General features: G+C 67.0%; 113 protein-coding genes, 2 tRNA genes, 1 other RNA gene and 2 pseudogenes (2 of these 118 running past the window's edge). 76 read left to right on the top strand and 42 right to left on the bottom strand.

Annotated elements, in window-relative coordinates:
- A protein-coding gene (gene aceE / locus AC5Y49_RS02505; RefSeq protein ID WP_499884229.1) for a pyruvate dehydrogenase (acetyl-transferring), homodimeric type crosses the window boundary here: on the bottom strand, window positions 1-795 show its 5' portion. The gene continues 2,007 nt to the left of window position 1, outside the view; 795 of the gene's 2,802 nt are visible here — the first part of the coding sequence; the start codon lies at window positions 793-795; its stop codon lies beyond the left edge, outside the window.
- A gap of 186 nt (window positions 796-981) precedes the next feature.
- Here aceE and AC5Y49_RS02500 point away from each other — a divergent pair, with 186 nt between their 5' ends.
- From AC5Y49_RS02500 to AC5Y49_RS02480, 5 genes are all read left to right on the top strand, one after another.
- Window positions 982-1,554 (top strand): Rv2240c family protein, encoded by a 573-nt coding sequence (locus AC5Y49_RS02500; protein WP_499884228.1) that lies wholly within the window; start codon window positions 982-984, stop codon window positions 1,552-1,554.
- 97 nt (window positions 1,555-1,651) lie between these two features.
- Window positions 1,652-2,074, top strand: a complete 423-nt coding sequence (locus tag AC5Y49_RS02495) for a DUF3052 domain-containing protein (RefSeq protein ID WP_499884227.1) — start codon at window positions 1,652-1,654, stop codon at window positions 2,072-2,074.
- The gene (locus AC5Y49_RS02490) at window positions 2,074-2,544 is read left to right on the top strand and encodes a peroxiredoxin (RefSeq protein WP_499884226.1); all 471 of its coding nucleotides are present in this window, start codon (window positions 2,074-2,076) and stop codon (window positions 2,542-2,544) included. Before AC5Y49_RS02495 ends, AC5Y49_RS02490 begins: the two co-directional genes overlap by 1 nt.
- Before the next feature lie 146 nt (window positions 2,545-2,690).
- Window positions 2,691-2,765: transfer RNA gene (locus AC5Y49_RS02485), tRNA-Val, on the top strand.
- An 85-nt stretch (window positions 2,766-2,850) separates the two neighbouring features.
- On the top strand, window positions 2,851-3,042 hold the full coding sequence (locus AC5Y49_RS02480; RefSeq protein WP_499884225.1) for a hypothetical protein: 192 nt from the start codon (window positions 2,851-2,853) through the stop codon (window positions 3,040-3,042).
- A 1-nt stretch (window position 3,043) separates the two neighbouring features.
- Here the strand turns inward: AC5Y49_RS02480 and AC5Y49_RS02475 are convergent, their stop codons facing one another.
- Window positions 3,044-3,439 carry a VOC family protein gene (locus tag AC5Y49_RS02475; protein ID WP_499884224.1) on the bottom strand — a complete coding sequence of 132 codons (396 nt, stop codon included), beginning with the start codon at window positions 3,437-3,439 and terminating at the stop codon, window positions 3,044-3,046.
- A gap of 131 nt (window positions 3,440-3,570) precedes the next feature.
- On the opposite strand from AC5Y49_RS02475, the gene AC5Y49_RS02470 reads away from it, so the two are divergent.
- Complete coding sequence (locus AC5Y49_RS02470; protein WP_499884223.1) at window positions 3,571-3,732, top strand: hypothetical protein; 162 nt, start codon at window positions 3,571-3,573, stop codon at window positions 3,730-3,732.
- Between the two features lie 3 nt (window positions 3,733-3,735).
- On the opposite strand, the gene AC5Y49_RS02465 is transcribed toward AC5Y49_RS02470, so the two are convergent.
- Window positions 3,736-4,551 carry an oxygenase MpaB family protein gene (locus AC5Y49_RS02465; protein ID WP_499884222.1) on the bottom strand — a complete coding sequence of 272 codons (816 nt, stop codon included), beginning with the start codon at window positions 4,549-4,551 and terminating at the stop codon, window positions 3,736-3,738.
- A gap of 52 nt (window positions 4,552-4,603) precedes the next feature.
- On the opposite strand from AC5Y49_RS02465, the gene AC5Y49_RS02460 reads away from it, so the two are divergent.
- A complete protein-coding gene (locus AC5Y49_RS02460; RefSeq protein ID WP_499884221.1) occupies window positions 4,604-5,548 on the top strand; it encodes a cobalamin biosynthesis protein in 945 nt (314 codons plus the stop codon).
- On the opposite strand, the gene AC5Y49_RS02455 is transcribed toward AC5Y49_RS02460, so the two are convergent.
- The 3 genes from AC5Y49_RS02455 to AC5Y49_RS02445 are packed head-to-tail and all read right to left on the bottom strand — an operon-like array spanning window position 5,520 to window position 7,478.
- Complete coding sequence (locus AC5Y49_RS02455; protein WP_499884220.1) at window positions 5,520-6,335, bottom strand: SURF1 family cytochrome oxidase biogenesis protein; 816 nt, start codon at window positions 6,333-6,335, stop codon at window positions 5,520-5,522. The two genes, AC5Y49_RS02460 and AC5Y49_RS02455, sit on opposite strands and share 29 nt — an antisense overlap.
- Window positions 6,335-6,829 carry a low molecular weight protein-tyrosine-phosphatase gene (locus AC5Y49_RS02450; protein ID WP_499884219.1) on the bottom strand — a complete coding sequence of 165 codons (495 nt, stop codon included), beginning with the start codon at window positions 6,827-6,829 and terminating at the stop codon, window positions 6,335-6,337. The genes AC5Y49_RS02455 and AC5Y49_RS02450 overlap by 1 nt, the downstream gene beginning before the upstream one ends.
- Window positions 6,822-7,478: an HAD-IA family hydrolase gene (locus AC5Y49_RS02445; protein ID WP_499884218.1), complete on the bottom strand. Its 657-nt coding sequence runs from the start codon at window positions 7,476-7,478 to the stop codon at window positions 6,822-6,824. Before AC5Y49_RS02445 ends, AC5Y49_RS02450 begins: the two co-directional genes overlap by 8 nt.
- Window positions 7,479-7,538: 60 nt before the next feature.
- Here AC5Y49_RS02445 and cobC point away from each other — a divergent pair, with 60 nt between their 5' ends.
- From cobC to AC5Y49_RS02425, 4 genes are read left to right on the top strand one after another with little or no spacing between them, the layout of a single operon-like run.
- Window positions 7,539-8,567, top strand: coding sequence for an Rv2231c family histidinol phosphate aminotransferase CobC (gene cobC, locus AC5Y49_RS02440; protein WP_499884217.1), 1,029 nt, complete (start codon window positions 7,539-7,541; stop codon window positions 8,565-8,567).
- Window positions 8,568-9,707: a Nif3-like dinuclear metal center hexameric protein gene (locus tag AC5Y49_RS02435; RefSeq protein ID WP_499884216.1), complete on the top strand. Its 1,140-nt coding sequence runs from the start codon at window positions 8,568-8,570 to the stop codon at window positions 9,705-9,707. It abuts the gene before it with no gap.
- On the top strand, window positions 9,704-10,438 hold the full coding sequence (locus AC5Y49_RS02430) for a zinc ribbon domain-containing protein (RefSeq protein WP_499884215.1): 735 nt from the start codon (window positions 9,704-9,706) through the stop codon (window positions 10,436-10,438). Before AC5Y49_RS02435 ends, AC5Y49_RS02430 begins: the two co-directional genes overlap by 4 nt.
- Window positions 10,435-11,520, top strand: a complete 1,086-nt coding sequence (locus AC5Y49_RS02425; protein WP_499884214.1) for a bifunctional RNase H/acid phosphatase — start codon at window positions 10,435-10,437, stop codon at window positions 11,518-11,520. The genes AC5Y49_RS02430 and AC5Y49_RS02425 overlap by 4 nt, the downstream gene beginning before the upstream one ends.
- On the opposite strand, the gene AC5Y49_RS02420 is transcribed toward AC5Y49_RS02425, so the two are convergent.
- Window positions 11,517-12,086: a helix-turn-helix domain-containing protein gene (locus AC5Y49_RS02420; RefSeq protein ID WP_499884213.1), complete on the bottom strand. Its 570-nt coding sequence runs from the start codon at window positions 12,084-12,086 to the stop codon at window positions 11,517-11,519. The two genes, AC5Y49_RS02425 and AC5Y49_RS02420, sit on opposite strands and share 4 nt — an antisense overlap.
- Window positions 12,087-12,132: 46 nt before the next feature.
- Between AC5Y49_RS02420 and AC5Y49_RS02415 the strand changes: the two genes are divergently transcribed.
- Window positions 12,133-12,771 carry a class I SAM-dependent methyltransferase gene (locus tag AC5Y49_RS02415; RefSeq protein WP_499884212.1) on the top strand — a complete coding sequence of 213 codons (639 nt, stop codon included), beginning with the start codon at window positions 12,133-12,135 and terminating at the stop codon, window positions 12,769-12,771.
- Here AC5Y49_RS02415 and AC5Y49_RS02410 read toward each other — a convergent pair.
- Window positions 12,756-13,475 carry a 2OG-Fe(II) oxygenase gene (locus AC5Y49_RS02410; protein ID WP_499884211.1) on the bottom strand — a complete coding sequence of 240 codons (720 nt, stop codon included), beginning with the start codon at window positions 13,473-13,475 and terminating at the stop codon, window positions 12,756-12,758. The two genes, AC5Y49_RS02415 and AC5Y49_RS02410, sit on opposite strands and share 16 nt — an antisense overlap.
- A gap of 47 nt (window positions 13,476-13,522) precedes the next feature.
- Between AC5Y49_RS02410 and AC5Y49_RS02405 the strand changes: the two genes are divergently transcribed.
- A complete protein-coding gene (locus AC5Y49_RS02405; RefSeq protein WP_499884210.1) occupies window positions 13,523-14,809 on the top strand; it encodes an HNH endonuclease in 1,287 nt (428 codons plus the stop codon).
- Window positions 14,810-14,856: 47 nt separating this feature from the next.
- Window positions 14,857-15,257, top strand: an RNA gene (gene rnpB / locus AC5Y49_RS02400) — RNase P RNA component class A.
- Between the two features lie 15 nt (window positions 15,258-15,272).
- On the opposite strand, the gene AC5Y49_RS02395 is transcribed toward rnpB, so the two are convergent.
- Complete coding sequence (locus AC5Y49_RS02395; RefSeq protein ID WP_499884209.1) at window positions 15,273-16,769, bottom strand: CYTH and CHAD domain-containing protein; 1,497 nt, start codon at window positions 16,767-16,769, stop codon at window positions 15,273-15,275.
- Between the two features lie 80 nt (window positions 16,770-16,849).
- Complete coding sequence (panB, locus tag AC5Y49_RS02390) at window positions 16,850-17,692, bottom strand: 3-methyl-2-oxobutanoate hydroxymethyltransferase (RefSeq protein WP_499884208.1); 843 nt, start codon at window positions 17,690-17,692, stop codon at window positions 16,850-16,852.
- A gap of 184 nt (window positions 17,693-17,876) precedes the next feature.
- On the opposite strand from panB, the gene AC5Y49_RS02385 reads away from it, so the two are divergent.
- The 10 genes from AC5Y49_RS02385 (at window position 17,877) to mddA (ending at window position 30,746) form a co-directional block, all read left to right on the top strand.
- Window positions 17,877-19,268 (top strand): WS/DGAT/MGAT family O-acyltransferase, encoded by a 1,392-nt coding sequence (locus AC5Y49_RS02385; protein WP_499884207.1) that lies wholly within the window; start codon window positions 17,877-17,879, stop codon window positions 19,266-19,268.
- Window positions 19,269-19,309: 41 nt separating this feature from the next.
- Window positions 19,310-20,875: an alpha/beta hydrolase gene (locus AC5Y49_RS02380; protein WP_499884206.1), complete on the top strand. Its 1,566-nt coding sequence runs from the start codon at window positions 19,310-19,312 to the stop codon at window positions 20,873-20,875.
- A gap of 63 nt (window positions 20,876-20,938) precedes the next feature.
- Complete coding sequence (locus AC5Y49_RS02375) at window positions 20,939-22,471, top strand: alpha/beta hydrolase (protein ID WP_499884205.1); 1,533 nt, start codon at window positions 20,939-20,941, stop codon at window positions 22,469-22,471.
- A gap of 20 nt (window positions 22,472-22,491) precedes the next feature.
- On the top strand, window positions 22,492-23,832 hold the full coding sequence (gene glnA / locus AC5Y49_RS02370) for a type I glutamate--ammonia ligase (RefSeq protein ID WP_499884204.1): 1,341 nt from the start codon (window positions 22,492-22,494) through the stop codon (window positions 23,830-23,832).
- Between the two features lie 27 nt (window positions 23,833-23,859).
- Entirely contained in the window at window positions 23,860-26,838 is a 2,979-nt protein-coding gene (locus AC5Y49_RS02365; RefSeq protein ID WP_499884203.1) for a bifunctional [glutamine synthetase] adenylyltransferase/[glutamine synthetase]-adenylyl-L-tyrosine phosphorylase, read from the top strand.
- Window positions 26,839-26,867: 29 nt separating this feature from the next.
- Window positions 26,868-27,479: a PaaI family thioesterase gene (locus AC5Y49_RS02360; protein WP_499884629.1), complete on the top strand. Its 612-nt coding sequence runs from the start codon at window positions 26,868-26,870 to the stop codon at window positions 27,477-27,479.
- Window positions 27,476-28,336, top strand: coding sequence for a TIGR03619 family F420-dependent LLM class oxidoreductase (locus tag AC5Y49_RS02355; RefSeq protein WP_499884202.1), 861 nt, complete (start codon window positions 27,476-27,478; stop codon window positions 28,334-28,336). Before AC5Y49_RS02360 ends, AC5Y49_RS02355 begins: the two co-directional genes overlap by 4 nt.
- A 154-nt stretch (window positions 28,337-28,490) precedes the next feature.
- Window positions 28,491-28,724 (top strand): hypothetical protein, encoded by a 234-nt coding sequence (locus AC5Y49_RS02350; protein ID WP_499884201.1) that lies wholly within the window; start codon window positions 28,491-28,493, stop codon window positions 28,722-28,724.
- Window positions 28,721-29,851, top strand: coding sequence for an epoxide hydrolase family protein (locus AC5Y49_RS02345; protein ID WP_499884200.1), 1,131 nt, complete (start codon window positions 28,721-28,723; stop codon window positions 29,849-29,851). The genes AC5Y49_RS02350 and AC5Y49_RS02345 overlap by 4 nt, the downstream gene beginning before the upstream one ends.
- A 106-nt stretch (window positions 29,852-29,957) precedes the next feature.
- A complete protein-coding gene (gene mddA, locus AC5Y49_RS02340) occupies window positions 29,958-30,746 on the top strand; it encodes a methanethiol S-methyltransferase (RefSeq protein ID WP_499884199.1) in 789 nt (262 codons plus the stop codon).
- Here mddA and AC5Y49_RS02335 read toward each other — a convergent pair.
- Window positions 30,743-31,231 (bottom strand): DoxX family protein, encoded by a 489-nt coding sequence (locus AC5Y49_RS02335; protein WP_499884198.1) that lies wholly within the window; start codon window positions 31,229-31,231, stop codon window positions 30,743-30,745. The two genes, mddA and AC5Y49_RS02335, sit on opposite strands and share 4 nt — an antisense overlap.
- Window positions 31,232-31,427: 196 nt before the next feature.
- On the opposite strand from AC5Y49_RS02335, the gene AC5Y49_RS02330 reads away from it, so the two are divergent.
- Window positions 31,428-32,690, top strand: coding sequence for a hypothetical protein (locus AC5Y49_RS02330; RefSeq protein ID WP_499884197.1), 1,263 nt, complete (start codon window positions 31,428-31,430; stop codon window positions 32,688-32,690).
- Between the two features lie 5 nt (window positions 32,691-32,695).
- Here AC5Y49_RS02330 and glnA (AC5Y49_RS02325) read toward each other — a convergent pair whose 3' ends face one another.
- Entirely contained in the window at window positions 32,696-34,132 is a 1,437-nt protein-coding gene (gene glnA / locus AC5Y49_RS02325) for a type I glutamate--ammonia ligase (RefSeq protein ID WP_499884196.1), read from the bottom strand.
- Between the two features lie 202 nt (window positions 34,133-34,334).
- Here glnA (AC5Y49_RS02325) and AC5Y49_RS02320 point away from each other — a divergent pair, with 202 nt between their 5' ends.
- Entirely contained in the window at window positions 34,335-34,802 is a 468-nt protein-coding gene (locus AC5Y49_RS02320; protein WP_499884195.1) for an RDD family protein, read from the top strand.
- Between the two features lie 20 nt (window positions 34,803-34,822).
- Here the strand turns inward: AC5Y49_RS02320 and AC5Y49_RS02315 are convergent, their stop codons facing one another.
- The 5 genes from AC5Y49_RS02315 to sucB form a co-directional block, all read right to left on the bottom strand.
- Window positions 34,823-35,575 (bottom strand): DUF4191 domain-containing protein, encoded by a 753-nt coding sequence (locus tag AC5Y49_RS02315; RefSeq protein WP_499884194.1) that lies wholly within the window; start codon window positions 35,573-35,575, stop codon window positions 34,823-34,825.
- 4 nt (window positions 35,576-35,579) lie between these two features.
- Window positions 35,580-36,521: a lipoyl synthase gene (gene lipA / locus AC5Y49_RS02310; RefSeq protein ID WP_499884193.1), complete on the bottom strand. Its 942-nt coding sequence runs from the start codon at window positions 36,519-36,521 to the stop codon at window positions 35,580-35,582.
- The gene (gene lipB, locus AC5Y49_RS02305; RefSeq protein ID WP_499884192.1) at window positions 36,518-37,192 is read right to left on the bottom strand and encodes a lipoyl(octanoyl) transferase LipB; all 675 of its coding nucleotides are present in this window, start codon (window positions 37,190-37,192) and stop codon (window positions 36,518-36,520) included. The genes lipA and lipB overlap by 4 nt, the downstream gene beginning before the upstream one ends.
- Window positions 37,193-37,313: 121 nt before the next feature.
- Window positions 37,314-38,225: a TIGR01777 family oxidoreductase gene (locus AC5Y49_RS02300; protein WP_499884191.1), complete on the bottom strand. Its 912-nt coding sequence runs from the start codon at window positions 38,223-38,225 to the stop codon at window positions 37,314-37,316.
- A gap of 4 nt (window positions 38,226-38,229) precedes the next feature.
- Window positions 38,230-39,978 carry a 2-oxoglutarate dehydrogenase, E2 component, dihydrolipoamide succinyltransferase gene (sucB, locus tag AC5Y49_RS02295; protein ID WP_499884190.1) on the bottom strand — a complete coding sequence of 583 codons (1,749 nt, stop codon included), beginning with the start codon at window positions 39,976-39,978 and terminating at the stop codon, window positions 38,230-38,232.
- Window positions 39,979-40,052: 74 nt separating this feature from the next.
- Between sucB and AC5Y49_RS02290 the strand changes: the two genes are divergently transcribed.
- The 4 genes from AC5Y49_RS02290 (at window position 40,053) to AC5Y49_RS02275 (ending at window position 43,401) form a co-directional block, all read left to right on the top strand.
- Window positions 40,053-40,658: a hypothetical protein gene (locus tag AC5Y49_RS02290; RefSeq protein ID WP_499884189.1), complete on the top strand. Its 606-nt coding sequence runs from the start codon at window positions 40,053-40,055 to the stop codon at window positions 40,656-40,658.
- 15 nt (window positions 40,659-40,673) lie between these two features.
- On the top strand, window positions 40,674-41,414 hold the full coding sequence (locus AC5Y49_RS02285) for a hypothetical protein (RefSeq protein WP_499884188.1): 741 nt from the start codon (window positions 40,674-40,676) through the stop codon (window positions 41,412-41,414).
- Between the two features lie 89 nt (window positions 41,415-41,503).
- Window positions 41,504-41,968, top strand: coding sequence for an SRPBCC family protein (locus AC5Y49_RS02280; protein WP_499884187.1), 465 nt, complete (start codon window positions 41,504-41,506; stop codon window positions 41,966-41,968).
- Window positions 41,965-43,401: a phytoene desaturase family protein gene (locus AC5Y49_RS02275; RefSeq protein WP_499884186.1), complete on the top strand. Its 1,437-nt coding sequence runs from the start codon at window positions 41,965-41,967 to the stop codon at window positions 43,399-43,401. Before AC5Y49_RS02280 ends, AC5Y49_RS02275 begins: the two co-directional genes overlap by 4 nt.
- 73 nt (window positions 43,402-43,474) lie before the next feature.
- Here AC5Y49_RS02275 and AC5Y49_RS02270 read toward each other — a convergent pair whose 3' ends face one another.
- Entirely contained in the window at window positions 43,475-44,998 is a 1,524-nt protein-coding gene (locus tag AC5Y49_RS02270) for a leucyl aminopeptidase (RefSeq protein WP_499884185.1), read from the bottom strand.
- A gap of 11 nt (window positions 44,999-45,009) precedes the next feature.
- On the bottom strand, window positions 45,010-46,116 hold the full coding sequence (locus tag AC5Y49_RS02265; RefSeq protein ID WP_499884184.1) for an adenylate/guanylate cyclase domain-containing protein: 1,107 nt from the start codon (window positions 46,114-46,116) through the stop codon (window positions 45,010-45,012).
- 50 nt (window positions 46,117-46,166) lie between these two features.
- Between AC5Y49_RS02265 and gcvT the strand changes: the two genes are divergently transcribed.
- Together gcvT and AC5Y49_RS02255 are read left to right on the top strand one after the other, a co-directional pair.
- Complete coding sequence (gene gcvT / locus AC5Y49_RS02260; RefSeq protein WP_499884183.1) at window positions 46,167-47,264, top strand: glycine cleavage system aminomethyltransferase GcvT; 1,098 nt, start codon at window positions 46,167-46,169, stop codon at window positions 47,262-47,264.
- A gap of 22 nt (window positions 47,265-47,286) precedes the next feature.
- A complete protein-coding gene (locus AC5Y49_RS02255) occupies window positions 47,287-48,393 on the top strand; it encodes a branched-chain amino acid aminotransferase (protein ID WP_499884182.1) in 1,107 nt (368 codons plus the stop codon).
- Here the strand turns inward: AC5Y49_RS02255 and AC5Y49_RS02250 are convergent.
- The 3 genes from AC5Y49_RS02250 to AC5Y49_RS02240 are packed head-to-tail and all read right to left on the bottom strand — an operon-like array spanning window position 48,390 to window position 50,877.
- Complete coding sequence (locus AC5Y49_RS02250; RefSeq protein ID WP_499884181.1) at window positions 48,390-49,121, bottom strand: adenosylcobinamide-GDP ribazoletransferase; 732 nt, start codon at window positions 49,119-49,121, stop codon at window positions 48,390-48,392. The two genes, AC5Y49_RS02255 and AC5Y49_RS02250, sit on opposite strands and share 4 nt — an antisense overlap.
- The gene (gene cobT, locus AC5Y49_RS02245) at window positions 49,118-50,176 is read right to left on the bottom strand and encodes a nicotinate-nucleotide--dimethylbenzimidazole phosphoribosyltransferase (RefSeq protein ID WP_499884628.1); all 1,059 of its coding nucleotides are present in this window, start codon (window positions 50,174-50,176) and stop codon (window positions 49,118-49,120) included. The genes AC5Y49_RS02250 and cobT overlap by 4 nt, the downstream gene beginning before the upstream one ends.
- 32 nt (window positions 50,177-50,208) lie before the next feature.
- Entirely contained in the window at window positions 50,209-50,877 is a 669-nt protein-coding gene (locus AC5Y49_RS02240; protein WP_499884180.1) for a DUF3043 domain-containing protein, read from the bottom strand.
- Window positions 50,878-50,981: 104 nt separating this feature from the next.
- Between AC5Y49_RS02240 and AC5Y49_RS02235 the strand changes: the two genes are divergently transcribed.
- Both AC5Y49_RS02235 and AC5Y49_RS02230 read left to right on the top strand, forming a co-directional pair.
- Window positions 50,982-52,058 (top strand): glycerate kinase family protein, encoded by a 1,077-nt coding sequence (locus AC5Y49_RS02235; protein ID WP_499884627.1) that lies wholly within the window; start codon window positions 50,982-50,984, stop codon window positions 52,056-52,058.
- 84 nt (window positions 52,059-52,142) lie between these two features.
- On the top strand, window positions 52,143-52,499 hold the full coding sequence (locus AC5Y49_RS02230) for a HesB/IscA family protein (RefSeq protein WP_499884179.1): 357 nt from the start codon (window positions 52,143-52,145) through the stop codon (window positions 52,497-52,499).
- Between the two features lie 19 nt (window positions 52,500-52,518).
- Here AC5Y49_RS02230 and AC5Y49_RS02225 read toward each other — a convergent pair whose 3' ends face one another.
- A complete protein-coding gene (locus tag AC5Y49_RS02225; RefSeq protein ID WP_499884178.1) occupies window positions 52,519-53,196 on the bottom strand; it encodes an Rv0361 family membrane protein in 678 nt (225 codons plus the stop codon).
- A gap of 169 nt (window positions 53,197-53,365) precedes the next feature.
- Between AC5Y49_RS02225 and AC5Y49_RS02220 the strand changes: the two genes are divergently transcribed.
- On the top strand, window positions 53,366-54,343 hold the full coding sequence (locus AC5Y49_RS02220; RefSeq protein WP_499884177.1) for a carbohydrate kinase family protein: 978 nt from the start codon (window positions 53,366-53,368) through the stop codon (window positions 54,341-54,343).
- Window positions 54,344-54,401: 58 nt separating this feature from the next.
- Here the strand turns inward: AC5Y49_RS02220 and asnB are convergent, their stop codons facing one another.
- Window positions 54,402-56,369: an asparagine synthase (glutamine-hydrolyzing) gene (asnB, locus tag AC5Y49_RS02215; protein WP_499884176.1), complete on the bottom strand. Its 1,968-nt coding sequence runs from the start codon at window positions 56,367-56,369 to the stop codon at window positions 54,402-54,404.
- Between the two features lie 183 nt (window positions 56,370-56,552).
- On the opposite strand from asnB, the gene ctaC reads away from it, so the two are divergent.
- From ctaC to AC5Y49_RS02195, 4 genes are all read left to right on the top strand, one after another.
- Window positions 56,553-57,605, top strand: coding sequence for an aa3-type cytochrome oxidase subunit II (gene ctaC, locus AC5Y49_RS02210; RefSeq protein WP_499884175.1), 1,053 nt, complete (start codon window positions 56,553-56,555; stop codon window positions 57,603-57,605).
- Window positions 57,606-57,613: 8 nt separating this feature from the next.
- The gene (locus tag AC5Y49_RS02205; RefSeq protein ID WP_499884174.1) at window positions 57,614-58,033 is read left to right on the top strand and encodes a cytochrome c oxidase subunit 4; all 420 of its coding nucleotides are present in this window, start codon (window positions 57,614-57,616) and stop codon (window positions 58,031-58,033) included.
- Between the two features lie 184 nt (window positions 58,034-58,217).
- A complete protein-coding gene (locus AC5Y49_RS02200; RefSeq protein ID WP_499884173.1) occupies window positions 58,218-59,090 on the top strand; it encodes an MmpS family transport accessory protein in 873 nt (290 codons plus the stop codon).
- A complete protein-coding gene (locus AC5Y49_RS02195) occupies window positions 59,090-59,737 on the top strand; it encodes a DUF2561 family protein (protein WP_499884172.1) in 648 nt (215 codons plus the stop codon). The genes AC5Y49_RS02200 and AC5Y49_RS02195 overlap by 1 nt, the downstream gene beginning before the upstream one ends.
- 125 nt (window positions 59,738-59,862) lie before the next feature.
- On the opposite strand, the gene qcrB is transcribed toward AC5Y49_RS02195, so the two are convergent.
- From qcrB to ctaE, 4 genes are read right to left on the bottom strand one after another with little or no spacing between them, the layout of a single operon-like run.
- A complete protein-coding gene (gene qcrB / locus AC5Y49_RS02190; protein ID WP_499884171.1) occupies window positions 59,863-61,503 on the bottom strand; it encodes a cytochrome bc1 complex cytochrome b subunit in 1,641 nt (546 codons plus the stop codon).
- Complete coding sequence (gene qcrA, locus AC5Y49_RS02185; protein WP_499884626.1) at window positions 61,500-62,711, bottom strand: cytochrome bc1 complex Rieske iron-sulfur subunit; 1,212 nt, start codon at window positions 62,709-62,711, stop codon at window positions 61,500-61,502. The genes qcrB and qcrA overlap by 4 nt, the downstream gene beginning before the upstream one ends.
- A gap of 47 nt (window positions 62,712-62,758) precedes the next feature.
- The gene (gene qcrC, locus AC5Y49_RS02180; protein WP_499884170.1) at window positions 62,759-63,610 is read right to left on the bottom strand and encodes a cytochrome bc1 complex diheme cytochrome c subunit; all 852 of its coding nucleotides are present in this window, start codon (window positions 63,608-63,610) and stop codon (window positions 62,759-62,761) included.
- Window positions 63,607-64,218 (bottom strand): aa3-type cytochrome oxidase subunit III, encoded by a 612-nt coding sequence (ctaE, locus tag AC5Y49_RS02175; protein WP_499884169.1) that lies wholly within the window; start codon window positions 64,216-64,218, stop codon window positions 63,607-63,609. The genes qcrC and ctaE overlap by 4 nt, the downstream gene beginning before the upstream one ends.
- A gap of 158 nt (window positions 64,219-64,376) precedes the next feature.
- Here ctaE and trpD point away from each other — a divergent pair, with 158 nt between their 5' ends.
- Window positions 64,377-65,387 (top strand): anthranilate phosphoribosyltransferase, encoded by a 1,011-nt coding sequence (gene trpD, locus AC5Y49_RS02170; protein ID WP_499884625.1) that lies wholly within the window; start codon window positions 64,377-64,379, stop codon window positions 65,385-65,387.
- On the opposite strand, the pseudogene AC5Y49_RS02165 reads toward trpD, so the two are convergent.
- A pseudogene (locus AC5Y49_RS02165) lies at window positions 65,325-67,109 on the bottom strand (DEDD exonuclease domain-containing protein); the annotation flags it as partial. The gene trpD and the pseudogene AC5Y49_RS02165 sit on opposite strands and share 63 nt — an antisense overlap.
- A 139-nt stretch (window positions 67,110-67,248) precedes the next feature.
- Between AC5Y49_RS02165 and AC5Y49_RS02160 the strand changes: the two are divergent.
- The 4 genes from AC5Y49_RS02160 (at window position 67,249) to pimB (ending at window position 70,731) form a co-directional block, all read left to right on the top strand.
- Entirely contained in the window at window positions 67,249-67,482 is a 234-nt protein-coding gene (locus AC5Y49_RS02160; RefSeq protein ID WP_499884168.1) for a hypothetical protein, read from the top strand.
- A 129-nt stretch (window positions 67,483-67,611) separates the two neighbouring features.
- The gene (ripC, locus tag AC5Y49_RS02155; protein ID WP_499884167.1) at window positions 67,612-68,742 is read left to right on the top strand and encodes a peptidoglycan hydrolase RipC; all 1,131 of its coding nucleotides are present in this window, start codon (window positions 67,612-67,614) and stop codon (window positions 68,740-68,742) included.
- 28 nt (window positions 68,743-68,770) lie between these two features.
- Window positions 68,771-69,574: a hypothetical protein gene (locus AC5Y49_RS02150; RefSeq protein WP_499884166.1), complete on the top strand. Its 804-nt coding sequence runs from the start codon at window positions 68,771-68,773 to the stop codon at window positions 69,572-69,574.
- 20 nt (window positions 69,575-69,594) lie between these two features.
- Complete coding sequence (gene pimB / locus AC5Y49_RS02145; protein ID WP_499884165.1) at window positions 69,595-70,731, top strand: GDP-mannose-dependent alpha-(1-6)-phosphatidylinositol monomannoside mannosyltransferase; 1,137 nt, start codon at window positions 69,595-69,597, stop codon at window positions 70,729-70,731.
- 15 nt (window positions 70,732-70,746) lie between these two features.
- On the opposite strand, the gene AC5Y49_RS02140 is transcribed toward pimB, so the two are convergent.
- Window positions 70,747-72,546 (bottom strand): AMP-dependent synthetase/ligase, encoded by a 1,800-nt coding sequence (locus AC5Y49_RS02140; RefSeq protein ID WP_499884164.1) that lies wholly within the window; start codon window positions 72,544-72,546, stop codon window positions 70,747-70,749.
- A 164-nt stretch (window positions 72,547-72,710) separates the two neighbouring features.
- On the opposite strand from AC5Y49_RS02140, the gene AC5Y49_RS02135 reads away from it, so the two are divergent.
- The 5 genes from AC5Y49_RS02135 (at window position 72,711) to AC5Y49_RS02115 (ending at window position 76,190) form a co-directional block, all read left to right on the top strand.
- On the top strand, window positions 72,711-73,100 hold the full coding sequence (locus AC5Y49_RS02135; RefSeq protein ID WP_499884163.1) for a polyketide cyclase / dehydrase and lipid transport: 390 nt from the start codon (window positions 72,711-72,713) through the stop codon (window positions 73,098-73,100).
- An 85-nt stretch (window positions 73,101-73,185) separates the two neighbouring features.
- Entirely contained in the window at window positions 73,186-73,623 is a 438-nt protein-coding gene (locus AC5Y49_RS02130; RefSeq protein WP_499884162.1) for an SRPBCC family protein, read from the top strand.
- On the top strand, window positions 73,616-74,878 hold the full coding sequence (locus AC5Y49_RS02125; protein ID WP_499884624.1) for an ArsA family ATPase: 1,263 nt from the start codon (window positions 73,616-73,618) through the stop codon (window positions 74,876-74,878). The genes AC5Y49_RS02130 and AC5Y49_RS02125 overlap by 8 nt, the downstream gene beginning before the upstream one ends.
- Before the next feature lie 46 nt (window positions 74,879-74,924).
- Window positions 74,925-75,308, top strand: a complete 384-nt coding sequence (locus tag AC5Y49_RS02120; protein WP_499884161.1) for a hypothetical protein — start codon at window positions 74,925-74,927, stop codon at window positions 75,306-75,308.
- Between the two features lie 144 nt (window positions 75,309-75,452).
- Window positions 75,453-76,190, top strand: coding sequence for a lysophospholipid acyltransferase family protein (locus AC5Y49_RS02115; RefSeq protein WP_499884160.1), 738 nt, complete (start codon window positions 75,453-75,455; stop codon window positions 76,188-76,190).
- A gap of 18 nt (window positions 76,191-76,208) precedes the next feature.
- Here the strand turns inward: AC5Y49_RS02115 and AC5Y49_RS02110 are convergent, their stop codons facing one another.
- Complete coding sequence (locus AC5Y49_RS02110) at window positions 76,209-77,507, bottom strand: glycosyltransferase 87 family protein (protein ID WP_499884159.1); 1,299 nt, start codon at window positions 77,505-77,507, stop codon at window positions 76,209-76,211.
- Window positions 77,508-77,568: 61 nt separating this feature from the next.
- On the opposite strand from AC5Y49_RS02110, the gene AC5Y49_RS02105 reads away from it, so the two are divergent.
- The 3 genes from AC5Y49_RS02105 (at window position 77,569) to AC5Y49_RS02095 (ending at window position 80,531) form a co-directional block, all read left to right on the top strand.
- Window positions 77,569-78,465, top strand: coding sequence for a hypothetical protein (locus AC5Y49_RS02105; RefSeq protein ID WP_499884158.1), 897 nt, complete (start codon window positions 77,569-77,571; stop codon window positions 78,463-78,465).
- 126 nt (window positions 78,466-78,591) lie between these two features.
- Window positions 78,592-79,086 carry a polyadenylate-specific 3'-exoribonuclease AS gene (locus tag AC5Y49_RS02100; RefSeq protein WP_499884157.1) on the top strand — a complete coding sequence of 165 codons (495 nt, stop codon included), beginning with the start codon at window positions 78,592-78,594 and terminating at the stop codon, window positions 79,084-79,086.
- A 56-nt stretch (window positions 79,087-79,142) separates the two neighbouring features.
- Window positions 79,143-80,531, top strand: coding sequence for a class II 3-deoxy-7-phosphoheptulonate synthase (locus AC5Y49_RS02095; protein WP_499884156.1), 1,389 nt, complete (start codon window positions 79,143-79,145; stop codon window positions 80,529-80,531).
- 10 nt (window positions 80,532-80,541) lie between these two features.
- On the opposite strand, the gene AC5Y49_RS02090 is transcribed toward AC5Y49_RS02095, so the two are convergent.
- Window positions 80,542-81,741 carry a protein kinase domain-containing protein gene (locus AC5Y49_RS02090; RefSeq protein ID WP_499884155.1) on the bottom strand — a complete coding sequence of 400 codons (1,200 nt, stop codon included), beginning with the start codon at window positions 81,739-81,741 and terminating at the stop codon, window positions 80,542-80,544.
- 79 nt (window positions 81,742-81,820) lie between these two features.
- On the opposite strand from AC5Y49_RS02090, the gene AC5Y49_RS02085 reads away from it, so the two are divergent.
- Complete coding sequence (locus tag AC5Y49_RS02085) at window positions 81,821-82,225, top strand: Rv2175c family DNA-binding protein (protein ID WP_499884154.1); 405 nt, start codon at window positions 81,821-81,823, stop codon at window positions 82,223-82,225.
- Here AC5Y49_RS02085 and AC5Y49_RS02080 read toward each other — a convergent pair.
- Both AC5Y49_RS02080 and idsA2 read right to left on the bottom strand, forming a co-directional pair.
- Entirely contained in the window at window positions 82,212-83,747 is a 1,536-nt protein-coding gene (locus tag AC5Y49_RS02080) for an alpha-(1->6)-mannopyranosyltransferase A (RefSeq protein WP_499884153.1), read from the bottom strand. The genes AC5Y49_RS02085 and AC5Y49_RS02080 overlap by 14 nt on opposite strands.
- A 5-nt stretch (window positions 83,748-83,752) precedes the next feature.
- Window positions 83,753-84,832 carry a bifunctional (2E,6E)-farnesyl/geranyl diphosphate synthase gene (gene idsA2 / locus AC5Y49_RS02075; protein WP_499884623.1) on the bottom strand — a complete coding sequence of 360 codons (1,080 nt, stop codon included), beginning with the start codon at window positions 84,830-84,832 and terminating at the stop codon, window positions 83,753-83,755.
- 206 nt (window positions 84,833-85,038) lie between these two features.
- Here idsA2 and AC5Y49_RS02070 point away from each other — a divergent pair, with 206 nt between their 5' ends.
- A complete protein-coding gene (locus tag AC5Y49_RS02070) occupies window positions 85,039-85,935 on the top strand; it encodes a mycobacterial-type methylenetetrahydrofolate reductase (protein ID WP_499884152.1) in 897 nt (298 codons plus the stop codon).
- Here AC5Y49_RS02070 and AC5Y49_RS02065 read toward each other — a convergent pair.
- Together AC5Y49_RS02065 and AC5Y49_RS02060 are read right to left on the bottom strand one after the other, a co-directional pair.
- On the bottom strand, window positions 85,932-86,582 hold the full coding sequence (locus AC5Y49_RS02065) for an LppM family (lipo)protein (protein ID WP_499884622.1): 651 nt from the start codon (window positions 86,580-86,582) through the stop codon (window positions 85,932-85,934). The two genes, AC5Y49_RS02070 and AC5Y49_RS02065, sit on opposite strands and share 4 nt — an antisense overlap.
- Window positions 86,583-86,657: 75 nt before the next feature.
- Entirely contained in the window at window positions 86,658-87,251 is a 594-nt protein-coding gene (locus AC5Y49_RS02060) for a GNAT family N-acetyltransferase (RefSeq protein WP_499884151.1), read from the bottom strand.
- A gap of 203 nt (window positions 87,252-87,454) precedes the next feature.
- Between AC5Y49_RS02060 and AC5Y49_RS02055 the strand changes: the two genes are divergently transcribed.
- From AC5Y49_RS02055 to AC5Y49_RS01960, 20 genes are all read left to right on the top strand, one after another.
- Entirely contained in the window at window positions 87,455-87,856 is a 402-nt protein-coding gene (locus AC5Y49_RS02055; RefSeq protein ID WP_499884150.1) for an SCO2097 family morphological protein, read from the top strand.
- Window positions 87,857-88,160: 304 nt separating this feature from the next.
- Entirely contained in the window at window positions 88,161-88,592 is a 432-nt protein-coding gene (gene mraZ / locus AC5Y49_RS02050) for a division/cell wall cluster transcriptional repressor MraZ (RefSeq protein WP_499884621.1), read from the top strand.
- Window positions 88,567-89,814: a 16S rRNA (cytosine(1402)-N(4))-methyltransferase RsmH gene (gene rsmH / locus AC5Y49_RS02045; RefSeq protein WP_499884149.1), complete on the top strand. Its 1,248-nt coding sequence runs from the start codon at window positions 88,567-88,569 to the stop codon at window positions 89,812-89,814. The genes mraZ and rsmH overlap by 26 nt, the downstream gene beginning before the upstream one ends.
- A complete protein-coding gene (gene ftsL, locus AC5Y49_RS02040; protein WP_499884148.1) occupies window positions 89,814-90,860 on the top strand; it encodes a cell division protein FtsL in 1,047 nt (348 codons plus the stop codon). The genes rsmH and ftsL overlap by 1 nt, the downstream gene beginning before the upstream one ends.
- Window positions 90,861-90,925: 65 nt before the next feature.
- Window positions 90,926-92,827 carry a peptidoglycan D,D-transpeptidase FtsI family protein gene (locus tag AC5Y49_RS02035; protein WP_499884620.1) on the top strand — a complete coding sequence of 634 codons (1,902 nt, stop codon included), beginning with the start codon at window positions 90,926-90,928 and terminating at the stop codon, window positions 92,825-92,827.
- 93 nt (window positions 92,828-92,920) lie between these two features.
- On the top strand, window positions 92,921-94,456 hold the full coding sequence (locus AC5Y49_RS02030; protein WP_499884147.1) for a UDP-N-acetylmuramoyl-L-alanyl-D-glutamate--2,6-diaminopimelate ligase: 1,536 nt from the start codon (window positions 92,921-92,923) through the stop codon (window positions 94,454-94,456).
- Window positions 94,453-95,934, top strand: a complete 1,482-nt coding sequence (locus tag AC5Y49_RS02025; protein WP_499884146.1) for a UDP-N-acetylmuramoyl-tripeptide--D-alanyl-D-alanine ligase — start codon at window positions 94,453-94,455, stop codon at window positions 95,932-95,934. Before AC5Y49_RS02030 ends, AC5Y49_RS02025 begins: the two co-directional genes overlap by 4 nt.
- Window positions 95,931-97,010 (top strand): phospho-N-acetylmuramoyl-pentapeptide-transferase, encoded by a 1,080-nt coding sequence (gene mraY, locus AC5Y49_RS02020; protein ID WP_499884145.1) that lies wholly within the window; start codon window positions 95,931-95,933, stop codon window positions 97,008-97,010. Before AC5Y49_RS02025 ends, mraY begins: the two co-directional genes overlap by 4 nt.
- Before the next feature lie 4 nt (window positions 97,011-97,014).
- Window positions 97,015-98,481, top strand: a complete 1,467-nt coding sequence (murD, locus tag AC5Y49_RS02015) for a UDP-N-acetylmuramoyl-L-alanine--D-glutamate ligase (RefSeq protein WP_499884619.1) — start codon at window positions 97,015-97,017, stop codon at window positions 98,479-98,481.
- Window positions 98,482-98,487: 6 nt separating this feature from the next.
- Window positions 98,488-100,086, top strand: a complete 1,599-nt coding sequence (ftsW, locus tag AC5Y49_RS02010) for a putative lipid II flippase FtsW (protein ID WP_499884144.1) — start codon at window positions 98,488-98,490, stop codon at window positions 100,084-100,086.
- The gene (murG, locus tag AC5Y49_RS02005) at window positions 100,083-101,279 is read left to right on the top strand and encodes an undecaprenyldiphospho-muramoylpentapeptide beta-N-acetylglucosaminyltransferase (protein ID WP_499884143.1); all 1,197 of its coding nucleotides are present in this window, start codon (window positions 100,083-100,085) and stop codon (window positions 101,277-101,279) included. The genes ftsW and murG overlap by 4 nt, the downstream gene beginning before the upstream one ends.
- Window positions 101,276-102,736: a UDP-N-acetylmuramate--L-alanine ligase gene (gene murC, locus AC5Y49_RS02000; protein WP_499884142.1), complete on the top strand. Its 1,461-nt coding sequence runs from the start codon at window positions 101,276-101,278 to the stop codon at window positions 102,734-102,736. The genes murG and murC overlap by 4 nt, the downstream gene beginning before the upstream one ends.
- A complete protein-coding gene (locus tag AC5Y49_RS01995; protein ID WP_499884141.1) occupies window positions 102,730-103,683 on the top strand; it encodes a cell division protein FtsQ/DivIB in 954 nt (317 codons plus the stop codon). The genes murC and AC5Y49_RS01995 overlap by 7 nt, the downstream gene beginning before the upstream one ends.
- A gap of 274 nt (window positions 103,684-103,957) precedes the next feature.
- Window positions 103,958-105,103, top strand: a complete 1,146-nt coding sequence (gene ftsZ, locus AC5Y49_RS01990; protein WP_499884618.1) for a cell division protein FtsZ — start codon at window positions 103,958-103,960, stop codon at window positions 105,101-105,103.
- Window positions 105,104-105,124: 21 nt separating this feature from the next.
- Window positions 105,125-105,832, top strand: a complete 708-nt coding sequence (gene pgeF, locus AC5Y49_RS01985) for a peptidoglycan editing factor PgeF (protein ID WP_499884140.1) — start codon at window positions 105,125-105,127, stop codon at window positions 105,830-105,832.
- A complete protein-coding gene (locus AC5Y49_RS01980; protein ID WP_499884139.1) occupies window positions 105,829-106,602 on the top strand; it encodes a YggS family pyridoxal phosphate-dependent enzyme in 774 nt (257 codons plus the stop codon). Before pgeF ends, AC5Y49_RS01980 begins: the two co-directional genes overlap by 4 nt.
- Window positions 106,603-106,668: 66 nt before the next feature.
- A complete protein-coding gene (locus tag AC5Y49_RS01975) occupies window positions 106,669-107,319 on the top strand; it encodes a cell division protein SepF (protein ID WP_499884138.1) in 651 nt (216 codons plus the stop codon).
- Between the two features lie 146 nt (window positions 107,320-107,465).
- Window positions 107,466-107,756 carry a YggT family protein gene (locus tag AC5Y49_RS01970; RefSeq protein ID WP_499884137.1) on the top strand — a complete coding sequence of 97 codons (291 nt, stop codon included), beginning with the start codon at window positions 107,466-107,468 and terminating at the stop codon, window positions 107,754-107,756.
- Between the two features lie 253 nt (window positions 107,757-108,009).
- Window positions 108,010-108,816 carry a DivIVA-like cell division protein Wag31 gene (gene wag31 / locus AC5Y49_RS01965; protein WP_499884136.1) on the top strand — a complete coding sequence of 269 codons (807 nt, stop codon included), beginning with the start codon at window positions 108,010-108,012 and terminating at the stop codon, window positions 108,814-108,816.
- A gap of 84 nt (window positions 108,817-108,900) precedes the next feature.
- Window positions 108,901-109,269 (top strand): hypothetical protein, encoded by a 369-nt coding sequence (locus tag AC5Y49_RS01960; RefSeq protein WP_499884135.1) that lies wholly within the window; start codon window positions 108,901-108,903, stop codon window positions 109,267-109,269.
- A 13-nt stretch (window positions 109,270-109,282) separates the two neighbouring features.
- Here the strand turns inward: AC5Y49_RS01960 and AC5Y49_RS01955 are convergent, their stop codons facing one another.
- Entirely contained in the window at window positions 109,283-109,969 is a 687-nt protein-coding gene (locus AC5Y49_RS01955) for a phosphoribosyltransferase (RefSeq protein ID WP_499884134.1), read from the bottom strand.
- Window positions 109,970-110,207: 238 nt separating this feature from the next.
- Between AC5Y49_RS01955 and AC5Y49_RS01950 the strand changes: the two genes are divergently transcribed.
- Window positions 110,208-111,308 carry an NAD(P)/FAD-dependent oxidoreductase gene (locus AC5Y49_RS01950; RefSeq protein ID WP_499884133.1) on the top strand — a complete coding sequence of 367 codons (1,101 nt, stop codon included), beginning with the start codon at window positions 110,208-110,210 and terminating at the stop codon, window positions 111,306-111,308.
- On the opposite strand, the gene AC5Y49_RS01945 is transcribed toward AC5Y49_RS01950, so the two are convergent.
- The 5 genes and pseudogenes from AC5Y49_RS01945 to AC5Y49_RS01925 all read right to left on the bottom strand — a co-directional run bounded on the left by AC5Y49_RS01945 (window position 111,305) and on the right by AC5Y49_RS01925 (window position 112,705).
- On the bottom strand, window positions 111,305-111,685 hold the full coding sequence (locus AC5Y49_RS01945; protein WP_499884132.1) for a type II toxin-antitoxin system VapC family toxin: 381 nt from the start codon (window positions 111,683-111,685) through the stop codon (window positions 111,305-111,307). The genes AC5Y49_RS01950 and AC5Y49_RS01945 overlap by 4 nt on opposite strands.
- The gene (locus tag AC5Y49_RS01940; protein ID WP_499884131.1) at window positions 111,682-111,924 is read right to left on the bottom strand and encodes an AbrB/MazE/SpoVT family DNA-binding domain-containing protein; all 243 of its coding nucleotides are present in this window, start codon (window positions 111,922-111,924) and stop codon (window positions 111,682-111,684) included. The genes AC5Y49_RS01945 and AC5Y49_RS01940 overlap by 4 nt, the downstream gene beginning before the upstream one ends.
- Window positions 111,925-112,002: 78 nt before the next feature.
- Complete coding sequence (locus AC5Y49_RS01935; protein WP_499884130.1) at window positions 112,003-112,437, bottom strand: type II toxin-antitoxin system VapC family toxin; 435 nt, start codon at window positions 112,435-112,437, stop codon at window positions 112,003-112,005.
- Window positions 112,438-112,440: 3 nt separating this feature from the next.
- Window positions 112,441-112,521: pseudogene (locus tag AC5Y49_RS01930) on the bottom strand (type II toxin-antitoxin system Phd/YefM family antitoxin); the annotation flags it as partial.
- 98 nt (window positions 112,522-112,619) lie between these two features.
- Window positions 112,620-112,705, bottom strand: a tRNA-Leu gene (locus AC5Y49_RS01925).
- A gap of 94 nt (window positions 112,706-112,799) precedes the next feature.
- On the opposite strand from AC5Y49_RS01925, the gene AC5Y49_RS01920 reads away from it, so the two are divergent.
- Window positions 112,800-113,237, top strand: the start of a protein-coding gene (locus AC5Y49_RS01920) for a M20/M25/M40 family metallo-hydrolase (protein ID WP_499884129.1). It continues 909 nt past the right edge of the window; only the first 438 of its 1,347 coding nucleotides appear in the window; its start codon is at window positions 112,800-112,802; its stop codon lies beyond the right edge, outside the window.

Here is a 113,237-nt window from a genome sequence, read left to right as displayed (position 1 = left end):
CTCGTCCATTTCGCCGTCGCCCAAAAAGCACCACACGTGCTGGTCGGAGGTGTCTTTGATGCCCCGATCGCGCAGGTAATGGTTGACTCGAGCCTGGTAGATGGCGTTCATCGGGCCCAGGCCCATCGACACGGTGGGAAATTCCCAGAAGTCGGGCATCAGCCGCGGATGCGGGTAGGAGGGCAGCCCGCCGCCGGGGTGACTGTGTTCCTGGCGGAATCCGTCGAGTTGGTCGGCGGTCAACCGGCCTTCCAAGTAAGCGCGCGCGTAGATGCCGGGGGAGGCGTGGCCCTGGATGAACACGTGGTCGCCGCCGCCGGGATGCGACTTCCCGCGGAAGAAGTGGTTGAAGCCGACCTCGTAGAGCGCGGCAGAAGAAGCGTAGGTCGAAATGTGGCCGCCCACACCAACGCCCGGACGTTGCGCTCGGTGCACCATGATCGCCGCGTTCCACCGGATCCAGGCCCGATAGCGGCGCTCGACGTCCTCGTCGCCGGGGAACCATGGTTCGAGCTCGGTGGGGATGGTGTTGACATAGTCGGTCGATGTCAACGCCGGAATCGAGACGCGCTGTTCGCCGGCGCGTTCCAGCAGCCGCAGCATCAGGTAGCGGGCCCGCGAAGGCCCGGAGCGCGACAGCAATTCGTCGAAGGACTCCAGCCATTCGGCGGTCTCTTCGGGATCGATGTCGGGCAGATAAGACGCGACGCCTTCGCGAATCACCCGCACCCGGTCGGGTTCGCTTGTACCGCTTGAGTTTTTCGCCAGATCGTGGCGTACGAACTCGGTAGTCAACTCACTGCTCCTTGTGTGTGGCGGTCATCCGCTTGTGGCCGATGCCCGCCGTCGCCGCTTGGTCGTTGCCACTCCTATCGTGCCGCACCGGAGGCCTCGTCGCGTAGGGGCCATCGACACGATGTCCGCAATCGGCAGTCGGCGGCTCGAGGCGGGCGAAATCGGGAACCGGTAACGTCAGACGATGTGCTGACCGGATGGCGTGCCGCCCGAAGATGGCGGATCGTCGCGCTGGTACTCGGTTGCCTCGCGGCGATGCTGATGGCCATCGTCGGCTGCACCACCGTCACCGAAGGCACCCCGACCGTCGACACCGCGATGGCCCCCGCCTACCGGGCATCGGTATCGGCGTCGGTGTCGGCGTCCTCGGCGACCTCCCGGATTCGAGAGACGCAGCGCCAGCAGCAGCTGACAACCCGAGCTGTGATCCGGGCCTGCGAGTCGTTTGCCAACACCAGCAAGGACGCAATCGAGAAAGTGAATGCCTTTGTCGGGGCGTTCAATCAGGGCCGCGACACCGCCTCCGCCGAAGGCCCGGCCGTCGATGCGCTGAACAACAGCGCCGACGTTGTCGCCGGCAGCATCAGCGAGCCGCTGTCCGGACAGGTGCGCGACGCGCTGAACGCCTATGTCGACGCGGCCCGCGAAGTCGCGAATGCCATCCGGGCGCATGCCCCGACATCTGAGTTCAACCAGCGCGTCGATCAGCTCAACGACACCAAAACCAAAACGGTGCGCTCCTGCCTGGCTTATTCGTGAGCCGGGGTTCAGCGGCACAGTCGTGTCAGCTAGGGGCGGGCTGTGCGACGATAGTGGCCATCGCACGGCGCGTGTGTCGGTAGAAGGAGGTCCCCCTGTGGTCGCGGCGGATGACGCCCCGAGCTACGCCCGCAAACTGGGCATCCAGAAAGACCAAATTGTCCAGGAGTGGGGCTGGGACGAGGACACCGACGACGACATTCGCGCCGACGTCGAGGATGCATGCGGCGCTGAGCTACTCGACGAGGACACCGATGAAGTCGTCGACGTCGTTTTGTTGTGGTGGCGTGACGGCGATGGAGACTTGGTGGACACCTTGATGGACGCGATCGCCCCGCTGGCCGACGACGGCGTGATCTGGGTGCTGACACCGAAAACCGGCCGGCCCGGCCACGTATTGCCCGCCGAGATCGCCGAATCGGCGCCCACTGCCGGCCTGATGCCGACGTCATCGGTCAATCTGGGCGACTGGAGCGCCAGCCGGTTGGTCCAGCCGAAGTCGCGGGCCGGGCGGCGCTAATGCTCACTGTCGGCACCACGGCGCCCGACTTCACCCTGCGCGACCAGAACCAGCAGCCGGTCACCTTGAGCGCGTTTCGCGCTGGCAACGAGGCCAAGAACGTGCTGTTGGTGTTCTTCCCGCTCGCCTTCACCGGTATCTGCCAGGGCGAGCTCGACCAGTTGCGCGATCACCTGCCCGACTACGAAAACGACGACAGCGTGGCGCTGGCCATCTCGGTGGGCCCGCCGCCCACGCACAAAGTGTGGGCGATTGAAAGCGGCTTTCTGTTTCCGGTGCTGTCGGACTTCTGGCCGCATGGCGCGGTCAGCCAGGCCTACGGGGTGTTCAACGACGACGCCGGTTTCTCCAACCGCGGCACCTTCGTCATCGACCGGTCCGGGGTCATCCAATTCGCCGAGATGAAGCAGCCGGGCGAAGCCCGCGACCAGCGGCTCTGGACCGATGCGCTGGCCGCCCTCAAGGCATAGCTTTTTGTGGATCCCTGCCGCTCCTTGCCGCGAGCGTGCGTGTCCCCGGTCGACACGCCGAGCTGAAATCCGGTTCTGCGCACGCTCGACGCGGGTTTTCGGCGTTTTGGGGGTCGGCCGTTCGGCCGGGTAGCCTGCCCGAGGCAGGGCGCGTAGCTCAGTGGTAGAGCTCTGGTTTTACACACCAGCGGTCGGCGGTTCGATACCGTCCGCGCCCACCAATTTGATTGGCCGCGCAAGCGGCAAGCTCACCACCTTCCACGGGCCGGACGTTTAGCTTCTTCCCGATGCCGGCAACGCAAAGGGGTGACCACTGAACCGACCCCGCCGCCGCCAGATCCGCCCAATGTGTCGCCGCAGGGCAAATGGGGCGTCGCACCGTCCAATAGCCCGCTGACGCCGCGGCCGTCTCGCAGGCCCAACGCCGGCCCCGCTGTCTGGTGGGCGCTGGCAGCGCTCATCGTCGTGGCCATCGTGCTGATCATTCTGCTGGCTTGAGTCACCCGGGCGGCGCGAAGAACTCCAGCGCGATGCCGTCCGGGTCTCGAAAGCTCAACCCCGAGCCGTAGGGGGCGTCCACGATGCCGCCGTGGTGGACACCCAGCTCGTTGAGTCGCGTCATCCACTGCTCCAGCTCGGCGCGGTCGGCACAGCCGAAGCCGACATGGTCGAGGCCGACGCGGAACTCGCTGAATCGCTCGTCGGGAGCGGAACGTTCGTGCTGGTGGATGCCGAAAACCGTCCCGCCGTCGAGCATCCAGACCAGATGGCGGAATCCGGCATCCGTGTGCTCGTCGAGGACCGGGTCAGCGCCGAGCAGTTTGCGGTACCAGGGGCCGCTGACTTTCATGTCGCGCACCGTGATGGCGACGTGGTTGAGCGCCGGAAAAGCCATGAGTCTGCTCCCTTCTGAACGTTTCGCCGGCCACGTCCGGCCGCCGGAAGTGTGACCTGCGTCGCAATGAGGGGGTCGATGAAACGAGCAACACATTTACTAAGGCTAACGAGTCGATAATGATAGTTAGCATGACTTCACAACTAACGCCGGAGCGTTCCACTTCGCTGGCGCCGGAGACGCCGAAGACGCCGAAGACGGAGGAAACCCGCGAGCGCATCTATCTGCAGCCCTGGTTTCTGCTGGCGATGGTCTGCATGGCCGCCATCGTGCTGCTCGCCATCTACGGCTAGCCGTCACACGATTCGCAACCCTCGTCGCGCACGAAACCGCATGTCCCATAGGTAAAGCCGGTAACCGAAGATCCAGGCCTGATGCGGTATCAGCCGGTCAGCCAGTCGCAGCCCGCGTAGCAGCCACTCGAACCGGCGCTGTTGGGATGGTGACCAGTCCAGCTGCATCATTGCGCGGAACTCCGGCGCCAGGAAACCCGTCGTCGCGAACAAATTGAACGGTCCGGCCAGCGTGCGCAACGGCCACGGCAGGAACGCCACCGAGGCGACGCCGCGAAGATGCTCGCGAACCGGCGGATCGATATGCAGCTCGTCGAGCGAGCGCTTCCAGTATTCGTCGAACGCGGCACGGTCCGGCGGCCACATGCCCTCGCGCACCTGCAGCGTGGTGCCCAGCCGCTTGGCGTCTTGATACACCGCGTCGGCGGTGACGTCATCGAGCGCGCCGTGCAGAAACTCGTGCTGGTCGACGAAATAGCGGTACAGACAAGCCGCCACCCACAGCTGCAACTGCGGATTGAACGCGTTGTAGGACACCGGGCTCGACGGCGTCGACCGCACCTGCTGATGCGCGGTGTCGACGGCAGCGCGGATCAGCTCGCGGTCGGCATCGGTTCCGATCGTCGCCACGGCCAGGTAGGTGCCGGTGGTGCGGGCCCGCTTGAACGGGTGCTTGTAGACGTTGCCGCTGTCGACCGGGCTTTCCAGCACGCCGTAACCGACGCCCGGCAACGACAGCTGCATGATCACATTGGCGGCGGGCAGCAGCGTTGCGGCGGGATTGAGCAGGTCGGCCACCCGGGTGGCGGGGCGCTTCACCCTGAATACCGCCTCATGCCACCGAGTAGACCACGTGTGAGACGCTGCCGGAATGTTTGCGGTGCGACAGCTACCGGGCGCGCTGGTCGGATACCTGGCCGACCTGCTGCTGGGCGACCCGCAGGCCGGCCATCCGGTGGCGGCCTTCGGTGCGACGGCGGCGGCCTTGGAGCGGGTCAGCTACCGCGACAACCGGGTCGCCGGCGCAGCACACGTCGGCGTGTTGGTTGGCGCGATCGCACTGGCGGGTGCAGCGCTACAGCGGTACACGGAGCGGCGGCGTCCATCGTGGTCGGTTGTCGCCACCGCGGTGGCCACCTGGATATCGCTGGGCGGGACGTCACTCACCCGTACCGGCGCGAACATGGCGGAGCTACTGGAGCGCGGCGACGTCGAGGCCGCCAAGCGACTCCTGCCGTCGTTGTGCGGCCGCGATCCGGCATCGCTCGACGCTGACGGGCTGGCCCGTGCGGCAGTGGAATCCGTCGCCGAAAACACCTCCGACGCGCATGTGGCGCCGCTGCTGTGTGCGGCGCTCGGCGGGGCGCCGGCGGTGCTGGTCTACCGCGCCGTCAACACCTTGGACTCGATGATCGGTCACCGTTCGCCCCGCTATGCCCGATTTGGTTGGGCAGCAGCACGTTTGGACGATCTGGCCAACTATGCGGCAGCGCGGGTGACTGCGACGCTGGTGGTGATGTGCGCGCCCGCCGTCGGCGGGTCACCGGCCGGTGCGCTGCGGGCCTGGGTGCGTGATGCCGCCCGCCATCCCAGTCCCAACGCCGGTGTCGTCGAAGCGTCTTTCGCGGGGGCGCTGGGGGTGCGACTGGGCGGCCCGACGCAGTATCACTATGAACTGCAGATCCGGCCAACCCTCGGCGCGGGGCCGTCACCGTCGCTGGCCGACCTGCGGCGCGCGGTGCTGCTTTCCCGGGTGGTGCAGGCCGCGGCGGCGCTGCTGGTGGCGTTCACCGCCGCCGGCCATAACGATCCGTGAGCTTTTCTTCGACGGTCTTGGGCGCGGCGGGATCGCCGGCTGCCGCCTTTTCCGCACGGCGGACGCGGATCTCGGCGTAGACGAAATAGCCCAGCAGGATCGGCGCGACGATGCCGAACGAGATCCACTGGATGCCATACGACAAGAACGGCCCGGCATCCAAATGCGGCACCCCGATCACGCCGAGTCCACCGGGCTGGTTGTCCACCAGTTGCAGGTAGGAACCGGCCAGCGGTACCCCAGTCAGGTTCGATATCTGATCGATGTCGATGGAATACACCTGCTGCACACCGTCTGTGGTGAACGGATCCTTGCCGCGTGCCGGCGCTTCGGAGTCACGCAACCGCGCCGTGATGGTGACCGTACCGCTGGGCGGCGGCGGTATCGGCGGCACCCGGGAGCCCTGTTCTGGCCGCACATAGCCGCGGTCGACCAGCACGGTGGGACCGGCATCCACAACGAACGGGACCAGCACTTCTAACGAGGGCTCCCCGGCCGCCACTCGTAACCGGGCCAGCACCTGCGCATCCGGCAGGTAGTGCCCGGTGGCCGTCACCTTTCGCCACTGCGCATCAGGTGCTGACGAATCCTGCTGAGGCAGCAACGTTTTCACCGGGACCGGGGCGGTACTCAGCGACTGCTGAATTTGGTCGTTCTCTCGTGAAGTCTTGCTGTTTTTGCCGAGCTGCCACGGTGCGAGCACCGTGAGACACAGGTAGGTGAACGCGATGACCACCACCGCCAGCGCCAGCCAGCCTGGCCGCAGCAGGAACGTCAAACGTCGCATCAGTGGTGCCCGTTTTGGGCAAGTCGCTCGTCGACCCAGTCATGTAGCCCGGGCAGGGCGGCCTCGATGGTGGCGAAAACCGCCTCGAAATCATCGTGATCGCCGTAGTAGGGGTCGTCGACGTCGAGGGCGTAGGCGCCGGACCGCGGGTCGAACGACCGCAGCATGCGTACCCGGTCGGGGTCGACCCCGAGCTGGCGCAACAGCCAGACGTGGTTCCGCGCCAGGGCGATTACCAGGTCGGCTGTCAGGTGGTCGCTGTCGAGGTACGCCGCGCTGTGCTCGGTGGGATAGCCGTGGGCGCGCAGCACCCGGTTGGTCCGCTCGTCGGCACATTTGCCGATATGCCATTCGGCGGTGCCCGCACTGGTCACCCGCACCGCGTCGTGCAGCCCGCGCTGGCTGATCTGATGGGCGAACATTTTCTCGGCCATCGGCGACCGGCAGATGTTGCCGGTGCAGACAAACGTGATGTGCAGCCGTGGATCAGACACCCAGCATCCTCCGCAATTCCGCGACCGTGGCGACCCGGGTGACACCACTGTCTTCGGCGAAGTCGGCGTGGCCGTAGCCCCACTCGACCACCACCGCGTCGATGCCGTGGGCGGCCGCACCTTCGACGTCGTGCACGCGGTCACCGATCATCAGCACGCGCTCAGGCAGCGGCTGCAGCTGCGCCAACGCGTGGGCCAGCACATCGACCTTGCTGCTGCGCGCGCCGTCGAGGGTGGCTCCGGCGACGACCTCGAAATGCTCGTCGAGCGCGAAGTGGGCCAGGATGCGCCGCGCGGTCGGCTCGGCCTTGGAGGTGGCCACCGCCAGCCGGACATCGGCGGCCCGCAGATCTGCCAGCAGCGACCCGATCCCGTCGAAGAGCGTGTTCATCGCCCACCCGCGGGTGCTGTAGTCCGCGCGGTAGGCCGCGATCGCCGCATCGGTGCGCTCACCCAACCCCAGCCCGGACAGGGTGTGGTGCATCGGCGGGCCGACGATCCGGCTCGCCAGATCGCCGTCGGGCTCGGCCGCACCGACGTGGCGCAGCGCGTGGCGAAAGCTGGAAACGATCCCGTCGGCGGAATCGGTCAAGGTGCCGTCGAGGTCGAATATCACCAGCTGCGCCGCCGCGGAGATCGTGCCTGTCACACCCACATTGTCTCCGATGCGCTGACCTGCCCTGCCACTGAGGCCGTTACTGTTTCAAGCGTGGCGAGTCTGGACCCGAACCCGCTTGCAGCGGCGCGCTACCACGGCGATCAGGCCGCCGAGCCGGGCATGCTGGACTTCGCCGTCAACGTCCGTGATTCGCAACCGCCGGCATGGCTGATCCGGCGGCTGACCGACCGGCTGTCCGACCTCGCAAGATACCCGGGAGTCGACGACGAACGGGCCGCCGTTGCGGCCGTGGGCGTCCGCCACGGCCGGGCACCCGATGAGGTGACGTTGCTGGCCGGCGCGGCCGAGGGGTTCGCGCTGCTCGCCAACCTGTCGCCGCGGTCGGCCGCGATCATCGCGCCGTCGTTCACCGAGCCGCACATCGCGCTGGCCGCGGCCGGGATCCCGGTTCAGCACGTGGTGCTCGAGTCGCCGTTCGGCCTGGCCGGTGTGCAGGTGCCCGACGAGGCAGATCTGGTGGTGCTGGGCAACCCGACCAACCCGACCTCGGTGCTGCACACTCGCGAGCAGATCCACGCGCTGCGCCGCCCCGGCCGGATCGTGGTGGTCGACGAGGCGTTCGCCGATGCGGTTCCCGGTGAGCCGGAGTCGCTGGCCGGTGCTGCGCTGCCCGATGTGCTGGTGTTACGCAGTCTGACCAAGACCTGGTCGCTGGCCGGGCTGCGGGTGGGCTACGCCCTCGGGGCGCCGGCTGTGCTGGCCCGGCTGACGTCACGACGCGCGCACTGGCCGGTGGGCACCCTGCAACTGGCGGCGATCGCGGCCTGTTGTGCTCCCGACGCGGTGGCCGAGGCGGCGGCCGGCGCTCGGCGGCTGGCGGAGCTGCGGACCGACATGGTGTCCGGGCTGCAATCCGTGGGTGTCGACGTGGTTGACGGCCGGGCGCCGTTCGTGCTGTTCACTGTCGGCGACGCTGAGCTGACACGAAAGCGGTTGCACGCCAAGGGTATTGCAGTTCGTCGCGGCGACACGTTTGTCGGTCTGGACGGACGGTATCTGCGGGCGGCGGTGCGACCGGAGTGGCCGCTGCTGATCGACGCGCTGCGAGAGGTGCTGTAGGTGACTGTGCGATTGGCCGACGTCATCGGCGTGCTCGACGAGGCATATCCGCCGCGGCTGGCCCAGTCATGGGATTCGGCCGGGCTGGTCTGCGGTGACCCCGATGACGCGGTGGAATCGGTGACGATTGCGGTCGACGCCACCGCAGCGGTGGTCGACGAGGTCCCCGACGGGGGACTGCTGCTGGCCCACCATCCGTTGTTGCTGCGCGGGGTGGACACCGTGGCGGCCAGCACAGCCAAAGGCGCACTGGTGCACCGGCTGATCCGTTCAGGGCGTTCGCTGTTCACCGCGCACACCAACGCCGACTCCGCCTCACCGGGGGTGTCCGACGCGCTGGCGCAGACGCTGGGACTGACCGTCGAGGCGGTGCTCGAGCCGTTGGCAGCGATGGCCAACCACGACAAGTGGGTCGTTTTCGTCCCGCCGGACCACGCTGAAGCGGTGCGGGCGGCGGTGTTCACCGCGGGCGCCGGCCAGATCGGCGACTACGCGCACTGCAGTTGGAGTGTCACGGGCACCGGCCAATTCCTGCCCCGCGACGGAGCTTCGCCCACAATCGGCAGCGTTGGCGCCGTCGAGCGGGTGATCGAGGACCGGGTCGAGTTCATCGCGCCGGCCCGATTGCGGGGTGAGGTGCTTTCGGCACTGCGCGCCGCGCACCCCTACGAGGAGCCGGCATTCGACATCATCGCGCTCGCATCACCGCCCGGTGATGTCGGGTTAGGCCGCATCGGCGCTCTGCCGCACCCAGAATCGTTGCGCGCATTCGTCTCCCGGGTCAGTGCCGGCCTGCCGCAAACGTCATGGGGGGTGCGTGCCGCCGGCGACCCCGACGCGCCGGTATCACGGGTGGCGGTGTGCGGCGGCGCAGGCGACTCATTGCTCGATGCGGTAGCCGGCGCAGACGTGCAGGCCTACGTCACCGCCGATCTGCGACACCACCCCGCCGACGAGCACCGTCGCGCCTCTGATGTGGCCCTGATCGACGTCGCCCACTGGGCCAGCGAATACCCGTGGTGTGGCCAGGCCGCCGACGTGCTGCGCTCGGCATTCGATGACGCGCTGCCGGTTCGGGTGTGCCCCATCCGCACCGACCCCTGGAACGTCGACAATTCCGCCGAAGGCCTATCGTCATGAAAGCTGCCGTAGTACAACAACAGTCGCTGCTCGAGTTGGCCGAGCTGGACGCCGAGCTGTCCCGACTCACCCATCGGGCGGGGCATCTGCCCGAACAGCAGGACTATCAGCGGATGCAGGCTGAACACAGCGCCGCCACCGACCGGCTGGCCGCGGTGCGAATCGCATTGGAGGATTTGGACGCCCAAGTGTCCCGGTTCGAGTCGGAAATCGACGCGGTGCGCCAACGTGAGGACCGCGACCGCTCGCTGCTGCAGACCGTGGCAGACGCCAAACAATTGTCCGAGCTGCAGCACGAGTTGGAAACGTTGCAACGCCGCCAGACCAGCCTGGAGGATTCGCTGCTGGAGGTGATGGAGCACCGCGAAGAACTGCAGGCTGAACAAGCCGTCGAGGCGGCGGCCGTCGACAACCTGCAAGACGATCTCGGCAACGCCCAACAAGCCCTCGATGGTGCGCTCGCCGAGATCGACGAGACTCGCCGGCAACGTTCGTCGCGGCGCGACGAGCTGACGGCCGCGTTAGATCCAGAGCTGGTCGCGCTTTATGAACGGCAACGTGCCGGCGGTGGCCCGGGTGCCGGGCCGCTGCAGGGGCGCCGGTGTGGAGCCTGCCGCATCGAAATCGACCGCGGTGAGCTGTCGCGGATCGCGGCGGCCGCTGACGACGACGTGCTGCGCTGCCCCGAATGCGGCGCAATCCTGTTGCGCACCATTGGCTTCGCCAAATGAAAGTCCTCGTCGAAGCGGACGGCGGGTCGCGCGGTAACCCCGGGCCGGCCGGGTACGGATCGGTGGTGTGGTCGGCCGACCGTTCCACCGTGTTGGCGGAGAGTAAGCAGGCGATTGGCCGCGCCACCAATAATGTCGCCGAATATCGGGCGCTGATCGCCGGTTTGGATGAGGCGGCCAAACTCGGCGCTACCGATGTCGCGGTGTCGATGGACTCCAAGCTGGTGGTCGAACAGATGTCGGGCCGCTGGAAGGTCAAGCATCCCGATCTGGCCGAGCTGCACGCGCAGGCCCGCGCCCTGGCAGCGCGTTTCGGGCAGATCAGCTACACCTGGGTGCCGCGGGCGCAGAACTCGTATGCCGACCGGCTGGCCAACGAAGCGATGGATGCCGCCGCTGAGGCCACCGAAACTGCTCCGCCCGCCGCGGCAACCGAGACCGTCACGGCACCCGGCTGGACTGGTGCCCGCGGCGCGGCCACTCGGCTGCTGCTGTTGCGGCACGGGCAGACCGAGCTGTCGGTACAACGGCGTTACTCGGGACGCGGTAACCCGGCGCTGACCGAACTGGGGCGGCAACAAGCCGATGCGGCGGCCCGGTATTTGGGCCAACGGGGCGGAATCGCGGCGGTGATCAGCTCGCCGCTGCAGCGTTGCTATGACACCGCGACGACGGCCGCCAAGGCGCTGGGCTTGGATGTGACGGTCGACGACGACTTGATCGAAACCGATTTCGGCGCCTGGGAAGGCCTGACTTTCGCCGAGGCCGCCGAGCGCGATCCTGAGCTGCATCGACGCTGGCTGCACGACACCAGCACCCGGCCGCCCGGCGGCGAAAGCTTCGACAGTGTGCACCAGCGGGTGGCGGCAGCACGCGACCGGTTCGTCGAAGAGTACGGCGGCACAACGGTGTTGGTGGTCTCGCACGTGACACCGATCAAGATGCTGCTGCGGCTGGCGCTGGAAGCCGGAGCCGGCATCCTCTACCGCCTGCACCTGGATTTGGCGTCGTTGAGCATCGCCGAGTTCTACCCCGACGGGAACTCGTCGGTGCGGTTGGTGAACCAGACGGCCTATCTCTAGCTGTGCAGATGCAGGCGTTCGCCGTTGGCGCCAAAGATCACGATGGCCTCCACCGGAGCGTCCACCGCACCGAACCAATGCGGGGTCCAGGTGGAGAACTCGACCGCCTCACCAGGTTTGATCGCGAAGTCTCGGTCGCCGAGCAGCAGCCGCATCCGGCCGGAGAGCACGTACAACCATTCCTGCCCCTCGTGCACCGGTAGCTCGGCCGGCGGCGTGCGACGTTTGACGCGAATCTTGAAGGTGTGCAAACCGCCGGCCGGGCCCTGCCGCGTCAGCGGCCAGTAAGTGATGCCGTGCCGGGTATGCGAGGCGCCCCGCACTCGCGGGTCGGGTTGCTCGGGCTCCCGCAGCAACTCATCCGTGCTGACCGAAAGCGCCTTGGCCAACCCGGGCAGATGATCCAGGGCCAACCGGCGCTTCCCAGATTCCAAGCGGCTCAGCGTCGAAATATCGATATTCGCCCGCACCGCCACGTCTTCAAGCGTCATGCCGCGCTGCATGCGCAGCTCTCGAAGCCGCCGGCGCACCACGACATCGACCGGGTCGTCAGCGTTTGCCTGCATGGCAAATTAGGTTGGCAGACTCGATCTGCACCTGCAAGCTCTAAATATGGAAACTGAACTCGACGACGTGCAGCAGTTTTGGGAGCAGCACTATAGCCAAGCCGATCGGGTGTGGAGCGGACGAGTCAATGCGCACCTGGCCGAGGTGGCCGGGCAGCTGCCGGCCGGCCGAGCCCTTGATCTGGGCTGCGGTGAGGGAGCCGACGCCGTGTGGTTGGCCGAGCGCGGGTGGCAGGTGGTGGCCGTCGACGTCTCGGCGACTGCGCTACAGCGCGCAACCGACGACGCGTGCCAGCGAAACCTATTGGATCGCATCGTCTTCCAGCGCCTCGATCTTTCCGATAGCTTTCCGGACGGGAGCTATGACTTGGTGTCGGCGCAGTACTTGCACTCACCCGTGCGGCTGGAGCGCGAGCAGGTGTTGCCACGGGCCGCCGGTCACTTGACGCCCGGCGGTGTGCTGCTGATCGTCGACCACGGGTCGGCGCCGCCGTGGTCGCAGCATCAGGATTACCCATTTCCCAGTGTTTCCGATGTACTCGCCGCACTACCGCTGACCGACACCGGCCTGCGTCCGGTGCGTGCCGAGAGTGTGGAGCGGCAGGTGACCGGGCCGGACGGCCAAGTCGGCACGGTAGCCGACAACGTCATCGTACTGCGACGCGACAGTCAGGCCGCGTCGTGAAAGATCAACTCCAGCGCATAGCGCTCACCGGACCGGACCACGGAAAGGCCATGGCGCACCGGTGATGTCGACCAACCGCGGGTTGATTGCACCGGTCGGTCGCGAGTGGTGAACAAATAGCCATGACCCTGCGGCAGTTGGGTTGCGAGGCCGCGGGACTGTGCCCGCGGACGTTGTTCGACGAGCAGGAACTCACCGCCGGTGTACTCGGTGGCCGGATCGCTCAGGTTGATCACGACCTGAAGCGGAAAAACCAGCTCGCCGTACAGGTCTCGGTGTAACGCGTTCCAGCCGTCGGCGCCGTACTTCAGCAGCAGCGCCGTCGGTTTGGTCTGACCGGCCGCGTGACACATTGTCAGCCATTCGTCGAGGTTGTCGGGCCACGGTGTGTCGCGGCGAAGCTTGGTGTACCAGTCCCGGGCGATCGGCAGTAATCGTGGAAACAGCGCCTGTTTGAGCCGTTCGATCGGCTCGGGGTACGGTGCGCGGAAGTACCGGTACTGGCCGACGCCGTAGCGGTGGCGCTCCATCTCGATGGTTTTGCGGAAAAGTTCGTCGCGGTCATAGAGCGCACGGAGCTTCTGCGCCTCGGCACGCGTCAGGAGCCGGGGTAGCAGGGCACCGCCGCGGTCATTGAGGTCGACGGTGATGGCGTCCCAGTCACCGGCGTCGACACGCTTGAGCCATCTATTGACCTGCGTCACCGTTCTCACGATAGGCAATGTCGCCGGAGTCGTGTATGATCGAACGTATGTTCGATAACCTGGCGGTGGTTGACCCGGCTAGCGAGGAATCGGCGCTGGTGGAGCGCATTGCCGAGTTGGAGCGTGTCAAGTCCGCGGCGGCCGCTGGGCAGGCCCGGGCGGCGGCCGCTTTGGATGCAGCGCGGCGGTCCGCCGAGGCCGCGGCCGGTGTTCCTGCGGCACGCCGCTGTCGTGGTGTGGCCAGCGAGATCGCGCTGGCGCGGCGCGATTCCCCGGCCCGGGGCGGCCGGCACCTCGGGTTCGCCAAGGCGCTCGTCCATGAGATGCCGCACACCCTCGCGGCGTTGGAGACTGGAGTGTTATCGGAGTGGCGGGCAACGCTGATCGTGCGGGAAAGCGCATGTTTGGACGTCGAGGACCGGCGCATACTGGACGCTGAGTTGTGCGGCCAGCCCGCCGATCTCGATGGTTTGGGTGATGCGCGGGTAACTGCGGCTGCCAAAGCGATTGCCTATCGGCTCGACCCGCACGCCGTTGTCGAACGGGCGGCCAAAGCAGCAGACGAACGTACTGTGACCATCCGGCCGGCGCCTGACACCATGACGTATTTGACGGCGCTACTCCCGGTCGCTCAAGGCGTATCTGTATATGCCGCGCTGCGCCGCGTGGCCGACACCACATTTGACGGCCGGTCTCGTGGCCAGATCATGGCCGACACGCTGATCGAACGGGTTACTGGGCGAAGCGCAGCGACACCGGCGCCGATCGCGGTCAACCTGGTGCTCTCCGACCAAACGCTGCTCGGCGGCGACAACACGGCGGCGGATATCTGCGGCTACGGCCCGATACCGGCGGCAGTCGCCCGCGGACTAGTCGTTGGCGCCGTTACCGATGCTCGGTCACGGGCCACGCTGCGCCGCCTCTACGCACATCCCCGCTCTGGGGCATTGGTGGCGATGGAATCCAGGGCGCGGCTGTTCCCGCGCGGACTGGTCAAGTTCATCGAGCTCCGGGATCAGCGTTGCCGGACACCGTATTGTGACGCGCCGATCCGCCATCGTGACCATGCGACGCCGTCGCGCCATGCTGGAAGGACTTCTGCGCAGAACGGACTCGGATTATGCGAGCGATGCAACTACGCCAAAGAAGCCGCCGGTTGGCAGGTAAGCACCAGCGACGACCAAAAGTTTACCCACACAGCAGAATTCACTACGCCGACGGGCGCTTGCTATCGCTCGGGAGCGCCGCCGGTTGCACGAGCTCCTGCTGGGGTCGAGGTAAGCGAGTTGGAAGTCGCCGTCGCCATCCGGTTGTCGGATCTCCATGCCGCCTAGGTGGGCTGGCCTGGACATTCGGCGGCAGGTACGGTGATCAACGCGGACGAGTTGGCTGGGCGGCCGCGGCTCGTGCTGGTTCGCCATGCGAGTCGAGGAAAGTCCGGACTTCACAGAGCAGGGTGATTGCTAACAGCAATCCGAGGTGACTCGCGGGAAAGTGCCACAGAAAATAGACCGCCACCTTCGCGGTGGTAAGGGTGAAACGGTGCGGTAAGAGCGCACCAGCATCCCGGGTGACCGGGGTGGCTCGGCAAACCCCACCCGAAGCAAGGTCAAGAAGGCCGCACTGCGGTGCGGCCGCGCAGGTGTCCGAGGGTTGCTCGCCCGAGCCTGCGGGTAGGCCGCTTGAGGCACCCGGCAACGGTGTGCCCAGATGGATGGTCGCCGCCTCGCCGCCAGACATGGCGGCGCGGAACAGAATCCGGCTTACAGGCCAACTCGTCCGCCCCGCTCGGCGCACTCATCGCAGTGTTTTGCGTGCCGCCTTGTCGAGCTTGCGCAGCGCCTTGTCGAGTTGTTCGCGGCGGCGCTGAGCCAGTTCGGCCTCCTGCTGATAGAGCAGACCGTACGTGAAGGTGTCCTCGCCGGCCGCATGTGCGGCCGCCGCCTGTTGCTGTAGATGGGATCGGCTGACGACGCTGTCCTGGTGATCTCCGAGCAATGTCTGGATGGCCTTGGCGCGCTCGGACACCCTGCCCGCGCCCGTCGCCGCCGCGGTGTAGCGCAGCCGCTTGGCTTTCTTGCGGATACCGTGCAGCGCGTCGTCGCGGTCTTCCTCGGGCGCACCGGTGGCCTGCTTCGACGCCTTGCGCACGCGCTTGTAGGCGGCCTCGACGGTGACCGGTGCTGATTCCTGATCTGGCCTGGCCGACGGCTCGGCGATGACCGCCTCGAGGGCATCGAGCAGCCTGAAGTATCGCGGCGAGCGCAGCGCAATCAGCGATCGCGCTAAGCCTTTTCGGTACCGGCGCTGCGCGTCGTCGACGAGGCGCTCCCGGACCCGCCCGCGCACCAGTTGCGGTGACAGACCGTCCAGAGCCTGCTCGTAACGCTCGGCCAGCACCTCGGCGTCGCGGGCCGTCCCCAACACCCGGCCCAGTTCGCGCAATTCGTCAAGGATCCACGCGTTGTCTGCCAGCCCAAACGAATCCGGCGCAGCCCGCAGCAGGCTGCGGATTTTGCGTGTCGCAACCCGCATTTGGTGCACCGCATCGTCGGCGTCGGCGCGCACCGCGCGGTCCCAGACAAGCAACTCGTCGATCTGCTCGGCCACCGCGCGATGCACCGGGTTGGCCGCCCGCGCCGGCGAATCATGCGGCGCCACAATCCCGTCGAGTGCCCGCGCGAGTTTGGACAGATGCCGCGCCGGCGTGGCACCGGCGCCGAGCAGCCGCTTGCTCAGCCGGTCCAGCAGATCGGTGTCAGTCGTCGCGTCGGCACCGACGAGTTCGAGTTCCCATTCGCGCCAACGCTGTTCGCCGGTGGATTCGTCGGCCAGTCGTGCGGTGACCCGGTCGTCGCAGAATTCCGCCAGCACGCCGTCGGTGCCATGCAGCAGGTGGACTTTGCGTGTGGTGCTGATCCGCGCCACCGGAAGCAGCGGACGATCCCGCACGATCGCCAAGACCACATCCACCAAGTCGGCCGGCACGCCATCCTGGTTGCCTTCGGCATCCAACGACGCCCGAACCTCGGTGCGTGCGTCGGGCCCGGCCGGCAACTTCAGATGCCACCCGGCGTCGGTGCCGCCGGTACGACGGCGCAACGTGACGCGTTTGGACGCCAGGTCACGCTCCGGCGTATCGAAGTACACGGCGTCCAGGGTCTGGGCCGGCGGCCCCTCCACCCGAACGATGGTCGTGATCCCGTCAAACGACGGCGGCGACGTCGACTCGACGACGTCGAACTTGCGCTCCACTTCCAGGTAGCGCGACGTGTCGGGGGCCTTGACAGCCATGTCGCGCCTCCGCCGGGGGAATCAGGGATAGGCGTCCAGGGTAACTCGGTATGTATGCCCGAGCAGACGCAACAGCCCGCTCAGAAGCTGTGCTCGTCGGCGGGAAAAACGCCGCTGGCAACCTCTTCTGCGTACTGCGTTGCGGCCCTGCGCAGTTCGGCTCCGATGTCACCGAACCGTTTGACGAAGCGGGCGGTCTTGCCGCCGGTGAGTCCGGCCATGTCCTGCCAGACCAGAACCTGGGCGTCGCAGTTGGGGCCCGCTCCGATGCCGACGGTGGGGATGGTCAGCTTGCCGGTGATCTGGGTGGCCAACTCGGCAGGCACCATTTCCATCACGACTGAAAACGCGCCGGCTTCGGCGACGGCAATCGCATCGGCGATGGTCTGCTCGGCGGCGTCACCTCGGCCCTGCACCCGGAAGCCGCCGAGGCTGTTGACACTTTGCGGGGTGAAGCCGATGTGTGCCATCACCGGGATACCGGCCGCGGTCAGCGTGGCGATCTGCTCGGCCACCCGTTCGCCGCCTTCCAGCTTGACCGCGTGCGCGCCGGCTTCCTTCATGAACCGGGTGGCGCTGGTCAGCGCGGCGGTGGGTCCGGCCTCATAGCTGCCGAACGGCAGATCGGCGACCACCAGAGCGTGCGGAGCGCCGCGCACCACACCGCGAACCAGCGGAATCAGCTCGTCGATGCAGATCGGAACGGTGGTGTCGTAGCCGTAGACGACGTTGGCAGCGGAGTCACCGACCAGCAGCACTGGAATGCCGGCGTCGTCGAAGATGCGGGCGGTGGAGTAGTCGTAGGCCGTGAGCATGGCCCACTTGTGGCCTTCGGCCTTCATCTTCTGCAGGTGGTGGATGCGGATCTTGGTCCGCGGCGCAGTGGTCGGCTGGGAAGCGCCGTACACGGTCTGTTCAGACATCATTGTCCCTAGTGATGGTCGGGTCGATCCTCGTGGCCCTGCCGGGTCCCCGGGTTCGTCTGACCATGCCAGTCTGCCATCTATCGCCGTACCGATGCACACCACGCCCAGTGGACTTCCTCACACCGGGATCAGCACCCGCGATTTTCACTCCATCACGCGGTACCGGACATACCATCTGCGAATGCAGCGGCTCAGTGGACTCGACGCCAGTTTCCTGTATTTGGAGACCCCTTCTCAGCCATTGCATGTCTGTTCGATCCTGGAAGTGGACACCTCGACAATGCCGGGCGGCTACAGCTTCGACCGGTTCCGCGACGAGTTGGCAATCCGGATCAAGGCGATGCCGCAATTCCGCGAGAAGCTCGCCGACAGCCCGCTCAACCTCGACCATCCGGTCTGGGTGGACGACGAGAGCTTCGATGTCAGCCGGCATCTGCACCGCATCGGGTTACCGCCACCGGGAGGGCGGATGGAGCTGTCGGAGATCTGCGGCCACATCGCGGCCCTGCCGCTGGATCGCAGCCGACCGCTCTGGGAGATGTGGGTGATCGAGGGCGTCGCGGGTACCGATGCCCAAAGCGGTGGCCGGCTGGCGGTGATGACCAAAGTGCACCACGCGTCCGTGGACGGGGTGACCGGCGCGTCGCTGTTGTCGCAGCTGTGCAGCACCGAAGCAGACGCACCGGCTCCGGAAGCGGTGGACGGCGTAGGCGGCGGCGACCAGGTCCGGATCGCGCTGGGAGGCTTGGCGAGGTTTGCGTCGCGACCGCTGTATCTGCGAAAAGCGCTGCCCAGCACGGTGACGTCAGTGGTCAAGACGGTGATGCGGGCGAGTAGCGGGCAGGCCATGGCACGCCCGTTCGCCGCGCCGCGAACGGCGTTCAACGCCAGTATTTCCGGAAACCGCAACATCGCCTATGCGCAACTGGATCTCGAGGACATCAAGAAGGTCAAGAACCACTTCAACGTCAAAGTGAACGACGTGGTGATGGCGTTGGTATCCGGGGTGCTGCGTCAATTCCTGCTTGACCGTGGCGAACTGCCGCAGACGTCGTTGGTGGCGATGGTCCCGGTGTCGGTGCACGGCAAGTCCGATCGCCCGGGGCGTAACCAGGTTTCGGGCATGTTCGCCAGTCTGCACTCCAACATCACCGACCCGGCCGAACGCCTCAAGGCCATCTCCGAGGCGAATTCCGTTGCCAAGCAACACAGTTCGGCGATCAGCGCGACGCTGCTGCAAGACTGGTCGCAGTTCGCGGCGCCGTCGGTGTTCGGCATGGCCATGCGGACCTACGCCCGGACACGCCTGACCCGCAGCCGCCCGGTACACAACCTGGTGATCTCCAATGTTCCCGGCCCGCAGATGCCGTTGTATCTGCTGGGCTGCGAAATCAAGGCGATGTATCCGCTGGGCCCGGTTTTCCACGGCTCCGGCCTGAACATCACGGTGATGTCGCTGAACGGCAAACTGGACGTCGGCCTGATCGCCTGCCCGGAGTTGGTGCCGGACTTGTGGGAGCTGGCCGACGATTTCCCCGTCGGGATGGAAGAACTGCTGCTTGCTATCCGGTGATATGCGCCGGCGTGGTCTGTTCTGAGCGCATGGCAGCATAGGTGACCATGGGCTTGCCTCGCCGCGACACGATCGCGCGCACGATGCTGTTCTGGACCGCGATGGCCGCGATCGTCATGACAGTGGCGAGCTGCACTCACGTCGTGAGTGGACACGCGGTGTTGGAGGGCCCGAAAATCGGTCAGGCGCTGGAGTGGGGGCAGTGCCGGGTCACCGGCGGTACTGCGGTGAAGCTCCCGGCCGGCGCGCAATGCGGCAAGATCGCCGTGCCGGTCGACTACAACCACCTCGACGGCGATGCGACGACGCTGGCGATGATTCGTTTTCCGGCGACCGGCGACAAGATCGGCTCACTGGTCATCAATCCCGGCGGGCCCGGAGAGTCTGGTATCGAAGCCGCGGTCAGTGTCGTGCAGTCGTTACCGACACGGGTCCGTGAGCGCTTCGACCTGGTCGGCTTCGACCCTCGCGGCGTGGCGTCGTCGCGCCCGGCGATCTGGTGTAACTCCGACGCCGACAACGACCGGCTCCGCGCCGAGCCGCAGGTCGACTACAGCCCGGCGGGCGTGGCGCACATCGAGGACGAAACCAAGGAGTTCGTCGGCCGCTGCAAAGCCAAGATGGGCAACAATTTCCTGGCCAACGTCGGGACCGTCAATGTCGCACGCGACCTCGACGCCATCCGCGATGCGCTCGGCGACGACAAGCTGACCTATCTCGGCTACTCGTATGGGACGCGGATCGGCTCCGCCTACGCCGAGGCCTATCCGCAGAACGTGCGGGCGATGATCCTCGACGGCGCCGTCGACCCCAACGCCGACCCGATCGAGGCGGATCTGCGGCAGGCCAAGGGTTTTCAGGACGCATTCAACGACTTCGCGGCCGACTGTGCGAAGGCCCCGACATGCGCGCTGGGCACCGATCCGGCGAAATCCGTCGACGTCTACCACAGCCTGGTGAATCCGCTGGTCGACCCGGACAACCCGAGGATCGGCAGGCCGGCACCCACCAAGGATCCACGCGGCCTCAGCTACAGCGACGCGATCGTGGGAACCATCATGGCGCTGTACTCGCCGACGCTGTGGCACCACCTGACGACCGGCCTGAGCGAGCTGAGAGGCGGTCGCGGCGACACCCTGCTGGCGCTCGCCGACATGTACATGCGCCGCGATTCACACGGTCACTACACCAACGCCAGCGACGCCCGGGTGGCGATCAACTGCGTCGATCAACCGCCGGTCAAGGACCGGGCCAAGATCATCGACGAGGACCGCCGCTCACGCGAAATCGCACCGTTCATGAGCTACGGGAAGTTCACCGGCGACGCGCCGCTGGGGACCTGTGCGTTCTGGCCGGTGCCGCCCACCAGCAGACCGCACGCCATCTCCGCGCCCGGACTGCCGCCGACCGTGGTGGTCTCGACGACCCACGACCCGGCGACACCGTACAAAGCCGGTGTCGACCTCGCCAAGCAACTGCACGGGGCGCTGCTCACCTTCGACGGGACTCAGCACACCGTTGTCTTTCAGGGCAACGGCTGCATCGACGACTACGCGACGGCATATCTGATCAATGGGACCACGCCGCCGCCGGACGCGAAATGCTAAGACTCCGCGGCAGATAACGAGACCAAGGTGTGACCTTGAGGCGGTGCACCATGGCTCTGACCCATGCGACGATGGACAGCCATGTGGCGCATGAGACGGCTGAGCTCTGCGCTGCTTTCGTTTGCGTTGTTGACCGCTCCCGCCGTCGCACCGGCCGGTGCCACCCCCGAAGCAGACGCGGGCCAACCCACTACGGCGCTCAACTGGGGAAGCTGTAGCCGATTTCTCGATGACACCAGCGACATTCCCACCGCCCGCTGTACTACCGTGCCGGTCCCGGTCGACTACAGCGAGCCAACCGGCGCTCAGGCGCAACTCGCGCTGATTCGGATTCCGGCCACCGGCCCGCGGATCGGATCATTGTTGGTCAATCCCGGCGGGCCGGGAGCCTCGGCCGTCGACACCGTCGCGGCGATGGGGGCGGCGCTGTCCGACAGCGAGATCGCGCAGCGCTTCGACCTGGTCGGATTCGACCCCCGCGGGGTCGGCCACTCCACGCCGGCGCTGCGCTGCCGCACCGACGCCGAATTCGACGCGTATCGCCGCGAACCGATGGTCGACTACAGCCCGGCCGGGGTTGCCCACATCGAGGCGCTCTACCAGCAGTTGGCCCGACAATGCTCCGAACGAATGGGCGCGGCGTTCCTGGAGAACGTCGGAACCGCGGCTGCCGCCCGAGATATGGACATGGTCCGGCAGGCGCTGGGCGATGAGCAGATCAACTACTTGGGCTACAGCTACGGCACCGAGTTGGGCACCGCCTACGTCGAGCGGTTCGGCGAGCACGCGCGGGCCATGGTGCTTGACGGCGCGATCGATCCCAGCGTCGGCCCGATCGAGGAAAACATCAACCAAATGGCCGGCTTTCAAACCGTGTTCAACGACTACGCCGCGGATTGCGCCCGCTCGCAAGGCTGCCCGTTGGGCACCGATCCCACCAAATGGGTGAGCCGCTACCACGACCTCATCGACCCGCTGGTCGACAAACCCGGCAAGACGTCGGACCCGCGGGGGCTGAGCTATGCCGATGCCACTACCGGGACGATCAACGCGCTCTACACCCCGCAGTACTGGAAGTTTCTGACCAGCGGGCTGTTGGGGCTGCAACGCGGCGCCGACGCTGATGACCTGTTGAAGCTCGCCGACGACTACAACGGACGCGACGACAGTGGCCACTACGACAACTCCCAGGACGCGTTCAGCGCGATCCGCTGCGTCGACGCACCCGCGCCTACCGATCCGGCAGCGTGGGTGGAGGCCGACCGCAAAATCCGGCAGGTCGCGCCGTTCCTGTCGTATGGGCAGTTCACCGGCTATGCGCCGCGCGATCTGTGCGCGCTGTGGCCGGTTCCGGCAACATCGTCGCCGCATACGGCAGCGGCGGTGGCGCCGGACAAGGTCGTCGTCGTGTCCACCACCCACGACCCGGCCACCCCGTATCAGGCCGGAGTCGACCTGGCTCACCAGCTCGGCGCCCCGCTGATCACCTACGACGGCACGCAGCACACCGTGGTATTCAGCGGCGACCCCTGCGTCGACACCGCAGTAGTGCGCTACTTCGTCGACGGGGCCTCGCCAGGCAGCCTGCGGTGCTGAGACGCGATACGCTTCGCATCATGGATCGACAGAAGGAATTCGTGCTTCGCACGCTGGAGGAACGGGATATCCGGTTCGTCCGGCTGTGGTTCACTGACGTGCTCGGTTACCTCAAGTCGGTCGCGATCGCCCCGGCCGAACTCGAGGGTGCCTTCGAGGAGGGCATCGGCTTCGACGGGTCGGCGATCGAGGGTTTCTCCCGGATCTCCGAAGCCGACACGGTCGCGCATCCCGACCCGTCGACATTCCAGGTGCTGCCGTGGACCACCACCGCCGGCAGCCACCATTCGGCGCGGATGTTCTGCGACATCACGATGCCCGACGGGTCGCCGTCCTGGGCGGACCCGCGGCATGTGCTGCGACGCCAACTCGGCAAGGCCAACGATCTCGGCTTCTCCTGCTACGTGCATCCCGAGATCGAATTCTTTCTGCTGAAGCCCGGCCCAGACGATGGGCAGCCGCCGGTGCCGGCCGACGATGCCGGCTACTTCGACCAGGCCGTGCACGACTCCGCGTCCAACTTCCGCCGCCGCGCCATCGAAGCCCTGGAGTCGATGGGCATTTCGGTGGAGTTCACCCACCACGAAGGCGCCCCCGGCCAGCAGGAGATCGACCTGCGCTTCGCCGACGCGCTGTCGATGGCCGACAACGTGATGACCTTCCGCTATCTGATCAAGGAAGTCGCTCTGGAGGAGGGCGTGCGGGCCTCGTTCATGCCCAAGCCTTTTGGGCAGTTCCCCGGCTCGGCGATGCACACCCATATGAGCCTGTTCGAGGGTGAAGTCAACGCGTTCCACAGCCCTGACGATCCGCTGCAGCTGTCGGGCATCGCAAAATCGTTCATCGCCGGAATCCTCGAACACGCCTGCGAGATCAGCGCGGTCACCAATCAGTGGGTCAACTCCTACAAGCGGCTGGTGCACGGCGGTGAGGCGCCCACCGCAGCGTCGTGGGGGGCGGCCAACCGGTCGGCGCTGGTTCGGATTCCGATGTACAGCCCGCACAAGACCTCGTCACGCCGCATCGAGGTGCGCAGCCCCGACTCGGCCTGCAACCCTTACCTGACGTTCGCCGTATTACTGGCCGCAGGACTGCGCGGGGTGGAGAAGGGCTATGCGCTGGCACCGCAGGCAGAAGACAACGTGTGGGACCTGACACCCGAGGAACGCCGCGCGATGGGCTATCGCGAGCTGCCGGCCAGTCTGGATCATGCCCTGCGGGCTATGGAGCAATCTGAGCTGGTTGCGGAAGCGTTGGGGGAGCATGTATTTGACTTCTTCCTGCGGAACAAGCGCCGAGAGTGGGCGAACTACCGCAGCCACGTCACGCCCTACGAGCTGAAGACTTACCTTTCGCTGTAAACGCGCTCCGGTGCGTGCGCTACCGTCGTGGTCGTGAGCCAACCCGCCACGCAGCGCCCGAAAGTGCCCAGCGTGGGCCGGCTCGGGTTGGTCGATTCTCGCGCGAGTGCCAACCTGGCACAGCTGGGCTGGAACACCGACGCACATATCGACTTGTTGTGGTCGCTGTCGCGCGCGCCGGATGCCGACGCTGCGCTGACTGCGATGGTTCGGTTGTCCGAGGCCCTCGACGCCGGTTGGGATGAACTCAACGCCGCGCTGCTGACCGATCGCGGGCTGCGGGGTCGGTTGTTGGCGCTGCTCGGCTCCTCGCTGGCGTTGGGGGACCACCTGGTCGCCCACCCGCAGTCGTGGCGTCTGCTGGCCGGCTCGGAGGGCACCGTGACGTTGCCGTCAGCTGAAGACTTGCGTCGCAGCTTCACCGAGTGCGTCACCGAAACCTCAACCGTCCCAATCATGGAGCGGCTGCAAACGCTTTATCGTGACCGGCTGCTGGTGTTGGCGGCACTCGATCTGGCACCGGCTGTCGAGGACGAGCCGGTGTTACCGTTCACGGCTGTCGGCGCGCACCTGGCCGATATCGCCGATGCCGCGTTGGCGGCGGCGCTGGCAGTGGCCCAATCCACCGTCTGCGGTGCGGACGCCCCGCCCCGGCTGGCGGTCATCGCGATGGGCAAATGCGGTGCCCGTGAACTGAATTACGTCAGCGACGTCGACGTGATCTTCGTCGGCGAACACGCCGACGCAGTGACCAAACGGGTCGCGGGCGAGATGATGCGGCTGGCATCCGAGGTTTTCTTCGAGGTGGACGCCGCGCTGCGCCCGGAGGGCCGGCAGGGTGAGCTGGTCCGTACCGTCGACTCACACGTCGCCTACTACCAACGCTGGGCCAAGACCTGGGAGTTTCAGGCATTGCTCAAGGCCCGGCCCGCCGCCGGCGATCCCGAGCTGGGGGAGAGCTACCTGGCTGCGTTGATGCCGATGGTGTGGAGCGCCTGCGAACGCGAGGATTTCGTCGACGAAGTGCAAGCGATGCGGCGGCGGGTGGAGCAGCTGGTGCCGGCCGACGTGCGCAGCCGCGAGATCAAGCTCGGCAGCGGAGGGCTGCGTGATGTCGAGTTCGCCGTGCAGCTGCTGCAACTGGTGCACGGCCGTAGTGACGAGTCGCTGCATGTGGCTTCCACGGTGGACGCGTTGAGCGCACTGGGCCGCGGCGGCTACGTCGGGCGCGACGATGCCGCGAACCTGACCGCCTCCTATGAGTTCCTCCGGCTGTTGGAGCACCGGCTGCAGCTGCAGCGGCTCAAGCGCACCCACCTGCTGCCCGCCCTCGACGACGACGAGGCGCTGCGCTGGTTGGCGCGCGCGGCCCATATCCTGCCCGACGGGCGCCACGACGCACTCGGCGTGTTGCGCGAGGAGCTCAAACGTCAGAACCTGCGGGTGTCCCGGCTGCACGCCAAGTTGTTCTACCAGCCGCTGCTGGAATCGATTGGTCCTGCGGTACTGGAGTTTTCCCACGGCATGACGCCGGAGGCCGCCGAACGCCAGCTGGCCGCGCTCGGCTATGACGGTCCGCAAAGCGCGCTGAGCCACCTGTCGGCGCTGATCAACCAGAGCGGACGGCGCGGACGGGTTCAAGCGGTCCTGCTGCCCAAACTGCTGGACTGGCTTTCCGACACTCCTGACCCGGATAGCGGGCTGTTGGCCTACCGCCGGGTCAGCGAGGCGATGGTCGATCAGCGGTGGTACCTGTCGACGCTTCGGGACAGCAGCGCAGTGGCCAAGCGGCTCATGCATGTATTGGGCACCTCGGCGTACGTGCCGGACCTGCTGATGCGCGCCCCGGAAGTGATCCAGCAATACGGCGACGGGCCGGCCGGCCCGAAGCTGCTCGAAACCGAGCCCGAGGCGGTCGCCGGCGCATTGATCGCGTCGGCGGGCCGGCATGCCGACCCGATCCGGGCCATCGCCGCAGCACGCACCCTGCGCCGGCGCGAGCTGGCCCGAGTGGCTTCGGCCGACCTGCTCGGCATGCTCGAGGTCACCGGCGTGTGCGCCGCACTCACCTCGATATGGGTGGCGGTGCTGCAGGCCGCCCTGGATGCGGTGATTCGGGTAAACCTTCCCGAGCAGGGATGCGCTCCCGCCAGGTTTGCGGTGATCGGCATGGGCCGGCTGGGCGGTCGCGAACTGGGCTATGGCTCCGATGCCGACGTGATGTTCGTCTGCGAGCCGACCGACGGTGTCGAGGATTCGGAGGCGGCGCGGTGGTCGGTGTCGATCGCCGAGCAGGTGCGGGCGCTGCTGGGGACGCCCAGCGTCGACCCGCCGTTGGACGTCGATGCCAACCTGCGCCCGGAAGGCCGCAACGGTCCGCTGGTCCGGACGTTGGCGTCCTATTCCGCCTACTACGAGCAGTGGGCGCAGCCGTGGGAGATCCAGGCGTTGCTGCGGGCGCACGCGGTGGCCGGCGACGCCGAGCTCGGACAGCGGTTTTTGCTGATGGCCGATAAAACGCGCTACCCCGAGGGCGGGGTGTCGGCCGAAGCGGTGCGCGAAATTCGGCGGATGAAGGCCCGGGTCGACGCCGAGCGACTGCCGCGCGGCGCCGACCCCAACACCCACACCAAGCTGGGACGCGGCGGGCTTGCCGACATCGAGTGGACCGTGCAGCTATTGCAGCTTCGCCACGCGCACGCCATCCCGGCGCTGCACAACACCTCGACGCTGCAGAGCCTGGACGCCATCGCGGCGGCTGAACTCATTGCCGCCGACGACGTGGAGCTGCTGCGGCAGGCCTGGCTGACGGCGACCCGGGCCCGCAATGCGCTGGTGCTGGTGCGCGGCAAGCCCACCGACCAGTTACCCGGACCGGGACGTCAGCTCAACGCCGTCGCGGTGGCGGCCGGTTGGCGCAACGGCGACGGCGGCGAATTCCTGGACAACTATCTGCGGGTGACTCGACGTGCAAAAGCCGTGGTGCGCAAGGTGTTCGGTGACTAGGAGGCCAGTTGAACATTACCTACGAGGTCATGAGCGCCCAGGAGCATGCGCGGCTGACGGGGTTGTATGGTCCGCTGACTGACGCGGTGCGCGACCTCATCGACGCCACGCTTCGGACCCAGGTCGACGGGGACACCGTGCATGATGCGCGAAACGCGATTCAAGCGGTGACTCGGACACTGCGCAGCAGCCAACTCGACGAACCGCAAGGCGTGCGCTACGCCGTCGACGGGCGCCCACTGGCTTGGGGCAACGCCGTGATCGGGATGCGCAACCCGATCTCGCCGCCACTGACCATTCACCATGACCCAGACGGCGCCAGATGTTGGAGCGAATTCTCGCTGGGCTCGGCCTATGAGGGGCCGCCGGGCCTGGTGCACGGCGGCATCTGTGCCCTTGTGCTCGATCACATTCTGGGCGAGGCAGCCAGTGAAGGACTGACCAAGCCATTGTTCACCGGCACCATCACCGTCAAATATCTGCGCGGCACGCCACTGGGCAGGCTTCGCGCCGAAGCCACCATCGAGCGCGTCGAAGGCGTCAAAACCATTGCCCGCGGGCATATCTCCGATGGCGACGGGGTCACCGCCGAAGCGGAAGGGGTCTTCATTAAGCCGGCCTGGGCGCGGGAAGTCGGATGAAGTTCTACATCAGCAGCGCTTATCTGAACACCGGCGAGATCGTCGAAATCGCCAAGGCCGCCGACGACCTGGGCTACGACGGTATTGGGATCCCCGATCACATCGTGAATCTGGAAACGCTGAGCACGCCCTACCCCTACACCAAAGACGGCGAGCGACGGTGGCAGCCGTTCACCCCGTGGCCTGACCCGTGGGTTCTGGCCGGCGCGCTCGCGCAGGTGACGACCCGGCTGCGGTTCGTCACCACCGTCTACATCCCGGCGATGCGAAATCCCTACGCGACAGCCAAAGCCATCGGCACCGCCGCCTGTCTGGCCGACGGCCGGGTGGAACTCGGTGTGGGCGTTGGCTGGTGCGCCGACGAATTCGCGTTGATGGAGCAGCGATTCGAAGACCGCGGCAAGCGCACCGACGAAATGCTGGAGTTGATGGCCGCGCTATGGAGCCCGGGCTGGACGGAGTTCGAGGGCCAGTTCTACCGGACACCGCGGCTGGAAATGGAGCCGACACCGCCGCCGATACCGGTGTACGTCGGCGGGCTCAGCGAAGTCGCACTGCGCCGCGCGGCGCGCCACGACGGCTGGATCGGAGACCTGATCAAAACGGATCGTGCGATCGAGGCCGCGAACCGGCTGCGTGCATTGCGGGCCGAAAATGGTTTGTCGATGGATGATTTCACGATTCTGACGCCGCTGACCGATGCAGTCACCGTCGCTGATTACCAGCGGGCCGCCGACGCCGGTATTAGCGGCATCCTCACCATGCCGTGGATGTTCTATGCCGGACCGGATGCCACCCTGGCCGAGAAGGTCGACGGCATGCGGCGGTTCCGTAAGGATTTACTGCTCGACGAGTGACCTCGGCCAGTCGCGCAAGTCTCATGGCCGCGACGTGCGTATCGGGGTCGGCGACGATCGCCATCCCGCGTCGTAGGGACGTCGAGCCACTTGTGGGCGTCGAAAGGCTGAGAAAGCATTCCTTTGCTCGCCCGTTTGTCCTAGCGTTATCAGCGTGGAGACACACCGAAACCCCGAACTGGTGCCCGTCGAGGCACTGCGCTCAGGTGACCCAATCACCGATGTCCAAGGTGGCGGTCAGCACTACACCGTTCTCGAATCCAAAGCCATCGGCGAGAGTTGCGTTGTCCTCGAACTCGAGTCGAAAGCCAATGATCGGCTTCGGGTGATCGAGATGTCGTTTCCGTCCGGCTATCACATGGGCAGGTCACCTCGTCGAATTCTGTGACGCCGGAAGTCAGGCCGTTCCGCATCGACCTGTCGAGCGAAGTCCTCGATGATCTGCGGACACGTTTGGCGCACACCCGATGGCCGGAAGCCGAGTGCGTCGAGGACTGGAGCCAAGGTATGCCCTTGGCCTACACCCGTGAACTGGCCGCCTACTGGGCCGACGGATACGACTGGCGGTCTCGCGAAGCTGCGCTGAACCGCTTCGATCAGTTCGTCACCGAAATCGACGGGCTGGACATCCACTTCATCCATCAACGCTCACCGCATGCTGATGCGCTGCCGCTGCTGATCACCCACGGCTGGCCCGGTTCGATCGTGGAGTTCCACAAGGTGATCGAGCCGCTGGTCAACCCGACAACGGGCCGCCCCGAGGACGCATTCCACGTCGTCTGCCCTTCACTTCCCGGTTACGGGTTCTCCGGCAAGCCGACGACGACCGGATGGGGTGTGGACAACATCGCGCAGGCGTGGGCGACGTTGATGCGCCGCCTTGGCTATCACCGCTACGGCGCGCAGGGCGGCGACTGGGGTGCCGCGGTCACCACCCAACTGGGCCGCAGTCGTGGCGACTGCATCGCCATCCACCTGAACATGCCGATTGCCCGGCCTCCGGCGAAGGCAATCAGCGATCCCACCGAAGACGAGCAACGAGCGCTAGCGGCGGTCGCCCACCATCGCCGGTGGGGCACCGGCTATTCCAAGCAGCAATCCACCCGGCCGCAGACGTTGGGTTATGGGCTGGTCGATTCGCCGGTGGGACAACTGGCCTGGATCGTCGAGAAGTTCTGGGCGTGGATGGACTGCGACGGCCACCCGGAAAATGTGGTGAGCCGCGATGAGCTTCTCGACAACGTGATGTTGTACTGGGGGACGGCGACCGGCGCGTCCTCAGCGCGGTTGTACTGGGAGAGTTTCCGAAGTTTCGGTGAGTTCGACCGGGTCGAGGTGCCCACCGGCGTCGCCGCATTTCCCCGGGAAATCCTTCCTGCGCCCCGACACTGGTGTGAGGCCCTCTACAACATCACGCACTGGACGACGATGCCGCGCGGCGGGCATTTTGCCGCTTTCGAGCAGCCCGACCTCTTCGTCGACGACGTTCGGGCGTTCTTCGCGAACTTCCGATAGTCAGACGTCGGCGATTCGGGTAGCCGGTTACCCTATTGCGCTTCTGCAGACCAGCGGGATACTGATAACTCTCCGGCGAGGACAACCCTGCGGGAGGTGCACGAACGTGACGCAGTCACCGACGAGGGTCAACCGCACATTGGCGATCAGCTACGGCGCGGTGAGTTACCTGGCGTTTGTCGCGAGTTTTTTGTACGCAATCGGCTTCGTCGGCAACATCGTGGTGCCGCGCAGTGTCGATCACGCCATCGCCGCTCCGATTGGGCAGGCGATTGTGGTGAACCTGCTGTTGCTCGGGCTCTTCGCGGTCCAGCACAGTGTGATGGCGCGGCCGGTGTTCAAGCGATGGTGGACCCGCATCGTGCCCGAGCCGCTGGAACGAAGCACCTATGTGCTGCTGTCGAGTTTGGTGCTGTTCTTGCTGTATTGGCAGTGGCGATCGATGCCCGCCGAAATATGGCACATCGGCTCCCAAGCCGGCCGGCTGGTGGTCTGGGCGGTGTTCTGGATCGGCTGGGTGGTCGTGTTTGCGGGGAGCTTCATGATCAGTCACTTCGATTTGTTCGGCCTGCGTCAGGTGTATGCGGTCTGGCAGGGAAAACCGCAGAGCGACATCGGTTTTCGTGCGCCGATGCTGTACAGCTTGGTGCGCCACCCGTTGATGCTGGGCTTCATCATCGCCTTCTGGGCGGCGCCGACAATGACGGCCGGCCATCTCCTCTTTGCCGTCAGCACCACGGCTTACATTCTGATCGCGGTGCAGTTCGAGGAACACGATCTAGTGGCGGTGCTCGGCGCGCAATACCGCAACTATCGCCAAGAGGTGCCGATGCTGCTGCCGTATCCGCGCCGACGGCGAAACCATCCGACGTCGAGCATGGCGGAGCCCTCCTAGCGTCGCGGCGACGACATCCGGCCCAGCCGCGGGCGTCGTGCCATCCGCCGCGGCCCTCGCCAACGGGTCTGCAGCCCCCGCCAACCGGACCCGGTACGACGCGCATCCAACGCGTACGCGCCGCCACCGATGAAGATCAACAGCAGAAAAGCAAAGCAGTACACGACGGCAAGTTCGCCGTGATTGGTGAGCGGCCAAAATCCATACGGTAGGTGCTGAGTGAAATAGGCGACGGCCATCTCCCCGCAAGCGACGAAGGCAGCAGCCCGAGTGAACAGGCCGACGATGATGAGCAGACTGGTGATCAATTCGATCCAACCCGCGTAGTAGACCGGCCATTCGCCGACCGGGATCACCGGCCCTGCCGGCCACCCAATCAGCTTGGACAGGCCGTGGCATAAGAACAACAGCCCCAACATCACTCGAAACACCGCCACTGCCGACGGTGAACGCGTATTGAGCCGGGTCTCCAGATTGCGCGTCATGCGCCGACGATACGGCTCGATCGGCCTATCGGATGCAGCGGCGCAGCTATCTTGGAAGCGAATCGCGGTCGAGTCGCGATTTCGTTGCCCAGAGAGAAAGTGTGACACTGTCTCAGATAACGGCAAAGCCGCCGCTACCCGTCCGCACCTCGGTGGTCTCAGCTGTCAGGCAGTGCGGTTCCGGAAAGGTCACGAGATGAAAGCCCTCGGGATGGTGGCGGCAGCTGTGTTGGCTTTCGCACCGTTCTCGGCGGTAGCCGCCACATCCGGGGTGGCGCAGGCGGCGCCATGTGCCGGCGCCGGGGCCAATCCCAAGTTCTGCGACGACTGCCTGCGCTGGGTGGCGCAATATCGTCTGCCGTCGCCGCGCTCGTGCTACGAGGCCGCGCCGCCGCGTCCGGCGCCAGCGACCAGGGCGCCCGCGCCGATTCCCCAGGCCCCGCCCGTGCCGATTCCCGTAGTCCCGGTCGCCCCCGCGCCGCCGGCGCAACCCCCGGAAGTTCTGCCGAAACCGCCGCCCCTGCGGACGATTCCGGGGCCGAAGATCAACCCGCCGGCCCCGGGGGCGCCCCGATACGCGCTGGTGACGGCACCGAAAGACCTGGATGCGTCACCGCAGGCGATCGCGGCTGCCAAAGCCGCACCGGCGACGCGGATTGATTTCAGCACACGGAACCCGATGCTGCAGGTCGTGGACTTCGACCACCAAGTGCAGAATGTGGTCAACGCCCACCGTGGCAACGTCGACGTCGTCAAAGTCGGCTTCCGGGAGTTGGTGCGCCCCCGCCATTGGGATTACATCGACTACGACGAGTACCACCGCCCGACGCTGTACAACCCGCTCGACCAGGCGATGACATTCCGGTACCGGTACAACGGCGAATACCGGGAGGCCTACTTACCGGCCGGCGGCCGGATCGTGCTCGACGTCGCCGAGCTCGGACTGTTCCCGTTCACCGCGGTCGGCGACAGCTATGTCGTGTCAGGCAGCTTCTACGGCGGGGCCTGGATACCACCGGAGGGTTGGCAGGGCCCACCGCCACCGGACTACATCCCGGCGGCGCCGCCGGAGGTGTACCAAAACGTCGCGGCGTATGTCCCGGCCGAGGACAAGACCGTGAAAGTCGGCCAAGTGAAAGTGGTGGGCCACGACGACAGCCAACCACCGGGCAGCAGGGACACCTTCCTTCTTGACGACTCCACGCTGGCGTGGGGCCAGGTCAACGATCCCGAGAGCAACGCCCAGATCAGAGTGACCAAGACTCAGTCGCTACCGGGGGCCGGGCCGACCGATAATGGCAGCTTCCTGGTGGCGCTGACCACTCCGGAAGCCCCCCACCCCAGCCGGCCCTGGTGGCCCCAGGCGCTGATCTACGGCGCGTTGGCGATCGCCGTATGCGGTGTGGCTTGGGGGATCAGTCGCGGAAGCAGCGGCCAGATCGGACCGCCGGGCCCCTAGCGCGATCAGCAGTCGTAGTAGAGCGCGAATTCGTACGGATGTGGCCGGACGTTGACCGGCTCGATTTCGTTCTCGCGCTTGTAGGAGATCCACGTCTCGATCAGGTCGGTGGTGAAGACACCGCCCTCGGTGAGGTACTCGTGGTCGGCTTCCAGGTTGTCGATCACGTCGGCCAACTGCGTGGGCGCCTGCGGGATGTTGGCGGCTTCGTCCGGCGGCAACTCGTAGAGGTCTTTGTCCACCGGCGCCATCGGCTCAATCCGCTTCTTGATGCCGTCGATACCGGCCATCAACATCGCCGAGAACGCCAGGTAGGGATTGCCCGACGAGTCGGGACAGCGGAACTCCAGCCGTTTGGCTTTGGGGTTGTTGCCGGTGATCGGGATGCGCACACACGCCGACCGGTTGCGCTGGCTGTACACCAAGTTGATCGGCGCCTCGAAGTGCGGCACCAGTCGCTTGTAGGAGTTGATCGTCGGGTTGGTGAACGCCAACAGCGACGGCGCGTGGTGCAAAATGCCGCCGATGTAGTGGCGAGCAGTATCGGACAGGCCGGCGTAGCCCGACTCGTCGTAGAAAAGCGGGCTGCCCGTTTTCCACAGCGATTGGTGACAGTGCATCCCGGAGCCGTTGTCCCCGAACAGTGGTTTGGGCATGAACGTGGCGGTCTTGCCGCTCTGCCAGGCGGTGTTCTTGATGATGTATTTGAACAGCATCAGATCATCGGCCGCGTGCAGCAGCGTGTTGAACTTGTAGTTGATCTCGGCCTGGCCGCCACTGCCGACCTCATGGTGACCGCGCTCAAGGGTGAAACCCGCATTGATGAGGTTCGTGGTCATCTCGTCGCGCAGGTCGACGTATTGGTCGGTCGGCGCCACCGGGAAGTAACCGCCTTTGGGGCGGACCTTGTACCCGCGGTTAGGACTGCCGTCGGCCTCGGTGGCCTGGCCGGTGTTCCACCATCCGGAGACCGAGTCCACCTCGTAGAACGAGCCGTTGATGCTCGAATCGAAGGACACCGAGTCGAAGATGTAGAACTCCGCCTCGGCGCCGAAGAAGGCGGTGTCGGCGATACCCGTACTGGCCAGGTAATTCTCCGCTTTGCGGGCGACGTTGCGGGGGTCGCGCGAGTACGGCTCCCGGGTGAACGGGTCGTGCACGAAGAAGCTGAGGTTCAGCGTTTTCGCCGCCCGGAAGGGGTCGATCAGCGCGGTGTCCGGGTCGGGCAGCAGCATCATGTCGGACTCGTGGATCGACTGGAAGCCGCGGATCGACGACCCGTCGAAGGCCAGCCCGTCTTCGAACACGCTTTGGTCGAACGCCGAAGCCGGAATCGAAAAGTGCTGCATGACGCCGGGCAGATCGCAGAAACGGACGTCGACGTACTGGACCTTCTCGTCAGCGATGAGCTTGCTGATGTCGTCGGCCGTCTTTTCGGACACCGAGGCGCTCTCCTTCACTACGTGCATTGGTGCGACTGCGGTCATTGAAGCGCTCTCCTCTACTGGCCGTGACGGGTGGCCCGATCAGACGCTAAGGAGGCGATGTTGCCCGGCAGTCAACCTCGTGTTGCGCTGACGTTACGCGATCCGGTTGGCGGCCGTCGAAACCGGGTCCGTGCCAGCCGATGCCTATTGTGGGGCCATGGCCCGCAGCATCGCATCCTGGCTATCCGGTCCCGGGCCGCTGAATTCCGACGGTCAGCAGCGGCAATACCCCGGCGAGACGCTCGATTTGCCGGAACACGGGCCAGGCTCACTGGCCCGCAGCGGGCGCCGGGTGGCGGCACTGGTCGTCGACTGGCTAGTGGCTTACGGGCTCGCCGCGCTCGGTCTGACGTTCGGGCTCGTCACGCCGGGCCAACTCTCGACCGCGGTCCTGGTGATCTGGTTGGTGCTCGGCATGATCGCGGTGCGGTTGTTTCAGTTCACTCCAGGCCAGTTTGCGCTCGGACTGCGGGTGCAGTCCGTCGATGGGCGGATGCACGTCGGGCTTGGACGTGCCGCGTTGCGAGGTGTGATGATCGCGGTCGTCATTCCCGCGTTGTTCGTCGACGTCGACGGACGCGGTCTGCAGGACCGGGCGACCGGTACGGCGGTTGTGCGGCGCTAGGTCTATCGCGGCGCTGGGCGTTAGCGCCTGCGCACGGTGCGCTGGACGCCACGCATCTTGGCTGCGCTGGGCATCGGGCCCTTGGGCAAGGTGGCGGCGCCGGCGCGTGAACCCAGTGCGGTCAGCCGGGACTCCAGCGAGTCCATTTGCTTGACGGTGATGTTGGCCGGCAGCCGGGTCAGGTGGCGCTCGAGTTTGGCCAGTGGAATCTCGCCGTCGCCGTTGCCGACGACGATGTCGTAGATCGGTGTCTCACCCACCAGCCGCGCGGTGCGCTTCTTCTCCTGCGCCAGCAGCGGCTTGATTCTGGTCGCCGACCCCTCAGCGACCAGGATGACCCCGGGGCGACCGATCACCCGGTGCACGGCGTCGAAGCTGCCGGTAGCAGCCACGCCCGGGGTGACCCGCCACTTGCCGCGTAAGTTGTCCAGCGCCCAGGCCGCCGCGCCGGTTTGCCCTTCGGCCTTGCGGTACACCGACCGCTGGGCACGCCGACCGAAGATGATGAACGCGACCAGCGCGCCCAGCACGATGCCCAGCGGGATCATCATCACCATGGTGAACCCGCCGGCGGACACACCGACTGCCACTGACAGCCCCACGACCAGCACGAAAGCGCCGATCATGTAGGGCAGCAGGCGCTTGTCCTCTTTGCGCTGCATGGTGAACGCCTGCCAAAGCTGGCTGCGACGCTCCTTGGCGGCGGCCTTGCGGGCCGCCTTCGCCTCGGCTCTGGCGGCTTTATTCGCCGCTGCATTACGGGATTTCGCCATGGCTTCAGGATACGGCCGGGCCGGCCGGGCGTGCCTGCATAGCCTGCTGGTAGAGCCGCCCGGCCCGGTATGACGATCGCACCAGCGGGCCTGCCAGCACCCCGGCGAACCCGAGCTGTTCGGCATATTCGGAGAGTTCGACGAATTCCTCTGGCCGGACCCACCGCTCGACTGGGTGGTGGCGTGCCGACGGGCGCAGGTATTGCGTGATCGTGACGATCTCGCAGCCGGCGTCGTGCAGATCGACCAGCGCGGTGCGCACCTCCTCGATCGTTTCGCCCAGCCCGAGGATCAGGTTGCTCTTGGTCACCAGGCCGAACGTCCGTGCCGCGGTGAGCACGTCCAGACTGCGCCGATAGCTGAATGCCGGCCGGATCCGCTTGAAGATTCGTGGCACGGTTTCGACGTTGTGCGCCAATACTTCTGGACGAGACTCGAACACCTGTTGCAACCGGTCGGGTTCGCCGTTGAAGTCGGGGATCAACAACTCGACACCGGTGGACGGGTTGAGTGCCTTGATGGCACGCACGGTTTCCGCGTAGAGCCAGGCGCCGCCATCGGACAGGTCGTCGCGCGCGACACCGGTGACCGTGGAATAGCGCAGGCCCATGGCCTGCACGCTCTCGGCGACCCGCCGTGGCTCGTCGCGGTCCAGAGCAGCCGGCTTGCCGGTGTCGATCTGACAGAAGTCGCAGCGACGGGTGCACTGCTCGCCGCCGATCAGGAAGGTGGCTTCGCGGTCTTCCCAGCACTCGTAGATGTTCGGGCAGCCGGCCTCTTCGCATACGGTGTGCAGGCCCTCACGCCGGACCAGCTTCTTCAGCTCGGTGTATTCCGGACCCATCCGGGCGCGGGTTTTGATCCACGGTGGCTTGCGCTCGATCGGGGTTTGCGCGTTGCGCACTTCCAGTCGCAGGAGTTTGCGGCCGTCCGGAGCGATGGTCACGATGCTGATGCTACGCGGGCCAGCCTCCCGTCGAGCGCGTCACATACCGCCTCGGCAACCGTGGCGCGAACGTTCTCGACGCCGATCCGGCAGGCCAATTCGGCGGACAACGACGTCACCCCGGCGTCGGTGATGCCGCACGGCACGATCCGCGCGAACGCGTCCAGGTCGCAGTCGCAGTTGAGCGCAAAGCCGTGCAGCGTCGTCGCCCGCGACACCCGGACCCCGACGGCGGCGACCTTGCGCGCGGGGCGGCCGCCGCCGGCGGGCACCCACACTCCGGAGCGGCCGTCGATTCGGGTCACGGACAGGCCGAGGCCAGTGCACACCGCGATCAGCGACTCCTCAAGCCGCCGAACGTAATTGATCACGTCGAGCGGCTCGGCCAGCCCGATGATCGGATAGCCGACGAGTTGCCCCGGGCCGTGCCAGGTGATCTTGCCGCCGCGGTCGGTGTCGACCACGGGTGTGCCGTCGGCAGGGCGTTCGTGCGGCAAGGTGCGCCGGCCGGCGGTGTAAACCGAGGGGTGTTCCAACAACACCAGCGCGTCGGCGCCGCCGGCCACCCGGGCGTCGGCCAGTTCGCGCTGCAACTGCCATGCGGCCCGGTAGTCCAGGCAGCCCAGCTGGCGAACGTCGATCGGGGCCGGACTGGACCGGATGGAACTCACAGTGGCGAGGCTACTCGGGCGCCGCTCTCTTTCGCGAAGCAGAAGCCACGGTTGCGATCGGGCCACGATCGCAACCCACACTTCTGTTTCGCGGTGGCCGGGATCACGCCGGCGGCCGGGATCAGGCCACGGCCGGGCGCGTGGTGGCGTATCGCAGCGCCTCACCGATGGTGTTGTGGTCGAACTGGAAGCCGGCGCGCTCGAGGGCGCTCGGGATCACCCGCTGACCACACAGCAGGCCCTCGTCGGCGAATTCGCCGAGTGCGGCCCGCACCGCGAACCCCGGCATGATCAACGGCGTGGGCCGATGCACGGCGCGGCCCAGCGCCGCAGTGAATTCCGCGTTCGTCACGGGTGCGGGCCCGGTCAGATTCACCGGCCCGGACAGTGCGTTATTGGCCATGGCGAACTGCAGCGCCCGCAGCTCGTCCTCGAGGCTGATCCACGACATGTACTGGCGGCCGTTTCCCAGCCGGGCGCCGAGGCACACCGAGAACAGTGGTCGCATCCTGCGCAGCGCACCGCCCGACGGGGACAGCACCAGTCCGCTGCGGGCCAGCACTACGCGAACGCCGGCCTGCTGCGCAGGTGAGGTGGCTGCTTCCCAGTCTTCGCACAACCGCGCCAGGAAACCCGTTCCGGCCGAATCTGTTTCGTTGACGGCATGGTCCTTGGTGTTGCCGTAGTAGCCGACGGCGCTGGCGTTGATGAGCAACCCGACACCGGCGTCGACGACCGCGGCGGACAGCACTTCGGTCGGCGTGATGCGGCTGTCCCGCAGCTCTTGTTTGAAAGCGCCCGACCAGCGTCGCGCTCCGATGTTGATCCCGCACAGGTTGACCACCGCGTCGACACCACGCAGCGCTGAGGCGTCGAACTCGCCGCTGGCGGGATCCCAGCGGATTTCGCCGCCGTTCGCCGGCGCTCGCCGCACGATCCGCAGCACCCGGTGGTCGGCGCTGCGCAGCGCCGCCACCAGAGCCGAGCCGATCAGCCCGGACGAACCCGCGATCGCGACGACTGACTTGGCCATCCCGTCACAGCCCCAGGTCGGCCTCGAACGCTCCCTCTTCGAGCCGATGCTTGATGGTGGTCAGGAAACGTCCGGCGTCCGCACCGTCGATCAGACGGTGGTCATAGGTCAGTGGCAGATAGCAGATCGACCGCACCCCGATGGATTCGTTGCCGGTGTCGTCGACGACGACCCGCGGCCGTTTGACGATGGCGCCGGTGCCCAACATAGCGGCCTGCGGCGGCACCAAAATCGGGGTGTCCAGCAGCGCGCCCTGGCTGCCGATATTGGTGATGGTGAACGTCCCGCCGGACAACTCGTCGGGTTTGAGGTCACCGGAGCGCGCTCGGCCGGCGATATCCGCGATCGCGCGGGCAAGCCCGGCCAGTGACAGATCGCCCGCGTTGTGGATGACGGGGGAGAGCAGACCTTGTTCGGTGTCGACGGCGAACCCGAGGTGTTCGGCGTCGTAATAGGTGATCTCCTTGGTCTGTTCGTTGTAGCTGGCGTTGATGTTCGGGTGTGTCTTCAACGCGTCGATCACCGCGCGAGCAATGAACGGCAGGAAGGTCAGGTTGACGCCCTCGCGTTCGGCGAATGCGGCTTTGGCCCTGGCCCGTAGCGCCACGATCCGGGTCATGTCGACCTCGTGAGTCTGGGTCAGCTGAGCGGTGGCCTGCAGTGATTCGCGGGTCTTGGCAGCGGTGATCTGGCGAATCCGGCTGGCTTTCGCGGTGGTGCCACGCAGATGCGCCAGCGCCGGCGCCGGCGTGGGTGCAGGCGGTGTCGGGGCTGCCGCGGCGGCAGGGGTCTGCGCTGCCGGCGGTGGCGGCGGTGCCTTCTTCGCTTCGGCGGCAGCGAGCACGTCCTGTTTGCGGATGCGTCCGCCTACCCCGGTGCCGCTGACCTGATCCAGGTCGATGTTGTTGTCCGCAGCCAGCTTTCGCACCAGTGGCGTGACGTAGGGAGCGCTGGGGGTGCTGGCTGCCGGTGCGGCGTCGGGTTGTGGTCGCGCCGGCGTGGGCGCGGGCTCGGGTTCCGGCTGCGGTTTCGGCGCGGGCGCTTGCGGTGCCGGCGCCGGCTCGGGTTCGCGCTGCGGCTCAGGTGCGGGGGCGGGCGGTGCCTGCGGTTCGGGCGCCGGGGCGGCGGCCGACGCTGCCGCGCCGGTCCCGATCTTGGCCAGCTCCCCGCCGACCGAGACCGTGACGTCCTCCTCGGCGGTGATGCTGACCAGCGTCCCGGCCACCGGCGACGGTATTTCGGTGTCGACTTTGTCGGTGGACACCTCCACCAGTGGCTCGTCGGCGTCCACGGTGTCGCCGACCTTTTTCAGCCAACGGGTCACTGTGCCTTCGGTAACCGATTCACCGAGTTCGGGCATCAGTACCGGGGTAGTGGCGCCCCCCTCGCCGTTGGACGACGGTGCGGCCGGTTGCGGCTTCGGCTGGGTCTCGGCCTCGGCCCTGGGCTCCGGCTGCGGCTCGGCAGCCGGCGCGGGCGGTGCCTCCGGGGCAGGTTGCTCGCGTGCACCTTCGTCGGCACCGCCGATGATGGCCAGCTCACCGCCCACCTCGACGGTGTCGTCTTCCTGAGCGACGATCTTGGTCAACACACCGGCCGCCGGCGAGGGGATCTCGGTGTCGACCTTGTCGGTGGAGACTTCCAACAGTGGTTCGTCGACTTCGACGGTGTCGCCTTCTTGCTTGAGCCAGCGGGTGACCGTCCCCTCGGTAACGCTCTCACCGAGTGCCGGCATCTGGACTGAGAAGGCCATCTCTGTTGACTCCTCGATCGATCGGTCGGTCGGCACGGGGCGACCGCTGGCTTACCAACGCCAAGGTAGCCGGGGTGCGCACCCAACTGGATGTCGAAACCATCCTGTCACTACGGCGTTGCCGCCACGCGCCCAGGGCAGAATGCGCTGCGGGGGTGCCGGCCGGACATCATTGCGCGACGTCGACCGTGCACTTTCCGGGACGGAACATCTGGAAGTCGGACGTCGGTGACCGCTGGCATCGAAATGAATGGCATCTGCCTGGTGAAAAGTCTAAAAGTCGGATCCAAAAGCTGGATAAGCTGCTCGGCGTGTACCCCGACGACACCGGCAAAGACCTCGCCACGGTTCTCTCCTACCTGGCAGGCCGTCCCCTGAGCAGGGAGCAGATCTGGACCGCGATGGAGCTGCCGCGGTCCACCTACTACGACCAGCTGGACAAAGGGACCCTGATCACGGCGGACAACCTTCGCCGGGCCGCCGCCAACCTTGGCATCAACCGGGCCGAGCTGCTGACGCGTTACCGGTTCATCGATCCCGAAGAGGTCACCTCGCTGGCCGAAGAGATCGGTGGACTGAGCTACCCGTTGCAGATCGCTACGGACGCCGCGGTAGTCACGGCGAAAAGGCGTCCCAGAATCGAAGAATATCGGCCCCGTCTCGACGCGCCGCCGCTGTAGAGCACCGCGGTCGCCATGGCACTCACCGCTCTCATCGTCATCACGCTCGCAGCTATTTCGTGGAGCCTGTGGATACGACGCGTCACCTGGCGCTGCCGCTGGGAGGTGGCTGCCACACTCAACATCGCGTTGCAGGGCTGCGCGGTTGCGCTGATGTCGCCCCTGGCGGCGGATACGGTCGGGGTCGCCCTGCACGACATCACCGGCGAATGGAATCTGCAGAACTACCTCGGGCACGACTGTTATGTCGTCGCCGCATCGGCGATCGTCTACAACGCCCTTGGCCGCCTCGCCGACGACGATGCCATGCAGGCGTCGTTCAAGCAGTATGTCGAGCGGCCGGCCACGCTGTGTATTCCGCTGCTACTGGCGACGTTTTCGATCAGCTGCGGCAGCAACACGTATGCGCGTGATTTCTTCGCGCTGCCCACCGATTTCTGGCTGAGCGTGTACTGGCTGCTGCTGTGCGCCACACTCGCCTACCTACTGGGGTATGGCGCACGCGCATTGCTGGTCCTGCGCAAAGACCCGCGGTCAAGGCGCATCGCCACCGTCTATCTGGTGGCGTGTGTCAGCGGAATCATGGCGTGCGTGGTGCGGTTCATCACTGCGCTGATTCCGCCGTTTCAATGCCCGGCAACCGCGGGCTTGGTGTGGTTCTTCGCGTGCATGTGCGGGGCCGTCTTCGCGGTCACGTCGGCGTTGGCGTGGCGGCAAAAGGTCAACTGGTTTCAGCGTTCAACGCTGCACCGTTAGCCATCGCAGATCGCGGCGGGTTCTGACGCGTCGGTGACCACTGTCGGGGGTATACGCAGGGGTCGGCCTGATGCGAAAGGACCTCGGCGATGATGGCGACACGAGAACTGTCCGCGACTCGAGATGTGCATGCGTCCTGCCAGCGGGTCTGGGAGGTGCTGGCCGACGGATGGACCTATAGCCAGTGGGTGGTCGGCAACAGCCGCACCCGTGCCGTCGACTCGGACTGGCCACAGCCTGGCACGGCCATCAGACACTCGATCGGGGTGTGGCCATTGGTGATCGACGACCAGACGTCGGTCGAGAGCTGTGTGCCGTTGCAGGAGTTGGTGCTGCGCGCGGGGCTGGGCCCGCTCGGCGCAGCACAAATCACGATGCGCCTGGCCGAGATTCCGGATGGGTGCCGGGTGGAGATGATTGAGGTGCCCGCCGAGGGGGCGGTCAACCTCATCCCCGACCGGTTGACACTGGTGGCCATCCATCCTCGCAACCGCGAGTGCATCTTGCGACTGGCCGCACTTGCTGAACGGTTCGACCCCAGTCAGGTGAAGTGACCGCAGACATGGCCGCTGACCAATTCGATGCGGTGGTGGTCGGTTCCGGGCCGAATGGACTTGCTGCCGGAGTGACCCTGGCAGAAGCCGGCCGGCGAGTCCTCATCCTGGAAGGTTCCGACACTCCGGGTGGGGGCACCCGTTCCGCGCATGTCACCGATGACGAATCGGTGCACGACATCTGCTCAGCGATACACCCGCTGGCGATGGCCTCGCCGGCGTTTCGGCGTTGGCCGCTGGCAGATTTCGGTCTCGAATGGATATTTGCGCCGATCGAGGCTGCCCACCCGCTTGATGACGGCACCGCCGTCCCGCTCTACCGTGACGTCAGCAAGGCGGCCGCCGCAATGGGCGCCGACCGGGCGGCGTACGAGGAATTGCTGACTCCGTTGGTGTCCAATGGCATTGAGCTATTCGACAGCATCCTCGACCCCTTTCCGCCCAAGCATCCGTTGACCGTCGCCAAGTTCGCCCGCTTCGGGATGGCGTCGATCGTCGGCTTCTCGAAGCGCCATTTCACCGACGAGAGGGCGCCCGCCCTACTTGCCGGCATGGCCGCACACTCCTTCATGCCGCTCACTCTCGTCGGTACCGCTGCAGCGGGCATGATGTTCGCGGTAAGCGCACACCGAACTGGTTGGCCGATGCCTCGTGGCGGATCGCAAAAGATCGCCGATGCGCTACTGGGGTATTTCGAGCATCTTGGCGGCGAGATCCGCCTGGGTCACTGGGTCAGGCGACTGTCGGACGTGCCTGCCCATCGGGTGCTGATGCTCGATGTGTCCCCGACGCAGGTGGCAACCATCCTCGGCGACAGTTTGCCGACCTGGTATCGGCGGCTGTTTTCCAATTACCGGTATGGCCCGGGCCTCTGCAAGGTCGACTACCTACTGGATGGCCCAATTCCATGGCGGGCCGACGAGTGCAAGGATGCGGCAACCGTCCACCTTGGCGGCACGCTGCAGCAGGTCGCCGCAGGCGAGTCGATGGTTAACAAGGGTCGGCATGCGCCGAAACCTTTTGTCCTGCTTGCTAATCAGAGCCGTTTCGACTCGACACGCGCCTCGGGCGGGCAAGAGACGGTATGGACCTACTGCCATGTGCCGAACGGGTCGACGGTGGACATGTCCGACGCGATCGGGGATCAGATCGAGCGGTTCGCGCCCGGCTTCAAAGACAGGATCGTCAAGAAGGTGATCACCACCGCCAAGCAGCAGGAAGCCCACAATCCGAACATGTGCGGCGGAGTGATCAACGGCGGCTTGCAGGACCCGCTGAGATACGTCGTGAACCTGGGCACCCGGCTGCGGCCCTATCGATTGCCGCGCCGCGGCACCTACCTATGTTCATCCTTCACACCGCCTGGCCCGGGAGTGCATGGCATGCCCGGGTATCTGGCCGCGCGCGGCGCCTTACGGACCGACTTGCGGTAAGCCGCCTCGAATGGCCAGTTATCACACGGGTTTTCGCGATTCACGTGTCATTACTGGCCACTCGGCGAAGGTCCTAACCGTTGGCGGCGATGTCCTCCAACACCGCGAACATGGTGCGGGTCGGCACACCGGTGCCGCCCTTGGGTGTGTAACCCCACGGGCTACCGGTGTTGTACGCAGGGGCGGCCACGTCGATGTGCGCCCAGGCCACCCCGTCGGCGACGAACTCGCGCAGATACACCCCGGCCACCAGCATCCCGGCGAAGCGCTGCCCGCTGACATTAGCCAGATCGGCCACCGTCGACTTCAAGTCATCCTTGAGTTCGTCGGGAAGCGGCATCGCCCAACCGTTTTCGCCGACGGCCTGCGAGATGGCGGCTACCCGGTCGCGGAACTCGTCGCTGCCCATCACGCCGGGGGTACGGGCACCCAGCGCCACCGTCTGCGCGCCGGTCAGCGTTGACGTCTCGATCAGGTAGTCGGGATTGTCCTCGCAGGCCCGGACGATGGCGTCGGCCAGAATCAGCCGGCCCTCGGCGTCGGTGTTGAGCACCTCGACGGTGGTGCCGCCGTACTGGGTCAGCACATCACCGGGTCGCTGCGCGGTCGCCGACGGCATGTTTTCCGCCATCGGCACGGTGGCGATCACCTCGATGGGCAATGCGAGTTGCGCGGCAAGCGTCACCGTCGCGATGACGGCGGCGGCACCGCCCATGTCGGAGGTCATGTGGTGCATCGAGGCGGCCGGCTTGATCGAGATGCCGCCGGTGTCAAAGGTGATGCCCTTGCCGACCAACGCGACCCGCTTGGGCTGGCCCTGCGTTTGGGGGCGGTGGCGCAGCCGCACCAGCCGCGGCGGGCGCGATGAGCCCTTGCCCACCCCGATCACTCCGCCGTAACCGCCCTTGTGCAGCGCCTTGTCGTCGAGCACTTCAACCTCGAGACCGACCGACTGCCCTAAAGCCTTTGCCCGGCTGGCGAATTCGGCGGGAAACAGGTGACTGGGTGGTGTGTTGACGAAGTCGCGGGCAGTGGCCACGGCGGTCGCGACGGCCGCCGCGCGCGAGGCTTCGGTTTTGGCGGCCCCGGCGGTGGCGAGAACGGTGAGCTTGCGCAGACCGCGGTCTTTCGGTGCCGTCTTGCCGCTGCGGAAGTCGGTGAAGCGGTAACCCCCCAGAATCAGCCCTTCCACGGCGCCGGCCAGGTCCAGCTCGCTCAGGGTGGTGATGACGGCCTCGGTGCCGCCCAGCGCGCGCGCCGCCGCGCCCGCAGCGCGGCGAATCACCTCGGCGGGCCACTCGTCGCGACGCTTACCCAGGCCCACGGTAAGCACACTGGCCACCGGCAGCGACTTCACCACCAGCCGATTGGTCTGTTCGCTGCCGCCGGTGGCGTCCAGCGCTCGCAGGGCGCCCTCGATCTCGGTGACGGCGTCGGCGTCCAGGAACGGCTCGGCTGCCGCGACGACGGCGCCGGGCCTGTCCTCGTCACCGGTCGAGACGACCGGCACGACCAATACGGCCGAAGCGGCGCCGCGTCGCGGCAGCGAAGAGGCAACAGTGACTGCGGGGGATTGGTAACCGGGTTCGGTGCTCACAGGGCACCACCTTAACGACCGGTAGACAGGCTCAACTCGTACGCCGTTACCGGCTCATCGAAACCTTTGAGGGTCAAGGGTTCCTGCTCGATCATCGGCCAGTCCGGCAATTCGGCATGGACGTCCGCGGCGCCAAGGACCTGGCCGGGTGAGGCGACAGCAACCAACCGGGCGGCCAGGTTCACCGCGTTGCCGTAGTAATCGCCATTGATGGCCAGCACCGCCCCGTAAGCCAGGCCGGCGCGCACCTGTAGTCCGGTTTCCCGGGCCAGGGGGTGGCCGACGAGGTCGACCGCCGCTCTGGCCAGCCGTTCGGCGCTCGGGCTCACCCACATCACGGCATCGCCGATGAACTTGACCACCCGCCCGCCGTCGGCGTGCACCACATCGGAGACATTGGCGGAAAAGCCGTTGAGCAGGGTCGACAACTCGGCGGGCGTGAGCAGTTGGGTCAGCGCAGTGAAGCCGGAGAGATCCAGGAAACCGACACCGCACACCATGCTCGCCGACGGGCCCCCGCCGAGCCCCTCGAGGAACGTTCGGGCACTGACCAGGTGGTGGCGGTGCACGGCGTCGATCATGGCGCCGATGCGAGGGATGAGCTCCGTGGTCGTACGCCAGGCTCGCGCGGTGGCGAGTTCGTCCTGGGTGTGACCAAGCCAGACGTCGGGCAGGCTGAGCCGGATCATCGACGACTCGGCCTCGGCCAGCCGGGCCATCGTCACGCCGAGCACCCGCAGGAAGCCGTCGACGGGGTCGCCAAGCTGCGCCCGCATCGCGAACCAGGTCCCCAGGCCATCGACATCGGCCTGGCTCAATGCCGGCGTCTCGCGGCCCGCGACGCACAGGCCGAGCATCGTCCAGGCCTGCTCGACCTCCTCGACCGGAACGTTCAGTGCGTCGGCGGCGCTTTGCAGGCTGTAGACGGGCGGGCCAGACCAGCCCAGCACGTCACCCGCAAGCCCGAACAGGCGGCCGCGACGCTCGGCTTCGACCATGTCGTCCGGGGTGAACCCGAGGTCATCGAGGTAGTGGATGAGCGACGCCCGTTTACGCGCATCGGCGAGTCCGGCAGCTTCCAGCGCATCAAAATTGACCACCTGATTAGTGTGGGGCATCGTGCGCGCCGCGATATGCAGAGCGCGGCGATTAGGAGGAGCGGCGCAGAATGCCCGAAGAGCTGCAGCACGGACCGCTGGAAGACCGCCACCGTGAGCTGGGCGCCAGCTTCGCCGAGTTCGGCGGTTGGCTGATGCCGGTGTCGTATGCCGGCACGGTCAGCGAGCACACCGCCACCCGGACAGCCGTCGGACTGTTCGACGTCAGCCACCTGGGCAAGGCGTCGGTGCGCGGGCCGGGCGCCGCCCAATTCATCAACGCCACGCTCACCAACGACCTGGGCCGGATCGGGCCGGGCAAGGCGCAATACACGTTGTGCTGCACCGAATCCGGCGGCGTCATCGACGATCTGATCGCGTATTACGTCGCCGATGACGAAATCTTTCTGGTGCCCAACGCCGCCAACACTGCCGCGGTGGTTGCCGCGCTGCAGCAGGCTGCTCCGGCGGAGCTCACGATCAGCGACGAGCACCGCAGTTATGCGGTGCTGGCGGTGCAGGGCCCGCGCTCGACCGAGGTTCTCGACGAATTAGGGCTACCGACCGGCATGGACTACATGGGATATGCCGATGCGGCGCTCTCCGGGGTGCCGGTGCGGGTGTGCCGCAGTGGATACACCGGTGAGCACGGTTATGAGCTGTTGCCGCCGTGGGAGTCGGCGGGTGTGGTGTTCGACGCGCTGCTGGCCGCGGTCAGCCGAGCCGACGGTCAACTGGCCGGCCTGGGTGCCCGCGACACGCTGCGCACCGAAATGGGTTATCCGCTGCACGGCCACGAATTGTCGGCCGATATTTCGCCACTGCAGGCCCGCTGCGGCTGGGCGATCGGCTGGAAGAAGGACGCGTTCTTTGGCCGCGACGCGCTGCTGGCCGAGAAAACGGCGGGTCCTCGGCGGGTGCTGCGCGGGCTGCGCGCAGTCGGTCGCGGTGTGCTGCGGCCCGACCTGACGGTGAGCGACGGTGACCGCAAGGTTGGCGTCACCACGTCGGGAACATTTTCACCGACATTGAAAGTCGGTATCGCACTGGCGCTGATCGACACCGACGCAGATGTCCAGGACGGTCAGCGGGTGAACGTCGACGTCCGTGGCCGCGCCGTCGAATGCGAAGTGGTCCGGCCCCCATTCGTCGAACCGAAAACTCGCTAGCGCCCGGATATACAATCGCCCCATGACCAGCGGCCGCCTCGAGTTCACGGTTTCGCGCACCGCAAACCCGACCAGCGACCAGGTGCGCCAATCGATCCTGGCCGATCCCGGTTTCGGCAAGTACCACACCGACCACATGGTGTCGATCGACTACACCGACGGCCAGGGCTGGCACGACGCGCGGGTGATGGGCTACGGCCCCATCGAACTGGACCCGTCGGCGATCGTGCTGCACTACGCGCAAGAAGTGTTCGAAGGGCTCAAAGCGTATCGATGGGCGGACGGCTCGATCGTCTCGTTTCGCCCCGACGCCAACGCCGCCCGGATGCGGGCGTCATCGCGGCGGATCGCGATCCCGGAGCTTCCCGACGAGTTGTTCATCGAATCGCTGCGGCAACTGATCGCCGTCGACGATGGATGGGTGCCCCCGGCCGGGGGCGAGGAGTCGTTGTACTTGCGGCCGTTCGTGATTGCCACCGAGCCCGGTTTGGGTGTGCGCCCGGCGAAGCAGTACCGGTATCTGGTGCTGGCCTCGCCGGCCGGTGCGTACTTCCCGCGGGGCGTCAAACCGGTCACTGTGTGGGTGTCCACGGAATACGTCCGGGCCAGCCCCGGCGGCACCGGAGCGGCCAAATTCGGCGGCAACTACGCCGCGTCGCTGGTGGCTCAGGCCCAAGCCGCCGAGAACGGCTGTGACCAGGTGGTGTGGCTCGACGCGGTGGAACGTCGCTACATCGAAGAGATGGGCGGGATGAACATCTTCTTCGTGTTCGGCGGCGGCGGATCGGCCCGACTGGTCACCCCCGAGCTGTCCGGCTCCCTGCTGCCAGGCATCACTCGAGATTCGTTGCTGCAGTTGGCAACCGACGCCGGCTTCGCAATCGAGGAACGCAAGATCGACATCGACGAGTGGCAGAAGAAGGCAGCCGCAGGTGAGATCACCGAGGTGTTCGCGTGCGGCACGGCCGCGGTGATCACCCCGATCGCCCACGTCAAGCACGGTGAGGGCGAGTTCACCATCGCCGATGGCGAACCCGGTGAAATCACGATGGCGCTGCGCGACACGTTGACCGGCATTCAGCGCGGCACGTTCGCCGACACCCACGACTGGATGTCGCGGCTGGGTTAGCCTGCCGCCAGCAGCATTGCGCTCACCGTCGTGGTCAGCTCGATCGCAGCACCGAGCACGTCGCCGCTGATGCCGCCAAACCGGCGCACGCAGTGGGCGACCAGAACGGCACTCACGCACAGCGCCACCAGCACCGCCAGCGGACCCTGCCACAGCCGCGGAGCCGCCCACAGCGACGCCACCACCAGCACTGCGATCCAGCCCAACACCGCCACCGCGGACTGGGTGGCGGCCACCCGGGCGCCCAGGGTGCTGCCCTCGGCCGCGGGCACCGACCGGCGGCAGGCCAGCACCGCCGCAACGCGGCCGGCGGCCACCGCGACGACAATGCCGGCCACGCTCAACGAGGCAAAGGCCAAGCCCTGCAACGCAATTACCAACACGACGGCGGCGACACCGAACGGGCCGGTCGACCCGTCGCGCATCACCTGCAGTGCGCGTTGCGGCGGCCCGTAACAGCCCAGCCCGTCAGCGGTGTCGGCCACGCCGTCGATGTGCAGGCCGCGCGTGGCCGCGAGCAGTGCGGCCACTGCGAGCAGACCCGCCAGCGGGCTGCCCGCCCCGAACGCCAGCCCGGCAACCCAGGCCACGCCGGCGGCCAGACCGCCCAACGCGGCGCCCACCAGAGGCAGCGCGCTCACCGCTGCGCCACCCACCGGCCGGTCCGCCGCACCGGGCAGCGGTACGACCGTTCCGAAGCTGAAAGCGGTTGCCAGCGAGCGGATCACGATGGGTGCTTGTCGGCGCGGCCGGAAACGCCGGCAGTTGCGAAGGTTGCCATCGACGACAGCGCGGCCACCGCGGCCCGCAGCACCGGCAGCGCCGCCGCTGCCCCGGTGCCTTCGCCCAACCGCATTCGCAGGTCCAAGATGGGATCGAGCTCCAACTGAGCCAATGCCAGTTGGTGCGCCGGTTCGGTGGACCGGTGACCGGCCTGCCACCACAGCCGCGCGCCCGGCGCCAACCGGTCGGCGACCAGTGCGGCTGCGGTGACCGCCAGGCCGTCCAGCAGCAGTGGGGTGCGCCGAACTGCGGCCTGCGCACAGAAGCCGCTCAGCGCGGCCAGATCCGCGCCGCCGCAACACCGCAGCAATGCAACCGGATCCGAGCGCACCCGCTCGGCCCGAAACAGCGCGTCGCGGACCGCTGCCGTCTTGCGCGCCCACCCGGCATCGTCGATACCGGTTCCGTAGCCGACCGCTGCGACCGGCTCGGTACCGGTCAGGGCCGCAACCAGAACGGTTGCCACCGTGGTGTTTCCGATGCCCATATCGCCGGCGATCAGCAAGTCGGCGCCGGCGTCGACCTCCTCGTCGGCGATCCGCCGGCCGGCGTTGATCGCGGCGGTGGTTTCGTCGTCGGTCAACGCGTCCCGCACCGCGATGTCACCGCTGCTGCGGCGCACCTTATGAGCACCGACCTGCGGCGACAGCGCATCGGCGTCCACGGCGAGGTCGGCGACCCGCACGGTCGCCCCGGCGACCTCGGCGAATGCGTTGATCGCCGCGCCGCCGGTCTCGATATTGGCGACCATCTGGGCGGTGACCTCCGGGGGGTACGCCGATACGCCGGACCGCGCGACACCATGATCACCGGCAAAGACGACCACCCGGGCGCGCTCGAATTGCTGTGGCGGACAATGACCCTGGCACGACGCAAGCCAGACCGCCAAGTCCTCGATGCGACCCAGCGACCCCGCCGGCTTGGTCAGGGTGTCCTGCCGGGCGCGGGCCGCCGCGGCGACATCCGCGTCGGGGGGCGTCACCGGCGGAAAGGTCATCAGAACCCCGAGGGCGTGCTCGGCACCGGCGGCGGTCAGGCGACGCGTTCGCCGCGCTTGACCTGGGGGCGAGGAGCGCGCATCCGGCGCATTTGCGAAGCCCGGCCCGCGGCGTAAAGGCCCAACTTCCAATGGCTTTCGGTATTGTCGGGGAATTTCTCGTCTACCATCCTGGTGACCTTGCGGCCCAGGATGACCCCGTCGATCATCATCAGAGCCATCAACGCCAGCATCGCGGGCGACATGTACAGCTGCAGCTGCGGTACGCCGAACATGATGAACATCAGTGTCAACGCCAACGGCATGAACAATCCCAGCACGTTGCGGCGCGCGTCCACCACATCGCGGGCGAACCGGCGCACCGGGCCCCGATCGCGCGGCAGCAGATGGGCCTCGTCGCCGGCCATCATGCGTTCCCGCCGCTGGGTCATTTGCGCGCGGCGTACGGTCCGCTCAGCCCGCCGCTCCTCGCGGGACAGTTTCGGGCCGGCCATCGCCTTGCGCCGGGCGCGGGCCTCGGCTGCGGTCATGGGCGCCGGTGCGACCGGACCGCGCCGCTTGTTGCTTCGTTTCGGTGTGGGCCGCCCTTTGGGCGCGGTGGATTGACGAGCAACCCCGGAGGTGACGACGGCGTCCTGGTCCGCCGGTGCCTCGTTCTCATCCGGGGCGACACCGACGTCCTTTTTGCGGCCCAGCAGCTTCACAGTCGCCAGGTTACTGTGCAGCGGGTTTCGATCGGTAAACAGTCTTCGGCGAGCACACGCGGCGGCGAGCCTTTACGCTCGCTGAGATGAGCGGCCCGGACGTGCTGCGCGTGCTGATTGCCCCGGATAGTTATGGCGACACGTTGACCGCCGTGCAAGCCGCAGCCGCCATCGCCACCGGCTGGAACCGATCGCGGCCACACGATCAGTTCACCATCGCGCCGCAGTCCGACGGCGGACCGGGCTTTGTCACGGTATTGGCTGACCGGCTCGGGGAACCGCGCCGGCTACGGGTCGTCGGACCGCTGGACGACGAAGTCGAGGCCGACTGGGTGTTTGATCCGGAATCGACGACCGCATATCTGGGCTGCGCAGAAGCCTGCGGTCTGGCCCAGCTCGGCGGTCCGCCGACACCGCAGACTGCGTTGGCCGCCGGCAGTAGGGGAGTCGGCCAGCTCATCGAAGCGGCGCTGGAGGCGGGCGCGACGCGCATCGTTGTCGGGCTGGGCGGCAGCGCCAGCACCGACGGCGGTCGCGGGCTCATCGACGAACTCGGCGGTCTGGATGTCGCCCGCAAACGGCTGGCCGGGGTGGAACTGGTCGCTGCCTCCGATGTCGAATATCCGCTGCTGGGGCCGTGGGGCGCCGCGCGGGTGTTCGGACCGCAGAAAGGCGCCGACGTTGAGACGGTTGTCGCGCTGGAACAGCGGCTCAGCGGCTGGGCGGCCGAACTGGACGCGGCGGCCGGGCGTCCGGTGAGCGCCGAATCCGGCGCCGGTGCGGCGGGCGGGATCGGGGCGGCGTTGCTGGCGCTGGGCGGCCGGCGGGAATCGGGCGCGGCAATCATCGCCGAGCACACCGGGCTGGCCGATGACATTGCCGTCGCAGATCTCGTCGTCACCGGAGAAGGCCAGCTCGACGAGCAATCACTGCACGGTAAGGTCGTCGGGGCGCTGGCCGCCGCCGCGCGCTCGCGGCAGATCCCGGTGCTGGTGCTGGCCGGTCAGGTCGGTCTCGACGGCTTCACGCAGCGGTCGGCGGGCATAACCGCTGCGTACGCGATCGCCGACTACGCTGGTTCGGTCCGGCTGGCGCTGGTCGATGCCGCCAACCAGCTGATGGGTTTGGCTTCGGCGGCAGCCGCGCAACTCGGGAATAGCGGCCGAACAAGGTACCTTTGACTAGGTGGGTTTTTCATCGGATGCTCAGCGCCGAGCGGACCCATCCCAGCGATTTAGGCACGTAGGCACATATAGGGAGACGCAATGACTGTTCAGGACCAGTCGACCGCCACCACCCACGGCGTGATCTTGACCGACGCCGCAGCGGCCAAGGCGAAGTCACTGCTGGACCAGGAAGGCCGCGACGATCTGGCGCTACGCATCGCGGTTCAGCCGGGCGGGTGCGCCGGTCTGCGGTACAACCTGTTTTTCGACGACCGTTCCCTCGACGGTGACCTGACCGCAGAGTTCGGTGGTGTGAAGCTGTCTGTCGACCGGATGAGCGCTCCCTACCTGCAAGGTGCCTCGATCGACTTCGTCGACACGATCGAAAAGCAGGGCTTCACGATCGACAACCCCAACGCGGGCGGATCGTGCTCCTGCGGCGATTCGTTCAACTGAGGCCGTTGTCTTCGGCGGGCTAGTAGCTGCCCGCTGTTCGCAGCACGTAAGAACACACGCGCACCTGGTTGTGCTGGAACAATAACTGCGCGATACCCTGCACCTCGTCGCGCGGCGGCCCGCCCGTTGCGGGGGTGACCCGCATGGTGAACAGCACCTGCGCCTGGTAGTTCGACCAGTAGACAATCTTGTCGATCGAGGTCACCTGGGCGGCGGAGAATTGCTTGCGAAAGGCGTCGCTGGACAGTTTGGCCAGCGCCTCGTCCGGCCGTCGGTCCCGGACGGCGTCGTAGATACCGCACAACGTGTTGCGGGCGATGGCTTCGGTATCGCGGTGCTCCAGCGCGTCCAGATAGCCCTGGATCGCCGATTTGGCCGTCGCCTCGGAAAATACGGCACCGGTGGTGGCCGATTTGTCGCTCCGCACCCCGTACACGATCGCCCCAGTCATCACGGCGATCAGTGCCACAGCCACCAACGCTCCGATGATCCACCGTCGTCGCTGCCGCGTCGGATAGGGCACCGGCGGGGGCAACTGGCCCGGGTAAGCGGCCGCGGGCGGCGCTGCCTGCGTATTTCCTGGCCCTGTTGAGTCGGGGTGGTCGGGGGGCGTCGGAATCGGCTGACTGGGATGCGGATCGGTGAACGGCGGCCCGTCGGCGCCGAGAGGATGGTTCGGCGAGTAGGGACCGGGCATCAAGGGTTCTCCTACGCTGTGGATGAGACGGCGGACGGTCGCCGTCAGCAGCCATCGGGTTGCTCTAGGCAGGCTAACGCACCCTTGACGACTGGCCGCGCTGCAACGGCCGCCGCTACCGCGCGTAGTCTTCGCTAGACGAGCTTAGAAAATGAAGGGTGGATCTTTCGTGACGATTGCGGTGACCGGTTCGATTGCAACTGATCATTTGATGCGCTTTCCGGGCCGGTTTTCCGAACAACTGCTCGCGGACCACTTGCAGAAGGTTTCGCTGAGCTTTCTGGTCGACGATCTGGTGATCCACCGCGGCGGGGTGGCCGGCAACATGGCTTATGCCATCGGCGTGCTCGGCGGCGATGTCGCGCTGGTGGGCGCTGCCGGCGACGACTTCGGCGACTACCGCGAATGGCTGCAAAGCCACGGCGTCAAGTGCGACAACGTGCTGATCTCGACGACGTCGCACACCGCGCGCTTCGTCTGCACCACCGACACCGAGATGGCCCAGATCGCCTCGTTCTATCCGGGCGCCATGTCGGAGGCGCGGGACATCTCGCTGGCCAAGGTTGTCGATGACGTCGGCACACCGGAATTGGTGATCGTCGGGGCCAACGACCCGGAGGCGATGTTCCTGCACACCGAGGAGTGCCGCAAGCTCGGGCTGGCGTTTGCCGCCGACCCGTCTCAGCAGTTGGCTCGGTTGACCGGCGAGGAGATCCGCCGGCTCATCGATGGCGCCACCTACCTGTTCACCAACGACTACGAATGGGATCTGCTGCTGTCCAAGACCGGCTGGACCGAGGCCGAGGTGATGGCGCAGGTCGGGCTGCGGGTAACCACGCTGGGTGCCAAGGGGGTCGACATCGTCGACCGCGACGGTGCCACCATCCACGTCGGCGTGGTGCCGGAGACCAGCCAGGTCGACCCCACCGGCGTCGGTGACGCGTTCCGGGCCGGCTTTTTGACCGGCCGCAGCGCGGGTTTGAGCCTGGAGCGTGCTGCCCAGCTCGGATCGCTGGTCGCAGTGCTGGTGCTGGAGTCGACCGGCACCCAGGAATGGGAGTGGGACCGCGAGTCCGCGGTGAGCCGGCTGGCCGGTGCCTACGGCGACGAGGCCGCTGCCGAGATCGCCACAGCGCTTTCGAGTTGAGTCTGCACACACCAGGCAAAAGTGCGAGTAGGACGCCTGGTGGACGCAGAGTCAACGGCTACAACTGCACCGGGTAGTGCGGCTCGGTGATGTGCGGCACAACGGTGTGCTCGACGAAGATCGCGTGCCACAGCATGAAAATCAGCACGGTCCACAATCGGCGGCTGTGATCGGTTGTACCGCAACGATGTTCGTCGAGCATCCGGCGTACCGCGGCGACGTCGACGAATTCGCCGGCCTGTGACGAGTCCGTCAGGGCATAGGCCCACTCCAGCAATTCGCCGGCGCGCAGCCAGTGCCGGATCGGCACCGGGAAGCCCAGCTTGGGCCGGTTGAGCACATGCGCCGGGACGACGGACTCCAGCGCACGGCGCAGCGCGTACTTCGTTGTGGTGCGGGTGATCTTGGCTTCCAGCGGCAACCGCGAAGCCACCGCGAACACCTCGGGGTCCAGGAACGGCACCCGCAGTTCCAGCGAGTTGGCCATCGTCATCTTGTCGGCTTTGACCAGGATGTCGCCGCGTAGCCAAGTGAACAGGTCGATGTGCTGCATGCGGGCTACCGGATCCCATCCGGCCGATTCGGCGTAGATCGGGGCCGTCACGTCGGTGTGGGTCCAGTCCGGACGAAACCCGGGCAGCACGGCACGCAGCTGCGCATCGGAGAAACTACGCGCGTTGCCGTAGTAGCGCTCCTCCAACGTCAGCGATCCCCGGTGCAGCAGACTCTTGCCGCGCATGCCGTCGGGCAGCGGTTTGGACACCTTGCCCATCGACCGTCGCAGCCGGGCGGGCAGATAATCGAACGGCCGCAGCGACAGCGGTTCCCGGTAAATCGTGTAGCCACCGAACAGTTCGTCGGCGCCTTCGCCGGAGAGCACCACCTTGACATGTTTGCGGGCTTCGCGCGCGACGAAGAACAGCGGCACCAGCGCCGGGTCGGCTACCGGTTCGTCGAGGTACCAGACAATCTCCGGGAGGGCGGCGACGAACTCTGCCGGGCTGACCACCTTGGCGATATGCCGTGCACCGATCGCCTCGGCCGATGCGACGGCCACGTCGATCTCGGAGAATCCCTCCCGCTCGAAGCCGGTGGTGAAGGTGATCAGCCGCGGGTTGTGCCGGATGGCCAGGGCCGCGATCGCGGTGGAGTCGATGCCGCCGGACAGAAACGACCCGACGGTGACGTCGGCGCGCATGTGCTTGGCCACCGAGTCCTCTAACACCGCGGTGATCTCGTCGTAGCGAGCCTGCGCGGTATCCCGGGTGATCGGGGTGGCGGCGAATCGCGGCACGAAGTAGCGGGTGGTTTGCGGTGCAGGGTCCCCGGGGCGAATCCGGGTGTAGCAGCCCGACTCGAGCCGGCGCACCCCGCGGTGCAGTGTCTCGGGCTCGGGTACGTACTGCAGCACCGTGTAGTGCTGCACGGCCCGAGGGTCGAGTCGGGTGTCGAAGCCCACCAGGTCGGCCAGATCCAACAGGCACTTCTTCTCGCTGGCTACCGCGGTACCGCCGGATCCGATCGCCACAAACAGCGGCTTGATGCCGAATGGGTCTCGGGCGCAGAACAATTCGCCGGTGACGGTGTCCCACAGTGCAAACGCGAACATGCCGCGCAACCGCCCCAACGCGCCGGGACCCCAATGATGGTAGGCGGCGATGATGGCCTCACCGTCGCCGTCGGTGGTGAATGCGACGCCGTGCTCGGCGGTCAGCTCTGCACGCAACTCCAGGTAGTTGTAGATCTCGCCGTTGAACACCAGCACATACCGCTCGGGTGTCTCCGGCGGTCCCCAGCGCAGCGGCTGGTGTGAGTGGGCGATGTCGATGATGGACAGCCGGTTGAAGCCCAGCACGGCCGTCCCATCGGGGTCAGCCCAAGTCCCCGGCTCGTCGGGCCCGCGGTGACGCATCAGATGCGAGGCGCGAGCGATCGCGTCGGTGGCTCCGTCGGCGCCGTCGGCTGCGGGAGAACCGGGCGGAACACCGCCGGCCGCGGCAGCCACGAAGGCCAGCAGTCCACACATCGCGCCCAAGTATGCCGCACCCTCGCGAATAGGCTGATCGGGCGACGGGCAAGGGCAGCGTCGGCGCGGGGGAGTCTGCGCGGCTCGCCAGGACGCGTGGTCTACGCTGCGTAGTAGTATTCGACAGCTGCGGCGAGTCGGCCGACTCCCGTCGGCCCAGCTTGTGATACAGGAGGCGCCAACGTGACACTCCGCGGGCCAAGCCGTTCTGCAGGCTCCCGTCGGCTTCGGCTCTTGGTATTGGCCGGCACGCTGGGCGTCCTGGCGGTCACCCTGAGCGGATGCAGCTGGCAGGAGGCACTGGGCCTGGGCTGGCCGCGCGGGATCACCCCCGAGGCGGAGGCCAACCGGCAGCTGTGGCTTGGCGCGGTGATCGCCTCGTTGGTGGTAGGGGTCATCGTGTGGGGCCTGATCTTCTGGGCCGCGGCCTTCCACCGCAAAAAGGCCAGTGACACCGAGTTGCCGCGCCAGTTCGGCTACAACATGCCGCTGGAGCTGGTGCTGACTGTCACACCGTTTCTGATCATCTCGGTGCTGTTCTATTTCACCGTGGTGGTGCAGGAAAAGATCATGCATCTGGCGTCCGACCCCGAGGTCGTCGTCGACGTCACGTCGTTCCAGTGGAACTGGAAGTTCGGCTACCAGAAGGTCGATTTCAAAGACGGCACGCTCAAATACGACGGCGCCGACCCGGCGAAGAAGGCGGCGATGGTGTCCAAGCCGGAAGGCAAGGACAAGCACGGCGAGGAACTGGTCGGCCCAGTGCGTGGCCTCAACACCGAGGACCGCACCTACCTCAACTTCGACAAGGTCGAGACGTTGGGAACCAGTACCGAAATCCCGGTCCTGGTGCTGCCGGCGGGCAAGCGGATCGAGTTCCAACTGGCATCGGCTGACGTCGTGCATTCGTTCTGGGTGCCGGAGTTCTTGTTCAAGCGTGACGTGATGCCCCACCCGCAGGCCAACAACTCGGTGCACCGATTCCAGGTCGCCGAGATCACCCAAACCGGGGCATTCGTCGGCCGCTGCGCCGAGATGTGCGGCACCTATCACTCGATGATGAACTTCGAGGTCCGGGTAGTGGCGCCCAACGACTTCAAGGCCTATTTGGACCAGCGGATCGGCGGTAAGACGAACGCTCAGGCTCTGCAGGCGATCAACCAGTCTCCCGTCGCGGTCACAACGCATCCGTTCGAAACCCGCCGCGGACAGCTGTCGCCGGCGGCGAGCAAGTAGGGACACCTATGCATATCGAAGCCAGGCTGTTCGAATTCATCGCCGCGTTCTTCATTGTGGTCGCCGTGATCTACGCCGTGCTGACGACCTTGTTCGCCACCGGTGGGGTGGAATGGGCCGGCACCACCGCGCTGGTGCTGACCGCCGGTCTGGCGATCATCGTCGCGACTTTTTTCCGGTTTGTGGCGCGCCGGCTCGACACCCGTCCTGAAGACTACGAGGGCGCCGAGATCAGCGATGGCGCAGGCGAATTAGGTTTTTTCAGTCCGCACAGTTGGTGGCCCGTCCTGATCGCCCTGGCGGGTTCGGTGACCGCCGTCGGTATCGGGCTGTGGTTGCCGTGGTTGATTGCCGCCGGCGTGGTGTTCGTTCTCGCGTCGGCAGCCGGCTTGGTTTTCGAGTACTACCTCGGTCCCGAGAAGCACTGATCAGGTCGCGCACAAGGTCACAATCAGGGCATCAGTTGACCCGTCACCAGGTCGCCGGGAATGCCGTGCACCTGCCGGTTGGGTAGGGTTTGCGAGGCACAATGTGGAATTGCGGAGCGTGCGCTGGGCGATGCAGGCGCGTTGTCGCCTGCACTGGTGACGTAGTTGGACAGGACAGACGAACATGAGCGGGCCGAATCCCCCAGGACCGGAACCTGGCGAACTGGAGACCGGCAGCGAGCTCAGCGACGACGACAACGATTTCGCCGGCGAGCACCTGGGGGAGCAGACCGGCGAAAGTGACCCGACCAGCGAGACGGATGCCTATTCGCAGGCCTATTCGGCTCCGGAGTCTGAACACTTCACCAGCGGTCCCTATGTGCCCGTCGACCTCGACCTCTACGACTACGACAGCTACCACGAGGCAGAGGGCGACGAACCCCACCCGCCACGCTGGCCGTGGGTTGTCGGCGTGGCCGCGATCGTCGCGGCGATCGCCCTGGTGGTGTCGGTGTCGCTGCTATTCGCGCGTACCGACACACAGGACCTGGCCACCCCGGAAACTGCGCCCTCGTCTGCGCCGCCGATTCAGGACGAGATCACCGTCACCACTCCGCCGCCGGCGCCCCCTCCGCCATCCACCAGTGAGCCGCCGCCACCACCCCCGCCGCCCCCCGCCGAGGCTCCACCACCGCCTGCTCCGGAGCCGGCCCCGGCCCCGGAGCCGCCGCCCGTCGCGGCACCTCCGCCGCCGCCACCACCACCGACCACCACCGCTCCGGCCGGTCCTCGGCAGGTCACCTATTCGGTAACCGGCACCAAGGCGCCCGGCGACATCATCTCGGTGACCTACATCGATGCCTCTGGCCGGCGGCGCACCCAACACAACGTCTATATCCCGTGGTCGATCACGGTCACCCCGATCTCGCAGTCTGAAGTCGGCTCAGTGGAGGCGTCGAGTCTTTTCCGGGTCAGCAGACTCAACTGCACGATCACCACCAGCGACGGAGCCGTGCTGTCGTCGAACGAGAACAACGCACCGCAGACGAACTGCTGATGGTCAACAGATATTCGGACAGCCGAGGTGGGTGGGCTATGGCGTCGTCGACCACCGGCGATCGCATTCTGGTTGGAGTTTGCGCCGCGATCTGGCTGGTGCTGATCGGTGTGAGCGTGGCGGCCACTGTCGCGCTGATCGATTTGGGACGGGGCTTTCACGAGACGGCGGGCAACCCGCACACCTCGTCGGTGCTGTACGTCATCATCGTCATTTCGGCGTTGATCATCGTCGGCGCGGTCCCGGTGCTACTGCGTGCCCGGCGCACGACTCGGGTCGAGCCCGCGGCGCAATCGGGGCACATCACGGCTCGTGCTGCGGCTGCGCCACCGATCAGGGCGGAGTATCCGCCGGCTCGCGGCCCGGCCGGCCAGACCGAGCGGTTGACCGCGCTGCGGGCGGCCAGCGCTTTCACAGACGCGACCATAGATCGCATCTGGTTACGCGGCACCGTCGAACTGGTGACCGCTATGGGAGTTGCGCTGGTCGCTGTCGCAACGGCGACTTACCTGATGGCCATCGGCCACCAGGCCGCGGCCTGGACGGCGTACGTGATTGCCGGCATCGTCACGGTTGCCATGCCGGTGATCCCCTGGCGACACGTGCGGCAACTACGCCGGATGCTCACCCAGCCCGGCCCGTCGTAGCGGGCTTCGGTCGTCGTCGGGCGTCGAGACTGCGGCTACGGCATCGAGACTGCATGCAGCGCGTGGCTGTTCGCGCGCCTACGCCCTGAACGCAGTCTCGACGCGGGAGGCCCGGCCCGCGGGACCTAGTGCTCGCCGTCGCGGGAACCGTTGGTGCCGTCTTGGTGCTCGCGTAGCGCGGTGAGGGCACGCTGTTCGCCGGCGTGCGCCGCCTCGCGCAGCGCGGCGTCTTCGGACGCCGGATCGGCGAACAGCAGGCTGCCCGAGCCGGGCGAGCCGGCCGAGCCGAGCTTGTTCATCTTGTTGGGTACCGGGGCGCCCTGGTATTCCAGCGGTATCGGATGGCCATGGCCGTCGACCGGGCCAAGCGGCTGGTGCAATTCGATGTAGGCACCGTGCGGCAAACGCTTGATGATGCCGGTCTCGATGCCGTGCTCGAGCACCGCACGGTCGCTGCGCTGCAACCCGATACACCACCGATAGGTGACGAAGTAGATGATCGGCGGTAGCACCACCATCCCGATGCGGCCGATCCAGGTCGTCGCGTTCAGCGAGATGTGGAATTTCCACGCGATGATGTCGTTCATCGCGGCCAGGGTCAACACCATGTAGAACGCGATCGCCATGGCGCCGATCGCGGTACGAACGGGGGCGTCCCGCGGGCGCTGCAGCAGGTTGTGGTGCGCGTAGTCGCCGGTGAACCTCTTCTCCAGGAACGGGTAAATGGTCAGCAGCACGAAAACCAAGCCCATGATCAACGCCACGCCGACCGGTCCGGGAATCGTGTGGTGCCAGAAGTAGAACTCCCAGGCCGGCCAGAGCCTGGCCAGGCCTTCGGTCCACATCATGTAGAAGTCCGGCTGGCTGCCCGCCGATATCTGAGATGGCTTGTAGGGCCCCAGGTTCCAGATCGGGTTGATCTGCAACAGGCCGCCCATCAGGCCCAGGACGGCGGTGGTCAGCGCGAAGAAAGCGCCGGACTTGACCGCGAAGACCGGCATGACCCGCACACCGACGACGTTTTTCTCGGTGCGCCCGGGCCCGGGGAACTGAGTGTGCTTCTGGAACCAGACCAGCGCCAAATGCGCCCCGATGAGCGCCAGGATGATCCCGGGAATCAGCAGGATGTGCAGCGCGTACAGCCGCGGGATGATGATGTTGCCGGGGAAGTCACCGCCGAACAGCAACCAGTGCAACCAGGTACCGATCACCGGCATGCCCAGCGTGATCGACGAGAAGGCGGCCCGCAGCCCGATACCCGACAGCAGGTCGTCGGGCAGCGAGTAGCCGAAGTAGCCCTCGAACATGGCCAGGATCAGCAGCAGCGAACCGATGACCCAGTTGGCTTCACGGGGCCGACGGAATGCGCCGGTGAAGAAGATGCGCGCTAGGTGCACCATGATCGCCGCGGCGAACATCAGCGCGGCCCAGTGGTGGATCTGGCGGACGAACAGCCCGCCGCGGACTTCGAAGGAGATGTTGAGCGCGGTTTCGTAGGCCCGCGACATTTCCACCCCGCGCAGCGGTTGATAGACGCCGTTGTAGGTGACCTCGGCCATGGACGGGTCGAAGAACAGCGTCAGGTACACGCCGGTGATCAGCAGAACGATGAAGCTGTACAGCGCGATCTCGCCAAGCAGGAACGACCAGTGGGTGGGGAAGACCTTGTTGAGCTGGCGCCGTACCGCGGCCGACGGGTGATAGCGGGTGTCGATGTCCTGCGCTTGACGGGCGAGGGTGTTGCCGATATCGATTTTCGGACTCATGAGGTGCGCTCCCAAAATGCCGGCCCGACTGGTTCGATGAAGTCGCCGTTGGCGACCAGATAACCGTTGCTGTCAATGGTGATGGGCAGCTGCGCCAGCGCACGCGCCGCCGGACCGAAAATCGGTTTGGCGTACTGCAGTGCGTCGAACTGCGACTGATGGCACGGGCACAGAATGCGGTAGGACTGCTGCTCGTAAAGTGATGAGGGACAACCCAAATGCGAGCAGACCTTGGTGTAGGCGAAGAACTCGCCGAAGTTGAAGCTCTCCTGACCCTTGCGTTTGGTCACCCGCGACATGTCACCTGGTTTGAGGCGGATCAGCATCACCGGGTTGCGCACACCCATCATGATCTTGCGCAGTTGTTCACGTGATTCGTGGCTGATTCCGTCGCCGTCAGATTCCCGCCACGGAAAGACGGTCTCCATTCCGCCGGCGTCGACATCTTCCGGACGCATCCGGACGAACGGCGAACCCAGGTGCTCACCGGTAGCACGGGCCAGATAGATGGTCTCGCCGCGGTACCGCGGCGTCCAGCCCGAGGTCCACAGCACGGCCTTTTTACCGTCGGCGGTCTGCACCACCGGTTTCCACGGGTTTTTGATCAGACCGCCGATAAATGCGACCAGCGTGCCCAGGCCGAAAGCTCCAAGGCTCAAGCCCAACGACATTCCGATCACCTTGCGACGCCGCAGCGTCGAGCCCTCGAAAGCATCGGTCAGATTGGCGACCACTGTCTTGCGGTGGATCTCCGGGGAGTCGCCGTCGTGGCGCTCCTGGATCGAAATCTCCTCGGGGATAAACCGTTTCTGGAATAGCACCGCGCCGACCGCGATCGCGAGAATGGACAGCCCGAATGTCAGACCGTAGAGCGGGGTGGTCAGCGAGTACAAGAAGCTGCCCTCAGCCTCCATCGGCTTGTACTCCCAGGGCCAGAACAGGAACACCAAAAGCAGCGCCAACCCGAAACCGCCACCGGCCAAGAACCACAACGCAATTCCGCGGTCAGCGCGCTTCTCGGCTTTGGTTCCCGCGACCGGCCAACGTGATTCCTTGTAGACCGTTTCGACACCGTCGAGCCGGCCACCAAGCTCGACGAGCTCCTCACGCGACATCGCGTTCAGTTCGGCATCGCTGGGCTGACCCGGAGCACCTTGCTGGCCGGGGGTGTCGGTGCCCTTGCCCTCTCCGCTGACCCCGTCCCTCATCCGGCGCCGCTCCTCCTCATCGCTTCGCTCTGCATCGTCGCCGGCGCTCATGATCGCGCCCCAATCCACAATGCCGTGCCGATCACGGCAACCATCCCGATGATCCACATCGCCATGCCCTCGGGGGCCGGTCCGAAGCCGCCCAGACCGTAGCCGCCTGGTTGACGTTCTTCGCTGACGGTTTTCACATAGGCGATGATGTCCTTCTTGGCCTCGAAGGACAGCTGACGGTCAGAAAACTTGGGCATATTCTGCGGCCCGGTCAGCATGGCGGTGAGAATCTGCTGTTCGTTGGCCGGCTCCAGGTCCGGGGCGTATTTCCCCGACGACAATGCGCCGCCCTTGCCGGTGAAGTTGTGGCACGACGCGCAGTTGAGCCGGAACAAGTCGCCGCCGCGGCCCAGGTCGTAACCGCGCAGCGATTGCATCGCCGGGCTGCCGTCCAGCGTGCGCACCACCGTGGGGCCGCCACCGTTGGCCTGCACGTAGGCGCCCAGCGCGTCGATCTGCCCGCCGTCGAAGATCGGTTCCTTTCGGGGCGCCTGCGCTTCACCGCGTGCGGCGGGCATCCGCCCGGTGGACACCTGGAAGTAGACGGCCGCCTCACCGACGCCGATCAGGCTCGGGCCGCGATCCGGCACACCCTGCAGATTGGCACCGTGACACGTCACGCAGGAGGTATCGAACAGCTGTTTGCCGGTGCGCAGCAACGCCGAGGAGGACTCGTCGGCCACGGCCACCTGGGGAGTTGGGGTCAGCACCGCGGCCAGCCCGCCGGCGACCGCCAGCGCCATCAACAGCAGCAGTCCGGCCGACAACCGGCGACGAAGCCGCCGTCGCGAGCGATTACTCCCCAGTGTCTTCAAGCGAACACTCCTGTTCGTCAGGCGGCTGGTCATCGGATGAAGTAGATCGTGGCGAACAGCGCAATCCAGACGATGTCGACGAAGTGCCAGTAATAGGAGACGACGATCGACGCGGTCGCTTGCGCCGGCGTGAACTTGCTCATCGTGGTGCGGGCCAGCAGGAAGATGAAGGCGACCAGCCCGCCGATGACGTGCAGTCCGTGGAAGCCGGTGGCCAGGTAGAAGACGCTGCCGTAGGCGCTGCTGGGGATCGTGGTGCCGTGACCCACCAGGTGGTAGTACTCGTAGGCCTGACCCAGGACGAAGAACAGCCCCATCAAGAACGTGACGAAATACCAGCGGCGCAGCCCGAAGACGTCGCCGCGCTCGGCGGCGAACACCCCCATCTGGCAGGTGAACGACGAGGCGATCAGCACCAACGTGACCGGAACCGCCTGGTAGAGGTTCAATTCCGTCGGCGGGGGCGGCCAGTCACCGCCGCCTTGAGCGCGCGCTGTGAAGTACATCGCAAACAACCCAGCAAAGAACATCAGCTCGCTGGAAAGCCACACTATGGTGCCGACGCTGACCATGTTGGGCCGGTTGAGCGAATGCACGCGCGCCGTGATAGCAGTACCCGAGGTTCCCACCGCACTCGTCACATCCGCAAGTATGACGCTTTGTAGTTGTCGAACTCCACCCGGGGCGGCAATTGGCGAGTCGCTGCCGCATAAGCTGCCACCAGTTACCGGTGTGGGACCATCGGCGCGTGGCGGAGTCATCTTCCGGGTCGTCTTGGCCGCGGGTGCTCGGCGGTCTGATGGCCGGCCAGAACCTGGCGCGCGGACAGGCCGCCTGGGCGATGGAGCAGATCATGACCGGCGCCGCGGCGCCGTCGCAGATCGCCGCGTTCGCGGTCGCGATGACGATGAAGGTTCCCACTGCCGCGGAGGTCAGCGAGCTGGCCGAGGTCATGCTGCACCACGCGCATCCGCTGCCCGTCGACGCGATCGGCACCGACACCGTCGATGTGGTTGGGACCGGTGGCGACGGCGTGTCCACCGTCAACCTGTCCACGATGGCTGCCGTCGTGGTGGCCGCCGCCGGTCTACCGGTGGTCAAGCACGGTAACCGCGCGGCCTCGTCGCTGTCCGGCGGTGCCGACACACTCGAGGCGCTGGGTGTGCGCATCGACCTGAACCCTGCCGAGGTCGCCCGCAGCGTCGCGGAAGTGGGGATCGGGTTCTGCTTCGCGCCGCAGTTTCACCCGTCGTATCGGCATGCGTCGGTGGTGCGACGCGAGGTCGGCGTTCCCACAGTCTTCAATCTGCTTGGGCCGCTGACGAATCCGGGCCGCCCGCGAGCAGGTTTGATCGGCTGCGCGTTTGCCGATCTGGCCGAGGTGATGGCCGGGGTGTTCGCTGCCCGCCGGTCCAGTGTCCTGGTGGTGCACGGCGACGACGGGCTCGACGAGCTGACCACCACAACGACCAGCACGATCTGGCGGGTACAGGCGGGCACGGTGGACAAGCTGACGTTCGACCCTGCCGGGTTTGGCTTCGCGCGCGCCGAACTCGACGACCTGCTTGGCGGCGATGCGGCCGCCAACGCGGCCGAGGCCCGTTCGGTGCTGGCCGGCGCCAAGGGCCCGGTGCGAGATGCGGTGGTGCTCAACGCCGCTGGCGCCATCGTGGCCCACACCGGGCTATCCAGCCGCGCCGAGTGGTTGCCGGCGTGGGAAGACGGGCTGCACCGCGCCGCTGCCGCCATCGACACCGGTGCGGCCGAACAGCTGCTCGCGCGATGGGTGCGGTTCGGACAACAGATCTGAGTCGCTGGCCTGCTCGGCGGCAACGCGTGCCGAGCGGGCCGAAGCGGCCCACGCAGCCCACGATCCGGCGGACCTCAACGGCGAACACCAGCCCGCGGCAGCATCCACGATGCGCACTCCGGGCCCGTCGAGCCAGCGCGCGATCAGTGCCGTCTCCTCGACCAGCGCCCCGCCCAGCGGGGCGGACGCAGGCAGGATCACCTGCGCGCCCGCCCGCAGCGCGTCGACGACGGGCATCGGCGGCACGCCACGGGCCGCAGTGCCGGCCGCAGCCAGTTGCCCGTAGCGGATCACGGCGAGCTGCCAGCCGCCGTGCCCATCCGGTGCGGCGGCCACCAACTCGGCCAGCGCCGCTAGCGCCCGCAGGCGCTGGCCACGCCAGAGCACCTCGACCGCCGCACCGGTGTGGTCCCGTAGCCGCGCGGCGCTCTCGTAGCGGTGCCGCTCGGCCAGGGCGGTGATCTGGGCTACCGCCGCCTCCAGCGCGGCGTTGTCGGCACCGTCGATCAGCGCGGCGGCGCGCTGCGCCGTGGGCACGTATTCCGCAGCGGTGATCTCGCGGCCGGCCGGACACGGCGACACTTCCCGCGGTGGGCACGCCGGGCCGTGCAGCGCCGAACGCGCCAGCCGGGCGGTGCAGGTGCGCACCCCGGTGAACCGCGCCAGCAGCGCCGCGGTGTCGGCAGCGTCGGCCCGGGAACGAAACGGGCCGACCGCACGCTCGTGCCGCGGCGCCCGCACCACCGTCAGGCGGGGGAACGCCTCGTCGGTCAACGTCACCCACCACCACCGGTGCGGGTATCGCGAGCGACGGTTATAGGGCGGGGCGTGCGCGGCCAGCATCCGCAGCTCGCGAACGCCGGCTTCCAGTGCGTGCGCGCATACGACATGATCGAGGGCGCTGGCCAGCGCGACCATCTCCTTGGTGCGGCCGCGCGGGTCGGAGCCGTTGAAGTACTGGGTGACCCTGCGCCGCAAGTCGGTTGCGGTGCCGACGTAGAGCACCTCGCCGGACGGCCCGCGGAACAGGTAGACGCCCGGCCGGTGCGGCAGGCCCTGCGCCAGCACCCGTTTGCGGCGCTGAGCCGTCGTCACACCGGGCAGATACGACCGCAACTCGGGGTAGGTGTGCACCCCTTGGTTGCCCACCCGCTCGATCAGCGCATGTAGTACCTCGACGGTGGCGCGGGCGTCGTCGAGGGCCCGGTGGGTGGGCTCATTGGCGACGGCGAAGAGCCGGGCCAACGCGGCCAGCCGCACGCTGGGGGCTTCCTCGCGGGTAAGCACCCGACGGGCCAGCCGGACCGTGCACAGCACCTGCGGCCGGGGCCAGGGGATGCCACAGCGATCGGCGGCGGCACGCAGGAACCCGACGTCGAATCCGGCGTTGTGGGCGACCAGCACCGAGCCCCGGGCGAACTCGAGAAACATGGGCAGCACCGCGCGGATCGTCGGCGCATCACACACCATCGCGGTGGTGATACCGGTCAGTCGCACGATCTGTGGCGGGATGCTGCGCTGCGGGTCGACCAGAGTGCCGAACTCACCCAGCACCGCACCGCCGCGAACTTTGACTGCCCCGATTTCGGTGATCTCGTCGGCTGCCGCGCGCCCGCCGGTGGTTTCCAGGTCGACGACGACGAAGGTGGTCTCGCGCAGTGACACGTCCTTGAGCGCGTCGAGGCCGGCGAAGCTCAACTGCTCGGGGGCCGGCACACCCATGGCCGAGACGTTAGGCAGCGCCACCGACAGGCGGCGGACCCGGCGCGGCGCGTCGGGTGCGATCACCGCGGCGAACCTTGTCGGTGGTGGCCGTTAGCCTGCGCGGAGATCGATCGACCAGAGCGAAAGGACCAGCCAGATGGCAGAAACCGCCAGGCCCGACGGGCAGGCCGGGCCGCCCGGACCGGTGATCATCGACTGCGACGACTGCGCGGTCCGCGGACCTGGATGCCGCGACTGCGTCGTCAGTGTGCTACTCGGGGTACCGGAAACTTTGCTGGCCGACGAGCGGGCCGCTTTGGAGGTACTCGCCGACGCGGGTATGGCCCCCAGGCTGCGGCTGGTGCCCATTCATCGCCCCGGAGTGGCCTGACGGCCGTCAAAATCTTGCTGATTTCTTAATGTTCCGCTGTTGGACAATGCCTATACCGTTTCGTAACCTGTCTGAGACCTAAAGCAAATTCGACGTCTTGTCGACGGGTTTGAAGGATACGAAATTTTGGTGTCGGGGAATGACGGTAGACGCTGGGCTGGATGCACCCGCAAGCGATTTGCCGTCGCCGCGATAGCGGGATTTATCACCATCTTCTCCGGCGCGGTCACCGGCACTGTGCTGGCCGATCCGGCCGATGACGCCATGGCAAAGCTCACTGAGCTGTCTCGTCAGGCCGAACAGACGACTGAGGCCATGCACAGCGCCCAGCTCGACCTCAACGACAAACTGGTTGCGCAGCGCGCCGCGGACAAGCGGCACGCGGACGACCAAGCCGCCGCGCAAGCCACCAAAGCCCGGTTGGCAACCTTCCAGGCCGGTGTCAACAAGTTTGCTGCCGCGATGTACATGGGCGGTCGAACCGACGGCATGGACGCGATCCTGACCGCCGAGTCGCCCCAGCAGTTGATCGGCAAGCTGGCCGTGCAGCGGGTGATCGCCACCGAGATGTCCGCGCAGATGGCCAGTTACCGGACAGCCGGAGAGCAGGCCGCCAAAGCCGAGCAGGCGTCGGCGAAATCGGCGGCAGACGCCAAGACCGCCGCCGAGCAGGCCGCCGCGGTGCGGGCGAGTCTGCAGTCCAAGCAAAGTCAGCTGCAGGTGCAGATCGCCGTCGTCAAGTCGCAGTACCTCTCTCTGTCGCCGGGGCAGCGCACCGCGCTGGCCGAACCAGGGCCGGCCCCGCAGCCCGCTGCGCTGGTAGCGGCCCCCGCACCTGAAGCGTTGCCGCCCAATGGTGGTGGGCCCGGCGTAGACGCCCCTGAGGCGTTTCCCGGCGGCGCGCCGGGTAGCGGCCAAGGGGCGACGGCCGTGCAGGCCGCGTTGACCCAGGTCGGTGCGCCGTACTCGTGGGGTGGCGCCGCCCCCGGGGGCTTTGATTGTTCTGGCTTGGTGATGTGGGCGTTCCAGCAGGCCGGCATCGCGCTGCCGCACTCCAGCCAGGCGTTGGCCCACGGCGGGCAGCCCATTGCGCTGTCGGACCTGCAGCCCGGTGACGTGCTCACCTTTTACTCCGACGCATCACACGCCGGCATCTACGTCGGTGACGGTCTGATGGTCCATTCCTCCACCTACGGTCAGCCGGTGCGGGTGGTGCCGATGACCTCGTCCGGCCCGATTTACAACGCTCGCCGCTACTGACGCCCAGCCTCGGCGGCGGTGGCCGTCGATGCTGCTGGCATCGGCCCTTGTCGCAGAGTTGGTCCTGGCTGTCGTGGTGCTGATCGGCGCCCCACGAGTTGCACCTGACGAGGCGCCGCTGGCCGTCGACGGGCGCACCATCCGGCTGGTCAACCTCGGCGGTCCAGTTACCGACTCGCTGCTGAGGCGCGTCGCGGCGAACATGGGTACGGCCGTCGACGCGGTGCAGACGTTCTGGGGTGCCGACTGGCCGCGCGATATCACCATCGTGGGCACCGGCTCGCAGCACCAGTTCGAGGGCGAAGCCGGTGGCGGATCAGCGGCGCAGTGGGCCGATATCGCGGCGATCGCCGTCGCCGACGAGGTCGATCCGGTCCGCCGGGTGGCCGTCGGCCAGCGGATCGTCTTCGCGCCAGGGGCGGCCGGAATGAGCGAACCGGCGCTGCGAATTGTATTGAGCCACGAGCTTTTCCACTATGCCACCCGCGCAGTCACGGCGCTTGACGCGCCACGCTGGCTGACCGAAGGCGTGGCTGACTTTGTGGCACGCCCACCGACCGTGGTGCCCGTGGGCACACTGTTGCCCACCGCTGTGCCATCCGACGCCGACCTCGACACACCCGGACCGCAGCGCTCACTGGCCTATGACCGGGCATGGTGGTTCGCCCGCTTCGTCGCCGACAGTTACGGGACCGCGACGCTGGCCGGTTTCTACCGGGCCGCGTGCGGTGTCGGGCATGTCGACGTGCCCAGTGCCGTGCGTGACGTGCTCGGCACCGACATGGCCGGCCTCCTTGCCCACTGGCAGCAGTGGCTGACCCGCTCGTCCTGACGCCGGGCTAGCCTACCCAGGTGTCTCGGGTCCTGCTGGTAACCAACGACTTTCCTCCTCGACGCGGCGGCATCCAGTCCTACCTGGGCGAGCTCGTGGATCGGATCGCCGGTTCCGGGGCGCATGAGGTGATGGTCTACGCGCCACAGTGGAAGGGCGCCGACGTTTTCGACGCCCACGCGACCGGCTACCAGGTGGTGCGCCACCCCGGAACGTTGATGTTGCCCGGCCCTAGCGTCGACACCCGGATGCGCCGGCTGATCACAGATCAGGGCATCGACACCGTCTGGTTCGGGGCGGCCGCACCGCTGGCATTGCTGGCGCAGCGCGCCCGGGATGCGGGCGCTACCCGGGTGCTGGCCAGCACGCACGGCCACGAAGTGGGCTGGTCGATGCTGCCGTTGGCGCGGTCGGTGCTGCGTCGCATCGGAGACGGCACCGATGTGGTCACGTTCGTCAGCCGATACACCCGGGCGCGGTTCGCGTCGGCGTTCGGCCCGGCTGCCTCGTTGGAGCACGTGCCACCTGGTGTGGACACCGATCGGTTCCGCCCCGATCACGCCGCGCGCACCGAACTGCGTGCCCGTTACCGGCTGGGCCAGCGGCCCACCATCGTGTGCTTGTCTCGGCTGGTTCCGCGCAAGGGCCAGGACATGCTGATCCGTGCACTACCGCAAATCCGGCGGCGCGTCGACGGCGCGGCGCTGGTGATTGCCGGCGGCGGCCCGCATTTGACGGCGCTGCGCCGGTTGGCCGACGGCTGCGGGGTAGCCGAACACGTCACGTTCACCGGCGGAGTGGCCGCCGACGAGCTACCCGCGCACCATGCGATGGCCGATGTGTTCGCAATGCCGTGCCGCACCCGCGGCGCCGGGCTGGACGTCGAGGGACTGGGCATCGTGTTCCTGGAGGCCTCCGCCACCGGCGTACCGGTGATCGCTGGACGTTCGGGCGGTGCGCCGGAGACCGTGCGGCACGGCGAGACCGGTTTGGTGGTCGACGGCCGGTCGGAGGATCAGGTCGCCGACGCCGTCACCGAGTTGCTGTCCGACCTCGACCGTGCCGCGGACATGGGAGCCGCCGGGCGAGATTGGGTGACGGCGCACTGGCGCTGGGACATGCTAGCTGCCCGGCTGGCCGGCCTGCTGCGCGGCTAACGAGCGCGCGCCGGCTCACTTGGTGTAGATCGCCTCGATGTCGTCGGCGAACTTTTCGGCCACCACCTTGCGCTTGACCTTCATCGTCGGAGTCAGTTCGCCAGTGTCCTCGGTGAAGTCGACGGGCAGAATGCGGAATTTGCGGATCGATTCCGCATGCGAGACCGCCTGGTTGGCCTGTTTGACGGCGGCATCCACTTCGGCGACCAGGTCAGGGTCGGTCACCAGATCACCCACCGACGTACCTGCCGCTTTGCTGTTGCGCTGCTTCCAGCCTTCGAAAGCTTCGGGGTCGATGGTGATCAGCGCCCCGATGAACGGCTTGGCGTCGCCGACGACCATCGCCTGGCTGATCAGCGGATGTGCCCGTAACTGGTCTTCCAATACCGCCGGCGCGACGTTCTTGCCGCCGGCGGTGACGATGATCTCCTTCTTGCGGCCGGTGATCGTCAAGAAGCCATCCTCGTCAATGGCGCCCAGATCACCGGTCTTGAACCACCCGTCGGCCATCGCGTCGTTGGTGGCCTGCTCGTTGCGCCAATACTCGCTGAACACCACCCCGCCGCGCACCAGCAGCTCGCCGTCGTCTGCGATACGCATGCTGTTGCCCGGCAACAGCTTTCCGACGGTGCCGATCTTGAGGCCGCCCACCTGGTTGACCGTGATGGCCGCACTGGTCTCGGTCAATCCGTAGCCCTCGTAGATGGTCAGGCCGACACCGCGGTAGAAGTGGCCCAGCCGTGCGCCCAGCGGCCCGCCGCCCGAGACCGAGGCGCGGCAATCGCCGCCCAGCGCAGCGCGCAGCTTGTGATAGACCAGCCGGTCGAATATCGCGTGCTTCGCCCGCAACAGCAGGCCGGGACCGCCGCGGTCGCGGGCCTCACTCCAGTCGACCGCGGTCTGGGCGGCCATTTCGAAGATCCGGCCCTTGCCGTCGTTGGCGGCGTTCTGGGCGGCGGTGTTGTACACCTTCTCGAACACTCGCGGCACCGACACCACGACGGTGGGCTTGAACACCGCGAACATCGGCACCAGGTTTTTGATGTCGCTGGTGAACCCGACGGTGACCTTGTTGGCGAAGGCGGCCAAGGTGATCGCGCGGGCCAGCACGTGGGCCAGCGGCAGGAATATCAGCAGGCGCTCACCTTTGGCCAGCAGCGTCGGCAACGCTTCTTTGGCGCCTCGCATCTCGTAGACCAGGTTGGAGTGCGTCAGCTGACAGCCCTTGGGCCGCCCGGTGGTGCCCGAGGTATAGATGAGCGTGGCCGGGTCCGCAGCGCGCAGCGCCTCGACCCGGGCGGTCAGCTCCGCTGCGTCCACCGACGCGCCGGCCTCGGCAAGCTGGTCGAGCGCTTTGGGGCCGGAACCGTCGATATGAAACACCCTGCGCAGCGTGGGCAATTCGCCGGTCAGCTCGGTGACCATGGTGGCGTGGGCGTCGGTTTCGGCGCACACCAGTATTGCCTCGGAGTCCTGCAGGACCCAGCGCACTTGCTCGGCCGACGACGTCTCGTAAATCGGCACGGTGACCGCGCCCACCGCCAGGATCGCGAAGTCGAGGATCGCCCATTCGTAGCGGGTCGCAGAGAAGATCGCCACCCGATCGCCGGCCTGTACGCCCTCTGCGATCAAACCGAGAGCCACCGAACGGATTTGGGCGGCCGCCTCGGCGCACGTGACATCGCTCCAGGTGCCGTCGATCAGACGCTGAAAGATCACCAGTTTGGGATCGTCGCGCTCATGCTCGAAAACCGTGGCGACGATGTTGTCGCGCTCACCTACCTCGAATGGGGCAGGAACACTCAATTCACGCACTCTTCTGACCTCGCTTGACGTCTCTGGGTCTGGTGTCCGCCAGCCTAGTCTGGCGACGATGCAGACCGGCACGGTCTGCAGAGGAGCCGGACGCTCGAACCCAGTCTGGCGACGATGCAGACCGGCACGGTCTGCAGAGGAGCCGGATATGTGAAGCTAGGTCCGTGCACAGCGTTCAAGTTGCCGATCAGACCTTCGTCGCCGCCGACGCCGCGCGAGTCGGTGCTGCGGTGGCCGACCGGGCCAACTGGCGGCGCTGGTGGCCTGATCTGTGGCTGGAGGTCATCGAAGACCGGGCTGACAAGGGCATCAGATGGGCGGTGACCGGACCGCTGACCGGCACCATGGAGATCTGGCTCGAGCCGTTGCTCGACGGCGTGCTGCTGCACTACTTCCTGCACGCCGAGCCGTCCGGGGTCGCAGCGTGGCAGCTGGCTCGGATGAATCTCGCTCGAATGACCCACCGTCGCCGGGTGGCGGGAAAGAATATGGCTTTCGAGGTCAAAGCGCAGTTGGAGCGGTCCCGCCCGGTCGGGGTTTCTCCGGTGGCTTGAGCCCATCCGGGTTGGTACGGGGAGTACCGTTTCTGACCGAGACCGGGGGGTAGCGCCCGCTTACGGGGGAGAGGGAAGCAGCCAGGTGGCGGAGAAGACGACGCAGACGATCCACATCGATGCCGACCCCGGCACGGTGATGGACGTGATCGCCGATATCGGTTCCTACCCGCAGTGGGTTTCGGAGTACAAAGAGACCGAGGTGCTCGAGGCCGACGCCGACGGTTACCCGAAAGTGGCGCGCATGGTGCTGGACACCACCGTCCTCAAAGACACCCTGGTGTTTTCCTACGACTGGCCGAAAGACCGCCGCTCGGTTCACTGGTCGCTGGTCTCCAGCTCGTTGCTCAAGGCCCTCGACGGCGTATACCGCTTGTCGCCCAAGGGGTCTGGTACCGATGTCACGTACGAGCTCACGGTCGACCTGGCTATGCCGATGATCGGGTTGCTCAAGCGCAAAGCTGAGCGCAGGCTGACCGACAGCGCGTTGAAGGATCTGAAGAAACGAGTCGAGGCTGAGTGAGTCGGCAGCGCCCGCCCTGGCCCGGATCAGTCTCTTCGTCGGCAAGGGCGGGGTAGGAAAGTCCACCCTGGCGGCCGCCACGGCGGTCACCGATGCCCGCGCCGGGCAACGGGTGCTGGTGGTATCCACCGATCAGGCGCATTCACTTGGTGACGTGCTGGGCATCCCGGTCCCGCCGACCGGCCGCCGCGATCCCGTGCGGGTACTCGCCGACGACGTTGACATGGGCGGCGGGTTCCTCGACGCGCTGGCGATGGACACCTTGGCGCTCCTGGAGGCGCGCTGGCGCGACGTGGTCGACACCGTGGGTCGGCGCTTTCCCGAGTCGGAGCTGAACACCATTGCCCCCGAAGAACTCTCGGCCCTGCCGGGCATCCAGGAAGTTCTCGGGCTGCACGAGGTCGGGGAACTGGCCGCGGCCGGACAGTGGGACCACGTCGTGGTCGACTGCGCCTCGACCGCCGACGCCTTGCGAATGCTGACGCTGCCGGCCACCTTCACGCTCTACGTGGAGCGCGCTTGGCCGCGACACCGCCGGCTCTCCACCGCTACTGATGATGCGCGGTCCACCGCGGTGGTGGCGCTGCTGGAGCGGATCAGCGCCGGCGTCGAACGGCTCAGCGCCCTGTTGACCGACCCTGCGCTGGTCGGTGCCCACCTGGTCCTGACCGCCGAACGAGTGGTCGCCGCCGAAGCTGCCCGGACACTGGGCTCATTGGCGCTGATGGGTGTGCGTGTCGAGGAGCTGATCGTCAATCAGATTCTGGTGCAAGATGATTCGTACGAGTATCGAAATCTGCCGGATCATCCTGCTTTCGATTGGTATGCCGAACGCATCTGTGAACAGCGCGCGGTGCTGGACGAATTGGATACCACCATCGGCGATGTGGCGCTTGTGCTGGCTCCGCACTTGGCCGGCGAGCCGATCGGCCCGAAGGCGTTGGGTGAACTGATGGACAGTGCACGCCGACGCGGCGGAGCGGCGCCGCCGGGACCGCTGCGTCCCGTCGTCGACCTCGAATCCGGATCAGGCCTGCAGTCGATCTACCGATTGCGACTAGAGTTGCCGCAAGTCGATTCCGGCGGGCTCGCGCTGGGCCGGGTCGACGACGACCTGATCATCAGTGCCGGCGGAATGCGGCGCCGAGTTCGGTTGGCCTCAGTGCTGCGGCGCTGCACGGTGCTGGACGCCCACCTTCGAGGCAGTGAGCTCACGGTGCGTTTCCGGCCTGATCCGGGCGTTTGGCCGACGTGACCGCCGTCGACGATGCGAAGCGAAGCGATAGGGAGGAGCGGCGCATATGAGCGGCGTTCACCCCGATATCGGTCCGGAATTGCGGAAACTTGCGCAGAGCATCCTCGATGGCATCGACCCTGCAGTGCGCGCCGCGGCGATGCGGGCGTCGGGCGGCGGCCCGGGTACGGGGAAATGTCAACAGCTCTGGTGTCCGGTCTGTGCGCTCGCGGCGCTGGTGAGCGGTGAACAGCACCCGCTGCTGACCGTCATCGCCGAACACAGCGTCGCGCTGCTGGCGGTGATCCGGGCCGTCATCGAGGAGGTGGATCAGTCGGTGCCGCCTCCGCCGCCCGACGGTCCGTCCGGCGGTGCGGCTGCTTCCGGACCCGAAGCTGCGCCGAACACAAAAAGCCGCTATCAGCCCATCTCGGTTACCGTGGAGGAGTAACGGCGAACGCCGGCGTGGCGAAGCCAGGCGCGACGGCCCGCCGCCCCAGGAGCTGGGCAAGTCACCGCGGTCCTATGGTCGCGTCCAGACTCGATGGGTACTCTTGGCGCAGAACACTATCCGGGGCGGGCGAGAGGGAGGGCCATGTGGTACTGGCTTTTCAAGTACATCTTCATGGGCCCACTGCTTGCCATGCTCGGGCGGCCGAGGGTCGAAGGACTGGAGAATATCCCGCAGTCCGGACCGGCCATACTGGCAAGTAACCACCTGGCGGTGGCCGACAGCTTCTACCTGCCGTTGGTGGTGCGCCGCCGGATCACCTTTCTGGCCAAATCCGAATACTTCACCGGCACCGGAATCAAAGGCTGGTTCATCCGGTGGTTCTACAGCACCACCGGACAAGTTCCGATCGACCGCACCGACGCCGACACGGCCGAGGCCGCTTTGAACACTGCGGCGAGGTTGCTCGCCGAAGGCAAATTGCTGGGCATGTATCCCGAGGGCACCCGCTCACCCGACGGCCGGCTGTACAAGGGCAAGACCGGGCTGGCCCGGCTGGCACTGCACACCGGCGTACCGGTGATCCCGGTGGCGATGATCGGCACCAACGTCGTCAACCCGCCCGGTAGCAAAATGTGGCGGTTCGGCCGGGTGACGGTGCGGTTCGGCAAGCCGATGGAATTCTCCCGGTTCGATGGGCTGGCCGGTAATCGCTTCATCGAGCGTGCCGTCACCGATGAGGTGATTTACGACCTGATGGGGCTATCCGGTCAGGAATACGTCGACATCTACGCCGCCAGTGCCAAGGACGACGGCAACGGTGCCGAGCCGTTGGCGGCCGGCAAGCCGCCAACCCGGATTCCCGAGACAGCCGCGGGATAGCTCCGCGGATCTGAGTGGTCAGCCGACCGCCGAGACCGCTGCAGGTTCGGGGACGGTCGATTTCCGCGGCTCGCTGCGAGCGGTGAGGGTCAGTCCGGCGGTAAGGATTGTCGCCAACGCCCACCACAGGTAAGACACCCCGGCGAGCTGGCGCCACCATGCCGCGGCCGTCTCGTGGTGTGCGGGAAGCAGGTTTATCGGCGTCCACACCATCAGCGCCACACCCGCGGCGCTGACCGCGGCCAGCGCCGCGCCGCGACGCCGCCAGGCCAGCACTCCGGTCACCAGCACGGCCGGCAGCATCCACACCCAGTGGTGCGACCACGACAGCGGCGAGGCAGCCAACCCGAACAGCGCGATGCAGATCACCGCCATGGTCGGTTCGCCGGCGCGCAGCACCCGCCGGGTCGCCCATACCGTCGCGGCGAGCACCAGCAGGCAGCCGAGCACCCACAGCACGAAATGCTCGGGCTCGCCGAGATCCAGCCGGGCAAGCGTGCCCCCGATGTTCTGGTTGGTGTTCAATGCCGGCCCGACGAGCCGATCGGTGTTGCGCACCGTGTCGGTCCAGTACTCCCATGAGTCGTGCCAGGCCAGCCCGAAACCGGCCAGAGTCGCCGCCCCGAACGACGCAATTGCCCGCAGCGCTGCGCGGCCGTCGCGACGCAACAGGAAATAAAGCAGAAACACCGCCGGGGTCAGTTTCAGGGCGATTCCCAGTCCCAGCAGCAGCCCGCGAGGCCAGGGCGTGCGACGTGGGACGCAATCGGCAATCACCAGAGTCATCAGCACCACGTTGATCTGGCCGAAGGCGAAGTTCGACGTGATGGGCTCCAGCCAGGTCGCCGCCGCGGCCACAACGACCGCGGCCAGCCAGCATTGGCGCAACCAGGGCGGTCCGGGCACCCGGCGCGAGGTGGTCCACACGTCGAGCCGGGTCAATACGATCATGGTCGAGGCGAGCAACAGGGCTAGCGTTGTCAGGGTGATCGCCGCGCTGGCGGCCGGCAGCCCCAGCCAGGCGAATGGGCAGAACACAATGGCCGCCAGCGGCGGGTAGATGAACGGCAGGTCCAGCCCGGCCGACGTGCGGAACCGCACGCCGTCCCCGTACAGCGGGCGGCCGTCCAGCCAGGCCCGGCCGCCCATCCGATAGACGTCGATGTCGATGCGGTATGGCGTGTGCCCGAGCAGCCGCCAGGCCGCATAGCCGAGCGCCGCCACGGCCGCGGCACCGAGTAGACCCCACACAACGACCGGCTGCATGGCTACCAGCCCCCGCCGATTGCCCACGTCGGGCGACCGCCTCGTATTCATGTCCGACACAGCTTATCGGTGCCGCGGGCCTCACGCGGTGTCGTGGCGGGCGGCGCGTTGCATGACGGCGTACTTTTTTAAGGTGCTCAGGTGGTTGCAAGACGACATCATCAATAGCGGCAGACTGCCGTTGCTGTGTTGTCTGGTCGCCTTCATCTTGACCTTCTTTGTCACCCGATCTTTTGTGCGCTATATCCGCTATCGCGCAGACCGAGGCGTGCCACCCAGATGGTGGGAGCCGCGAAATATCCACATCGGATCACTGCACATCCACCACGTGGTGGTCGGGGTGATCTTGGTGATGGTGTCCGGTATCGCGTTGGTGTCACTGGACGTCTACAGCCGTGGCATCGAATTTACTTTGGCAGCAACACTTTTCGGTACCGGCGCAGCACTTGTTCTTGATGAGTACGCGTTGATCCTGCATCTCTCGGATGTCTACTGGGAGGAGGACGGTCGCACCTCGGTCGATGCCGTCTTCGCTGCCATCGCCGTGGGCGGCTTGCTGGTGCTGGGCTTACATCCGCTGATGTTCTTCCTCTCGTTCTGGCAGGACACCCACTCGCTGGTGCTGCATGCTGCGGTGATCCTGGGGCTGGTGCTGATGCCGCCGCTGGCGGTGGTGGTGTTGCTCAAGGGCAAGGTGTGGACGGGCCTGATCGGAATGTTTTTCGTTCCGCTGCTGGTCATCGGAGCGATCCGGCTGTCGCGCCCGCACGCCCCGTGGGCGCGGTGGCGCTACAACCGCCATCTGGACAAGATGCGGCAATCGCTGCTGCGGGAACGCATGCTGCGTCGGCCAGTGGTCCGGGCCAAGCTGTCGCTGCAGTCGGCGATCGCCGGCACGCCTCGCCGCCCCGACGATCGCACCGTCGACGCACAGCTGGACCGTGAGGTCCATGCGGCGCCGCCGCCGGACGGTACCCAGCGCGCCCTGGCGGCGGGCGAGCCGGGCTGAGTTCGGCAACGGTGCAACGGGCTAGGTCGGATCGCCCGACTTGCCCCCTCGCCGCCGCGCGGCTGGGGGTGCCCCCGCCTCCACCGCTCCGCGGTCTGCATCGTCGTCGGGCTAGGCTTCCCCGGCGTGCGGTATTTCTACGACACCGAGTTCATCGAGGACGGCCGCACGATCGATTTGATCTCGATCGGCGTCGTGGCCGAGAACGGCCGCGAATATTACGCGGTGTCGACCGAATTCGACCCGGAGCGGGCAGGCAGCTGGGTGCGCACCCACGTGCTGCCCAAGCTGCCGCCGCCGGCGTCGCAATTGTGGCGCAGCCGCGCTCGGATCCGTTCGGATCTGGAGGCGTTCTTCGGCGTCGACGACGACGAGCCGATCGAGCTGTGGGCCTGGGTAGGCGCCTACGACCATGTGGCGTTATGTCAGCTATGGGGCGCGATGACGGAACTACCGGCGGCGATGCCCAAGTTCACCCGTGAGCTGCGCCAGCTATGGGAGGAGCGGGGACGGCCTCGGATGCCGCGCCGGCCGGCGGACGTCCACGACGCCCTGGTCGACGCCCGTGACCAGCTGCGGCGGTTTCGGATCATTACCGCCGACGGTGATCCGGGCGGTTAGCGTCCCTGGTGAACTGCGCTGGTCAGGGGGCTGCAGCGCCCGGTTACCATAGACGGGTGAACTGGACCGTTGACGTACCGATCGAGCAGCTGCCGTCGCTGCCACCGTTGCCGGCCGATCTGCGCGCCCAACTCGACACGGCGTTGGCCAAGCCCGCCGCTCAGCAGCCGAGCTGGCCGATCGACCAGGCCAAGGCGATGCGCACCGTTCTGGAGAGTGTCCCACCGATAACGGTGGCATCCGAGATCGTGCGACTGCAGGAGATGTTGGCGCAGGTCGCGCGCGGTGAGGCGTTCCTGTTGCAGGGCGGTGACTGCGCGGAGACGTTCGTCGACAACACCGAGCCGCACATCCGCGCCAACATCCGCGCGCTGCTGCAGATGGCGGTGGTGCTCACCTACGGTGCCAGCCTTCCGGTGATCAAGCTGGCCCGCATCGCCGGGCAGTACGCCAAGCCGCGATCGGCCGATCTCGACGCGCTGGGGTTGCGGTCCTACCGCGGTGACATGGTCAACGGGTTCGCCCCGGAGGCCGCAGCGCGCGAACACGACCCGTCGCGACTCGTGCGGGCTTACGCCAACGCCAGCGCGGCGATGAACCTGGTACGCGCGCTCACCTCGTCGGGACTGGCCTCGCTGCATTTGGTGCAGGACTGGAACCGCGAATTCGTCCGAACCTCACCGGCAGGCGCCCGCTATGAGGCGCTGGCGGCTGAGATCGACCGTGGCCTCCAGTTCATGAGCGCCTGCGGGGTGGCCGACCGGAATCTGCAGACCGCCGAGATCTACGCCAGCCACGAGGCGCTGGTGCTCGATTACGAGCGCGCCATGCTGCGGATGTCGGACGGCCAGGACGGCGAACCGCAGCTGTACGACCTGTCGGCACACTACCTGTGGATCGGCGACCGGACCCGGCAACTCGACGGCGCACACGTCGCGTTCGCCGAGGTGATCGCCAACCCGATCGGCGTCAAGATCGGGCCGACGACGACACCGGAGCTGGCCGTCGAATACGTCGAGCGGCTCGACCCGCACAACAAGCCGGGCCGGTTGACGTTGGTGAGTCGGCTGGGCAACAACAAGGTGCGTGACCTGCTGCCGCCGATCATCGAGAAGGTGCAGGCCACCGGGCATCAGGTGATCTGGCAGTGCGACCCCATGCACGGCAACACCCACGAGTCGTCCAACGGCTACAAGACGCGGCATTTCGACCGCATCGTCGACGAGGTTCAGGGTTTCTTCGAAGTGCACCGCGCACTGGGCACCTACCCGGGCGGCATCCACGTCGAGATCACTGGCGAGGATGTCACCGAATGTCTTGGTGGGGCGCAAGACATTTCGGACACCGACCTAGCTGGTCGCTACGAGACGACGTGTGACCCGCGGCTGAACACCCAGCAGTCGCTGGAACTGGCATTCCTCGTTGCAGAAATGCTGCGCGACTAGCTACCGAGGCTCACAGTAGGCCGCTCAGGTTGCTGCCGATCGTCCACGCCGTGGCCGCAAGAAGGCCGGTGACCGCCAATACCACTGCCAGCCAAATCAGCACCATCCGCCGCGCGTGCTGGCGGGCCCACACGAACTCGCCCATCTCGATGCCAGCGAATTGCTCCGGCTCATCAAGGTTTTCGGGTTCCTCCGGCCAGTCGTCGCGGGCCAGTTGGCGGGTGGGGTGGTGCACGGGTGTCGGCCCGGCCGAGCGCCGATGCTGATCGGTGGTCTGGTCTTCCTCAATTCTGCTGTGAGAGGCGCCGGCTGACCGATGCTGGGCGGAGTTGGCCGGTGCCGGCACCCGGAATTCCGGCAGCCCCGTCGCCTCGGCGATGTCGTCCAGCTCGGCGCGCATGTCGGCTGCGTCGGCGTAACGGTCGGCGGGATCGCGCGCGGTCGCACGTGCCACCAACTCGTCGAATTCGCCTGGCACCCCGTCGATCACCGTACTGGGCGCCGGCACATCGGCATCCAGCCGCTGGTAAGCCACCGACAACGGCGAGTCGCCGGAAAACGGCGGCTGCCCGGTCAGTAGCTCAAAAGCCATGATTCCGACCGCATAGACATCGCTGCGCGGACTGGCGTCGCCGTCGCGGACCTGTTCGGGAGACAGGTAGGCCGCCGTGCCGAGAATGACACTGGCCGAGGTGATCCCGGCCGCTGCCACGGCACGCACCAACCCGAAGTCGGCGATTTTGACCTCGCCGTCGTCGGAGATCAGCACGTTTTCCGGCTTGACGTCGCGATGGACCAGCCCGGCGCGGTGCGCGACTGCAAGTCCGCCGAGCACCGGGCGCAGCACTGCGGCAACAGCGTGCGGCGGCATCGGGCCCCGCTCGGACAGCAACTCGCGCAGGGTGCCCCCTTCGATGAGCTCCATCACCAGAAAGGGGTGCCGAGCGTCGAGACCCTGGTCGTAAACCGCGACCAGGCCGGCGTCCTTGAGCCGTGCCACGGTGCGGGCCTCGAGCCGGAAGCGGGTCAGGAACTGCTCGTCGCCGGCGTAGCGGGAATCCATCACCTTCAGCGCGACGGGCCGGTCCAACCGTAGGTCCACCCCCCGGTACACCGTCGAGGTCCCGCCGGTGGCGATCCTGGTCGCAACGCGGTACCGCCCGTCGAGCAATGTGCCCTCCAGGTCGTCGCCGGCGCCCGCTCCCCTCACGGAGCCATCGTAGGCGGCGGCGAGAATTCCGCCCGAAACGTGCACTCAGCGTGCCGGAATCGGTTCTAGACTGGGCGCGATGAGCAGCATTCCGGCTGGCGACGACGTTCTGGAGCCTGACGAACCTACCTACGATCTGCCTGGCGTCGCCCGACTCTTGGGTGTGCCGGTCACCAAGGTGCACCAACAATTGCGCGAAGGCCATTTGGTTGCGGTGCGACGTGCCGGCGATGTGCTGGTGCCGCGGATCTTTTTCACCGAATCCGGCCACGTGGTCAAGAGCTTGCCCGGCTTGCTGATGGTGCTACACGACGGCGGTTACCGCGATACCGAAATCCTGCGTTGGCTGTTCACGCCCGACCCGTCGCTGACAGTCACCCGCGACGGGACGCGTGACGCCATCAACAACGCCCGCCCCGTCGATGCCCTGCACGCCCACCAGGCGCGCGAAGTATTACGCCGAGCACAGGCTATGGCGTACTGACACTTTCGGCGGTGTCGACGTCTGGCTGCGGCGCCCGATACAGCGCGTACCACGCGATCAGCGCACAGCCGGTCGCGATGAAGACATGAGCCCACGAGTACATCCCGTGGGCACCATCGGGTTTGAAGATCACCATGATCCACGTCGAGAACCCGGCGATCGCCGCGACCGCCGGACGTGATTGGGCCAGCGGGGCCGCTACTGCCAGCGGCCAGGTGTAATACCAGGGCAACGCCGCGGGCACGAACAACACCACGATCAGCATCGCCCACGCGATGCCGGTGAGCGCCGCGCGGTCATCGCGCCGGAATCGCCACCACAACAGCGGAAGTGAGACGGCAATGATCACGATGCCGGCGATGCGCGTGCCTTGTAGCACCGCGTAGAAGTTGACCGGGAAGAACCATCCGCCGATAGCATGCGCCAGATTGGCCGTCGCTGTCGGCACGGTCAGCCAATTGATGATCTTCGCCGAACCGGCCAGCGCGCTCAGCCACCCGAGACCCACGCCGGCCACGGCCGACAACACCACGAAGACCGCGACGAAGACCAGTACCGAAATGATGGCGGCCACGGTGAAGGCCCGAAGCTGCCGATATCCGCGCCGGTCGCCGAGCTGGCGCATCCATACCCACACCAAAAACGGCAGTGCGATGCCGGCGGTCGCCTTGACCGCAACGGCGACGGCGACCACCGCGATGCCGGCGACAGGGTGGCGCTCGAGGGTCAGGGCGATGCCGGCGGCCATCAAGCCCACCATCAGCATCTCGTTGTGTACGCCGCCCATCAGATGGATGATCACCAGCGGGTTGAGCACGCAGATCCACAGTGCCGTCGGGACGTCGGCGCCGAGGTGTCGGGCGATGTGTGGCGTGGCCCAAATCAACAGCGCCAGCCCGGGCAGCATGCACAACCGCAACAGCATGGTGCCGACGATCACATGATTGCCCACCAACATCGTGACGAGCTTCGCGATCAGGATGAACGCCGGACCGTAGGGTGCGGTGGTGATGGTCCAAATGGGGCTGACGTTGTCCAACAACGCGTTCGGGTTGTCCACCGGGCCCACCGCATAGGGGTCCAGGCCGTCGCGCAGCAGTGCGCCCTGGGCTAAATAAGAGTAGGTGTCACGGCTGAAGACGGGTACCGATAGCAGTAACGGTGCCAGCCAGAAACCGGTGCTGGCCACCATCGTGTATTCGGACGCAGTGCCGGCAATCACCCGACGGCCCAGCCCGAGCCATGCGATCAACATCAGCGCGACACCCAGCCACAGCAGGACCGACGACAACACAAGCCCGTGGCCGAACCGCAGCCAGGACAAGTGCATCGACTCCAACAGTGGGTCGTGCGGTTTGGTGCTGCCCGCCCCGAGTCCGCCGGTGGTGATCAGTACCGCTCCGAGGCAGCCCTGCAGTGCCGGACGCGCATCTGGGCTGGCGACAAACTCGCGTAGCCGCGAAAAACTCTGCGTGGCAAGACCGGCCGAGTCTTCTGTCGGTGCTGGCGTGGACGTGGACATCGGGCTCAGGCGGTTCGGTTGGCGGTCAGTCTGGCCAGCTCGGACAGCCCTGTCTTGGCGGCAGCTTCGATTGGCGCCGACGCCAGGGCGGCCAGTGCGCGCCGGGTCAGCCGCTCGATACGGTCTTCCACGATTGTCAGAGCGCCGGTGGCTTCGATCACGCCACACAGGTCGCGCACCTGTGCGTCGGTCAAATCGGTGCCAATCGAGGTGCGCAACAGATTGGCCGCCGCCGGATCGGACTTGTCGGCCAACCCGATTGCCTCGGCGAGCAGCACGGTCCGCTTACCGGCCCGCAGGTCGTCACCGGAGGGTTTGCCGGTGACGGCCGGATCCCCGAACACACCGAGCACATCGTCGCGCAACTGGAAAGCCACCCCCAAATCGGTGCCGACGTCGTGGAAAAGGGTGTGCACCTCGGGCCGGTCCGCGGCGGCCGCGACACCTAACTGCAACGGCCGCGAGACGGTGTAGGACGCGGTTTTGAACGTATTAACGGTCATTGCCGAAGCGATCGACTCCGCGCCGCTGGCCTCGGCCACGATGTCCAGATACTGGCCACCGAGCACTTCGGTGCGGATATCGGACCACACGCGCCGAACCCGACGGCATGCATCCGACGGCAGGTCGATGCCGGCGACGATGTCGTCCGCCCACGCCAGCGCCAGGTCGCCGAGCAGGATGGCTGCCGACGTCCCGAACCACTCCGACGATCCCTGCCAGCGCCGACTTTGGTGCAGCGCACCGAATTTCATGTGGGTGGTGGGTCGGCCACGGCGGGTGGCCGACGCGTCGATCACGTCGTCGTGTACCAGCGCCGAAGCGTGCAACAATTCCAGCGCCGAAAACAGCAGCAGCACAGTGGTTCCGGGAGTTTCGGTGGAAACCGATCGCCACCCCCAATAGGCGAACGCCGGCCGTACTCGCTTGCCGCCGCTGGTGACGAACTCCTCCAAGCCGGCGATCAGCCCCTCGTACTCGCTGCCGATATGGGCGGCGCCCTTGCGGCGCTCGCGCAGATACGCCCGTAACTGATCGGTGATGGCGTCGGCGAACTCGACGGTTGCCGCTGCTTCGACGCTCAGCGCCGCGCCCCTTTCTGCTAGAGCTGCCCTGGGCCGACAGTCTATGTCGCTCGACGCAGGGCAGTTGCTTCGACAGGCTCACTATCTGCCGCCTATGCTGGCCTGAAACCTGCGCAAGGTCGCCCGGTGTTCGAGAAGACGCGGCGAGGCGCGGCGCGGCAAAGACTGCCGTTGCAAAAAGTAGTCATTCGACGAGGAGCGACCTTGTGACTCTCAACACCATCGCGCTCGAGTTGGTACCGCCGAACGTGGATCGTGGCCCGCAACAGGCGATCGAGGATGCCCGCAAAGTGCTGCAGTTCTCCGCGGACGCCGGCATCGGCGGCCGGATCGAGCACGTGATGATGCCCGGGATGATCGCCGAGGAGGACGATCGGCCTGTCGAGATGAAACCGAAGCTCGACGTACTGGACTTCTGGCGCGCGATCACCCCGGAGTTACCCGGGGTGCGTGGGCTGTGCACCCAGGTCACCGCGTTCTCCGACGAGCTGTCTCTGAGCCGACGGCTGAGCGATCTGGTTGATGCCGGCATCGAGGGCGTGGTCTTCGTCGGTGTGCCCCGCACCATGCAGGACGGCGAGGGCTCCGGCGTCGCGCCTACCGACGCCCTATCGATCTATCGCGAGCAGGTGGCTAACCGCGGCGTGATCATGATTCCCACTCGGGCCGAGGAAGCCGGGCGGTTTAACTTCAAGTGCAATCAGGGTGCGACGTTCGCCCTGACCCAGCTGTTGTATTCCGACGCGATCGTGGGGTTTTTGACCGACTTCGCCAAGCAGACCGACCACCGGCCCGAGATCCTGCTCTCGTTTGGTTTCGTGCCGAAGGTCGAAAATCGGATCGGCCTGATCAATTGGCTCATCCAGGACCCGGGCAACGCCGCGGTCGCTGATGAGCAGGCCTTCGTCAAGACATTGGCGAACAGTGAACCTGCTCAACGGCGCAAGCTGATGGTCGACCTCTACCAGCGGGTGATCGATGGTGTCGCCGAGCTGGGCTATCCGTTGAGCATTCATTTCGAGGCGACGTATGGCGTCTCCGCGGCGGCTTTCGAGACCTTCGCAGAGATGCTGGACTACTGGTCGCCCCCTGCCACGGCTTAGCTGGACGATCGGTCGCCGGGTTCGACGAACCGGGGGGAGCGGTCGCGACCCACCCAGGCCAGCACCGCCACTAGTCCGGCGACTCCGAGCGAGGCCAGGCCCAGCCACCACGCGGCGCCGCGAAAGGAGCGGGTGCTGGGATCGGTATACCGGGCCTGGGCGGTCATGGTGCTGACGATGCCCGGCTTGAGCTTCCACGCGACCAGCTCCGAATCGATCCGCTCGCCGTTGGTGGAGGTCACCGGGCCGGGGAAAGCCACCGTCAGTTCGACGTCCGCGTCGGGGTCGGTCAGCGACGTCAAATCGGCCCGGCCTTCCAGAATCACCAGGTTGCCCGCCCTGCGCAACGTCAAGTTCACGCCCTGGGCATCGGGATTCATGCTCGCCAGCTGCGGCACTTCGGCGAAGGTCAAATCGGAGAACACCGCCTGGGACCCCACATAGCCGTCGCGATCGTATTTGGAGATCGCCACCTTCTGGCTGAAGGCCAGGTTCGAGTCAAGTTGCGGTCCCGCGTCCTTGTCGGAGCGTGGTTTGGCCGCGGCAATGATGCTCCCGGAAACCGTGTCGTCCGGCGAGATCGTGATCGACGCCTTGACCCGCAGGCATCCGGCTGCCAGCGGCACCACCAACAGCAGCAGCGCCATCGTCAGAACGCGACGTCCGACGAGCCGTCCGGTCAGCAACTGGGCGCGCACCAGGTCATCGTGCCAGACGCACGGCTACAGCGGCAGCGTGCGGCCCAGGATTGCGAACGCCCGTGGGTCGCCGGCGAAATGGTAGCCGCGGATCAGATCGGTGAAGCCGAGCCGCCGGTATAACCGCCAGGCCCGATTGGCCTCGCCGTTGATCTCTGGCGTGGACAGCAGCACGTTGGCCTCCTCGCGGCCGGCCAGTAGCCGTCGCGCCAGCGCCTCACCCAGACCGCGACCTTGGGCTCGCGGGTGTATGTGCAGTTCGGTCAGCTCGAAGTAGCTGCCCATCAGGCTGGCGATCTGCGGGCCGGGAAACCCTCCGCGCTGCAAACCCGCCACCACTTGCTGCTGCCACCACTGGTCCGGCGAGCCGCAATAGCCGTAGGCGACACCGAGAAGCGGCGCCGCGCCCAGATCGGCGGTCGACGGAGGGTCGGCGCTGGCTACTTCCACGACGCCCACCGCCTGCCACCCGTGGCGTCGCGAGTGTTCCAGCCAGACTGCGGCGCGCTGGTTTTCGGTGCCGGGCGGATACCGCATCGCGTCGACGTACACGCCCAGGGCGTCACCGAGTCGGCGCTCCATATCGTGCGGTGGCAGGTCGATGAAGAATGTCGCCACCTCGCGGTGCCTCCTCAGGGGTCATTTGGTGCACTGCTTCCACCCGTCATTATCGGACCGGCAGTCTCGTGCCGACCGCTAATCAGCGCGGCTACAATCAGCTGTCGAACCAGTGGTATGGCGTAGATCCACCTCGTATCATCTGAGTTAGGTGCCCACGCAAGGGCATCGTCACGCAACAGCTTGTCGGCAAGGAGGGACGAATGCCACTCTCCGATCATGAGCAGCGGATGCTCGACCAGATCGAGAGCGCTCTCTATGCCGAAGACCCCAAATTTGCATCGAGCGTCCGTGGCGGCGGATTCCGAGCGCCGACTGCGCGGCGGCGCGTACAGGGCGCGGCGCTGTTCGTGGTGGGGCTGGCGATGTTGGTATCGGGGGTGGCGTTCAAGGCCACCTGGATGATCGGGCTCCCGATCTTGTCCGTCCTGGGGTTCGTCGTCATGTTCGGCGGTGTCGTTTTCGCCATCACCGGCCCGCGGCTATCCGGTCGCCGTGACCACCCGGGATCGACGCCGAGTGTGCGCCAACGCCGCTCCAAGGGGACTGGCGGGTCCTTCACCAGCCGGATGGAAGACCGGTTTCGCCGCCGCTTCGACGACTGACAGCTAACTGATCAAGGGGCGGCCTCGGCCGCCCCTTTTTTGCTGCCTCACAGCAGTCACGTCGACGACCGGTAGGGCAGTGGCCCCCACAACGCCCCACCCACCAAAATCTGAGCGCTGAACTGGTGGTTTCTTGGTCAGACCACGATGCGCGAGGTACCTGTATGACCGGCCCCGAGGGGGCGCTGGCTGGGAAACTCCAATTTACGTCGCACTAAATGGGGCAAAGTGGGGAATTGTGGGGTATGGTGGCTGAAGTCGGGGTGAGGAGGGTCCCAGACTCCGCACGGTGGGAGGTGGCCAGATGTTTCTGGGCACCTACACGCCCAAGCTCGACGACAAGGGGCGGCTCACGCTGCCCGCCAAGTTTCGCGACGCGTTGGCAGGGGGGTTGATGGTCACCAAGAGCCAAGATCACAGCCTCGCCGTCTACCCCCGCGCGGAATTCGAGCAACTCGCGCGCAGGGCAAGCAAAGTGTCACGAAGCAACCCGGAGGCTCGGGCGTTCCTGCGCAACCTGGCCGCCGGGACCGACGAACAACATCCCGACGCCCAAGGCCGGATTACGTTATCGGCCGACCATCGCCGTTACGCCAACCTGTCGAAGGATTGTGTGGTGATCGGATCGGTGGACTACCTCGAGATCTGGGACGCGCAGGCCTGGAACGACTACCAACAGACCCACGAAGAGAACTTCTCCGCGGCCAGCGATGAAGCACTCGGCGACATCATCTGAGGCGCATGCCCGTGCATCGTGGCCTCTGCCCGAACCGACCCTGACGTACTTCCCCAACGCCAGGTTCGCGCTATCGGACAGGGACCTCGATGTGCGGGCGATCGCAAGCGCGGCGAAGCCGGGCGCCGCGGGTCGCGCGCCGATCGGCCAGGCGTCCGCCCGGCCGCGGCGGGTCGCCGACCGACCGGTCATTCGTCGGGGAGTTGATGCCATGCCTGACGCCACAGACGATTTCGGCCATGTACCGGTGCTGGCCGACCGCTGTGTTGAGTTGCTCAGCCCGGCGCTGACCAGACATCATTCCGACGGGTCAGGGGCGACTCTCGTCGACGCCACCATCGGCGCCGGCGGGCATGCGGAGCGTTTCCTCAGCGCACTGCCGGGGCTGCACCTGATCGGCCTCGACCGCGATCCCACTGCGCTCGACATCGCCGGCTCGCGGCTGGCACGCTTCACCGACCGGGTCAAGCTAGTCCACACCCGATATGACGGCATCACCGCTGCTTTGGCTGAATCGGATTATCTGCCAACGGGTTCGGTAGACGGAGTGCTCTTCGACCTCGGAGTTTCGTCCATGCAGCTGGATCGCAGCGAGCGAGGCTTCTCCTACGCCCAAGACGCGCCGTTGGACATGCGGATGGACCCGACGTCTCCGCTGACCGCGGCCGACATCGTCAACAACTATGACGAGCGCACGCTCGCCGATGTCCTGCGCCGCTACGGCGAGGAGCGGTTCGCGCGCCGCATCGCCGCACAGATTGTCCGGCGACGCGGCGCCGCCGCGTTCACGACCACCGGCGAGTTGGTAGAGCTTATTTATCAAGCGATTCCGGCCCCGGCCCGGCGCACCGGCGGTCACCCGGCCAAACGGACGTTTCAGGCGTTGCGGATAGCGGTCAATGCCGAACTGGATTCGTTGGCCAACGCCCTGCCGGCTGCGTTGGAGGCCCTGGCTGTCGGTGGGCGCATCGTGATACTGGCGTATCAGTCGCTGGAAGATCGCATCGTCAAACGCGCCTTCGCCGAAGCGACCTCCTCGCGCACGCCATCCGGTCTGCCGATCGAACTTCCCGAGCACTCAGCACAATTCACGTCTTTGACGCGTGGCGCCGAACGTTCCGGCGATGCCGAGATATTACGCAATCCGCGTAGCGCCGCCGTACGGCTGCGGGCCCTGCAACGAACTGAACCTCGGCGACGGGCAGCAAGGAGGGGTGATTGATGAAGGCCAAACGCGAAGCGCCACAGCGCGGCGGCGGCGATCGCCGTCGTGCGCACGACGATGCCCGCCGCAAGGTGAGGCGCCGGCCGGCGGAATCCCCGGCGGGGCGCCGCACCCGGGCGCGGACGGGGAAGGGCTCGGCGCCGGCCCGAGAGCCGCGAGTGTCACGATCAGCACCGCAAACGACGCCGATGTCTCGGCCCGCCGAGCGGGTGGCCCGGCCCAAGACCGCCAGCCAGGCCAAAGCCCGGGCGAAAGCGCGGAAAGCGAAAGCACCCAAAGTCATTCGGCCACCACTGCGCGACCGGGTGTTGGCCCGGCTGGCCTCGATCGATCTCCGGCCGCGCACATTGGCGGCCAAGGTGCCGTTCGTGGTGCTGGTCATCGGCTCGCTCGGCGCCGGGCTGGGCGTCACGCTGTGGTTGTCGACCGACTCCGCCGAGCGCTCCTACCAGTTGGGCGCCGCGCGCCAGACGAATCAGTTACTGCAGCAACAAAAAGAAGCACTCGAACGCGACGTGCTGGAAGCGCAGGCGGCGCCGGCGTTGGCTGAAGAAGCCCGCGATCTTGGAATGATCCCGACCAAAGACACCGCCCACTTGATTCAGGACCAAACGGGAACCTGGGTGGTGGTCGGCACGCCCAAGCCGGCCGAGGGCGTGCCGCCTCCGCCGCTGAACACCAAGCTGCCGGACGAGAAACCGGCGCCTCCGCCGGCAAGGTTGGAAGTGCCGGTGCAGGTCTCTCCGGGCAATGGCGCGCCGATCGGGCCCGGAACGTCGGGGCCGCAGGTTCTGGTCCGCGATCCCAACGGGGCAACGACCCTGGGCATCCAGCACCTGCCCACCAATGCCGCACCCCCGGTGCCCGGCGCGCCCGGCGCACCGGCAGTGGTTCCGCCGCCGGGTCCGCTTCCGGCACCGGCAGCTGTCGTGCCCGCTCCGCCGGCTGCTGTGCCCGCTGCGCCGCCGGCCCCGGCCGCTCCGCCGACTAACGGCGAGCAGTTCGGCCCGCTGGCCGTCATAACGCCCGGTGGCGCCAGGTGAAGGGCGCAAGCCGCTCAGGCACCCGCAAGCCAAGGCGGGCAACCGAAGCCGAGCGGGCCAACCGGATCAAAAAGCCGAAAGCAGCGGCGGCGCGGACCAAAAGCACGCCCAACGGCCACTCAGCGCGGGTCCGGCGTACCCGGCAGGCAGTGGATATGGGAGTACGCGGCGCGTCGTTCCTGTTCCGGCACCGGACCGGCAACGTGGTCATCTTCTTGGCGCTGCTCGTGGCGGTTGTGCAGCTTTTCTACTTGCAGGTTCCGCGCGCCGCCGGACTGCGGGCCGAAGCGGCCGGGCAGCTGAAGGTCACCGACGTTCAAGAGGCGGTTCGCGGCAGCATCGTCGACCGCAACAACAACCAGCTCGCATTCACCATCGAAGCCCGCGCGTTGACCTTCCAGCCGCGCAAGATCCGCAAGCAGCTTGCCGAGGCCAAGCAAAAGATGCCCAGCAGCCCCGACCCGCAGCAGCGACTGCGCGAGATCGCCAAGGAAGTCGCCGCGCGGCTGAACAACAAACCCAATTCGGCCACGGTGCTGAAGAAGTTGCAGAGCGACGAAACGTTCGTCTACCTGGCGCGCGCTGTCGACCCGGCCATCGCGAGCGCCATCACCACCAACTACCCGGAGGTGGGCGCCGAACGTCAGGACCTGCGCCAATATCCGGGTGGATCGCTGGCGGCCAACATCGTCGGCGGCATCGACTGGGACGGTCACGGCCTGCTTGGCCTGGAGGACTCGCTGGACGCCGCGCTGGCCGGAACCGACGGCTCCATCACCTACGACCGCGGGTCCGACGGCGTGGTGATCCCGGGCAGCTACCGCAACCAGCACAAGGCAGTCAACGGATCGACCGTTCAGCTCACCATCGACGACGACATCCAGTTCTATGTCCAGCAACAGGTGCAGCTAGCCAAGAATCTGTCCGGAGCCCACAACGTCTCGGCCGTCGTGCTCGACGCCAAAACGGGTGAAGTACTGGCAATGTCGAACGACAACACCTTCGACCCGTCCCAGGACATCGGACGCCAGGGCGACAAGGAGATGGGCAACCTGCCGGTTTCCTCACCGTTCGAACCGGGTTCGGTGAACAAGATCATCACCGCGTCATCAGTCATCGAACACGGCCTGAGCAACCCAGACGAGGTTCTGCAGGTGCCCGGCTCGATCCACATGGGCGGTGTCACCGTGCACGACGCCTGGAACCACGGCGTGACGCCCTACACCACGACAGGCGTGTTCGGGAAGTCGTCCAACGTGGGCACACTCATGCTGGCCCAGCGGGTTGGCCCGGATCGCTGGTTCGACATGCTTCGCAAGTTCGGTCTGGGCCAGCGCACCGGTGTCGGCCTGCCTGGTGAGAGCGCGGGGCTGGTGCCGCCGATCGACCAATGGTCAGGCAGCACCTTCTCTAACCTGCCTATCGGGCAAGGACTTTCGATGACCCTGCTGCAGATGGCCGGTATGTACCAGGCCATCGCGAATGACGGGCTGCGGATGCCGCCGCGCATCGTCAAGGCGACCATCGCGCCTGATGGCACCCGAACCGAAGAGCCGCGCCCGCAAGGCGTCCGGGTGGTGTCGTCGCAGACCGCGCAGACCGTACGCAACATGTTGCGCGCCGTCGTGCAGCGAGACCCGATGGGTTACCAGCAGGGCACCGGGCCGGCGGCCGCCGTCGAGGGCTACCAGATCTCCGGCAAGACCGGCACGGCCCAACAGATCAATCCCGCCTGCGGCTGCTACTTCGATGACGTCTACTGGATCACGTTCGCCGGCATGGCCACCACCGACAACCCGCGGTATGTCATCGGCATCATGATGGACAACCCGCACCATGCCGCCGACGGGTCGCCCGGGACATCGGCCGCTCCTCTGTTCCACAACATCGCGGGCTGGCTGTTGCAGCGCGAGAATGTCCCGCTGTCAGCCGATCCCGGCCCGCCGTTGACACTGCAAGCGCTGTAGCCGTCCAGCGCTACCCGGCGAAGCCCCTATCGGCAGGTGGCTCGATAAGGTGTCATCGCTGATCGTGGCGGCTTCGGACCATGGCGGGAGGTGATGACGGTGGCTACGGTAGTGCGGCCCAGCGCTGTCGACGCCGTACCGCTGCCGACGCTGGCCGCCCAGGTAGGCGCCGTGCCGGCCGAGGGCAGCGCCGTCCCGCAGGTGCAGATCACCGGCGTGACGTTGCGGGCGCAGGACGTACAGTTCGGAGACCTGTTCGCAGCATTGACGGGCTCCTCCACACATGGCGCCCGTTATGCCGGCGACGCGGTCGAGCGCGGCGCGGTGGCGGTGCTCACCGATGCCGACGGTGTTGCCGAACTGGGTGCCGCGGTCCTCGGACGCGTGCCGGTGCTGATTCACCCGGATCCGCGGCGCGTCCTGGGGGCGCTGGCGGCCACCGTCTATGGACGGCCCTCCGATCGGCTCGTCGTCGTCGGGATCACCGGAACGTCGGGTAAGACCACGACGACCTATCTGCTTGAGGCCGGTTTACGGGCGGCCGGACGCGCGGTCGGGCTGATCGGGACCATCGGCATCCGCATTAACGGGGCCGACGTTCCCAGCGCGCTGACCACACCCGAGGCGCCCGCGCTGCAGGCCCAGCTCGCTGTGATGGCCGAACGCGGTGTGGACACCGTGGTGATGGAAGTGTCCAGCCATGCACTGGCCCTGGGGCGGGTCGACGGAACCGCCTTTGCCGTCGGGGGTTTCACCAACTTGTCTCGCGATCACTTGGACTTTCACTCGAGCATGGCTGAGTATTTCGAGGCCAAAGCACGATTGTTCGACGCTGCTTCACCGGTGCACGCCCGTACCGCGGTGGTCTGCATCGACGACGACGCCGGCCGCGTAATGGCCGAGCGCGCCGAGAGCGTGGTCACGGTCAGTGCTGCGGGCCGGGCCGCGGACTGGCGCGCCGAGGGCGTGGCCGCGGACGGCGCCGGGCAACAGTTCACCGCTGTCGACCCGGCCGGCGTGCACCACCGGGTGGGCATTCGGTTGCCGGGGAGCTACAACATCGCCAATGCCCTTCTCGCACTGGCCATCCTGGATGCGCTCGGGGTGTCCCCCGAGCAGGCGGCGACCGGCCTCCGCGACACCGCGGTCCCGGGGCGGCTCGAGCAGATCGACCGCGGCCAGGACTTCCTGGCGCTGGTCGACTACGCCCACAAGCCGGGCGCGCTAGGTGCGGTGCTGCAATCGCTGCGCCGCCCCGGCAGCCGCCTGGCGGTGGTCTTCGGGGCCGGCGGCGACCGTGACCCGGGCAAACGGGCACCGATGGGCAGAATCGCCGCGGAGCTGGCCGAGTTGGTGGTCGTCACCGACGACAACCCACGCGGGGAGGACCCGGCCGCGATTCGCCATGAGATCCTGGCCGGCGCCGCCGACGCCGGCAGCGCGGCGGAGATCGTCGAAATCGGCGATCGGCGCGCGGCGATCCGGCATGCGGTCGCCTGGGCGGGCCCCGATGACGTCGTGCTGATCACCGGCAAGGGCCATGAAACCGGGCAGAGCTGCGGCGGGCACACTCGCCCGTTCGATGACCGGGTCGAACTGGCCGCCGCGTTGGAGGAGCGGCGCCGGTGATAGCCCTGACCCTCGCGCAGATCGCCGAGATCGTCGGCGGCGAGCTGGTCGACATCTCGCCGGAAGGCGCAGCAGACTTGCGCGTCACCGGAACAGTCGAATTCGACTCCCGCAAGATCGCGCCCGGCGGCTTGTTCCTGGCCCTGCCCGGCGCACATACCGACGGACACGACCATGCCGCGGCGGCCGTGACCGCGGGCGCGGTCGCAGTGCTGGCGGCCCGACCAGTCGGCGTGCCGGCGATCGTGGTGCGTCCCGACGCCAACGCCGCCCGCAGAAGCGGCGTGCTCGAGTACGACACCGACGGATCGGGCGCGGCGGTGCTGGCGGCGCTGGCCAAGCTCGCCACGGCAGTGGCGGCTGAACTCGTCGCGCAAGGACTGACCATCGTGGGGATCACCGGCTCGTCGGGCAAGACGTCGACCAAGGACCTGCTGGCTGCCGTGCTCGCCCCACTGGGCGAGGTGATCGCACCGCCCGGATCGTTCAACAACGAACTGGGCCATCCCTGGACTGTCCTGCGTGCCAGCGAGCGCACCGACTACTTGGTCCTGGAACTGTCGGCGCGCCACCCGGGCAACATCGCCGCGCTGGCCGCGATCGCGCCGCCCAGCATCGGGGTGGTCCTCAACGTCGGCACCGCGCACTTGGGCGAGTTCGGCTCCCGGCAAGCCATTGCTGACACCAAATCTGAGCTACCACAAGCTATTCCACAATCTGGAGTGGTCGTGCTCAACGTCGACGATCCGGCGGTGGCGGCGATGGCCGACAAAACCGCGGCCCGGGTAGTCAAGGTCAGCCGGCAGCCCGCCGACGTATGGGCCGGCCCGGTTACCCTCGACGAGTTGGCCAGGCCGCAGTTCACGCTGCATGCCGGCGGGCACGCCGTCGATGTCGGGCTGGCCGTACACGGCGACCACCACGTCAGCAATGCGTTGTGCGCGGCAGCGGTCGCGCTGGAGTGCGGGGCCACCGTCGAACAGGTGGCCACCGCGCTGGCCGGGGCACACCCGGTGTCGCAGCACCGCATGCGGGTGAGCAGCCTCGACGACGGGGTGACCGTCATCGACGATGCCTACAACGCCAACCCGGATTCGATGCGGGCCGGCCTGCAGGCATTGGCTTGGATGGCCCGCGGCGGGCGGCGCAGTTGGGCGGTGCTGGGCGAGATGGCCGAACTCGGCGAGGACGCCATATCCGAGCACGACCGCATCGGCCGGTTAGCGGTGCGCTTAGATGTGACTCGACTCATTGTCGTGGGAACAGGGAGGGCTATGAGCGCCATGCACCACGGCGCGGTCATGGAGGGCTCGTGGGGTGGCGAAGCCGATATCGTCGCCGACGCCGATGCCGCCCTGGCACTGCTGCGGGCCGAACTGCAGTCCGGAGATGTGGTGCTGGTCAAGGCCTCTAATGCCGCCGGGCTGGGGGCGCTCGCCGACGCGCTGACGGCAGGCGCCCGGGGCGCTGGCCGATGATTCAAATCCTCATTGCCGTCGGCATCGCGCTGACGGTCTCCATCGTGCTCACCCCGCTGTTGATCCGGCTCTTCACCAGGCAGGGATTCGGCCACGAGATCCGCGAGGACGGCCCACCCAGCCACCAGACCAAGCGCGGCACCCCGTCGATGGGCGGGGTGGCGATTCTGGCCGGCATTTGGGCGGGTTACCTGGGCACCCACGTCGTGGGCCTGGCGCTCGACGGCGGGGGGCCGTCCGCATCGGGCCTGCTGGTGCTGTTCTTGGCCACCGCACTGGGCGGCGTCGGATTTGTCGACGACCTGATCGGGATCCGCCGCTCGCGCAACCTCGGGCTGAACAAGACGGCCAAAACGGTGGGGCAGATCACCGCTGCCCTGCTGTTCGGGGTGCTGGTGCTGCAGTTCCGCAACAATGCCGGGCTGACACCGGGCAGCGCCGATCTGTCCTATGTGCGTGAAATCGCCACCGTCACACTGGCTCCCGGACTGTTCGTGCTGTTTTGCGTGGTCATGGTCAGCGCCTGGTCCAACGCGGTGAACTTCACTGACGGCCTGGACGGGCTGGCGGCCGGGGCGATGGCGATGGTCACCGCGGCGTACGTGCTGATCACGTTCTGGCAGTACCGCAACGCCTGCGCCACCGCGCCGGGCCTGGGTTGCTACAACGTGCGCGACCCGCTGGACCTGGCACTGATCGCTGCCGCAACGGCCGGCGCCTGTATCGGCTTTTTGTGGTGGAACGCCGCGCCGGCCAAGATCTTCATGGGCGACACCGGATCCCTGGCGCTGGGTGGCATCATCGCCGGGCTGTCGGTGACCAGCCGGACCGAGATCCTCGCGGTGGTGCTCGGTTCGCTGTTCGTCGCCGAGATCGTCTCGGTGGTGCTGCAGATCCTGACGTTTCGCACCACCGGGCGGCGGGTGTTCCGGATGGCGCCCTTTCACCATCACTTCGAGTTGGTCGGCTGGGCCGAAACCACGGTGATCATCCGGTTCTGGCTGTTGACCGCGATCAGTTGCGGCCTGGGTGTGGCGCTGTTCTACAGCGAATGGCTCGCGGCCGCCGGCGACTGACATGATGCTTCACCCGCTGTCTGCCGGTGCCTCCGTACTAGTGACCGGCGGCGGTGTCACCGGAAAGTCGGTGCTGACCGCGTTGGCCGCGCTGGGTGCGACGGCAATCCTGTGCGACGACGACCCGACCACCCGGCAGCTACACGCCGACGCCGGAGTGGCGACCGTGACGCCGTCGGCGGCCGCCGAGCGTATCGGCGATTACGCCCTGGTGATCACCAGCCCGGGTTTCCGGCCGACCGCGCCGGTGCTGGTGGCCGCCGCCGCGGCCGGCATCCCTATCTGGGGCGACGTCGAGCTGGCTTGGCGGCTCGACGCATCCGGTCATTACGGGCCGCCGCGGCGCTGGCTGGCGGTCACCGGCACCAACGGCAAGACCACCACTACGTCGATGTTGCAGGCCATGCTGAGCGCCGCGGGCCGGGACGCCCGGCTCTGCGGCAACATCGGCAAACCGGTGCTGGACGCCCTCCGCGAGCCCGCTGACCTGCTGGCCGTCGAACTGTCCAGCTTCCAGCTGCACTGGGCGCCGTCGGTGCGGCCCGAGGCCGGCGTGGTGCTCAATATCGCCGAGGACCACCTGGACTGGCATGCCACGATGGCCGACTACACCGCCGCCAAGGCGCAGGTGCTCGGCGGTCGGGTCGCCGTCGTCGGGCTCGACGACATCCGGGCGGCCGCGCTGCTGGACAGCGCGCCGGCCCCGGTGCACGTCGGATTCCGCCTCGGCGAACCCGCCGTCGGGCAACTCGGCGTACGCGACGGCATGCTGATCGACCGAGCGTTTTTCTCAGCCGGCTCCGACGGCCTGGCGCTGGCACCCGTCGCGTCGATACCGGTGCCCGGTCCGGTTGGCGTGCTCGACGCGCTGGCCGCGGCGGCGCTGGCCCGCAGCGTCGGGGTCGGCGCCGACGCGATCGCCGACGCCCTGGCGGGGTTCCAGGTCGGCCGGCATCGTGCCGAGGTGGTCGCCGTCGTCGACGGAATCAGCTACGTCGACGATTCCAAGGCCACCAACCCGCACGCCGCCGAGGCGTCGGTGCTGGCTTACCCGCGGGTGGTGTGGATCGCCGGCGGTCTGCTCAAGGGCGCGTCGATCGACACGACCGTGGCCAGGATCGCAAATCGCCTGGTCGGAGCGGTGCTGATCGGTCGTGACCGGGCCGCGGTTGCCGAGGCGTTATCACGACACGCGCCCGATGTCCCCGTCGTACAGGTTGTGACAGGCGAGGATATTGATATGCATGCGACTGCTGAGTCTTCTGTTACTCCTGTGACAAGAGTTGTTCAGGTGCCCGACCAGGCCGTCGGCAGTCGCGTGATGAGCGCGGCCGTGGCCGCCGCGCGCGATCTGGCCGCTCCCGGCGACACCGTGCTACTGGCGCCGGCTGGCGCATCCTTCGACCAGTTCAGCGGTTATGCCGACCGGGGCGACGCATTCGCGGCCGCCGCACGTGCCACGACTCGGTAGCCACGGGTGAGCAACGCGCTGACCCGGTTACTGCGCCGGGGCACGAAGGGCGGGGAGACGGCGGAGGCGGACGCACCCGACAAGGCCGCGGCCCCCACCAGCGCGTCACGCGGTCCGCGGACCCGGTTCGGCGCCTGGCTAGGCCGGCCCATGACGTCGTTTCACCTGATCATCGCCGTGGCAGCGCTGTTGACCACGCTCGGCCTGACCATGGTGCTCTCGGCGTCTGGCGTGCACTCGTATGACGCCGATGGGTCGGCCTGGATCATCTTCGGTAAGCAGGTGCTGTGGACGGTGATCGGCCTGATCGCCTGCTATGTGGCGTTACGGATGCCGGTGCAGTTCATGCGCCGGGTCGCCTTCACGGGCTTCGCATTCACGATCGTCTTGCTGGTGCTGGTGCTTGTCCCGGGCATCGGCACCATCTCCAACGGTTCCAGCGGGTGGTTCGTGATCCACGGATTCTCGATGCAGCCCTCCGAGCTGACCAAGATCGCGTTCGCCATCTGGGGTGCGCACCTGCTGGCCGCTCGACGCATGGAGCGCGCCACGCTGCGGGAGATGCTGATTCCGCTGGTGCCGGCCGCGGTGATCGCCCTGGCCTTGATCGTCGCCGAGCCCGATCTGGGGCAGACGGTGTCACTGGGCATCATCCTGCTGGCCCTGCTGTGGTACGCCGGGTTGCCGTTGCGGGTGTTCTGCAGCTCGCTGCTCGCGGTCATGGGGGCCGCGGCGATCCTGGCGGTGTCCGAGGGTTACCGCTCCGACCGGGTCCAATCCTGGCTGAATCCCGGCGCTGACTCACAGGGCGCCGGGTACCAGGCCAAACAGGCCAAGTATGCGCTGGCCAACGGCGGCATCTTCGGCGACGGCCTGGGTCAGGGCGCCGCCAAATGGAACTATCTGCCCAATGCCCACAACGACTTCATCTTCGCGATCATCGGCGAGGAACTCGGTTTCGTCGGCGCGTTCGGACTGCTGGCGCTGTTCGGCTTGTTCGCCTACACCGGCATGCGCATCGCGCGGCGCTCTGCCGACCCGTTCCTGCGGCTGCTGACCGCCACCATCACCTTGTGGATCGCCGGTCAGGTGTTCATCAACGTGGGCTATGTGATCGGTCTGCTGCCGGTCACCGGGATCCAGCTGCCGCTCATCTCGGCTGGTGGGACATCCACGGCCACAACACTTCTGATGATCGGAGTGATGGCCAATGCGGCCCGGCACGAACCTGAGGCTGTCGCCGCCCTGCGCGCCGGGCGCGACGACCGGATGAACCGGCTGTTGCGGCTGCCGTTGCCCGAGCCGTATTCGCCGACCCGGGTCGAAGCGCTGCGCGACCGCTTGCGGTCCCGCCCGCAACCACCCAAGCAGCAGCGCAAAGCTGACCGGGCCCCGTCGGGCGGCCGATCGGGCAGACCGCCGAAGATGGATCGACGGGTCCGGGGGGCCGGAAGCGCCGCCCGCCGGTCTGGGGGCCAGCACCCGGAGGTAGGCGCCGCCGCCCGCCTGCGGGGGCGGCATTATGGACGTGAACAGCGCTTCGCCGACCAGCGTCAGCTACGCGGCAAGCGCGCTCGCGCACTGGAAGGTCAGCGTTACGGGTGAACGACTCTGTCACAGAGCCGACCAGCGGGGTGAACAGCGACTCGGGAAGCCGGCCCGGTGGCCGGTCATTGTCGGTGGTGCTCGCTGGCGGCGGCACCGCCGGGCACGTCGAGCCCGCGATGGCCGTTGCGGACGCGCTGGTCGCACTGGATTCGCAGGTCCGGATCACCGCCTTGGGAACCGCGCGGGGCCTGGAAACCAAGCTGGTGCCCGAGCGTGGCTACCGTCTCGAGCTGATCACCCCGGTGCCGTTGCCGCGCAAGCCGACCGGAGATCTGGCCCGGTTGCCGGCGCGGGTGATGCGCGCAGTCCGCCAAACCCGCGCGGTGCTCGACGATGTCAATGCCGATGTGATCATCGGATTCGGTGGATACGTCGCGCTGCCCGCTTACCTCGCCGCCCGTCGCCGTCGCATTCCGGTGGTGATTCACGAGGCCAACGCCAGTGCCGGGTTGGCCAACCGGGTCGGCGCCCGCAATGCCCAGCGGGTGCTCTCGGCGGTGCCCGATCCCGGCTTGCCGCGCGCCGAAGTAGTCGGCGTGCCGGTCCGCGCGGCGATCACCGCCCTCGACCGCACGGCGTTGCGGGCCGAGGCGCGGGCGCATTTCGGTTTCGCCGACGATGCCCGAGTGCTGCTGGTGTTCGGCGGTTCGCAGGGCGCCGCGTCGATCAACCGGGCCGTCGCCGCGGCCGCCGCAGAGCTGGCCGCCGCCGGAGTGGCGGTGCTGCACGCCTACGGCGCCAAGAACATCATCGAGCTGCGCACCCCAGCGCCCGGCGACCCGCCATACGTCGCCGTGCCCTACCTGAGCCGGATGGACCTGGCGTATGCGGCGGCCGACCTGGCGATCTGCCGCTCCGGGGCGATGACGGTGGCCGAGGTCTCCGCGGTGGGCCTGCCCGCGGTGTACGTGCCGCTGCCGATCGGTAACGGCGAGCAGCGGCTCAACGCGCTCCCGGTGGTCAACGCCGGCGGCGGCCTGCTGGTCGCCGACGCCGACCTGACGCCGGGGTTTGTGGCCGAGCAAGTAGCCGTACTGCTGGGCGACGCGCCGCGGCTGTCGGCGATGACGGCTGCCGCGGCGCTGGCCGGGCACCCCGACGCGGCCGAGCAGGTGGCGCGCGCCGCGCTGGACGTCGCGCGCGAGGCGCGGGACGTAAAGCGCGCCAGAACCGGGCGGGGGCGGCGATGAGCGCCGAGTCGCTGCCACCCGACCTGCAGCGAGTCCACATGGTCGGCATCGGGGGAGCGGGCATGTCGGGGATCGCCCGCATCCTGCTCGACCGCGGCGGGAAGGTGTCGGGGTCCGACGCCAAGGAGTCGCGCGGGGTGCGGGCGCTGCGTGCCCGCGGCGCTCTGATCCGGATCGGCCACGATGCGTCGTCGCTGGATCTGCTGCCCGGCGGCGCCACCGCGGTCATCACCACGCATGCCGCGATCCCGAAAACCAACCCCGAGCTCGTCGAAGCCCGTCGGCGCGGCATTCCGGTGGTGTTGCGCCCGGCGGTGCTGGCCAAGCTGATGGCCGGGCGCACGACGCTGATGATCACTGGCACGCACGGGAAGACGACGACGACGTCGATGCTCATCGTCGCGCTGCAGCACTGCGGGTGCGACCCGTCCTTCGCGGTCGGCGGCGAGATGGGGGAGGCGGGCACCAACGCCCACCACGGCAGCGGCGACTGCTTTGTCGCCGAGGCCGACGAAAGTGACGGCTCGCTGCTGGAGTACACGCCCAACGTCGCCGTCGTCACCAACATCGAAGCGGACCATCTGGACTTCTTCGGCAGCGCCGATGCCTACGCCGCGGTGTTCGATTCGTTCGTCGAGCGTCTTGCCCCGGGCGGAGCACTCGTCGTCTGCACCGACGATCCCGGCGCGTCGGCGTTGGCCGAACGCACTGCGCCGCTGGGCATTCGGGTGCTTCGCTATGGAAGCGGCGCTGCGGAGCCGTTGAGCGGTGCGCTGCTGTCGTGGGAGCAGCAGGGCACCGGCGCGGTCGCCCACATCCAGTTGGCCGGTGAAGCGCATCCGCGGGTGATGCGGCTGGCGGTGCCGGGCCGGCACATGGCGCTCAACGCGTTAGGCGCGCTGCTGGCCGCGGTCGAGATCGGCGCGCCACCCGACGCGGTGCTCGACGGGCTGGCCGGTTTCGAGGGTGTGCGCCGCCGATTCGAGTTGATCGGAACCGCGGGGTCGGTGCGGGTATTCGACGACTACGCACACCATCCGACGGAGATCGGCGCGACGCTGGCGGCCGTGCGCACCCTGCTCGAGCAGGCCGGCAGCGGCCGGTCGCTGGTAATCTTCCAGCCGCATCTGTATTCGCGGACAAAGGATTTCGCTGCCGAGTTCGGCCACGCACTCAACGGCGCCGACGAGGTTTTCGTGCTCGACGTCTATGCCGCCCGTGAGCAGCCGCTGGCCGGCGTGAGCGGGGCCAGCGTCGCCGAGCATGTCAGCGTGCCGGTGCACTATCTGCCGGATTTCTCGGCCGTCGCCGAGGTGGTGGCCGCGGCGGCCGGCCCGGGTGATGTCGTCGTCACCATGGGCGCCGGCGACGTGACGATGCTCGGACCGGAAATCGTGACGGCGCTGCGGGTGCGGGCCAACCGCAGCGCGCCGGGCCGGCCGGGGGTGCTGTGGTGAGCGAACCAGACGACAGCCCGACCTCTGAGGCGGTCACTGAACCGATCGCGGCTACGCCGGCAGACCAGGAACCGGTCGAGCAGCCCGTCGACGATGCGGGCGGCGAAGGGCAAGCCGGGCAACCGGAGCCCGTCGAGGGTCCGCGGCGGCGCGCACGCAGGGAACGCGCCGAACGTCGCGCCGCGCAGGCCCGCGCCACCGCGATCGAGCATGCCCGACGAGAGGCCAAGCGGCGGGCCCGCGGAGGCGGTCTCAGCGAACCCAAACCCGTTCCGCGGGGTGCGGTTCGAGGACTGAAAATGGTGCTTGCGTCGGTGCTGGTGGCCCTGGCCGCCACCGGGCTGGGGCTGATCCTCTACTTCACGCCGGTGATGTCTGCGCGCAGCATCATCGTGACCGGGATCGGGGCGGTGACGCGCGACGAGGTGCTCGACGCGGCGAAGGTCCGGATTGGAACCCCGCTGCTGCAGATCAACACCGACGGGGTCGCCGACCGGGTGGCCGCGATTCGGCGGGTGGCCAGCGCGCGGGTGCAGCGCCAATACCCGTCGGCGCTCCGGATCACCATCGTCGAGCGGGTTCCAGTGGTGGTCAAAGACTTTCCCGACGGGCCGCATCTCTACGACCGCGACGGGGTCGACTTCGCCACCGCGCCGCCGCCGCCGGCGCTGCCCTATATCGACGTCGACAACCCCGGGCCGAACGACCCGGCCACCAAGGCGGCGCTCGAGGTTCTGACCGCGTTGCGCCCCGAGGTGGCCGGTCAGGTGGGCCGGATCGCGGCGCCGTCCGTCGCCTCGATCACGCTGACGCTGGCCGACGGGCGCACGGTGATCTGGGGGACCACCGACCGCACCGAGGAGAAGGCCGAGAAGCTGGCGGCGCTGTTGACGCAGCCGGGCCGGACGTACGACGTGTCCAGCCCGGATCTGCCGACCGTCAGGTAGTCGCGACCCCCACCCAGCCCGCAGCGCCACTCCAGCGTGACGCTCGACGTCGACCGCCACTCCAGCGTGACGCTCGGCATGTGGCGGCGAGAAATTGGCCGAAATTCGCCCGCAACGTTTCGGCGCGCCTGCGTCGATCGCGTCCGCCCTGCCCATACCGTTCTGTTTGCGCGAAACAACTTGACATAACTCTAAGCCTCTAGTTGAGGTTGAGGTTTGCCAGGGGTGGACCGCCACACCAAGCCGAGTCCCATCTAGGGAGGAAGACGCCATGATGACCCCCCCGCACAACTACCTGGCCGTCATCAAAGTCGTGGGTATCGGCGGCGGTGGTGTCAACGCCGTCAACCGGATGATCGAGCAGGGCCTCAAAGGCGTGGAGTTCATCGCCATCAACACCGACGCCCAGGCGCTGTTGATGAGCGACGCCGACGTCAAGCTCGACGTCGGCCGCGACTCCACCCGCGGCCTGGGCGCCGGCGCCGACCCCGAGGTCGGGCGACGGGCGGCCGAGGACGCCAAAGATGAGATCGAAGAGCTGCTCCGCGGCGCCGACATGGTGTTCGTCACCGCCGGCGAAGGCGGCGGCACCGGCACCGGCGGAGCCCCAGTGGTCGCCAGCATCTCGCGCAAGCTCGGGGCGCTGACCGTCGGCGTCGTCACCCGGCCGTTCTCGTTTGAGGGCAAGCGACGCAGCACCCAAGCCGAAAACGGCATCGCGGCACTACGGGAAAGCTGCGACACCCTGATCGTGATCCCCAACGACCGGCTGCTGCAGATGGGCGACGCCGCCGTGTCGCTGATGGATGCCTTCCGCAGCGCCGACGAGGTACTGCTCAACGGGGTGCAGGGCATCACCGACCTGATCACCACCCCGGGGCTGATCAACGTCGACTTCGCCGACGTCAAGGGCGTCATGTCCGGCGCCGGCAGCGCGCTGATGGGCATCGGCTCGGCCCGCGGTGAAGGCCGGGCGCTCAAGGCTGCCGAGGTCGCGATCAACTCTCCGCTACTGGAAGCCTCGATGGAGGGCGCGCAGGGCGTTCTGCTGTCGATCGCCGGCGGCAGCGACCTGGGCCTGTTCGAGATCAACGAGGCGGCCTCGCTGGTGCAAGACGCTGCCCATCAAGACGCCAACATCATTTTCGGGACGGTCATCGACGACTCGCTGGGCGACGAAGTGCGCATCACGGTCATCGCAGCGGGCTTCGACGCCACCGGACCGGGTCGCAAACCGATTGTCGGCAGCGGTCAGGCGCAAGCCCAGACCATCGCGCCGGCCAAGGCGGGCAAGGTCACCTCGTCGCTGTTCGAGCCGGCCGACGCGCTCAGCATGCCGTTGCAGACCAACGGTTCAACGCTGGATATCGGGGGCGACGACGACGAGGACGTCGACGTGCCGCCTTTCATGCGGCGCTAGCCCGCCGACGATACTGGGCAGGTGAGCGTTCGCATCCGGCGCGTGACGACCACCCGGTCGGGCGGTGTCTCGGCGCCGCCGTTCGACAGCTTCAACCTCGGTGACCATGTCGGTGACGACCCCGCTGCAGTGGCAGCCAATCGGGCCCGGCTGGCCGCAGCCCTCGGCCTCGGTGCCGATCGGGTGATCTGGATGAACCAGGTGCACAGCGACCGGGTCGAGGTGGTCGACGGGCCGCGCACCGCACCGGTGAACGACACCGATGCCTTGGTGACCCGCACACCGCGGCTGGCGCTGGCCACGTTGAGTGCCGATTGCGTGCCGGTGTTGATGGCCGACGCTCGTGCCGGGGTGGTGGCTGCCGTGCATGCCGGACGCGTCGGCGCGGCGGGTGGCGTCGTGGCCCGTGCGCTGGAAGCCATGCTGACCCTCGGCGCGCAGACCAACGACGTTTCCGCGCTGCTGGGCCCGGCCGTCAGCGGCCGCAACTACGAAGTGCCCGCCGCAATGGCCGACGAGGTCGAAGCGGCGCTGCCGGGCAGTCGGACCACCACCTCGGCGGGCACGCCCGGACTGGACCTTCGAGCCGGAATAGCCTGCCAGCTCAAGAATTTGGGCGTAACGGCCATCGACGTCGACCCGCGCTGCACGGTGGACGACCCCAGCCTGTTCAGCCATCGCCGTGACGCGCCCACCGGGCGGCTGGCATCGGTGGTGTGGATGCAATGAGTGCGACGGCGGCAAACGTCTCACCGCACCGGGAGCGGGAATCGGAATTGGCCGACGCTTTGCGTGCACTGCGGGCGCGGCTTGCGGCAGCCGCGGACGCGGCTGAACGGAATGTCGACGGAATTGAACTGCTGCCGATATCCAAATTCTTTCCCGCAACAGATGTGGCGATTTTGTCGGGATTGGGATGTCGGGCCTTTGGCGAATCCCGCGAGCAGGAGGCCGCGGCGAAGGTGGATGAAGTCGCCGGATTGCTGGGCCGCGATCGACCCGGGGTGGAGTGGCACATGGTGGGCCAGATTCAGCGCAACAAGGTCCGGTCGCTGGCCAACTGGGCGCACACCACCCATTCGGTCAGCAGTGCCCGAATAGTCGATGCCCTCGACCGCGCCGTTGGTGCGGCGCTGCGTGAGCATCGCCGAACGGCACCGCTGCGCGTCTATGTCCAGATCAGCCTCGACGGCGACGTGTCGCGCGGCGGCGTCGACGTCACCCAGCCCGCCGCCGTCGACGAAGTCTGCTCCCGGGTGGATGAGGCCGAATACCTGGAACTCGTTGGCCTGATGGGCATCCCGCCGCTGGACTGGGAGCCCGACAGAGCTTTCGACCGGCTGCAATCCGAGCACGAGCGGATACGCGAGGCGCATCCGAATGCCGCGGGATTGTCGGCCGGTATGTCAAACGACCTGGAAACGGCGGTCAAACATGGTTCGACGTGTGTGCGTGTCGGTACCGCGTTATTGGGTCGAAGACCGCTACCGTCACCGTGAATAGTCACTCCAGTCACATCTTCATCACAGACACCACATCTTCAGCAGCCTAGAAGGGGTCCCGCGATGAGCACACTGCACAAGGTCAAGGCCTACTTCGGTATGGCTCCGATGGAGGACTACGACGACGAGTACTACGACGACGACCGCGCGCCAGCGCGTCCGGGCTATGGGCGTCAGCGGTTCGCCGAAGATGGCTACGGCCGCTACGAAGACCGCTTCGACGGGCACGACTACGACGATCCGCGCAGCGAACCGGGAGACTATCCACCCGGCAGCTACCGGGGCGGTTACTCCGACGACCATCGTTTCCGGCCGCGCGACTACGAGCGCACCGAGTTGTCACGGCCGCGGTTCGCCTCGCTGCGATCAGCCACTCGCGGTGCGTTGGCGATGGACCCGCGTCGCATGGCGATGCTCTTCGATGAGGGCAGCCCGTTGTCGAAGATCACCACGCTGCGGCCCAAGGACTACAGCGAGGCCCGCACCATCGGCGAGCGGTTCCGCGACGGCACCCCGGTGATCATGGACCTGGTGTCGATGGACAACGCCGACGCCAAACGCCTTGTCGACTTCGCCGCGGGGTTGGCCTTCGCGCTGCGCGGCTCCTTCGACAAAGTCGCCACCAAGGTGTTTTTGCTCTCACCCGCCGATGTCGACGTGTCGCCCGAGGAACGTCGCCGGATTGCCGAGACCGGCTTCTACGCGTACCAGTAAGGACCGCGCGCCGCGGCCACGGCGTAGGCAGCGTCTCGCCTCGTGTACGGCTCGCCGGAGCGAGTCGGTAGGCTGACGGTCATTGTGCCGGCCGCGGTCGGTGCTGTCGTGATCGTCACATCCTCATCAGTAAGGTCGGGCTCTCGTTGGCGCTGTTCATCCACATCCTGGGTTTTGCGCTATTCATCTTTTGGCTGCTGCTGATCGCTCGGATCGTCGTCGAGTTCATCCGGTCGTTCAGCCGCGACTGGCGGCCGCGCGGTCTCACGGTGGTGATCCTGGAGATCATCATGTCGATCACCGATCCACCGGTGAAGCTGCTGCGCCGGCTCATACCGCAGCTCACCATCGGCGCCGTCCGTTTCGACCTGTCCATCATGGTGCTGATGCTGGTGGCGTTCGTCGCCTCGCAAATCGCACTCGATTACTCGGGGTAACCGCGGTCCGCGCTGCCCTCGGCCGGGTGGGCAGCGTCGCTTAACTGCGTTTGGGTCAGTGCATTTCGTTGTCTTATCGCCCTGATCTCGTGTTTCTTAAAGATTGAAATTCGGTCTTATTTATTGACCGATTCGGCAACCGGCGGGTCTGGTGTGACAGGATGGGCCGCAGTTGCAGTATGGCTACCACACCGTTCATACCGATCTAGACTTTCCAGGTTGGTTTGATCGTCCAGACTCGAGGGGGCAAACAATGCCGCTGACACCAGCCGACGTTCACAATGTGGCGTTCAGTAAGCCGCCCATCGGCAAGCGCGGCTACAACGAAGACGAAGTCGACGCCTTCCTCGACTTGGTGGAGAACGAGCTGACCAGGCTGATCGAGGAGAACGCCGATCTGCGTCAGCGGGTCAACGAACTCGACCAAGAGCTGGCCGGCGCCCGCTCCGGTGGCGGCGCTCAGACCAGCCAGGCCATGCCCGTCTACGAGCCCGAACCGGAACCGGAGCCCGCCAGGCCCGCACCACAGCCGGCCGCCGCTCCCGCAGCCTCGACCAGCGAGGAACAGGCCATGAAGGCCGCCAAGGTGCTCAGCTTGGCCCAGGACACCGCCGACCGGCTGACCAGCACGGCCAAAGCCGAGTCCGACAAACTGATGGCCGACGCCCGAGCCAACGCCGACCAGATCCTCACCGAGGCCCGGCGGGAAGCGGACACCACCGTCGCAGAAGCCCGGCAGCGCGCCGACGCGATGCTCGGCGACGCACAGACTCGATCGGAGACCCAGCTGCGTCAGGCCCAAGAAAAGGCCGACGCACTGCAGGCCGATGCCGAGCGCAAGCACTCCGAGATCATGGGCACCATCAACCAACAGCGCACCGTGCTGGAGGGCCGCCTCGAGCAGCTGCGCACCTTCGAACGCGAGTACCGCACCCGGCTCAAGACCTACCTGGAATCACAGCTCGAGGAGCTGGGCCAGCGCGGATCGGCGGCTCCGGTCGACTCAAGCGCAACCAACGATGCCGGGGGGTTCAACCAGTTCAATCGGGGTAATAACTAAGCAGCCGAAGGCGCCGGGCCGGACGGTCCGTATCGTGCAGTCTTGGCAACAATGATGCATGCCCCCTCGGCTGGAGGTTAACCGATGCTGATTATCGCGCTGGTGCTAGCGGTGATAGGTCTTGCCGCGCTGGTGTTCGCCGTCGTCACCAGCAACGAGCTGGTGGCCTGGGTCTGCATCGCGGCCAGTGTGTTGGGCGTCGTGCTGTTGATCATCGATGCGCTACAGGAACGGCGGCGACGCGCCGCCGGCACAGCCGCCGACAAGCCCGCCGAGGCCGAGGGAGCCCAGCGCGAAGTCAGCAGCGCCAGCGAGAGCGGCGCCGACGAGAACGCCTATGCCGACTATCCCGAGGACGCTGCCGACGAAGGCGAGGGATCCGTACCCAACGGTGTGGGCACTAGCCAACAGCCGGCCCAGTCAACCGAGCCCCGGGCCGAGGACGAGGAATAAACAACCCCGCCGGTCATTCCTTCGTGACGGTCGCCGTCGCGAGCAGCTCGCGGACCTCCTCGTCGGTCACCTGATGAAAGTCGGCGAACACCTGTCCGACCGCCTCGAAATCGGGCGGCATGGTCGCACAGATCACGTCGTCGGCTTCCTGCGCCAGCTGGTCGCAAGCTGACGGCGGCCCCACCGGCACAGCAACAACCACTGACTTGGGACCGATTGCTTTCAGCGCTCGCACTGCGGCCAGCATGCTTGCGCCGGTGGCGATTCCGTCGTCAACCAGTATCACCGTCTTACCGCGCGGGTCGGTGAGCGGTCGTCCGCCGCGATAAAGCTGCTCGCGACGCCGCAGTTCGGCGGCCTCTCGGTCGATTACCGCGCGGACCTGCTCGTCACTGACGCCCAGGCTGGACAGCACATTGTCGTTCATCACGATGCCGCCGCCGCTGGCCAGCGCGCCCATCGCCAACTCGGGCCATTGCGGCACACCCAGTTTGCGGACCAGGAACACGTCCAACTCGGCTCGCAGGGCCGCGGCGACCTCCCAGGCGACCGGAACGCCGCCGCGGGCCAGTCCGAGTACGAGTACCGTGCTGTCGCGCCGGTATGACGACAGCTGCTCGGCCAGTGCGCGGCCGGCTTCCCGGCGGTCACTGAATGTGCGCCGGGACGCCCGGTGCAAAAAGCCACTCGATCGGTTCATAGGTCGCGACTCGCGGTTTCTGTGGCGCGTTGGCCGTTACCAGCCTACGGCTGAAGTCATCGCCATACTGCGGCTTCCCCGCCACAGCACCGCCGAAACGCGGTCCGCCGCGGCCGCACCGTCTCCGCCCGTGCCCCGGCCCCTATGGCAGCGGTAGGCACTGCGACGTAACAGCCTGTACGCCAGTGATATTGGCGGCAGCGGTTTGAGATCGGCTCGCGCGGAGCACTCTGTCGACGTGGTGAACGGCGCGGATGTCGGCGTCGTCGGCGCCGGAATCGTGGGGCTCTCGACGGCCTGGGCGTTGACCGAAGCCGGCGCATCGGTTCGGGTGTACGAACGCGGCGTCCCGGGCAATGGTCAGTCCGGTGGCGAGTCGCGGATTTTCCGGCACGCGCACGATGACCCGAGGCTGGTCGCGTTCGTGCGGGACAGCCGAGCAGTGTGGGACGAGTGGGCCGAGCGGCTGGGCAGTGAGCTGATCGGCGGTGACGGCGCGGTTGCGATCGGCCCGGCCGTGGAGCGACGGCTGCCGATACTCGAGCAGGCCGGCGGAATCCGCGTTCGGCGGATCGGGTCCGACGAACTCGCCGAGCGATTACCGGTGCTGGCCCGTTACGACGGCCCTGCGATGCTCGATGAGGCCGGCGGGGCCATCCGGGTGCGTGCCGCGATCGACGCGCTCACCGGCTGGATTGGGGACAGTCTGGTTGCCGACGAGGTGATCACCATCCGGCCGACCCGCCGCGACACGGTCGAGGTGGTGTGCGGCGGAATCCGCACCGAGCATGCCCGAGTCGTCGTGTGCGCCGGACGCGAAACGGCGCGACTGGCCCGCAGCATCGGTCTGGCCCTGCCAGTGCGATTGGCCGCGCACGCCCGCCTGACTTTCGAGGTGCGCGAGCAGTCGCCGCTGCTGTCCTGTCTCCAAGACAGCAGCGGCGAGTTCGGCGAAACCGGGACATATGCCGCGGCGACACCCGGAAACCGTTGCTACGCCGTCGGTTTGAGCGAGGTCACCGCGGCCAACGATGACGGCAGCTTCACCCATCCGGCGGAACTCGTCGCGCTGGCCGACCGGGCCGGCCAGTATGTGCGACGCGCGCTTCCCGGACTTGGCCCTCGGCCGGTGGACGCCCGGTACTGCTGGGTGACGACGCTGCCATGGAGCGATGACGGGTTCGCCGCCTGGGAGCACGCGGGCATCTTCTTCGTGGCCGGCCACAACTTGTTCAAACAGGCGCCTGCACTCGGCAGAGCGCTCGCGCGCTTGGCGCTTGGTCAAGAACCCGGCATCGACCTGCGGGCCGAGTGCGCACTCGGGCGGCCGACCTCTTAACGAATCAGTTTCACCTGGATCGGCAGGTCGAGGTCCGCCCAAGCTCGATCGGCGGTGAGCACCACCGGCGGCGACGTACGCACGGTCAGTGCCAAGCAGCACCGGTCGCCGAGCGAAAGTGTCTGGCCACCGCCGACTGCCCGCAATGCACCGGCCAGTTCGGCATCAGCTGCACTCAGCGGTTCGAGCGTCACGCCAGCCGCGCCGAGCAGCTGGCGAACTCGGCTGGCATCGATCCCGGCATCGACAAGCTTGCCGATCACCTCGGCGAGATTGGGCGTCCCGATGATTGCACCCGTCATGGCTGACGCGACCATGTCCGCGCCGGGTTCGTCGTGAAGAAGGGCCAAGACTGCTGACGCGTCGAGAACGGTCATTCGGACGCGGCCGCAGCGCGCCGTTCGGCCAACAGCTCGTCGACCAGCGAACGGCGGCGACTCACTCCCTGGCCGAGGCGCCGCAATTCAGCCACGGCGTCTTCGGGTCGCTCGATCACCAGTTTGGCGCCATCGACATGTAAATGGACCCGGTCGCCGGGGGAGAGATCGAGCGCTGCGCGAATCTCGGCAGGTATTACCAGCCGGCCCTGACGACCGATCGTCGCTGTGGCATCCATGATCTGATGGTGCCACAGATGTATGTGTCGTGCCATCGAGCGTGCGTCGAGGGGGACGTGGCCACTTACGCGGTCGGCTCAGGGGTCGAGTTGGGCGGGGGCGACTCGGCACCCAGTGGCTTGAGCTCCGGTGTGCAGGCGGCGGTCCCAGACGGCGACGATCAGATCCGGGTCGCCGATGGCCAACGCGCTGGCCAGATGAACAGCGTCGGCTCCGCGCAAAGCATGGGCGCGGGCGAGCCGGCCGGCGTGCTGTTCAACCCTGGCGGTGAGTTCGACTGGGCGGGTGGCGGCCCAGAAGTCCTCCCAGTCACGCGCGGCAGCAGCGAGTCCGGATTCAGTTAGGTCGTCATTGCGGGCTGCTGCAACGAGTGCGGCGCGGACTTCGGGGTAAGCCAGACGGCTGGACAACGCGGCGTCGCAGCCGTCCCAGAGCGCAGACGCCAGCGAGCTCCCTGTCTCGGTGGTGAGAAGTTTGACGAAGGCGCTGGCGTCGAAGTAGACGAGCGGCACCGGTCAGCGCCGCTGGTCGCTGACCCGGTCAGACACCGGCCGCCGCGGCCGGGGCCGGGACCGACCCGCAGCGACGGGTCGCTTGTACATGTCACTGCTGGTGTGATCGCGGCTTCGCCGCTCAACACACTCCATCGGCTCGGAAATGAACGCGAGCGTCCATTTCACTCGCCTCAGTCGCGTGTCCGAGGGGGGACTTGAACCCCCACGCCCATTAATAGGGCACTAGCACCTCAAGCTAGCGCGTCTGCCATTCCGCCACTCGGACCGACGCCAACCACGCAAGTTGGCAGCTAAGGCTATCGGATCGGTGAGCCCCGACCCAAACCCGCCGGACGGTGCCGGTGGTAGGAAAGGTGACTGTGACTGTTGCAACCGGTGACCGCACCGACCCGGCCGACGACATCGTCGACGTCGTCAGCACACTGATCCGGTTCGACACCACCAACACCGGCGACCTGGCCACCACCAAAGGCGAAGCGGAGTGTGCCCGCTGGATCGCCGGCCAGCTCGAAGACGTCGGCTACCAGGTGGAATACCTGGAATCCGGTGCGCCCGGGCGCGCCAATGTATTCGCGCGGCTGGCCGGCGCCGACAGCTCCCGAGGCGCCTTGATGATCCACGGCCATCTCGACGTCGTACCCGCGGCGGCCGCCGATTGGAGTGTGCACCCGTTCTCCGGCGCGGTCGAGGACGGCTACGTCTGGGGCCGCGGAGCCGTCGACATGAAGGACATGGTGGGCATGATGATCGTGGTGGCCCGCCAGTTCCGGCGCGCCGGGATTGTGCCGCCCCGCGAT

The sequence above is a fragment of the Mycobacterium sp. NGS62 genome (assembly GCF_059812285.1).
The sequence above is the reverse complement of the archived record's forward strand: the minus strand, read 5'-3'. Positions and strand labels throughout refer to the sequence as shown.

Coding starts and splice junctions, on each gene's coding strand:
- murC (WP_499884142.1), top strand. CDS start 101,276: ATGAGCGCCGAGTCGCTGCCACCCGACCTGCAGCGAGTCCACATGGTC.
- AC5Y49_RS01975 (WP_499884138.1), top strand. CDS start 106,669: ATGAGCACACTGCACAAGGTCAAGGCCTACTTCGGTATGGCTCCGATG.
- AC5Y49_RS01960 (WP_499884135.1), top strand. CDS start 108,901: ATGCTGATTATCGCGCTGGTGCTAGCGGTGATAGGTCTTGCCGCGCTG.
- asnB (WP_499884176.1), bottom strand. CDS start 56,369: ATGTGTGGACTGCTGGCCTTCGTGGCTGCCGCGGCCGGCGGTGTTCCG.
- AC5Y49_RS02080 (WP_499884153.1), bottom strand. CDS start 83,747: ATGTCCACGTCCACGCCAGCACCGACAGAAGACTCGGCCGGTCTTGCC.
- ftsZ (WP_499884618.1), top strand. CDS start 103,958: ATGACCCCCCCGCACAACTACCTGGCCGTCATCAAAGTCGTGGGTATC.
- murD (WP_499884619.1), top strand. CDS start 97,015: ATGCTTCACCCGCTGTCTGCCGGTGCCTCCGTACTAGTGACCGGCGGC.
- AC5Y49_RS02150 (WP_499884166.1), top strand. CDS start 68,771: ATGCTGCTGGCATCGGCCCTTGTCGCAGAGTTGGTCCTGGCTGTCGTG.
- AC5Y49_RS02120 (WP_499884161.1), top strand. CDS start 74,925: ATGAGCGGCGTTCACCCCGATATCGGTCCGGAATTGCGGAAACTTGCG.
- qcrB (WP_499884171.1), bottom strand. CDS start 61,503: ATGAGTCCGAAAATCGATATCGGCAACACCCTCGCCCGTCAAGCGCAG.
- gcvT (WP_499884183.1), top strand. CDS start 46,167: ATGCCCGAAGAGCTGCAGCACGGACCGCTGGAAGACCGCCACCGTGAG.
- AC5Y49_RS02255 (WP_499884182.1), top strand. CDS start 47,287: ATGACCAGCGGCCGCCTCGAGTTCACGGTTTCGCGCACCGCAAACCCG.
- AC5Y49_RS02460 (WP_499884221.1), top strand. CDS start 4,604: ATGTTTGCGGTGCGACAGCTACCGGGCGCGCTGGTCGGATACCTGGCC.
- qcrA (WP_499884626.1), bottom strand. CDS start 62,711: ATGAGGGACGGGGTCAGCGGAGAGGGCAAGGGCACCGACACCCCCGGC.
- mraY (WP_499884145.1), top strand. CDS start 95,931: ATGATTCAAATCCTCATTGCCGTCGGCATCGCGCTGACGGTCTCCATC.
- AC5Y49_RS02030 (WP_499884147.1), top strand. CDS start 92,921: ATGACGGTGGCTACGGTAGTGCGGCCCAGCGCTGTCGACGCCGTACCG.
- AC5Y49_RS02055 (WP_499884150.1), top strand. CDS start 87,455: ATGCCACTCTCCGATCATGAGCAGCGGATGCTCGACCAGATCGAGAGC.
- AC5Y49_RS02300 (WP_499884191.1), bottom strand. CDS start 38,225: ATGGCCAAGTCAGTCGTCGCGATCGCGGGTTCGTCCGGGCTGATCGGC.
- AC5Y49_RS02315 (WP_499884194.1), bottom strand. CDS start 35,575: ATGGCGAAATCCCGTAATGCAGCGGCGAATAAAGCCGCCAGAGCCGAG.
- AC5Y49_RS02475 (WP_499884224.1), bottom strand. CDS start 3,439: ATGGCTTTTCCGGCGCTCAACCACGTCGCCATCACGGTGCGCGACATG.
- AC5Y49_RS02335 (WP_499884198.1), bottom strand. CDS start 31,231: ATGACGCGCAATCTGGAGACCCGGCTCAATACGCGTTCACCGTCGGCA.
- AC5Y49_RS02395 (WP_499884209.1), bottom strand. CDS start 16,769: ATGGCTGTCAAGGCCCCCGACACGTCGCGCTACCTGGAAGTGGAGCGC.
- AC5Y49_RS02420 (WP_499884213.1), bottom strand. CDS start 12,086: ATGCAGGCAAACGCTGACGACCCGGTCGATGTCGTGGTGCGCCGGCGG.
- panB (WP_499884208.1), bottom strand. CDS start 17,692: ATGTCTGAACAGACCGTGTACGGCGCTTCCCAGCCGACCACTGCGCCG.
- qcrC (WP_499884170.1), bottom strand. CDS start 63,610: ATGACCAGCCGCCTGACGAACAGGAGTGTTCGCTTGAAGACACTGGGG.
- AC5Y49_RS02225 (WP_499884178.1), bottom strand. CDS start 53,196: ATGCCCGGTCCCTACTCGCCGAACCATCCTCTCGGCGCCGACGGGCCG.
- AC5Y49_RS02230 (WP_499884179.1), top strand. CDS start 52,143: ATGACTGTTCAGGACCAGTCGACCGCCACCACCCACGGCGTGATCTTG.
- AC5Y49_RS02085 (WP_499884154.1), top strand. CDS start 81,821: ATGAGCAGCATTCCGGCTGGCGACGACGTTCTGGAGCCTGACGAACCT.
- trpD (WP_499884625.1), top strand. CDS start 64,377: ATGGCCGGCCAGAACCTGGCGCGCGGACAGGCCGCCTGGGCGATGGAG.
- AC5Y49_RS02425 (WP_499884214.1), top strand. CDS start 10,435: ATGAAAGTCCTCGTCGAAGCGGACGGCGGGTCGCGCGGTAACCCCGGG.
- AC5Y49_RS02115 (WP_499884160.1), top strand. CDS start 75,453: ATGTGGTACTGGCTTTTCAAGTACATCTTCATGGGCCCACTGCTTGCC.
- AC5Y49_RS02320 (WP_499884195.1), top strand. CDS start 34,335: ATGGCCCGCAGCATCGCATCCTGGCTATCCGGTCCCGGGCCGCTGAAT.
- AC5Y49_RS02355 (WP_499884202.1), top strand. CDS start 27,476: ATGAAGTTCTACATCAGCAGCGCTTATCTGAACACCGGCGAGATCGTC.
- AC5Y49_RS02105 (WP_499884158.1), top strand. CDS start 77,569: ATGACGGCGTACTTTTTTAAGGTGCTCAGGTGGTTGCAAGACGACATC.
- AC5Y49_RS02455 (WP_499884220.1), bottom strand. CDS start 6,335: ATGCGACGTTTGACGTTCCTGCTGCGGCCAGGCTGGCTGGCGCTGGCG.
- AC5Y49_RS02330 (WP_499884197.1), top strand. CDS start 31,428: ATGAAAGCCCTCGGGATGGTGGCGGCAGCTGTGTTGGCTTTCGCACCG.
- AC5Y49_RS02375 (WP_499884205.1), top strand. CDS start 20,939: ATGCGACGATGGACAGCCATGTGGCGCATGAGACGGCTGAGCTCTGCG.
- ftsL (WP_499884148.1), top strand. CDS start 89,814: ATGAAGGCCAAACGCGAAGCGCCACAGCGCGGCGGCGGCGATCGCCGT.
- AC5Y49_RS01980 (WP_499884139.1), top strand. CDS start 105,829: ATGAGTGCGACGGCGGCAAACGTCTCACCGCACCGGGAGCGGGAATCG.
- AC5Y49_RS02385 (WP_499884207.1), top strand. CDS start 17,877: ATGCAGCGGCTCAGTGGACTCGACGCCAGTTTCCTGTATTTGGAGACC.
- sucB (WP_499884190.1), bottom strand. CDS start 39,978: ATGGCCTTCTCAGTCCAGATGCCGGCACTCGGTGAGAGCGTTACCGAG.
- AC5Y49_RS02430 (WP_499884215.1), top strand. CDS start 9,704: ATGAAAGCTGCCGTAGTACAACAACAGTCGCTGCTCGAGTTGGCCGAG.
- AC5Y49_RS02280 (WP_499884187.1), top strand. CDS start 41,504: ATGATGGCGACACGAGAACTGTCCGCGACTCGAGATGTGCATGCGTCC.
- AC5Y49_RS01945 (WP_499884132.1), bottom strand. CDS start 111,685: ATGACCGTTCTCGACGCGTCAGCAGTCTTGGCCCTTCTTCACGACGAA.
- AC5Y49_RS02265 (WP_499884184.1), bottom strand. CDS start 46,116: ATGCCCCACACTAATCAGGTGGTCAATTTTGATGCGCTGGAAGCTGCC.
- mraZ (WP_499884621.1), top strand. CDS start 88,161: ATGTTTCTGGGCACCTACACGCCCAAGCTCGACGACAAGGGGCGGCTC.
- AC5Y49_RS02285 (WP_499884188.1), top strand. CDS start 40,674: ATGGCACTCACCGCTCTCATCGTCATCACGCTCGCAGCTATTTCGTGG.
- wag31 (WP_499884136.1), top strand. CDS start 108,010: ATGCCGCTGACACCAGCCGACGTTCACAATGTGGCGTTCAGTAAGCCG.
- AC5Y49_RS02065 (WP_499884622.1), bottom strand. CDS start 86,582: ATGGCGCTGCTGCTGTTGGTGGTGCCGCTGGCAGCCGGATGCCTGCGG.
- AC5Y49_RS02360 (WP_499884629.1), top strand. CDS start 26,868: ATGAGCGCCCAGGAGCATGCGCGGCTGACGGGGTTGTATGGTCCGCTG.
- rsmH (WP_499884149.1), top strand. CDS start 88,567: ATGAAGCACTCGGCGACATCATCTGAGGCGCATGCCCGTGCATCGTGG.
- AC5Y49_RS02205 (WP_499884174.1), top strand. CDS start 57,614: ATGCATATCGAAGCCAGGCTGTTCGAATTCATCGCCGCGTTCTTCATT.
- AC5Y49_RS02405 (WP_499884210.1), top strand. CDS start 13,523: ATGTTCGATAACCTGGCGGTGGTTGACCCGGCTAGCGAGGAATCGGCG.
- AC5Y49_RS02200 (WP_499884173.1), top strand. CDS start 58,218: ATGAGCGGGCCGAATCCCCCAGGACCGGAACCTGGCGAACTGGAGACC.
- AC5Y49_RS02470 (WP_499884223.1), top strand. CDS start 3,571: ATGACTTCACAACTAACGCCGGAGCGTTCCACTTCGCTGGCGCCGGAG.
- AC5Y49_RS01955 (WP_499884134.1), bottom strand. CDS start 109,969: ATGAACCGATCGAGTGGCTTTTTGCACCGGGCGTCCCGGCGCACATTC.
- AC5Y49_RS02195 (WP_499884172.1), top strand. CDS start 59,090: ATGGTCAACAGATATTCGGACAGCCGAGGTGGGTGGGCTATGGCGTCG.
- AC5Y49_RS02160 (WP_499884168.1), top strand. CDS start 67,249: ATGGCAGAAACCGCCAGGCCCGACGGGCAGGCCGGGCCGCCCGGACCG.
- glnA (WP_499884204.1), top strand. CDS start 22,492: ATGGATCGACAGAAGGAATTCGTGCTTCGCACGCTGGAGGAACGGGAT.
- AC5Y49_RS02490 (WP_499884226.1), top strand. CDS start 2,074: ATGCTCACTGTCGGCACCACGGCGCCCGACTTCACCCTGCGCGACCAG.
- AC5Y49_RS02110 (WP_499884159.1), bottom strand. CDS start 77,507: ATGAATACGAGGCGGTCGCCCGACGTGGGCAATCGGCGGGGGCTGGTA.
- AC5Y49_RS01940 (WP_499884131.1), bottom strand. CDS start 111,924: ATGGATGCCACAGCGACGATCGGTCGTCAGGGCCGGCTGGTAATACCT.
- AC5Y49_RS02415 (WP_499884212.1), top strand. CDS start 12,133: ATGGAAACTGAACTCGACGACGTGCAGCAGTTTTGGGAGCAGCACTAT.